Genomic DNA, 114,141 nt, shown 5'->3' with positions numbered 1-114,141 from the left:
CTCTCACTCCGCAACCATTCAGCGTCCCTTGCTGCCGACGGCGCCCTTGCCCGGGTCCGGCGTGCGGTGGCGTCCTTCGGCCTGCACCTGGCCACCCTGGACATCCGCGAACACGCCGACCACCACCATGACGCCGTCGGCCAGCTGATGGACCGGCTCGGCGGACCGGGCCTCCGGTACGCCGAACTGAGCCGCCACGAGCGCTTCGACGTGCTGGGGTCCGAGCTTGCCTCGCGCCGGCCGCTGTCCGGCCACCCGATTAAGCTCGACGGCGTCGCTGACGGAACGTACGACGTCTTCCGCGAGATCCGCCGCGCCCTGCGCACCTACGGTCCGGATGTCATCGAGACGTACATCATCTCCATGACCCGCGGCGCGGACGACGTCCTGGCCGCTGCGGTCCTGGCCCGCGAGGCCGGCCTCGTCAACCTGTTCGGCGCCGCCCCGTATGCCAAGATCGGGTTCGCACCGCTGCTGGAGACGGTGGAGGAGCTCCGGGCCTCTGCCGAGATCGTGGACCAGCTGCTGTCCGTTCCGGCGTACCGCGACCTTGTCAGACTGCGTGGCGACGTCCAGGAAATCATGCTGGGCTACTCGGATTCCAACAAGGAATCGGGGGTTATCACCAGCCAGTGGGAGATCCACAAGACCCAGCGGAACCTGCGCGACGTTGCGGCCAAACACGGCGTCCGCGTCAGGTTGTTCCACGGCCGCGGCGGTTCCGTGGGCCGCGGCGGCGGGCCCACCTACGACGCCATCATGGCCCAGCCCAACGGCGTCCTCGAAGGCGAAATCAAGTTCACCGAACAGGGCGAGGTCATCTCGGACAAGTACTCGCTTCCCGAACTGGCCAGGGAAAACCTCGAGCTGTCACTCGCTGCCGTGCTCCAGGGTTCGGCTCTCCACCGGGACCCGCGGACGTCTGACGACCAGCGCGAACGGTATGGGCACGTCATGGAGATCATCTCCGACGGCGCCTTCGAAAGGTACCGGAAGCTCATTGACCATCCTGACCTGCCCGCGTACTTCCTGGCCTCAACGCCGGTGGAGCAGCTGGGCTCGCTGAACATTGGCTCCCGCCCGTCCAAACGTCCGGACTCCGGGGCCGGCCTCGGCGGCCTGCGCGCCATCCCGTGGGTGTTCGGCTGGACCCAGTCCCGGCAGATCGTCCCCGGCTGGTTCGGCGTGGGCTCCGGCCTGAAGGCGGCCCGCGAGGCCCGGAACTCCGCCCAGCTGGTGGAGATGATGGAGGGCTGGCACTTCTTCAAGTCTGTCCTGTCCAACGTGGAAATGACGCTGGCCAAGACTGACATGGACATCGCGGGATACTACGTGTCCACCCTTGTCCCCGAGGAGCTGCACCACATTTTCCGGGCTATCCGTGAAGAGTACGAACTCACGGTGACCGAGGTCCAGAACCTGACGGGCGAGAACGTCCTCCTCGACGCCCAGCCCACCCTGAAGCGCTCGCTGGAGATCCGCGATCAGTACCTGGATCCCATCAGCTACCTGCAGGTGGAACTGCTCCGCCGTGTGCGTGCGGACAACGCAGCTCAAACCGGCAGCATCAGCGGCGCCGAGATCGACGAACGCCTCCAGCGCGCCATGCTCATCACGGTCAACGGTGTGGCGGCCGGCCTCCGCAACACCGGCTAAGACGCTCTGGCACTACCCGCCGGTTTCCCCGGGACGCTCTCTCACTTAATGCAGGTTTTCCGCCGATGCTCTCTCACTTTCCTCAAGAAAGTGAGAGAGCGTTTGGGTTTTTCCTGCATTAAGTGAGAGAGCGTCGGGAATGTTGGGACGGGAAACCTGCCGGGATAGGGTTGGCGGCATGCCTTCGTTCCAGACCCGCCTGAAAATCACCGGACTGAAGCCTGGCAACCCGCCCGAGGCTGTGATGGCCGCGGCAGTTGAGGCGCTGGAGACCCGCCATCACGTGGAGTCCAACCAACTGGAGCTTGCCGGCGGCGTCCCCCAACTGAACCTCCGGTTCCTCGTGGAGCCCACCGAATACAGCGGTGAGAACCAGCAGGCGCGCGAGTCGGCAGCCATGATGCGCGACGCCGTCGAACGCGTTGCCCTGACCGGCTCACTGATGGTGCTCCGCCGGAACCGCGGCCGCTGGGCTCCGATCTGATCCCCGCCGCCTCAAACGCGAGCCGGCTTAATCTTCGGGTAGGGGCTCGTCCACCGGCGAGCGGGTACCGCGCCGGCGGGTGACAATGATTCCCACCACGATGCCGATCACCAGGCCGAGCGCCACTCCGATCAGCGAACTTGCCCAGAAAGGCAGCTTGGTAGCCGATCCCGTGAAGTAGCCCAGGCCCACCAGCCAGCTCGCCCAGAGCACGGCGCCCAGTCCGGCGCAGAGGCTGAAACCGCGTGCCGATACGTCCGCGATGCCGGCTGCGGCCGAGGTTGCCAGCCGACCGCCGGGGATGAAGCGGGCCCCGATGATGGTTCCGTAGGTGGAGGAGCGGCCGGCCTTGGCGATGGCCTCATGCATCCCCACATGAATCCTGTGGCCCCACCGCCAGCGGTCCAGGACATGGCTGAGCCGGCGCTTGAACAGTTGGAACACCACGATATCGCCGATCCAGGAAGCCAGTGCCGACAGCGCTGCGACCAGGAAAACGTTGGCGCGGCCGTCAGCCGAGAGTGCCCCGCCGGTGATCACCACCATTTCGGAGGGGATAGGCGGGAAGATGGCGTCGCCGAGGACGATGGGGATGATCCAAAAGTAGATCGCCGCCCCCCAGCTGTCGGCGTTGCCAAAGTCCATGGCCACAAAGTACCGCACTTTCCGGTGGCGCCACCGTCACAGGTCCGCGGCGGGTCACCCGCGGTGGCTGAGGTGCCGCGCCGCCTGCAGGTACCAGTACGGCCAGGCAACCCAGGCCGCGGCCCCGGCAGCTATGCCTGCTCCGCCAACGCCCCACCTGATCCACGCCGGAGCCTTTTCGACGGCGGCAAGGCCGGCAATGGGCAACGCAGCCACCACTGCGCCTCCTATCGCCTGTCCGAGCTTCGCCAGGTCGCGGGGATATTCTCCTGACTTCAAGAGCGCGCGGTGGGCTAGCAGGAACCAGCCTGCCTGGACAGCCATCGCACCGATGCTGATTCCGGTGGACACAGTGAAATCCAGCTTCTTGAAGACCAGGAGGAACGAGCTGGCGGATCCTGCCGCACTTGCGGCGATCACCAGCCAGATGGCAGCGTCGGACCCGGGCGTGCGGCGAAGGCGGCGGTGTACCTGGACTATCACGGGGATGCTGATCAGGTGGAAGATGCCTCCCGTGACGTCATTGATGGTGCCAAAGATGTAGGGTCCCTGCTTTGGCACTTCGATGGCGTACATGGCACCGAGGGTGGCCACGCCGACCACGCCCACACCTGCCGAGGCGTACGCGAACCTGGCGGCCGTCCGGTCCCCGGGGATCTCGCTGAGTGTGTCCATAATGCTTCCTCGCTCGATGCGGAGGGCTGATAACAATCGTGGCACCTGGACGCATCAAGTCAAGCCATCGGTGCTACCAGGAACTACGCGGTGTGCGGTCCGGTCCGGCTAACCGGAGGGGCGGCTGCAGGGCCTTTGAGCCGCTCCCCGTAAGTGGGAAACTGGCCGCATGTGGATCACCATCCTGCAGGGCGACATCACCACCCGCACCGTGGACGCGATCGTGAATGCGGCCAACTCCACTCTGCTCGGCGGCGGGGGAGTGGACGGTGCCATCCACCGCGCCGCCGGACCAGAGCTTTTGGCTGCCTGCCGCGGACTCCGCGACAGTGCACTGCGCCACGGGCTGGCACCGGGAGCCGCGGTCGCCACGCCAGGTTTCCAGCTGGCTGCACGCTGGGTGATCCACACCGTTGGGCCCAACCGGCGTGCGGGGCAGACCAACCCGGCGCTGCTGGTGTCATGCTTCAGCGAAAGCCTGCGGCTGGCGGACTCGCTGGTGGCAGGATCGCTCGCTTTCCCCGCAGTAGGCGGTGGAGTTTACGGCTGGAGCGGGCGCCAGGTTGCGGAAGCAGCGTACGACGCCGTCACGGGCTTTGGTGCCTCGCACCCCTCCAGCGCGCTCGAGGTGGTGGAGTTCGTGCTGTTCGGCCCGGAGATGGAAGAAGTCTTCAGGGCCGTGTTTGAGTAGCCGTGATTGGAGCAGCCTCGCTGAGCTCGCGCCGGCTGCGGTATTCCACGGGCTCCCTGCTGATGGGATCCACGAACCGGATACCCCGGGCCAGGAGTTGCAATGGTTTGGAGTAGTCGTCCGGCGCCTTGTCCAGCAGGTCCGGGTAGAACGCGTCGTTCACGATTCCCAGCCCCAGCGATGCCATGTGCACCCTCAGCTGGTGCGTCTTCCCGGAGTGCGGTTCGAGGCGGTACCGGGCGAGGCGGACGAGGCCTGTGCCGTGGAGTGAAGCGGCGCTGGTGCCCGCGGCACCTTGCTGAGTGCCGCCGTCGAACGTTTCCAGCCGTTCGATCCGGGTCTCCGCGTTCGGCTCGCCCTCGATGACTTCGGCCAGCAGGTAGCTCCGGGACTTGGTCATCCGGTTCCGCACCACCACGGGAAACCCGGTCTCCGGGTAGCCGGGCGCTGGCTCTGCGGCGGAGACGCACTCGTATTCCTTCTGCACCTGGCGCTTCTCGAACAACACCTGGTATTTGCCACGGGTTTCGGGATTCGTGGACAGCAGCAGTACGCCGGCGGTCATGCGGTCCAGGCGGTGCATGGGGATCAGGTCCGGGAGATTCAGCTGGTTCCGAAGCCGCACCAGTGCCGACTCCTGGATATAGGTGCCGCCAGGGGTAGTGGGCAGGAAATGCGGCTTGTCCACCACCAGCAGGTGCTCGTCCTGATGCAGGATGTCCAGCTCCACGGGAATCCGTGTCTCGGGCGGGAGGGTGCGGTAGTACCAGATGAAGGTGTGGTCCTCAAGCCTGGTGGCCCGGTCCAATGGAGCGCCGCCCTCACCGACGATCTCGCCGGCGTCGAATCTGTCCTCGATGCCCTGCGGATCGATATGCCCCCAGCGGTGCATCATGTAGTCCATGGCAGTGGTCCACGGCCCCTCGTCCGGCAGGCGCAGGCGGGTGGCGTTCACGCCGTCGCGCACGGGAAGGGGGGATTGCATCACCGGTCCATTCTACTTTGCGGCCCACTGCTCCCTGCGTCCCGCCCGTTTCGACGGTTCCCTGCGTACTCGACGTCCGGGACCAGCGACGTGGCAGGGAACCGTCGAAACGGCCAACCGACGGAAAAAAAGTTCTTGACAATAAAAGTTGTCGGTTGCGAAGATGGAAGCATGTTGGACATCGAAGTGATCGAGGATCCGGCCGCGGCGGAGGCGTCGCTGGACCCGATCCGGACACGCATCCTCCAGGAGCTCGCCCAGCCCGGGTCGGCCACGCAGCTTGCGGCCAAGGTGGGCCTGCCGCGGCAGAAGGTCAACTACCACCTCAAGGCCCTTGAGCGGCATGGGCTGGTGGAGCTGGTGGAGGAGCGGCGCAAGGGGAACGTGACCGAGCGTGTGCTCCAGGCGACGGCGGCCTCGTACCTGATTTCCCCCGTGGCGCTGGCCTCTGTGGCGCCTGATCCGCACCGGTTCTCGGATCGCTTCTCGGCCTTCTGGCTGCTGGCGCTCGCCGGCCGGATGGTCCAGGAAGTGGGCAAGCTGATTGCCGGGGCGGCTGCGGCACGGCAGAAGCTCGCCACTTTCGCGATCGACGGCGAGATTATCTTCCGGACTGCGGCGGACCGGGCTGCTTTTGCCGAGGAACTCGGCGTCGCCGTGGCCCGGCTCGTGGACAAATATCACGGCGGCGGCACCGCCGGCGGCACCCCCGCCGGCAGCGCCGCCGGCCCGGATGCCACCTCGTCCGGCGGCACCCCGGCGTGGGGAGGCCGGAAGCACCGGCTCGTCGTCGCCCTTCATCCCGTTCTCAAAAACCCCATCAACCCCCTTACAGCGAAGGAACAGGACAATGACTGACAAGCGTGAATTCGAGATCGTTTACGACACCGAACTGCCGGGCACTCCCGAGCGGGTCTGGGAAGCCGTCACTCAGGGGACGCCGGCGTGGATGTTCCCCACGGACCAGTGGCCGGACGTCAAGACCGTGCAGGAGTACCCCACCCACCTCGTCTCCCGGATGGACGGCCCCGATGGCTGGTTCAACCAGCTGGAACACGTTCTGGAACCGCTCGACGGCGGACGCGCCCGGCTCCACTATGTCCACAGCGGCATCCTGACGGACAACTGGGATGAACAGTACGACGGCGCCACCCGCCACACCGAGTTCTACCTCCACACCCTGGGCCAGTACCTGCAGCACTTCGACGGCAAGCCGGTGGTGTTCACCGATATCCAGGGCCCGGCGGCCTCGCAAAGTACCGACGGGTTCACTCGGCTGAAGAAAGCACTGGGTGTGGACGGTGCGGCGCAGGGTTCCGCTGCGGAGCTCGACGTCGACGGCGTGGGCCGGCTTTCCGGCGAAGTGGACTTCTCCAACGAGCACTTCCTGGGGCTGCGGACGGCGGATGCCATGTACCGGTTCTTTGGCCGCAATGCATTCGGCGCCCCGGTGGGCATGACCGTCCACGACTTCAGCGGCAGCGGTGACTCCGAAGCTACCGCTACGGCCTGGGCCGGTTTCCTCGGAAAGGTTTACGCCTAGGGAGCGCAGGCTTCTGGGATCCGCAGCCACCGACCGGCAGGACACCTGCGACCCGCTAAATATCCGGCGCGCCCGAAATGTTGCAGCGTCAGGTATTTGGCGGGTCGCAGGCATTCAAGCGCCTCGGGAGCTTCTGCACCCGGGCACCTGCCGGCTCCGGCGGCTGTGGGTGTCAGGCGGCCCAGCCGCGGGCGACGGCGTCGAGGGCCGCGCGGTACACGGCGGCCCAGTCCGCATCCAGCGGCCCCACCTCAGCAAGCTCCAGGCTCACCAGGCCGTGGACCTGTCCCCAGATTGCGACGGCGACCATTTCCGCGGGTGCAGGCAGCAGCCTGCCGGCCGCCTGGGCTCCGGCGACGGCGTCGATCAGCGGCACCATGGCATCAGCGGCAACATCGGGAGATGGCTGGCAATCAACGTAAGCTGCCAGGGCTCCGCCGAACATCAGCCGGTAGAGCGCCCGATGCTCCAGGGCCCACGCCCGGTATGCCACGCCGAGTCCCTGCAGTCCCCCTTCCGCCGCTGCCGCCTGCGAATCGTGGAAGGACCGGAATCCGTCGTCCACCACGGCGGTGAGGAGCTGGAATTTTCCGCCGAACAGCGAGTAGACGGCGGAGGTGGACGTCCCGGCAGCAGCCGCTACATCCCGCAGCGTCACCCGGGCCGGGCCATCGCGGTCCACCAGCTCGGCAGTGACGGCCAACAATTCCTGCCGCAGGGAATCGGTATGCACGATGGGTCTTGCCATAGGGTTCATTGTTTCATAACCTTGTTTCATAACGCTGTTATGAAAAGGTTATGAATTTGTTGACCGAAGGAGTTGTCATGGCGCAGAAGGTATTTCCCGGCCGCTACACCGCTGACCCCGAACGGGAATCTGTAACGGTTTTCCTGATCGGCATGCGCGCGAACCGCTGGTGGAAATTGGGGACCGTGGGCAAGGTGGCGGCCGCCATGCCGCGGATGCTGCAGCACCTGGCCGCAGACCCGGCGGCGGGCATGCTCGGTTATGAACAGTGGTTCGGACGGACCACGATGTTGCTCAGCTACTGGGAGAGCCCGGAGCACCTGCGAAAGTTCGCCTCGGACCGGGAGTCACCCCACCTGGAACCTTGGCGACGCTTTATGAAGGAGCTCTCCGGCACAGGGGACGTTGGAGTCTGGCACGAGACCTACCAGGTTCCTGCCACCGGGATCGAGGTGGTCTACAACGGCATGCCGCAGTTTGGGCTGGCCAAGGCCACCACGCACGTGGCCGTCGGGGCAGGAACCAACACAGCGAAGCAACGGATGGGCCGATCTGCGGGAAGCCGCGCCGCTGCCGCCGCTGCCTCGCGCACCGCCCCCGCTGCCTCGCGCACCGCCCCCGCCGCCTGAAAGGGCGCGGCCGCGTGACATGTGGCTTCCCGGAATGCGCGGTCGGCTGAATGTGCCCGGTTTAGGGAAGAGCGGGCTGAAGCGGCCGAAGCCTCAGGCGATGGCCACAGCCGGTGCCTTCTTCAGGGTGCTTCGGAGCTGCGGGGCAGCGTCGAGCCTGTCCTGGGCTGACCGCAGGGCACGGACCGAGGTTTCAAGTTGTTCAGGAGGCAACGTGAAGGGCACCCTGAGGTAGCGTTCGAACGCGCCGCCGATTCCGAAACGCGGTCCCGCTGCCAGGCGGATCCCGAAATCGGGGGCGATCACTGTCAGCGCTGTGCTGATGGGTGCCGGGAGCCTGCACCAGACCGACAAGCCGCCGGCCGGGCGCGCAGTTTCCCACTCTGGAAGATGCCCGGCAAGGAGTTCCAGGAGGACCGTCCGGCTCTCGCGCAGGTTGGCAAGCCGTGCGGGAAGCGGTTCGTCGAGGGCTCGGACCAGGTGTGCCGCCGCCAGCTGTTCCATGGCCGGTCCGCCCAGGTCCAACGAGGAACGGGCTGCGGCAAACCTCTGGATCATGGCTTTCGACGCCCGGATCCAGCCTGTTCGAAGCCCGGCCCAATGGGATTTGCTGAGCGAGCCGATGGTCACTACCGCAGGACTGAACGCTGCAACGTGGCTGGTTTCGGCGCCGTCGAGGTTCAAATCCCGGAGGGTTTCGTCCACCACCAGGACCGTTCCGCTGGCGGCGGCCGCCCGGACCAGCCAGCGCCTCTGGAAGTCCGGCATCAGCTGGCCTGTCGGGTTGTGGAAATCGGGAACCATGTACGCCATCTTGGGCCGCTGCTGCATCATTGCGGCATGCACCGCCTGCACGTCCCACGCCAGAGCCGCCGGACGTCCGCCGCCGGCGTGGGTTGTGCCGGTGCCGGTGACGGTCCCTGCAGTAAAAGCCACTGGGATGGCGCGGCAGCCCGCGGCGCGGATGGCATCCAGGGCATTCGGGTAGCTCGGATGCTCCACCAGGACTTTGTCCTGCCGGCCGGCCAAGGCCCGGATGATGATGTTCAGGGCATGCTGCGCGCCGGATGTCACCAGGATCTGGTCTGCAGTGGTGGGGACCCCGGCCGCTGTGTACCGTGCGGCTACCGCTTCGCGGAGGGGAAGCAGGCCGATGGCGTCGTATCCGAATCCGGGCAGCAAGGCGGGCAGTTCGGTGAGGGCTGCCGCGAATGCGCGATGCACCACCTCGCCGCTGGCGGGCAGCGACGCGTAGGCGAGGTCGATTAGGCCCTCCGGTGCCGCGAGTCCCGGTGCCGCGAATCCTTGGGGTTGGAGTCCGGGAACTGTAAGACGGGCCGCTTTATGGCCGGGAAGTGAAGATGCCGCCGCCGAGGTTGGTCCCCGGCCGCCGGCGGATCCTGTGAGCACCGTGGTGCCCGACGGCGTCAGGCGGGGAATTCGGGTGCGGCCCCTGCTCCCCTGGCCGCTGCTGAGGAAACCCTGTTCGCGGAGGTGGCCGTAGGCTGCGGTTACGGTGGTCCGGCTGACGCCCAGCGCTACAGAGAATGCCCGCTCACTGGGCAGGGCCGTGTCCAGTGCCACCCGGCCGTCCAGGATCAGAAGGCGGACGACGTCGGCCAGCTCGCGGTAGGCGGGAGCGTTGCCGAGGCTCCACTGGCCAAGAAGACGCGCCAGTGCGGACGGGTTCAGGGAAGCGGACATGATGCCAGTATCTCAAACTGGCTATGTAATTCAATGCCAGTTTTCTGCCACAGTTGTCGTTATGTTGACCCGCAGACTCCTCCAGCTTTTTATCGGCCTCGCCATGTACGGCATCTCCCTGGCGATGTTCATCCGCGCCGGACTTGGCCTGGATCCCTGGGACGTGTTCCACCAAGGCCTGGCCGGACGGACTGGACTGAGTATCGGCGTGGTGGTCATCATTGTCAGTTTTCTGGTGCTGCTGCTCTGGATTCCGTTGCGGCAGTGGCCAGGGTTCGGGACCCTCTGCAACGCCATCCTGGTGGGCGTTTTTGCGGACGTCGGCCTCGCCCTGATTCCCGCGTTCTCGCACCTGGGTGGCCAGGCCGGGATGCTCGCCGGTGCCGTAATCCTCAACGGAATTGCTTCCGCGTGCTACATCGGCGCACGGTTCGGTCCCGGTGCCCGGGACGGCCTCATGACCGGCTTGGCCCGGCGGACTGGCTGGTCTGTCCGGACATCCCGCACTCTGATCGAAGTGGTGGTGCTGGGCATTGGTTGGCTGCTTGGCGGATCGGTGGGCATCGGCACAGTGGTCTACGCCCTCGCCATCGGCCCGCTGGTCCAGTTGCTGCTCCCGTGGTTTATGGTCCCTGCGGCGCTTCCGGCGAATGATGCTCCAGCGGAACCGGGCGCCGTTGCCCTGGGCTCCCACATGCAGGACTCCCCGGTGCCCGATGACGGCGTGCAGGGTTCCCCGGTGCCCGATGAAGGCGTGCCAGATTCCGCGGTGTCGGTGCCATTAACCCGTGGCGCATAGGTCAATGCTGGCTGGTCGCCAAGGCTGCCTTGTTGTCAGGGCTGCATAGTTTCTGACGGCAGAACAGGCTGGCACTTCGGGCAAAAATAGATGTCCCGCTCTTCCTCGCCATTGAGCTTGCCCAGGACATCGCGGCGGATGGGGGTGCCGCATTTCAGGCATGGCTGGTGTTCGCGGCGGTACACCCAGTAACCGGGCCTCCCGGCCATCCTTCCCACCGGCATTCCCCGTGGATTGAGGATGGTGACGCGGCGGCCGGGGCCCAGGTTTGCCTCCAGGAGCTGCTTCGCGTCAGTCATCATTGTCTGGAGATCGGCCACGGCGGAGATGGGCGACGCCGGATGGATTCCGGACAGGAAACAGGTTTCGCAGCGGTAGATGTTGCCGATGCCTGCAAGGTTTCTCTGGTCCAGCAATGCCACGCCCACGGGAACGTCCGGGGCTGAAAGCAGCCGCCGGCCGGCTTCGGCGGGATCCCAGTCCGGGCCGAGCAGGTCCGGCCCGAGGTGGCCGACAATCTTGTCCTCATCTGCGGTGCGGACCACCTCAACAATTCCCAGGGAAAAGCCGACGGCGTCAGCCACCGCAGTGCGCAGCACACACCGTGCCGTGAATCCCGGCTTCCGCCAGCGTCCGCCCGGTGGATAGACCTGCCATGCCCCCTCCATTTTCAGGTGCGAGTGGATGGTGAGCTTCCGGACTTCCATACCTGGCCCGCCCGCCCCGCCCGCGTCGCCCGCCCCGCCCTGCCTTCCCGGCCGCTCCGGGCCCTGAACTCGCATCAGCAGGTGCTTGCCGCGCGGCACCACCTCGTTGACGGTCCACCCGGCGAGGTTGAGGGTGGCGAACCGGGGGACGCGGAAGTCGGACGCGGTCAGCTGCTGCCCCGCCAAGGCCTGATGCAGCTGGTTGGCGGCCCGCCAGACGGAATCTCCCTCAGGCACGGATCCTCAGTCCCTTCGGCGTGGAGTAGGCGCCTGCTGCTGCCAGGGCCGCGGCCACCGGGGTGTCCAGGATGCCGTGGCCGTTGACTTTTTCCATGATCAGCTTGTCGATGGCACCACGGGTGACCACACTCACCAGCGCCGCGCCCGCGGCCGACAAAACCGCCTCGTCCCCGCTGAAAACGAGCAGTGTTTTTCCGCCGCGTTCCACGTAAAGAACCAGCGCGCCGTCCACCAGCACTACCAGTGCCCCGGCTTTCCGCCCGGGCCGGTGCCCGGTGCCGGCCTCCACGTTGAGGGCGGGCCATGGCAGCGCCGCACCATACGGGTTGGCCGGATCGGTTGCAGCAAGGGCCAGCGCCACCGGTTCGGACTTCGCCAGTTGGGTGTCCTCCGCGTACGACCTGAGCCTGTCCACCGTTGCCGGGACCGCAAACTGGGCGGCCCCGAGGTGTTCGATGAAGTACCCGCGCCGGCACCGGCCCGCCTCCTCCAGCCGGGCCAGAACCTTGTACATCAGGCCGAAGCCGCCAAGAATCTGCTCCGCCATCACTGATCCCCGGGTCACCACACCGTAGCGGTCCAGCAACAGTTCAGCGGTGGCACGTGCATGGATGGTCGCGTCCAGCTCCGGCAGCGGAAGGGCTGACCAGCGGCCGGCAGCCAGCGGGGGAGTGGCCAAAGCCCCGGAGGCAGAACCGTATCTCCCGCCGCCAAATCCCGAACCAGGTCCGGAGGCGCCCAGCAGACCGCTGCCGTGCGAGCGTCCCAGCCGGCTCAAACGGGGTGCACGCGCGCGCGGTGCCCGCGCCACCTGGCGGTGGGCGGTGTGGCCACCGGCGATGAGCGCGCGGACCGGCGCGAACGTGTCGCCGGTGATGCGGCCGGCCCAGGCCAGGTCCCAGAGTGCGGTCACCACGTCCTGGTCGCTGAGCACGGTGTCCATACCACCGGCGACGTCCGTCAGTTGGCGGAAAAAGTAGCCGCCGCCGTTGTTGCGGAGGTGGTCCAGAAGGCGCTGCTGCGCATCCCCCGGTTCGTATTCGATGGCCGGGTTCAGGGTCAGCTCGGCGGAATCAGCCAGGTGGAGGCTGACCCAGCCGTCGTTGCCGGCCAGTGCCCCGGCCCCGGACCACAGCACCTCACCGGCCGCCATCAGCTCATCGAGCATGGCGGGCTGGTAGTTGGACACCCGGCTGGCCAGGACCAGCGGCTCCCACGCCGAAGCCGGTACCGGGACGCCGGAGAGCTGGTCGATCGCGGTGACAATCCCGTCCAGCCCGCGCAGTGATGGCTGCCCGCGACCACCGCCGGGAGTGCGGACGTGCTGCCAGGCCGGGAGGAAACGGCCGTAGGCGGCGGCGTCCACCGGCTCCACTTCGGCGCGCAGGGCTGCCAGGGAACGACGGCGGAGCTTGCGGAGGACTTCTGCATCGCACCACTCGCTGGTGGAGGTACCCGCAGTGGCGGGACGGTGATCCGGAACGTCCCGGGGTGCCCCTTCTGTGGCTGCAGCATCTGGTTCGAACGCCTGGGTTGGCGGCGCAACGGCATGCGGCCTGAACTCACCTTCCACCACGCGGCCGTCTGCCGCGAGCCGTTTCAGCGCTGTACCGACGACGGCCACGCCCAGTCCCAGCCGGGCCGCGGCCTCGGCAGCTGTGAAGGGACCGTGCGTCCGGGCATACCTTGAGACGAGGTCGTCCAGGGGGTCCGCCACCGGCTCGATGAAGGCCAGCGGAACGCCCATGGGCAAGGGAACGCCGATGGCATCGCGCAGGCGGGCCGCATCCTCCACCGCGGCGTAGCGCTCGGCCCCGCCGATGTTGACTTTGATGGCCCGGTTGGCCCGCTGAAGTGCGGTCAGGTGCGAAGCAGCCAGGGCGGTGCCGGCATGCGGGGTTTCGACGTGCTCAACAGCGGGGATCCCGTCCGGCTCATCCACGCCGCCAGGCTCGCCTGTGGGCGCTGGGACAGTTTCAACCGTTTGAGCAGGTTCAACCACCCCAACCGCGTTGGCCGCTTCGACCGCCGGTACAGCCTCGACCACGACGGCTGGCTCCAGGCGGGCCGCGACCTCCTCCGGTGTCAGCGGTCCCAGCAGCCGGAGCAGGTCAGCGACGCCTTCCATGCCGCGGGCCCTGCGGTCCGGCGCAAGGCGTTGGAGTTCGAGCTCCGTGGCCTCGATGACTTTGGCGTCCAGCAACTCGCGGAGCTCAACCCGGCCAAGGAGCTCATTGAGCAGCGTGGAATCGAGGGCCAGGGCAGCTGCCCGGCGCTCTGCCAGGGGAGAGTCGCCTTCATACAGGAACTGGGCCACGTACCCGAACAGCAGGGACTTCGCGAACGGCGAGGGCTGCTGCGTGGTGGTCTGCACGATCCTGAGTTCACGGCGCTCCACCGAGGCCGCGATGTCCTTCAGAGCGGGAAGATCGTAGACGTCCTGGAGGCATTCCCGGACCGTCTCCAGCACAATCGGAAACGTGGGGTATTTCCGTGCGACATCGAGCAATTGGGCGGACCGCTGGCGCTGCTGCCAGAGCGGCTGCCGCTTGCCCGGGGTCTGGCGGGGCAGCAGCAGGGCCCGGGCGGCGCACTCCCTGAAGCGGGAGGCAAAGAGCGCGCTCCCGCCGACTTCCGCGGTGACGATCTGCTCCAGCTCTTCGGGATCAAACAGGAAAAGCTCGGCACCCGGCGGCTCGTCCTCCATCATGGGGACACGAAGCACAATGCCGTCGTCGGCGGCCATCGCGGAACCGTCCATGCCGTACCGCTGGTGCAGGCGCTGCCCCACGGCGAGGGCCCACGGCGCGTGAACCGGCATCCCGAACGGGCTGTGCAGGATCACACGCCAGTCACCAAGTTCATCGTGGAACCGTTCGACAATGAGCGTGGTGTCGCTGGGCACCACATCGGTGGCGAGCTTCTGCTCGGTCAGGTACTGGATCAGGTTGTTCGCTGCGAAGTCGTCCAGCCCGCTGGCTTTGCAGCGCTCGGTGGCAGGGCCGACGTCGGACGCTGCAAGTTCGCGCACGAAGGCGCCCAGCGCGCGGCCCAGGTCCACAGGCCGGCCCAACGAGTCGCCTTTCCAGAAGGGCAGCTTCCCCGGCTGGCCGAAGGCAGGGGAAACCAGGACACGGTCATGGGTGATGTCCTCGATCTTCCAGCTGGTAGCGCCGAGGGCAAAGATGTCGCCCACACGGGACTCGTAGACCATTTCCTCGTCGAGTTCGCCCACCCGCCGTCCGCCCTTGGCCGGAGATGGAGAGGCTTTCCCGTCCCCGCCCGGGGAAGCGGAGCCCTCCACCTCGGTGCCGATGATGTAGACGCCGAACAGGCCGCGGTCCGGGATGGTGCCGCCGGAGGTGACGGCCAGCCGCTGGGCGCCGGGCCGGCCCTCGATGGTTCCGGCGTTGCGGTCCCAGATGATCCGAGGCCGCAGTTCGGCGAATTCATCGGAAGGGTACCGGCCGGCCAGCAGATCGAGGGTTGCCTCGAAAGCAGAACGGGGGAGGGACGCGAAAGGTGCCGACCGGCGGACCGTGGCGAACCATTCCTCGACGTCGATGCTGCCCAGGGCAGTTGCGGCCACTGTCTGCTGCGCGAGGATGTCCAGGGGATTGGCAGGCACAAACAACCGCTCGATCTTTCCCTCCAGCATCCGCTCCACGGTGATGGCGGTATGCACCAGGTCTGCCCGGTGCTTGGGAAACAGCACGCCTTGGGAGATCTCGCCCACCTGGTGCCCGGCACGTCCTACGCGCTGCAGGCCGCTGGCCACCGAGGGCGGGGATTCAACTTGAACCACCAGGTCCACCGCGCCCATGTCGATGCCGAGTTCCAACGATGAGGTGGCCACCACGCAGCGCAGGCGCCCGGACTTCAGATCATCCTCGATGAGGGCGCGCTGGTCCTTGGACACCGAGCCGTGGTGCGCGCGGGCCAGCAACGGGTCGGCCCCGGCTGTACTGCCGGCCTGCGCCATCATGTGGGCAGGTGTTGCTGTGGACGTGGTCAGGACTGACGCGGGGACGCCCGGAGACGACCCGGGGTCAGCGGCAACCGAGGCATCATCCCAGCCGCCACCGACTGCGATCAGTTGCCGCTCGGCGTAGATTTCGTTGAGCCGGGCGGTGAGCCGCTCGGCCAGCCGGCGTGAGTTGGCGAAGACGATGGTGGACTGGTTGGCCAGCACCAGGTCAACAATCTTCTCCTCCACATGCGGCCAGATGGAGGCCTGCGGCTGCAGCCCCGACGCCGGGCCGGAATCGAAAGCGCCGGCCGCGGCGGGCAGGTCCGACATGTCCTCCACAGGCACGGAGACCGTGAGGTCCCAGTTCTTGCGCGACGGCGGCGCCACGATTTCCACGGGGGCGGAACCGGCCAGGAACTGGGCCACCAGCTCGCGGGGTTCCACGGTAGCGGAGAGGCCGATCCGCTGGGCGGGCTTGGGCAGCAGGGCGTCCAGCCGTTCCAGTGAGACGGCCAGATGGGCTCCTCGCTTGGTTCCGGCGACCGCGTGGACCTCGTCAACAATGATGGTGTCCACCTCCGTCAGCGTTTCCCGCGCCCGGGAGGTGAGCATCAGGAACAGCGATTCGGGGGTGGTGATGAGGATGTCCGGCGGGTTGCTGAGCAGCGAGCGGCGGTCCGCCGTGGTGGTGTCACCGGACCTGACCCCCACAGTGATCAGCGGGGCAGGAAGTCCCAGCCGCTTGGCGGTCTGCGTGATGCCGATCAGGGGCGCGCGCAGGTTCCGTTCCACATCCACGCCGAGGGCTTTCAGCGGGGAGATATAAAGGACCCGGGTTTTGCGTTTGGGTGGCCGCGGCCGCCTTCCCTTGGTGGCCCCCTTGGCAGACGACTTTGCCGGCTGATTCACGGCCAGGTCAGCCGGCGCGGCATCGAGCCCGGGCAATTCCGGGTCAGCGGCGGGCGCGGCAACCAGCAGCCGGTCCAGGGCCCAGAGGAAAGCCGCAAGCGTCTTACCGGAGCCGGTGGGTGCCACCACCAGGGCATGCGAACCGTGCGAGATGGCGTCCCAGGCACCGTCCTGGGCAGGGGTGGGCTCCGAAAAGGCGCCGAGGAACCAGTCCCGGGTGGGCCGGCTGAACCGGCCCATGGGAGTCCCCGGACCCGAGGCGCCGCCAGCTGCCGGTACCGCCCCGGTCCCGGATTTTGCTGCCTGTTCCTCCTGCATTCCTCCATCATGCCCTACCCCACCGACAGGATTGCCGGTGCCGTCAGGCACCAGGGGAGCGGATCCTTTCCGGCCCGCTTTACCGGACGTCAAACCGTGTCTGATCCGGCGCCAGAAGCCCCGGCACCCGTGGTCCCGGTGGCGTCGGCCGGCGGCAGATCCTTGGTTGCCGGGCCCTCCAGGAGCTTTCCCTCGTTGGTAAAACGTGAGCCGTGCAGGGGGCAGTCCCAGCTCTTTTCGCTGTCATTCCAGTGCACAATCCCGCCCAGGTGGGTGCACACGGCCGATAGCCGGCACGTGGTCTCTCCGACGGTGGAGACCGCCACCGGATGCACACCGTCGCGATACACCAGGCCCTCGCCGTCGGCCGGTGGGGCTGTGTTTTCCGGCGTTGCGCCGGCCGCTTTCGTCCGCCCGTCGGCGGCAACATGCCCCCAGCCCGTGGCCAGTTTTGCGGCCACCCCGGCGTTCAGGGCAACGGCCGACAATGCGCCGGCCGGCGAGGTGACACGGTGATGAATGGTTTCCGCCCAGTGCAGCTGCCCGCCGAGGATGTCACTGGCGATCCCCAAGGCTGCGGCCACCCCGTTGGTCATGCCCCACTTGTTGTAGCCTGTGCCGAAGTAGACGTGGCCCCTGCCCCGGGGAAGCTTGCCAAAGAACGGCATCAGGTTGGTGGCCTGGTAATCCTGGGCAGACCAGGTGTGCGTGGGAACGGCGCCGGGATAGTGCCCGGCGGCCCAGTCCAGCAGCCCGGCCAAGTGGGCCTTTTCCGACGTGGCCCGTCCCACAGGATGGCCGTGGCCGCCCACCAGGAGAAGCCTGCGGCCGTCCCGCTCGTAGTCGCGAAGCGAGCGCGTGGGCTGTTCGACGGAGATGTACATCCCGGGAGGTGGCGACTGGCCCTCCGGCAGTTCCAATGCTGCGGCGTACGAACGGTTCGGCTTCAGCTTGGCGAAGTAGAGTCCGCGGTCCAGGACCGGCGTGCCCGTGGCCAGGACAACCTGGCTGGCCGTCACCTCGCCTTGATCGGTCTGGACAGTCAGCGGGTGGCTTCCCGTGACGTCGCGCAGCCTGACGCCGCTGACGATAGTGCCGCCGCGCTCGCGGACGTCGGTAATCAGTGCGTCCAGTGCGTCCATCGGATTGATCTGCGCCTGATCAGCCAGGCGCAGCGCCCCGTGGACGGGGAAAGGCAGCCCGGTCTCGCGGAGGTATTCAACGTCCAGCCCGGCCGCAGCGGCCGCGGCCTGTTCGTCGCGGAGGATCGCGGTTCCCTGCGCGGAGGCTGCATAGGTGTAGGCATCGCGGCGCTGATAGGGCACGGCATGTTCATCGAGGTACCGGAGCAGCCAGGCCTGCCCTTCCCGGTTCGCCTCCACGTAGGCGTGGACCTGCTTCTTCGGGTACTGCTTTGCCAGGGCGGACAGCACGGTCCCCTGCAGCAGGGTGACCTTGGCCGTGGTGTTCCCCGTGGTGACGGCACCCGGATATCTGGCCTCAAGGACCAGGACACGCTGACCCGACCGGGCCAGCAGCAGTGCGGTGACCAGTCCGGTCAGCCCTGCCCCTGCCACCACGGTGTCGTAGCTGGTGCCGGCCGCGAACGGGTCAGAACTGAATGATTGCCCGCGGTCCAACCAAAGGGAGGTCATAGAAGATAAGTGTACTTACCAATTGATGCCACGCCCAGAGGAGGGATCAACTGCGGGTCCTGAGGCGGGCTGGAGAGCAACCTAGGCGGGCTGGAAGGCTCCGACGCTCAGGAGCGCGATGTTCGCGTTGCTGCAGGCGTTGACGGGCTGAGGCAGGAAGAGGGACGCGGTGTCTTCCGGCGGGTACACCCGGTAGCCTGCGGCAGCCACCGGGGTGCAGTCGCTGTAGTTGCCGGCCTGGGTGTAGCGGAGCACCGCGGTTCCGGTCTGGCCCGGCGCGAGCAGGACGTCCACCACGGGATTCGCTTCGTCCCGTGTGGCCGGCGCGCCGATCGGTTCGCCCTCGGCACTGGCCGTCAGCGATACCCCCGGGAAACCCTTCAGCAGGCACGGCGCCGTGCCGGTGTTGGTGAGGTTCAGCTTCATGTAAACGCTGCCGGCAGCGCCGCCGCCGGAGGCGTCCGTCGCAGCGGTGAGTGTGGCTGCCTTGCAGAGCGCGGGAGCCGCTGGCGAGGTGGTGCCGGGGGAGGTCAACGACGGCGATGGGGACGCGCTTGGGGCTGCCGGCGAAGTGGACGGGCTGGCGGAGTTCGTGCCGGGCGTCGTGGTCCCTTGCGGCTGCGCCTGGCTCGGTCCGCAGGCGCTGAGCATCAGCACCGCCGCCGTCGTAAGAACAAACACCTGTGGCATTCCCAGAGACTTCATGGCATAACCTTTGCGGCCAGTGTGGCTGGAGTCAACGATGCCACGGCACGGCAGGCGGATTTGATGCCCGGATCGTGATGATCCGGGCATCAAAGTCCTGAGTGTTACTTGGCCGTTCCGCCTGGACGCCTGGATCCGCTGCGCGCCCATGCGGCTCCGCCCAGTGCCAGGCCGCCGAGCCCGGCGGCAAGTCCCGCCCAGCTGCGCGCATCGGCGCCGCTGCCAGTCACGGCTGCCGCCTGTTCGGTGCTGTGAGCCGGCGTTTCTGTTGCAGCCCCGTGCCCGTCGGTGCCGACTGCAGCGGTGACGGTGATGGACGGCGCCGGCGCCTTCAGGGTGTGCGGGTCCTGGCCGTCCTTGGCGATTTCCGACCAGTCGGTCTGGCCCGTCTCGCACGTCTGCAGGGTGGGGAAGTAGAGCGTTGAGCCTGCAGTATCCGGAAGCTTGACGGACAGCACCAGGGCATCGCGCAATTCGTGGTCCAGCGGAGTTTTGGCTGTGTAGACGATCTGGCTGGTGCGCTTGGTGATGGACGTCCCGTCGGCCAGCTTTTTGGGCTCGGCAAGCTGTTCGGTCACCTTTTCCACTGTCCAGTTCGGGTTCACTGTGGGCTGGGCGTCGTTGAGCTCGGCCGGAAGTGTGATGGCCACTTTTGTGGTGCCCGACTCCTCGCAGCCGTGCGGAATGCCGAACGTCAGGAGCGCGTAGGAGTTGGCCGTCGTCTTGTCCGGCGCGACACCAACGTGGGCCGAGGCGCCCGCCGCGGCGGTGAGGATCAGGACGGCGGCGCCGCCGGCAGCTGCTGCCGCCGTGAGGGTGCGGCGGAGGAAGGTGGTGTTCATGGTTTGCCTTTCGGACGCACGCCGGAAAGAGGCGTGCGGAAGTACGGGTGGTGGCCCGTCAGCCGTGGGATCCGGCGCGGGCAGGTCAGGGAAGCACGACGGCGGAAGGCGGGCCGCGCCGGCTGTCCAGCCTGAGGTTCCGCCAAGGGCGGAACGGGGAAGCCGGCGGTGGGCCGGATACCGCCGGCGCCGGTCCGGCGCCGGGCGTCACAGCCTCCGGTAGCCGGGTCAATGGCCTCAGCCACGCGGCGAGGGCCCACAGCGAATCTTCGCCTTTGGCCAGGAGCAGCGCGCACGCCGCCGTGGCGAGGATGTGTGCCACCAGCATCAGGGTTCCGGTGGGGGAGTCCTGGCCGTGCAGGTGAGCGGCGGTTTCGAGGACGGGCGCGGCTGCCCCGGACAAGTGGTGGGGCTCCGCTGCCAGCTGGCCGGTGGAAATGCCAGGAGCGCTGAAGGCCGTGAAGACTTCGTGGAGTGCCAACTGGCCGGCGCCCAGGAGCGCTGCCATCGCGGGAACATTGAGTTTGAGGCGGGTGGCCGTGGTGGCTGCCAGCCCAGTCAGAGCCAGGACAGCCAGCAGGATCGCCGGGGCGGGAAGGTCTCCACCGCCAAACACGTGCGCAGCCCCGGCGAGGGTCAGGATGCTGGTGGACACCGCAGCGGCGCGGAGGAAATGGAAGGGAGCCCGGCCGTGGTGCATCCGCACGGGTCCTCCCTTGCTGGTGGTCATGTTCGTTGCCGCTGCCGTTCTGCGTGTTGTCCGGTGCGCCGGGGCGACCCTCAGATTCTACCGGTGCTCGGCGCCTGCCATGAGTTCGGCCAGGACGTCAGCGGCGGAGTCGTGGCGGAGCAACGATGCGGCCTGGCCAGACCACAAGGACATGAGCTCCGTGTTTCCCTGCGTGGCTGCCTGGGGGCGGAAGCGACCGGTGAGCCAGTTCTGGGCGGGGAACGGTGCCAGCTCGCCGGCGACGGAAAGCTCTGCGATGATGCGGTTGGGGATGCCGCGGGCCAGCCGTCCGCTGAGGACCCGTGTCAGCACGGTTTGGCCGGCGGCCGGGGAGCGGAGGATCTCGCGGTACGCCGGGACCGCGGCCGACTCCCTGGTGGCCAGGAAAGCGGTGCCCACCTGGACGGCGTCGGCTCCGAGGGCCCGCGCGGCAGCGTAGCCGCGGCGGTCGGCGATACCGCCGGCGGCGATCACCGGGATGCTGATCGCGTCCGCCACCTGGGGGACCAAGGCGAACGTGCCGATGAGGGACTCCTCAGCCGGCTTCAGGAACGAGACCCGGTGGCCGCCGGATTCCATGCCGCTGGCAACCACGGCATCCACTCCGCCGGCCTCCAGGGCCACGGCTTCCGCCACGGTGGTTGCGGTGCCCACCACCACGATTCCCCGCCGGTGTGCCTCCTCCACGAGTTCCGGTGCCGGCACACCAAACACAAAACTTACGACGGCGGGAGCTGCTTCCAGCGTTGCCTCCACCTGTTCGTCGTAGTCCGGCAGGTAGCGGTCCGGCATTTCCGGGAGGGGCAGGTTCACGTCGTCAAAATACGGCCGGAGTTTCTCGGCGTACTGGTCGAAATCTGTGCGGGTGAGCGTCGCGGGTTCGTCGCCGGTGGGAATCCACAGGTTAAGAGCGAAAGGCCGGGGCGTCGCCTTCCTGAGCTCAGCCGCGGTGTCACGGATGGCGTCGCCACCGTAGCCGTACAGGCCGTAGGAACCCAGCCCGCCGCCGTCGCTCACGGATGCTGTCAGTTCCACGGAAGAGACGCCGCCGAAAGGACCGAGGACCACTGGGATGTCCGTACCGAACAGCTTCGTGATGCGGTTTGGTTGGCCGGAAGAGGCGGTTGTGGGCGTCATGGATGGCTCCTCAAGGTGACGGGCGGCGTTCAGGACCCAGTCTCGCAGGGGTTGCCGCAAGCCCCAATTTTCTGTCATCCAACGGGCTATGTACCGAGCATAGGGTCGGGGCTAGACTGCTCGCGTAAGTCGCCAACAACCTCAGGGAGCACACGATGAACTACTCAGGAACTGGCAACGAAAAGGCAACTCCTGCCAGCGAACTCAACCGCACACACATCGGACACACCGTCAGCTTCGAGCCCGACGAGTTCACCTTGGTGTTCGGGAAGATCGCTGCCATTGCGCGCAAAGAAGGCGGCGTGACCATCGCCCTTCATGGGGTGCAGGGCAGCGGCGGCCTGCAGGCGAGCTACAGCATTCCGGGCAGCCAGCAGGTTTATCTGCAGCCGGACATGCTCACCAACACGGAGTCCACCATCAAGGACCTCTTCGGCAAGGTGCAGGAAAACCTGCGCGGAACCGGCCACAAGGGTGAGGACAGAACAGACAAGCTCTGATCGGCTGGCCGGAGCGTCGGGTTTCCCTCGGGCACGCCCGGAGCCGGCACCGCCGCCGCTGCGGCACCCGCGCTCCGGCGTCCCCGCTCGGGCGTCCCCGCCGCCCCGGCCCGCCCGGATTTTGCTGGGCGTAGGGTGGGGAGTTGGACGATAGGAGCACTTCATGAAGAAAATCCTCATGGTACTGACCAGCGTTTCGGAGATTGGCGACACGGGAGAGAAGACCGGCTACAACGTGGCCGAGGCTGCACATCCCTGGAAGGTTTTCAAGGATTCCGGGCATTTTGTCGACTTCGCATCCATCAAGGGCGGCCAGCCTCCGCGGGACGAAGTGGACTCGGGGGATCCCATCCAGGTTGCCTTTACTGAGGATGAGACCACGCGCGCCGGCCTGTACAATACTGCCCGCGTCGACGTCGTCGATCCCGGACAGTACGACGCCGTCTACCTCGTGGGAGGCCACGGCACCATGTGGGACTTCCCGGACAGCGAAGGCCTGCAGAAACTTGTAGCCAGTGTCTACAACGCCGGCGGTGTGGTGGGCGCAGTCTGCCATGGGCCGGCCGGGTTGCTGAACGTCGAGCTGGACAACGGCTTTCGGATTGTCGAGGGCAGGAAGGTAGCCGCTTTCACTAACGACGAGGAGGTTGCCGCGGGGAAGGACAAGGTCATCCCCTTCTTCCTGGCAGACCGGCTCGAGGAACAAGGCGCCACCCACGTCTCCGCCGGTGTCTTTGAGGAAAAGGTCGTGGTGGACGAACGGCTGGTGACAGGCCAGAACCCGGCCTCAGCCGCCGGCGTGGCCAAGGAGATGGAGAAGCTTCTGGCTGCGGTCATCCACCAGGAAAAAGCTGAGGAGCAGCACGAGGCGGAGGCGCTGCGCGCCGAGAAGGACGCGGAAAAGGACGCAAAGAAGGCGGCTGCAGAAGCGGAGCACTAACGCCCGCAGCTGGCTGCGGCCGGCGGGCTGTCCGACGACGGGCGGCTGCCAGTGCGCGTTCGCTGCTCACCCTACTGCCTCATGCAGCGCCGACCAGCGCAATTTCCCTCACCAGCGGCTCTGCACCGTCTTGTTGATCTCTGGCAGCCGGTGATCGGTGACGTTGCTGCTGCCGTATTGGAGGGGAACATCCTCCGGGCAGTCGGCAGGCACCAGCTTCACTGACCGGGAGTCAGCCGTGAACTCGGCGCACGAGCGGGCTGAGTATCTGCCGGCCCCTTCCGCCTCCGTTCTCTGAATGCTGGAGCTGAAGGACACGAAGACCCGGAGGGCTCCATTTTGCCAGCGGAATTCCCGGAAGCCGCGCCGGTTCCAGACTCTCACAACCGTGAACCTACCCCTGGGCGGGCATCGGCAGCGGCTCTTACTTCGGGCTCGGGTCGGGGTGGCCGGGACGCGCCTGACCCAGCTCAAGGAGGTCGACGTCGACGTTGCCGGTTCCAGGCTGAGGGGAACCGCGGCGCTTCCGGAGCCGGGTGGCCCGGTACTCATCACGGGCGAGGGTGTATGCATAGGGCGTAAGGAATCCGGAGAAGCCCATCGCCCACAAGGCGCTCCATTCAGGTCCTTTGCCCTCCCAAAGGGGGAGTTGAAAACCCCAGCATCCTCCAATGAATATGATTCCTGAGAAGACCATAAGGATTCCCATGCCCCACCAGGTGCTGACCTGGGCCTGGCCGCGGCCGGGCGTGAAGCCAATCTCGTCGCCAAGGTAGCTGTGCAGCTCGCCGTTGCTGGTCCTGCGAAGTACCCGCTTCCCGCCAGCTGCAACAGCCCCCTTGTGTTCGGCGTACACGGCATCGTCACGCCGTTCTCGCTCACGGTCGTAAACCATGGTCGGTCCTTTCTGGTGCAACGTACGCCCTGTAACAGGTGGCTGCTTTTCAGGAATTGTTCCCCCGGCGATCGTAAGCCGTCGGTGATGAGGCGGACTGTGTCTCTCCCGGGGCTGTTCCTGGTGGATCCCGCAGGACGTTTTCACTGGTCAGGGGCCCATGACCCGGCGGCTGAGCAAGCACACACGACGGGCGTTTCGCCGGCTGATGACCGCTCGTAGGCGTTCCAGACTGCCTGTACGCGTTCCAGATTGTGGAGCATTCACCGGGTAAAGCAAAAGGCCCTGCTTCCCGGTGTTACAGGGAAGCAGGGCCTTTCTTAGTGGCGGTGACGGTGGGATTTGAACCCACGTTGGCTTTTACACCAAACAACATTTCGAGTGTTGCACCTTCGGCCGCTCGGACACGTCACCAACCTGAATAGGTTACCGGAGCATGCCGCGCATCCCCAAAACGGCAGGTGACCGGGCTCGAACCGGACCAGGAGTGCCCGGGCTTGCCCAAAGATTCTCGCCTTGAAACCCGGCAGGTCAGGCCTGGGTTTCTTCCACCGCTAAGTTATCCACATAGGCCTTTGTCCGCACCGAAATTGTCGGTGCACGGCAGGATGATGGGGGTATGGATCGTACAACGGCGGATGAGTTTTTGGAGCGCATCATGGCCTCCGCCGCTGGCCGTGCCGTAGCCGCTGACTGTGCCGTTGCCCCGTCCCCGTGCCTTGGGAGTTCCGGTGGCGGTGACTGTGATGACGGAGCCAAGGATGACGTAGCCCATGGTGAGGGGCTTTTCCCGTCGGATCCGTTGCGCCGGCGGAAGGATGATTGCCTGGATCGGTTGGCCGGGATTGCCCGGCTTGAGGCCCGGACCGCGGCGGAGAAGGTCACGGTACTCGCGGAACTGGTCGAAGTCTGCACGGCGTTGGACCCGCCGGCGCTGTCGCCGCAGGAGGCCACCGCGCAGGAAATGGCGCTGGTCGCGGAGGTCGCCTGTGCCCTGACGGTGGGCGAACGGACCGCCGGTGCCCTGCTGGCCGAATCCCACACTCTGACGACTGATTTGCCGTTGACCCTGTCCGCGCTGCAGGCGGGGGTGCTGTCGTGGCAGCATGCCCGGGTGATGGTGGATGAGACCACCGACCTTGACCCTGCGGCCGCGGGGGCGTTGGAGGGGCACTTCCTGGACCCTGACGCGCCCAACCCTCATCGTGGCGGGCCGGTCGGGGAACTGGTCGCGTCCCGGTTCCGGCATAAGGCCCGGACATGGCGGGAACGGCACCACCCGGTCAGCATCGAAAAACGCCACACCCGGTCTGTGGCGGACCGGCGGCTGGAATACCGCCCGGACCGGGACGGCATGGCCTGGCTCTCGGCGTACCTGCCCGCGGACCAGGCCGCCGGGATCTGGAACCGGGTCACGGCCGCGGCCCGGGCGCTGCAGGGCCCGGACGAGGACCGCACCCTGACCCAGATGCGTGCCGACATCACCGCGACCCTGCTCCTCGAAGGCACAGGTGAGATTGCCGGCCAGCCGGGTGGGGGCGGAACCATGGGTGGCGGCACGGGCGGGAATGCCCTGGGGCGGGTCCCGGTACCGCGGGCGCAGGTCCTGGTCAGCGTGCCCGTCATGTCCCTCCTCGGCGCCACGGATGAACCGGCGATGCTGGACGGGTACGGTCCGATCCCGGTGACCATGGCACGCAGGCTCATCGCGGACGGCGCCTCCTCCTTCCACCGGGTCCTGATCGACCCGAGGGACGGTGCGCCGCTGGAGATCGGGCGGACCAGCTACCCGGTCACCAAAGCCCAACGCCAATGGCTCAGGCTGCGGGACGGGAAGTGCCCGTTTCCCGGTTGCAGCAACGCCTCCCTGGATAATGAAGCGGACCATCTCCTCGCGTGGGCGCACGGCGGGACCACCGGCATCAGCAACCTCGCCCAACCGTGCCCGAAGCACCACAAGCTCAGGCACACCACAGGCTGGACACCAGAACAAGCCAGTAAAAACCACCCACCGGGCTGGATCTCACCCACCGGCAGACACTACGCCAGCGAACAACCCGACTGGGAACCACCACAACTACCGGGAGACAGGTCAGGACATACGACTGAAGCAGCCATCCACCTTGATCAAGGATCGCCCGAAGGCTCGGCTGATCTTCATCTCCCCTGACCTCCGTCTCTTCGCGGATACATTCCAGGAGGATTCGTCGTGGTGATCTTCCAGATGATGGCTGGCGACGCGTAGCAAGGGGCGAACTGTCAGCGCCCGGTCGTACCTGGCCAATCCCTCAGGCTCCTGAGCTGCGGTGGGTTTGAGTGGTCCTGCCTGGGCGAAGACAGGGACGTTCAGGGGTCTCGACGCTCCGCCCGCGTGGTTTGCTTTCGCCGCGTCCATTCGGGGGACTAGATTCATAAGCAAGATGACTAATTCACGCAAAGCAGCGCGGGCAACCGCCTACTGGACCACCGGACCCGAACAAGGCGAGCTGCGGTCCGAATCCCTGCCCGTGCCCGGGCCGGGTGAAGCACTCGTCCGCACCCTGTACTCCGGCATCAGCAAGGGGACGGAGATCGTGGTCCACACCGGCTCGGTACCGCCGCGGGTGGCAAAAGAGATGCGCGCGCCGCACCAGGAGGGTTCCTTTCCTTCTCCGGTGAAGTTTGGCTACCTGTCAGTCGGCGTCGTCGAACAGGGACCGGCTGGCTGGTTAGGTCAGAAGGTCTTCTGCCTCAACCCGCACCAGGACCGCTACGTGACCGCCACAAAAGACCTCACAAGGATTCCCGATGACGTGCCGGCCCGGCGCGCGGTGCTCACGGGAACCGTCGAAACAGCAATCAACGCGCTGTGGGAAGCAGGCCCGCGCCTGGGCGACCGGATCGCAGTGGTGGGAGCGGGCCTTGTGGGTGGCATGGTGGCAACCCTGCTGCGCACGTTTCCGCTGGCCCGCCTCCAACTCGTCGACCTTGATCCGGAGCGAAAGAACCTGGCGGACAGGCTGGGTGTCGGCTTCAGCCATCCCGACGACGCCCTGCCCGACTGTGACATCGTGTTCCATTGCTCCGCATCCCAAGCAGGGCTGGAGCGCAGTCTGCAGCTGACGGGCGACGAAGGTGTGGTGATCGAGATGTCCTGGTATGCCAACCGCGGGGTCACGGTGCCGCTCGGTGAGGACTTTCACGCCCGTCGACTCTCAATCCGGGCCAGCCAGGTGGGGGTTGTGGCCAGGGCAAGGAGGCACCGGCGCACGAACGCGGACCGGCTGAACCTGGCTGTATCACTCCTGAAGGACCCGGTCTTTGATGCATTCCTCACCGGCGCATCTCCGTTCACGGAGCTGCCGGAAGTTGTACAGAACCTTGCCGATGGAACTCTCGAGGCCCTGTGCCATGTGATCGAGTACCCCAACGAAGGCAATGTAGCCGCCGAAGGCGAGTCTGCTCACCCCGTGAACGACCCATCCACCACAACCGACCCCGAAGACAAGAGGTAGCCAGTGTTCAGTCTGACCGTCCGACGCCACTTCATGATCGCCCACAGCCTCCCGCGGGAGGCGTTCGGTCCGGCCCAGGCCCTGCATGGGGCGACCTTCGTTGCGGAGGTGACCTTCCGCCGCCGGTCATTAAATAAGGACGCGATTGTCCTGGACATCGGTGCTGCCGGCGGCATTATCGAAGAAGTCCTTGCTGGCCTGAACTACCGTAATCTGGACGACCACCCGGACTTCGCCGGCAAGCTCAGCACCACGGAGGCGCTGGCTGAGTACATTGCCCAGAGTGTTGTGGCGAAGCTTAAGGACAGCGACGACGGCCGCGAACTGACGGCCATTGACGTCACCCTCCGCGAAAACCCGGACGCCTGGGCCACCTTTTCGCTGGACCTCACCGCCTGATCGCCGTGCACGTCACCTTCCTGGTTCCCGGCAACATCCGTCACAACTCCGGCGGCAACGTCTTCAACGCGCGGCTAACGGAGGGCCTGAAGGCGCTGGGCGTGGAGGTGGACATTGTGCCGGTCGACGGCTCCTGGCCCGATGCCAGCGCCAAGGAACGACGCCGGCTGGGTGGCCTGCTGGGCGCCTGGAAGCCGACGGCGGAGGTACCGCCGGGAACGGTAACCCTGGTGGATGGCCTGATCGCTTGTGGTGCCCCGGACGAGATTGAGTACGCCGCGGCGGCCGGCCAACGCACCTGGGTCCTGCTGCACATGCCCTCACTCAGCCATCCCGACGCCGAGAAGCGGTCATTGCGGGCGGCCGCCGGGGTGATCTGTACCAGTTCGTCAGCCGCTGCCCACGTCAGCGACAAGTACGGGCTATCCGGCAGGGTCGCCCTCCCGGGCACGGATGCCGCACCATTGGCGGCCGGTTCGGAGCCGCCGCACATCATCGCGGTAGCCGCACTGCTCCCCAACAAGGACCAGTTGCTGATCGTTACGGCCCTGGCGCTGCTCCAGGATCTCGCCTGGAGCGCGTCGCTGGTGGGAACGGACGACGCCGACCCCGCGTACGCGGAGCTGGTCCGGTCAGCGATTGCCTCCCAGGGAATGGAAGACCGGGTGCGGATGACCGGCGAACTGGCCGGCACATCGCTGGCGGATGAGTGGAACCGGGCGGACCTGAGCCTGCTCGTATCGAGGGCGGAATCCTTTGGTCTGGTGGTCACCGAATCGCTGGCCCACGGCATACCGGTCATCGTCCGGCAGGGGACAGGCGCGGTTGATGCGTTGGGTATGGGGAGCAGTTCGCCCGACGTCCGGGTTGGAGAAGAAAGCACCCGGCTAGCTGAGGCGGCCGCCCTGCCAGGTGCCGCCGTCGGCCTGGCCGGTCCTGAAAGCGACCGACCAGACGTGCTCGCTGCCGTGATCCGGGCGTGGCTTTCGGACGCCGCCCTCCGCGCCGACTGGCGGATGGCAGCAGTCGCCGCCCGGGACAGGCTGCCAGGCTGGGACGTCACGGCGCTGGATGTCCTGGAGATCCTCACGGCGTCGGCGTCGTCGGTGTCGGGTTCTGCAACTGCAACTGCAACTGCAACAGCAACACCTGCCGAAGAGATGCCTACCGCAGGAGGGACCTCCAGTGCACAATGAGGCATGACTACGCACGCCGTCCCTGATGCCGAAGTGAGCACGCTGGCGCCGTCGCTCGAGTTTCCTTCGCCGGACCTGCTCACCCCTGGGCTGCTGCGGGCATGGGCCTGGCATCAGCAAGGCCTGGACGGTTCACTGCGGGGCGCGGACGCCGCCGATGTGTTCAAAACAGCTGGCTGGGCACGCTCCGTCGGCGGCGCTAACCCGTATCTGACACTCTTTGCCCGGGCCGGAACCAGCCGCGCCCAGGCAGACGCCGATGTCCTGTCCCTGAAAATCCATGAACTGCCCACCGCCCGTGGCTGCACGTACGTCCTGGGCCACGAGGACTTCGCCTGGGGCCTCCAGATTGGCCGGGACACCGCCGTGGCCCCGTTCAGGGTACTCGCAAGGATGGGCGTGGAACGCGGTGAAATCACGCTTCTCGAAGAGGAAATCCTCCACGCCCTGGCCCAAGCAGGTGGCCCGCTGGACCCCAAGCAGCTCAAGGACGTGCTGGGTGATTCGGTCCGGAACCTGGGCGATGAAGGCAAGAAGAAGGGTGCCGCCACCACCCTTCCCGCGGCCCTCGGCCTCCTGCAAGCGGATGGCCGGATCCGGCGGGTACCCATCAACGGGCGCCTGGACCAGCAGCGTTACGCCTATGCCCTCTGGAACCTGCCGCCCACAACCATGGACGACGCCGCCGTCCGCAGCCTCCTGATGGAGCGGTACCTGGGCTGGACCGGAGGAGCCACGGCCAAACAATCGCAGGGGTTTACCGGGTTCACGTTGGCCAATACCAAGGCGGCGCTGGCCGCCGTCGCGGCTGTGGAGGTCCCCACAGCGAACGGCGAGGTGCTGTGGATGCTGCCCGACGACGTCGGGCGCCTCGCCGCTTTCGAGCCACCGGCGGAGGAACAGATCCAACTGCTCGCCGGCACAGACTCGCTCGTCCTCCTCCGGCGGAACTCGGCAGATCTGTTCGCCGAAGAGGACAAAGGCAGGAAAGTGCTTGGCTCCACGCTCGCGCTGCAAGCCGATCTTCCCGATCACCCCGTCCTGGACCGCGGACGGATCATCGGGCTCTGGCAATACGATCCCGGAAACGCCCGGATCGCCCATTGGCTCTTTGACGGTGCCACCCCGGCCGTCAACCGGCGCGTTGCCGAAGTTGAAGCCTGGATCCGGGACGGGCTCGGTGACTTCCGCTCGTTCAGCCTCGACTCGCCCGGCTCCCGCCAGGACCGGATCGATGCCTTGGATGCCGCTGGCTAGAGCTCGCGGGCCAAGGCCGGGGTTCGCGGACTAAAGCCCGCTGCGGTGGGTGCTGGTGCGGTGCATTCCTGCTCGGTGGGCCGCGAAGAAATCCCTCAGCAGGGCGCCGCATTCCTCTTCCCTGACGCCGGCGTAGACCTCCACCCAATGATTGAGGCGGCGCTCGCGGAGCACGTCAAAGACGGAGCCCCCGGCGCCGGCTTTCTCGTCCCAGGCGCCAAAGACCACGCGGGGAATCCTCGCCAGCACCACAGCTCCCGCGCACATGGCGCACGGCTCGAGGGTGACCACCAAGGTGCAGTCCGCAAGCCGCCATCCATCATCGGTGCCGCCACCGAGCCTGGACAGTTCACGCAACCTCTCCGCGGCCTCGCGGATGGCGACCACCTCGGCATGGGCGGTGGGGTCTCCCAACTCCTCGCGCTGGTTCCGTCCTGAACCCAGCACTCCGCCGTCGGGACCGATCACCACGGCGCCGATGGGAACGTCCTCCGTGTCCAGTGCCCGCCGTGCCTCGTTCAAGGCAAGGCCCATCCACTCGCCGTGTTCCTTTTCTGCCGGGACCATGGCTCAATGATAGTTTCGAAGGATATCCAGCCTTGCAACGCATGGACGCCAAGGAGGCAATGTGGACACGGTCACCCTGAGAGAACGCTTGGGCCGGTGGTTCAAGCCGTACGCCGCGCTGTGGATCACGCTGCTGGTAGGCGGCGCGCTTGTTGTCACCATGGCGCTGCTGGGTGCCGAGGTGTACGACAACGTGGTGGATGACGAGGGCCTTGCGTCCCTGGACCTCCCTGCGCTGGACGCCGCCCAGGACCTGCGGAACCCTGCCCTTGATGCTGCTGTGACTGCCTTTACGAACATCGGCGGGGGCATCGGCATGCCCATCCTGGCGAGCATCCTGACTGCATGGCTCACGTTCCTGAGCAGGACGTGGCGGCCCATCATCCTCGTGGGCGGTGCCGCTGCTGTATCCACCATGGCGACCACCTTCGGCAAGCGCCTCGTCGGCCGCACCCGCCCGGACCACTCCGAAGCGGTCCCGCCGTACGAAACGTCACCATCATTTCCCAGCGGCCACACCCTCAACACCACAGTGGTGATAGGGGTGCTCGTGTACATCATGTGCCTTCAGTTTGAAGTGCTCTGGATCCGCATCACTGCCATCATCGCCGGGGTGATCTTCATCATCGCGATGGGCCTGAGCCGGGTGTTCCTGGGCCATCACTGGCTGACCGATGTGATGGCCGGCTGGTTCCTTGGCCTGGCGTGGGTATCGATGGTGATCCTGGCGCACAGGCTGTTTCATCTGACGCGAAGGCACGAGCATGCCGGGCCCGCTCCCACCTTCGAGCACCCGGTCCTGCGGGACGACCACACAGAAGAGGGCGCGCGTATTCAAGACCCAACGGGGGACGCAGCTGAACGCGGTGCAGGGGGTGGATCTTCGGGCGGTGGCTCTGCGCCCGGGTGATAGTTTTGACCCATGCGTACTCTCGTTGTGGACCACCCGCTGGTCGCCCATAAGCTCACCGTCCTGAGGGACAAGAACACCCCGTCTCCGGTGTTCCGGCAGTTGACGGAAGAGCTGGTGACCCTCCTGGCCTACGAGGCCACCCGCGAGGTCCGCACGCAGCCGGTCACCATCGAGACTCCCGTCAGCACCACGGTGGGAACCGCCTTCACCAAGCCCACTCCGCTGGTGGTCCCCATTCTCCGGGCCGGCCTGGGCATGCTCGAAGGCATGACCAAGCTCGTCCCCACCGCTGAGGTGGGCTTTCTGGGCATGGCCCGCGACGAAGAAACCCTGGACATCATCACGTACGCCGAGCGTCTCCCGGAGGACCTCACGGACCGGCAGATCTTTGTCCTGGATCCGATGCTGGCCACCGGCGGCACGTTGCGCGAAGCCATCAAGTTCCTGTTCAAACGCGGCGCCTCGGACGTGACCTGCATTTGCCTCCTGGCCGCACCGGAAGGCCTGGCCAAGCTGGAGGAAGAGCTCGCAGACGCCAACGTGACCATCGTCCTGGCGTCCATTGACGAAAAGCTCAACGAGAAGTCCTACATCGTCCCGGGACTGGGCGACGCCGGCGACCGCCTGTACGGCATCGCGGGCTGACTGCCCGCTGTCGGGCCCTACCGGATTCATTGCTTCGCGGCTAGCCTGTGCGGATGGACTGGAAACTTGAACTCGTTTTTGTGCCCGTTTCCGACGTCGACCGCGCCAAGGACTTCTACGTCAACAAAGTAGGGTTCAACGCGGATTTCGATGAGCGGCCCACCGACTCCATCAGATTCGTCCAGCTGACCCCACCGGGTTCGGCCTGCTCAATCAGCATCGGCGAGGGGCTCACGGATGCCCCGCCAGGCAGTGCGCCGAACCTGCAGCTTGTGGTCTCTGATATCCAGGCGGCACACGGCCACCTGAAGAACAATGGCGTGGATGTCAGCGATATTGACGTGCAGGACTGGGGTCACTTCGTCTATTTTGCGGATCCGGACGGCAACAAGTGGGCCGTGCAGTACATCCCCGGACGTGGCGCGTAGCGCGCCGGCAAGGGCAAAGCCGTACATACTCCATAAGGCAAAATGGGGAGTATGAACCTCCCCGCGCCTGCCGCCGTCCGCACACTCACCTGCCGTGCCGTCCTGTTTGACATGGACGGAACGCTGGTGGATTCCACGGCCGTGGTGGAGGAGGTGTGGGGCGAGTTCGCGGCCCGGTACAACCTGGACATCGCCGAAATCCTGCGGACCTCCCACGGTGTGCAGGCGGTCGACACAGTGCGGAGGTTCGCTCCGGTGGGGTCCGACGTCGCGGCGCTCACCGAGGAACTCGGTGCCATGGAAAGGGTGCGGACCGCCGGCATCATCGCCCTGCCCGGGGCCGCGCGGCTGCTCGGGAGCTTGCCTGCAGACGCAGTGGCGCTGGTGACGTCGGCCGACCGGATTCTGGCGGACATCCGGATGGACGCCGCCGGCCTTGCCATGCCGGGAACTTCCGTGACGGCGGACATTGTGACCAGGGGCAAGCCGCACCCTGAGGGCTACCTGACGGCGGCCCGCCTGCTGGGTGTGGAGCCCGGAGATGCTGTGGTGTTTGAAGATGCGCCGGCGGGAATCGCGGCAGGGGTGGCCGCAGGCATCCGGACCATCGCCGTGGGCTCCAACACGGGAGCGCTGCCGGCCGGCGTCCTGCATATTCCTGACTACTCGGCAGTCTCGGCGTCGCTGGGCTCAGATGCGCTGGGACGAACGACTATTTCTTTCCGGCTTTGAGATCGTCCACTACCTTGGCGATCCGCCGCTCCCGGGTTTCCGGTGTTTTGGCGTCAGCGAGGGGCTCCACATAGCGCCGCTGACTGCTGTAGCTGAGGGTGGCGTAGAACGCCTGCGCCTCAGGTTCGGCTGCCAGAGCTGCGGCCAGATCGTCAGGAACCTCGACGATGCGCGGTTGCGTGTCCAGCTCGACGTGCACTTCCACAGTGTCACCGGCCGAGACCCCCGTGAACTCGCGGTTGTGCTGGCTGACGGCGATCAGGTTCTGGCCGCCCATCACGGCGATGCTGCTGCGGTAGCTTTTGCCGTTGATGGTCACCACCACCGGAGGACGCTTGCCCGCTCCGAGTCCGGCAACCACCTCCGCCGGAACCTCGATGCCGGTCTTGTTGCCGCTGCCGAGAATTGTGGTGGTGAATTCCATGGCCCCAGTATGCCGCGGCTTGTGCAAAGCCAACAGGTGCCGGGGCAACAGGTGCAAGGCCAGCAGGGACCAGCTGTGCTTAGTACCAGTTGTTCGAGAGGTGGAAGTTCAGCGCACCGCAGGGCGACTGGTAGCGCTCCTGGATGTAGTTCAGGCCCCAGCTGATCTGCGTGCGGTAGTTCGTGCGGTAATCCGCGCCGGCGCTCGCCATCTTCTCCGCGGGCAGTGACTGGACGATGCCATATGCGCCGCTGCTGGGGTTGGTGGCCGTGGTGGTCCAATCGGATTCCTTGGTCCAGAGCGTCTTCAGGCACTGCATCTGGTCAGCGGCCCAGCCATAGGACGCCAGCTGCCCCGCTGCGTAGGCCTGGGCGCCGGCCGGGTCATCTACCGCCACAACAGGAGCAGGCGCCGGGACAGGCGCGGGAGCGGGGGCCGGAGCAGGAGCGGCGGGTGCCGGCTCGGCGGCCTGCGGGGCAACACTGATTTCTGCCGGTGCGGCTTCCGCGGAAGGCTTGGCCTGGATTTCGGCCTTTTCGAAGCTCAGGTTGGAATCCCCGGCAGCGGAGGCGTCGGCCGTCGGTGCAGTCTCGCTGGCCGCCAGGAAATCGGCGTCTGAGGCATGGCCGGCAGCGCCGACGCCAACAAGGAGGGCGCACGCCGCGGTGAGGACGGCTGCACGCCGGCCCAGGGAGGGAAATTTCGTTCGGGGTGACGTGGGGGAAACGGGCTCGGACGTTGCCGTTGACTCCGCTTCGGTAACTTTTCGGCCGCTGTGGAGATTCCCTGACCCGTTTTCCGGGCGCGTTTGTACCTTGAATTCAGACATGATGGATCGCCTCTCACACCTGCGGAGTTAGCTGTCGGGTTCGGATGAGGGCATCCGGCCACACGGAAAATCACGTGCTGGCTTAACCCCAAGGGCACTCGTGGCCCGGGACCGTGGGTCCCCCGCCTCTGCCTCTGAACGCGGAATCCGGGAAGCGGCAGAGCTTGGCGTCATCCGGATATGCAGACCGATAGAGCTGCACTTAATCGACGGTACAGGAGCTCGGCGCTTAAGTCACATTTTGGTAACGGAGATCACGACGGCGGCGTGTCGACTTGCTGGGTCAGTGGATGGCGGGAAGGCGAAGCTTGAAAACAGTGTGGCCGGGGCTGGACAGTACGGTCACGGTTCCACCGTGAGCCTCCACGATCGACTGGACGATGGACAGGCCCAGTCCGCTGGTGCCCTCGGATGCAGCGGATCCGGAAGCCGGTGCCGTGCCCGCGCGGGCGGCGTCTGCGCGGGCAAAACGCGAGAAGGCCTTGTCCACGAAGTCAGCCGGCATGCCGCCGCCGTCGTCCGTTACCGTCACTTCGGCGCTTCCATCACCAGCCCTGCAGACCCTGGTAACCACAGTAGTGCCGGGAGGAGTGTGCTTGCGTGCGTTGGAGAGCAGGTTCACCAGAACCTGGCGCAGCTGTGAGGCGTCGCCGGTGACAGCAATCGGCTCATCCGAAAGCTCAAGACGCCAGGTGTGGCCCGGGGCGATAACTTTTTCGTCGCTGACAGTCTCAATCACCAGCTGGGTGAGGTCCACTTCGCTGAGTTTCAGCGGCTGGCCCTCGTCGAGCCGGGCGAGCAGGAGCAGGTCCTCCACCAGGGTGGTCATGCGCTCGGACTGGCTCTGCACACGTGCCAACGACTTCCGGCCGTCCGGCGTGAAGTTCTCGGTCATCCTCATCAGTTCCGTGTAACCGCGGATGGCCGTTAATGGGGTCCGTAGTTCGTGGGACGCGTCGGCCACGAACTGCCGCACTTTGGTTTCGCTCTTTTGCCGCGCCTCCAGGGCGCTGGCCACGTTGTCCAGCATGAGGTTGAGCGCGTGGCCGACGCTGCCCACCTCGGTTCCGGGATTGGAGTTCGACGGCGGGACGCGCACCGCGAGTGCCACCTCTCCGGCATCCAGGGGGAGCCGGGAGACCCGGGTGGCGACTTCCGATAGCTGCTCCAGCGGCTTCATGGTGCGTCGAATGAGCACGGTCCCGGCAAGTCCGATCAGCGCCAGGCCGCCGAGGGAAACGAACGTGAATGTCCACACCAGCGAGGTGAGGGTGCTTTCCTTTGCGGCGAGCGGAAGACCGGTCACCAGCACGTCGCCGTAGCCTGTTGCCACGGCGACAATCCGATAATCCCCAGTGGACAGCGAACGGTCTACGGGATTTCCGTTCTGCGCCAGGGCGAGCAGGGTCTGTTTGTCCTCTGAGCTGAGGGCGGAGCGTGTGGTGTCCGGGTCCAGGTAGCCGCCACTGTTGATCTGGCCGTTTACGATGCGCGCATTGAGGGTTCCGACACTCTGGCCACGTGCGTCGAGCGGGTCCCTTCCGTTGAATCCGCCCGCGGGAGGCCGGCCGGGATCGTTGGACCGGGCGGCGGCCTGGCTCAGCTGTTCGTCGAGTTGCCGGGTGAGGAAGGAGTCCATCGAGGCGTAGCTGAACAGCCCCACAGCGCCGCAAATGGCCACCAGCAGGGCCATGGCAAGCAGTACAAGGCGGGTGCGCAGGTGCCAGTTGGCGGGTTTGAGCCAGCTCCGTGCGGCTGGCGGGGTTGCCCGTGGCGAGGACATGGAGGCGCTACTCCGCCGGCTTGATGACGTAGCCGGCGCCGCGCACGGTGTGGATCATGGGCGGGTGCACCGAGTCGACTTTTTTGCGGAGGTAGGAAATGTAGAGTTCCACGATGTTGGCCTGGCCGCCGAAATCGTAGTTCCAGACGCGGTCCAGGATTTGGGCCTTACTGATCACACGTTTGGGGTTCTCCATCAGGTAGCGGAGCAGCTCGAACTGGGTGGCCGTGAGCTGGATGTCGTCGCCGGCGCGGATCACCTCGCGGGTGTCGATGTTAAGGACGAGGTCACCCACCACAAGTTCGGCGGTGTCCATGGCTGCAACGCCGGACCGCTGAACCAGGCGGTGCAGCCGCAGCAGGACTTCCTCCATGCTGAACGGCTTCGTGACGTAATCGTCCCCGCCGGCCGCCAGGCCAACGATCCGGTCCTGGATGGCGTCCTTGGCGGTCAGGAAAAGCGCAGGAACCTCCGGCGCGAAGGCGCGGATCCGGCCCAGCAGCTCAACGCCGTCGAAGCCTGGCAGCATCACATCCAACACCAGGACGTCAGGGCGGAACTCTTTGGCGAGTTTGACGGCCTCGGGGCCATCGGCGGCCACGGCAACAGACCAGCCCGCCATGCGCAGCCCCATGCTCATGAGCTCGGAGAGGCTGGGTTCGTCGTCAACCACCAGTGCGCGGATGGGGGAGCCGTCCGGGTGGGTGAGCTGCGGAAGGTTGTTGGTCATGGAGTGCGAAGTGGCCATGTGACAACTCTCCGATCTTTCGGTTAGCGCGCGCTATGGGATTCCTGTGAGCGCGCTGTGAATCCCAGCCTAGCGAGCTCAATGCAGGGAGCCCGCCCGTCGTTGGTCCATGTGGGTCATGCCGGTCCGCTCACGGATGATTCTGAGCCCGCCGGGGGCTGCGGGCCCGGCGGACCACTACGAAAACGCAGCCTTGGGGGGTGGACAGGCGGTCAAAACGGGAGGGCAATTCCGGGAACTCTTGGGCATGTGAATATTCAACCCTCAAACCGTGGTTCAGTCGAAGTATATTCGCAGGATGCCGCTAAAAGCGCCCCTGCGGCTAACTGCAACCTGCATATTATCGCCAATCCAGAATCGTGATCTACGCCACATATAGCCTTTTTGTCTCACAATGCGGAACGAAAGGCCCTTTGTTACTTGCAAGTTTTCATTGTTACGTTGCACACTTTCAATTGTGAACAAGAACTCAACAGCACCTGCAGCCGCAGACTATTGGCCCAGCACATCCGCTGCTGCCGACATGCGCTGTTGTCGAATGCACGCCTGACCTTCAGACCCCACGAAGTTCTTAGGCATTCGCCCCCAGCCCAGCGTAGGGCGCCCCTCCCCAGTTTTCATTGCGGGGAAACCAGCATTCGAGCCGCGATGACGGCCATTCACATTGAGGTAAGCAAACATGACCGTTGCATCCGGATACGTCCACATCTCCGTCCGTAACGCAGGCAAGGCCCCTCAGGCCTCAGGCCTCCGCCAAGGTTTCGGTGCCCGCCCGGCTTTCGGCCCCGGCGGCCCCGGCGCCGGCGTTCAGGCCCCGGGCTACGCACCCCAGGGCTACAACCCCAACTCCTACGGCCAGCTCCGCGCCGTCCAGCCTGTCGAGGCCGCTCCGCTCACCGCGCCGACGCCGGTCATCGCCGGACCCAACGCCGTACGGCCCGTTGCCAACGAGAACCTGGCCCGCGGCTTTGTCCTTTACATGGGCATCGACGAAGAGACTGCCGCGGCTGCCGGAACGTCAATTGCCAAGCTCGCCCAGGAAATCCGCGCTTACGCACAGTCGCTCGTCACCGGCGCCGAAAGCTACGCTGCCGTCGCCGTGGCCCCCGCCGGCACACCCGGTTCCGCGCTCGACGTCGTCCGTTCCACGTTCGGTGACCCCACCGTGAATGCGCAGAAGCGCACTGAGACTGCCCGCCTGCAGCAGCCCCAGGATCCGCGTCCCTCGGGCGTCCTGATTGACCTGGCGCGCCGCGAAGTCCACCTGGACGGCGAGTCACTCAACCTGACGTTCAAGGAATTCGAACTCCTGAACTACCTCGTGGAAAACGGCACCCGCACCGTGGGCCGCGACGAACTGCTCGAAGGCCTGTGGCGCAACGCCGAGGAAGTCCCCAACGAGCGCACCATCGACGTCCACATCCGCCGCCTCCGCTCCAAGCTGGGCCGCCTCGCCAACACCGTGCGCACCGTCCGCGGACAGGGCTACCGCTTCTACGAGCACCCCGAGGTTGTTGTCTGGGCCGCTCCGGAATACTCGATCTAGTCGACTTCAGCACCGCCAAAAGGCGGCACGATCCCTCTGCGCCTGCGCTCGTTCCTCACGCAACAACGGCGCTTTCGGGATGTGCCGTCTTTTCGCGTTCAGCCCGGCCATCCGAGCATGTGCCTCCGCGGCTATGTTTCTGCAGCGGCGCTAGGCTTGGGGAATGAGCGACCACCATATTAAGCGCCTGGTGATCATGCGCCACTCCAAAGCCGATTGGCCCGGCGGGGTTGCTGATCATGAGCGCCCCTTGGAGGAGCGTGGCCACCGGGAGGCGCCGCTGGCCGGGAAATGGCTGGTTAAACACGGTATCGTCCCTGACTTCATCCTGTGCTCCAGCGCGCTCCGCACCCGCCAGACGTGCACATGGGTCTGCTCCGAACTGGGGGACAAAGCCCCGACGCCGAAGCTTGAGGACGGTTTGTACGCCGCCTCCGCGCTGCGCATGCTCACAGTGGTCAATCATGTGCCGGACACCGTCACCACCCTGATGCTCATCTCGCACATGCCCGGAGTCCAGGACCTCGCCATGCATTTGGCTTCCCGGGACTCCAACCACGACGCCTACATGGATGCTGCTACCCGCTACCCCACCAGCGCGCTCACCGTGCTGGAGACGGAAAAATCCTGGGCCGAACTAGACGGTCAGGACGCCCGGCTGACCAAGTTCAAGGTGCCAAGGGCCCACTGAGGACCCGGGCCGGTAACCCCGCCTGTAGCCGTCTGCAATAGTTGGACGGGTGAACCTCCGCCACTCCTTCCTTGCCCTCCTGGTCGCCGTCCTCTGGGGCCTGAACTTCGTGGCTATCGACCTGGGCCTGCACGCGGACGGCCATGAGGTTCCGCCGCTCCTGTTCGTGGCCATGCGGTTCGTCCTCGTGGTCCTTCCGCTGATTTTCTTCATCAGGAAGCCGGACGTGGGCTGGAAGGCGATCATCGGCGTCGGGCTCTTTATGAGCGCGGGCCAGTTCGGTCTCCTCTACGTGGCCATGGCGCTGGGCATGCCCGCCGGCATCGCTTCCCTGGTGCTGCAGGCGCAGGTTCTCCTGACGGTCCTTTTGGCCGCCATGTTCCTCGGTGAACGGCCCACCCGCCGTCAGCTGGCCGGCGTCGTCCTGGGCGTTGCCGGACTGGCCGTGGTGGCCGTGGGCCGCAGCACTGTGGCGCCGCTGCTCCCACTCATCATCGTGCTTGCGGCGGCCCTGTCCTGGGCCGCCGGAAACGTCATTGCCCGGCAGGCGAAAGCCGCTTCAGGGCTGGGGCTGGTGGTCTGGTCCGGTGCCGTTGTGCCGCTTCCCCTGGCCGGACTGTCCTTCCTGGTTGACGGGCCGGACGCCGTGCTGGGTGCGCTGGGGGACCTGCAGCCGGTAACGCTCCTGAGCGCTCTGTACACCGCGATCTTTGGGTCACTGGTGGGCTATGGGATCTGGAACTGGCTGCTGGCCCGCTACCCCTCCTCGGCTGTGGTTCCCTTCACCTTGCTGGTGCCGGTGGTGGGAATGACAGCCGCGTGGCTGGTTTTGGGGGAGGTGCCGGCGCCGGCCGAACTGCTGGGCGGGCTGCTCCTCCTGGGCGGCGTGGCGACGGCGGTGCTCACCGGAAGCCGCAGGCCCGGTCAGCGGCGGGACGGGGCTTTGGATCCCGGATTGGGCGCGGGTTTGCGAACGGGGGAGTCCGATGATGCGGGCCGTTTGGCTGCCGCCCCGGGCAGGCGCGCCGGAGCGCGGGACGCCGACGGGCGCTGACCCGCCGCGGTCCGGGCTGCCGTCCCCTGTGTTGCTGACCCTTGCGGCGCTGACCCCCGTGCACCAGGAAACCTGGCCGGCGGCCGACGGGATGAAACGGGCCGCCGTTTGGCCGGCAAGGGCTTCCGCCGTGCAGCGCCGAGCGTCCTGACGGCGGGCCACGCCGCCCCGAGGAACAGGACCATCAGTGTGAGGATGGCGGAGCCACCGGCGAGGAAGAAATAGTTGTCCGGGTCTCCGGTGGGAAGCGGAGTGCCGATGATCGAGGACTGGTTGGCGTACGCGAGTTCCCACGTGCTGACGAAGGCCAGGGAACAGGCCAGGGTCAGGCTGGTTCCCACGCCAACTGCCACAGCGACTGCGTGCCGGCGCCTTGAGAGAACTTCGAAAAGCGCCGCCACGTAGGCCAGGGCCACCAGTGCGAGGAACGTGAACATGACCGGCTCTTCGAGGGTGATGGCCGTCAAAACCAGCATGAGCAGCGCCACCACGGCCGTGATCAAGGCGAGCTTTCCGCTGTTCCCCATGTGACGCATGTGATCAATCATCGCTGAGCCAAAAGCTAGTTGACGACGTAGCCGCGCATGATTGCCATGATTGCTGCAACACTTTGGTCACGGGTGCGTTCCGGGTTGTAGGTCTGGCGGTCCAGTCCCACCACAAAGCAGGCACCGAAAATTGCCGTTTCCAGGCTGCCGCGCGAAATGCCCGCATCCACGGGATAAACAGCAGCCACCTTGTCGATGGCTGCGCCGATCACCGCCAGCAGCTCCGCACGGAGGACGGCAAACGTGCCCTGCCACTCGCTGGGGATCCGCCAGTTCTCGCTCACCCACAGCCGCGCGAAGGACGGGTACTCGGCCATAAAGTCCATGGCCTGCCCGATCATCGCCTCCATCGACACCAAGGGATCGGCTGCAGCCTCGCCCTGCTCGGTCACCAGACGATCCTTCAGGATGTCCACGCCGTGCCGGAGCAGCTGCGCAATCAGGTCCGATTTGCTGCCGAAGTTGTAATAGACCGTTCCCTTGGACACGCCCGCCGCCGCGGCGATCTCGTCCATCGTCACTCCGGCGGCGCCACGTTCGCCGATCAGTTCCATCGACGCCTCGAACAGCTTTAGCCGCGTGGCATTGGTCCGTTCCGGGCGCAGCTTCTTTTCGGCCGGACCCGGCACCGGCGACCCGGGAGCAATGCCGCGGCTCATACCGCGATCTCCGGCTTCAGGGTCTTGAGGGTCCAGTATTTGTGCTTCCTGACCGCCAGCGTGGACATGGCCGCCCCCAGCAAGGTGTAGCCGAGCAGGCCCATGACCGTGGGCACGATCATGGACAGATCCGCACCGTAGATCAGGTGCCGCATGCCGGTCACGACGTAGCCCATCGGCAACACCTGGTGCACCACATGCAGGGGCTGCGGTGTGGTCTGCCAGGGAAAGGTTCCGCCGGAGGACACCAGCTGCAGCACCAGCAGGATCAGGACCACGAGCTTTCCGGGCGATCCCAGCAAGGCCACTACGCCCTGGATGATGGCGCTGAATGCCATGGCCGCGGCCAGCATAAAGAGCCACATGAGCACCGGATGCGCCGGGTTCAGGCCCAGGGCCAGGTCAACTACCAGGGTGAGCAGGCTTGCCTGCACCACAGAGACGGCGAGGAAGGGGAGCCAGCCGCCGACGGCGATTTTCCAGGCGGGGGCGTTTGAGGCCAGGGCCCGCTGGGTGATGGGCCGCATGGCCTGGATCAGCATGAAGATGCCAATCCACAATGCGAGGGTCAGGAAAAACGGCGCAAGTCCGGCACCGTAGGAGTCTGCCTTGGCCTGGGAGACATTGCTGACGGCAACGGGATCGGCAATCACCTGCGACAGGCTGCTCTTCTGCGAGTCGTCAGGGTTGGGCACCTGCCCGGCACCCTTGGCAATTTCATCTGCCAGGGTCCGGGAACCCTCCGCGGCGGTGCGGGCCCCCGCCTCAACCTGCCCCGCGCCGGCGTCGAGCGTCCCCGCTCCGTCAGCCAGGCGCCCGGCGCCGTCGAGGGCTGCCTGCTGTCCGGTGGCCAGGGTGGCTGCGCCGGTGTGGAGCTGGTCGGCGCCTGCGGAGGCCTGGCCAACAGCATCCCTGAGGGCGGGGGTTGCCGCAGCGAGCTGTGCCGCGCCCACGCTCACTGCTTCGGAGCCGTCCGCGAGTTGCTGGATCTGCGCAGCGTCGGCCTGGATGGCCGTTTTCGCTGCGGCAACCGGGCCGGAGGCGGCTGCGGCGTCAAAGTCGGTCAGGATTCTGTCGGCCTGCGCCTGGGTGATGACCTGCTCGGCCACCAGGCGGGCGTTCGATTCGCTGACCCGGGTCCGGAGCCCCTGGTCGGCGGCATCAAGCTGGGTGAGAACGCCCTGGATCCTTGTGTTCAGCAGGGCGTTTCCGGCGGCCACCTGAGCGGCTCCGTTGGCGAGCGTCCGGGAATCCGTCGGCAGCGTGGCCGTCCTGTCCTTGAGCACGGAGAGCCCGCTGCTGAGCTGTCCGGCGCCGTCGGTCAGCTGGTTTGCGCCATCCCGGAGTTTCAGCTGCCCGGCGTAGAGTTCCCCCGCCCCGGCCTGCAGTTCGCTGGTGCCCGCGTGCAGGGCGATGGTGCCGTCGCGGAGGGAAGCAACGCCGTCGGCAAGCTGCCCCGCGCCTCCGGCCGCCTCGAGCATCTGGGCGTGGATGGTGCCGTAACCGGTGAGCAACTGGTTGGCGGTCTCTTCGCCCACCTCCTTGGCAACGGTGCTGTGGACGGCCGTGGTCAGCTTGTCCACGATGGTGCTCAGCAGGTAGTTGTTGGCATCGTTGGTGGTGACGTTCAGCATGGCCTGGCTGGCCGAATCGAAGCTGCCTGGTGAGACCAGATTGGTGGAGAAGTCCTGCGGGATCTTCAGTGCGAAGGCGTACTTGCCGCTGCTGACCCCCTGATCCGCCTCCGCTGCTGTGCCTACCGGCGTCCAGTTGAAGACGTTGCCGTCCACCAGCCCGTCCGCCACCTTCCGGCCCGCCTGCAGTTCGGTGCCGTCGCCGGACGTGGCGCCGGTGTCTTCCACCACCAGGGCAGCGTCGATCTGGTTCAGGTTCCCATAGGGATTCCAGTTGGCGTACAGGTACACGGCTCCGTAGAGGAGCGGCACCATAATCAGCGCCAGGATGGTCAGCTTAGGCAGCAGCCCGCCGGTCATCCTCTTGAGTTCGGAACGGGCAAGCCGCAGAACAGTCACTTGGCATCCTCGGTTTCGAGTCGGAGGTCGTTGTCGAGCGTCCTGGCCGGAACGCCCCCGGGGTGGCGGATGGAGTTGCCGATAACTGCAGCCGGTCCCTTCCACCTTGCCGGGAGGGCAGTAACGGTGACGACGACGGCGAGCGGCCGGCCGCCGTCGTGCGCCAGCTCTTCAAGTCTCGGGAGCCAATCCGCCGCGTGGGCGCTGTGGCGGTCCGGGGAGTCCACCACGAGCAAATCTGTGTGCGGGTTGGCCAAGGCGAGCGCGGTCAGCAGCTCCATCCGGCGGTCCGGCGGCAGCTGTTCGGTCCACAGATCCGCAATGTCCTCGAACCTGTTGACTTTCAGCCAGGGCTTGCTGAGCAGCGCCCCACGATAACGGCGGGGGATCAGGGCGAGGTCCTCGGTGACAAGGTCGCGCACGCTGAGGTGTTCCTCCGGTTCGTTCACGCGCGGTGAATCAACCAGTGCGCTGGCGAGTCGGAGGGTCTTGGTGCGGTCACTGCCATCCCACAGGATGGGCCCGCCGGTGGGTTTCATGCGTCCACTGACGGCGAGGGCAAGGGCGGTCCGCTGGTCCTGGCGTTCGCCGGTGACGAGGAGCAGGTCGCCGCGGCCGGCGCGGAGGGAGGTGGGTGGAAGAAGGTCGCCCCGCCGGCCTTTTACATGGAGTTGCTGAGCGGAGAGCAAAGATGACCTTTCGCAGGAAACTGTCTGCTCCCATTCTAACTAAACTGACTGGTCAGTTCAAATAGAAATTACAGGCCGTACTTCTCCAGCAGCCTCAACCACACTTCGCTGACCGTGGGAAACGACGGCACCGCATGCCACAGCCGCTCCAGCGGGACCTCGCCCACCACGGCGATGGTCGCGGCATGCAGCAGCTCGGCCACCTCCGGGCCTGCGAAGGTGGCGCCCAGCAGTACCCTCCGGTCCTCGTCGATAACCAGTTGTGCCCAGCCCTCGTAATGGTCCGAGCGCAAGGATGATCCCGACACCTGGATGGGAAGTTCCACGGAGGAGGCGTTGTAGCCGTCCTTGCCGGCTTGCTCCAGCGTGCGGCCCACGGCGCCGAGTTCCGGATCAGTAAACACCACACGGGGGACGGCGTGTTCGTTGGCCGTATGGGCGTAGCGGCTCCAAGCCGCCGGGGCGCCGCGGAGTTCGCCTTTGGCCCGGGCTGCAATGGCGTCACCGGTTGCCCTGGCCTCGTACTTGCCCTGGTGCGTGAAAAAGTTCCTGCCGCCGGCATCTCCCACGGCGTAGAGCCATGGCCCGCCGTCCGGTGTGCCGTGAACCAGTCCCGACGAATCGGTCGTGAGGGACAGCGCTTCGCCGTCCGGAGGGGTGAAGCCGAGGCTTTCCAGGCCCAGCCCCTCGAGGGCAGGATGCCGGCCAGTGGAGACCAGGATTCTGTCCACAGTGACGGTGCTCTGACCGCCGGTGTCCTGACCGTCCAACGTCAGTTCGAAGGTGCCGTCGTCATTCTCGTGGATGGCTTTGGTGGACGTGTTGAGGCGGATCTCGACGCCGTCCGCGCGGAGCCCGGCTGTCACGAGTTTCGACGCTTCTGCCGGAAAGCTGCCCAACAGGCCGCTCCTGGCTACGAGTGTCACAGCCGAACCCAGCCGGGCGAAGGCCTGAGCCAGTTCTGTCCCGGCAACCCCGCCGCCCACCACTGCCAGCCGCCCGGGCACCTCTTTGGCTGAGGTGGCTTCCCGCGTGCCCCAGACCTGGACGTCGGCCAGCCCCTGGATGGGCGGCATGGTGGGGGTCGAGCCGGTGGCCAGTACGACGGCGTGACGCGCCTTGAGCCCGTAGGAGTTACCGTCCAGCCCGGCTACTTCGACCGAGCGCGCTCCGGTGATCCAGCCGTGGCCCCTGATCAGTTCGATTCCGGTGTCCTCCACCCACTTCACCTGGCCGTCGTCCTGCCAGTTGCCGGTGAAGTAGTCCCTCCGCTTGAGGACTGCGGCCACATCCAGGGTCCGGGTGACTGCTTCCGCCGCCCCTGGAACCGTCTGGGCGCCGTGCAGTGCGGTACCGGAGCGGAGCAGGGCCTTCGACGGGATGCAGGCCCAGTACGAGCACTCACCGCCCACCAGTTCGGCCTCGACGAGGACCGCGGTAAGACCGCCCTGGACCACCCTGTCCGCCACGTTTTCGCCCACGGCGCCTGCGCCGATCACAATGACGTCAAATTCGCGTACCAGAGCCTGGGTGGTCATTGGTCCAGCCTACGCCGGGGCGTCCGGGTTCCAGGGGTTCTCTGACTTAAAGCAAAAGACCCGCACCGGCGAACCGGTGCGGGTCTTGATCTGTGCGCCCAAAGGGATTCGAACCCCTGACCTTCTGTTCCGTAGACAGACGCTCTATCCAGCTGAGCTATGGGCGCATCTTGCGTTTCGCGGAGTATCTCGCTCCCCGAACCTCGAATTACTTTACGCGAGGGTGGCACCTCATGCCAAATCGAGAAGCATGTAATATCCGCGACTAGACCGGTATAGGTGACCTTCGTCACTTAATTTCGCTGTTTTGCGTGTTCTTCCCTTGATTTTGCGCGGTTTCCGGCCCAAACGCTCACGAAGGTGCAGTGTGGTCCACAAGTTCAGGCCCGGGCGGCCCAATAGCATTTAGGACACACCGATGAACCCGAGGAAGGGAACCGCAATGGGCGATCTGGCACAACAGCCGCTGCTTGAGAAAGCACCCACCACACATGCTGCACTGCTCGCATGGGTCGAAGAGGTTGCGGAGCTCACGCAGCCGGACCGCATCCACTGGGTTGACGGCTCCGAAGAAGAGAACACCCGTCTCACGGACGAACTGGTTGCAGCGGGAACACTGACCCGCCTGAACCAGGAGCTCTTCCCGAACTCCTTCGCCGCGTTCTCCGATCCGGCAGACGTGGCACGCGTTGAAGAGCAGACCTTCATCTGCTCCGAGAACGAACGCGACGCCGGCTTCACCAACAACTGGATGGCCCCGGCCGAGATGAAGGAAAAGCTGCGCGGCCTGTTCTCCGGCTCCATGCGCGGCCGCACCATGTACGTGATCCCGTTTGTCATGGGCCACCTCGACGCTGAAGATCCCAAGTTCGGCGTCGAAATCACGGACAGCGCCTACGTGGTCGCATCCATGCGCATCATGGCCAACATCGGTACCCCGGTCCTGGACAAGATCACCGCGACCAACGCGTTCTTCGTTCCGGCGCTGCACTCCCTGGGCGCTCCGCTCGCCGCGGGCCAAAAGGACGTTGCGTGGCCCTGCAACCCGGACAAGTGGATTGTCCACTTCCCCGAAGAGCGCTCCATCTGGTCCTTCGGCTCCGGTTACGGCGGAAACGCCCTGCTGGGCAAGAAGTGCTACGCCCTTCGCATCGCTTCGGTGATGGCCCGTGACGAAGGCTGGCTGGCCGAGCACATGCTCATCCTGAAGCTGACCTCCCCGGAGCAGAAGAAGTACTACGTCTCTGCAGCCTTCCCGTCCGCTTGCGGCAAGACCAACCTCGCCCTCCTCGATCCCACCATCGAAGGCTGGAAGGTTGAGACCCTGGGTGATGATATCACCTGGATGCGGATCGGCAAGGAAGGCGAACTGCGCGCCACCAACCCCGAGGCCGGCCTGTTCGGCGTTGCCCCGGGCACCGGCTGGGGCACCAACCCCAACGCCATGCGCGCCATCGCCAAGGGCCACAGCATCTTCACCAACGTCGCCCTGACGGACGACGGCGGCGTGTGGTGGGAGGGCATGACCGATGAGGTCCCCGCCCACCTGACCGACTGGGAGGGCAACTCGTGGACCCCGGACTCTGACAAGCCTGCCGCCCACCCCAACTCGCGCTTCTGCACGCCGATCTCCCAGATCGACATGCTGGCCGAGGAATACAACAGCCCCGATGGGGTGGAGCTCTCTGCCATCCTCTTCGGCGGCCGCCGCAAGACCACGGTGCCGCTGGTCACCCAGTCCCGCGACTGGACCAATGGCATCTTCATGGGTTCCACGCTCTCCTCGGAGACCACGGCTGCTGCTTCCGGCCAGGTCGGCGTCCTCCGCCGCGACCCGATGGCCATGCTGCCGTTCATCGGGTACGACGCCGGTGACTACCTCAAGCACTGGATCAGCGTTTCCTCCAAGGCCAACCCTGCACGCCTGCCCAAGATCTTCCTGGTCAACTGGTTCCGCCGGACCGCTGACGGTGGCTTTGCGTGGCCTGGCTTTGGTGACAACGCCCGCGTCCTCAAGTGGGCCATCGAGCGCATCGAAGGCAAGGCTGCCGCTGTGGAAACCCCCATCGGCTTCGTTCCGACCGGCGATTCGCTGGACCTCACCGGACTGGACCTGACGCACGCCCACGTGGAGGACGCTGTACGCGTCGATCCCGAGGAATGGGCCGCTGAGCTGGCATCCATTGAAGAGTGGTACGCCAGGTTCGGTGACTCCCTGCCTGAGGCACTGACCTCCGAACTGGCCTCTCTGAAGGCCCGTTTGGGCTGAAAAGCCTGAAGAAGGACGACGGCCCCGCACCTTTTAGAAGGTGCGGGGCCGTCGTCGTCCACGTCCCTCCGAAGGTTCCTCCGGGGGAGGGGTCAGCTGGCCAGCCAGATGTCGGGGCCGAACACCTCGTAGTGGATTCGGGTGGCGGGGATGCCGGCGTTGATGGCCTCGTTGCGGATGTTCTTCATAAACGGCAGCGGCCCGCACAGGTACAGCGAGGCGTCGGCCGGAAGATCCACCTCGCGCAGGGACATAAATCCTTCGTAGGACCCGGCGGCCTGCTTTTCGAGCCACAGCTTGAGTTCGGCACCGTCCAGGCGGTCGACGTCGTCCGTCATCTGGCCACGCAGCGCCCAGCTTTCCAGCGTGCTTTCGGCGTGCAGCACCAGCACCTGCCGACCTGAACCCGACTCTGCCAGGGACCGCAGGATGGACGCGGTGGGTGTGCAGCCGATGCCTGCTGACGCCAGCACCACGGGGCCCTCGCCGTCCTTGAGGACGATCTCGCCGTAAGGGTTGGAGATCTCCAGGATGTCGCCGACCTCGACGCCGTTGTGCAGCACCGGGGACACCTCGCCGTCGTCATCGAGCTTGGTGGTGAAGGTCCTGCCGAGGCCGGCGTCATCCGACAGGGAGTACTGGCGGACCTGGCGCAGGCCGTCCGGAAGCTGGACCTTGACGCTGACGTACTGTCCGGGCAGTGCGGGGGTGACGGGAGTGTCGTCCGCCGGTTCAAGTGTGAACGTCATGGCACCGGTTCCCGCTGGAGTCTTGGCAGCCACGCGCCAGGGCATCCACATTTTGTCGTTTGCCTGGGCGGCGTAGAGACCCTTTTCGATTTTGATGAGGGCGTCGGCCATCAGCCAGTACACCTCGGTCCAGGCTTCGGCGATTTCCGGGGTGATGACCTCTGCGAGGTCCTCGGCGATGGCGGCGAACAGGTGCTCGTAAACCACCTGGTACTGGGGTTCGGTGATGCCGAGGGAGGCATGTTTGTGGGCGATCCGGGAGAGGACCTGCTCCGGGAGGGTGCCCGGGTTGTTGACCAGGTGGGTGGCGAAGGCGGCGATGCTTCCGGCCAGGGCCTGCTGTTGGTTGCCCGAGCGCTGGTTGGAACGGGAGAAGAGGCCGTCCAGCAGTCCGGGGTGGGCGGCGAACAGCCGGGCGTAGAACTTGGGGGTGATGGCTCCGATCCGGGAACCGACGAGCGGCAGCGTTGCCTCAATGACTGGGCGGGACTTGTCCGAGAGCATATGTACTCCTGATGTAGGGACCGGGGCTTTCATCCGGCCGGATTCAATACTTGTATACGAAATACAAGTATTCATATCCAAGTTCTACACCTTGTAGAATTTCGAATCAAATCGGTGACGCGGTGGGCTTTGGCGGAGCCTACAAACCGGGCCGCAGGCCGATCATGGCAAAGACCGGCGCCATCTGCCGGTAGCTGGGGAGTTCGGCAATGACCAGCGGATCGAGCTCCCGGTAGAACGCTTCCCGGGCGCGGGCCAGGGCGCCGCGCAGCCTGCACTCGTTGATGAGCGGGCATTCGCCATTCAGGGTGTGGCAGTCGGCCGGGTCTGCGCGGGTGTTCAAGAGCCGCAGCAACTGGCCCACCGTTGCCGCGCGGCCGGCCGCGTTGAGCCGCGAGCCGCCGTTCCGGCCCCGCTCGACGTCAATCATGCCCAGCTCACGGAGCCTGGCCATGGCCTTGCTGACGTGGTTGTACGGGGTGCCCACTGCGTTGGCTATGCTCTGCGTCGTCAGCAGGTTGCTGTCCGGTGCTGCCGCCAGCACCATCATGGCCCGCAGGCTGACGTCCGCGAAGGCATTGAGTCTCATGTCATCAACCTAGCGGAGGTCTAGTCCACCCAGATGGCGGGTTCGTTGGAATCAGCTGCCAGCTGGCCGAACTCCCATTCGTGGGATTCTGTGTTGGGTTTGTAAGGCAGGACGGCCGCAAAAAGGGAACCGTCACGGTGTTCGGTGGCCACATGGATGGCGTCCGAGTCCTCCTCCACCAGGAGGATGTCGCAGACCACCGCCGCGGCTCGGAACTCAGCCCTGTTCTGGCGGAGCAGTTCGGTGAGGTCGCTGATCATCGAATCGGCGTCGAAGTCTGCGTCCGAACCGTCCTTGGCATCAGCGGGGGTGACGGCCATCAGGCGGACTTCACCATCGTTCTCCACCACCAGCGCGAACGGCAGGAACCCGCCGTTCCGCTGCAGCTGTTCCTGGGCCGCGCCGATGCCCGTGCCGAGCAGGTTTTCCAGGTCCGTGGCCGTGGCTTCCGGGACGCTGTCGCGCCAGGAAGAGCTTTCCCCGGGGGTTGCCTCTGGGCCGGTGGTGGCGTTGCCGTCCACGAGCGGTTTAGCGCCGGACATTGGAAAGCACGCGGTCGCGCACGCGTTCCATGGTGGGACGGTCCGTTGCTTCCACGTTCAGGCGGAGGAAGGGCTCGGTGTTGGAAGGGCGCAGGTTGAACCAGTAGCTGCCGTCGTTTGCCGTGAACGTGCTGCCGTCCATGGTGTCAATGGTGATGTCCTCCGCGGCGAAATCTGCGCGGACCCGCTCAACGGCCCCTGCCTTGTCCTCGATCTCGGAGTTGACCTCGCCGGAGGAAACGTAGGGCTCGTACTCGCGGCCGAGCTCGGACAGCGGGCCGTCCTGTTCCCCAAGAGCAGCCAGGACGTGCATGGCGGCCAGCATGCCGGTGTCTGCGTTCCAGAAGTCGCGGAAGTAGAAGTGGGCAGAGTGCTCGCCGCCGAACACCGCGCCTTCCTCTGCCATGACTGCCTTGATGAAGGAGTGGCCCACGCGCGTGCGGACCGCACGGCCGCCGTCGTGCTCTACAAGCTCCGGCACTGCGCGGGAGGTGAGCAGATTGTGGATGATGGTGGGCTTGGCCTCACCCTGTGCCTGGGCGCGGGCAATTTCGCGGCGCGCCACCATGCCGGTGATGGCCGACGGCGAAACGGGCTCACCCTTTTCGTCGATGACGAAGCAACGGTCGGCGTCGCCGTCGAAAGCCAGCCCGATATCGGCGCCGTGGGCGAGGACAGCGGCCTGCAAATCACGGAGGTTCTCCGGCTCGAGGGGGTTCGCCGGGTGGTTGGGGAATGAACCGTCCAGCTCGAAGTAGAGGGGGATGATCTCGAACGGAAGCTTGTGCAGGAGGGCGTCGCCCAGGACCGCCGGCGTGGTGAGGCCGGCCATGCCGTTGCCTGCGTCGACGACGACCTTCAGCGGGCGGGAGCCGGAGAGGTCCACCAGCTTGCGCAGGTACACGGCGTAGTCCTTCAGGACGTCGTGGACGCCGATCAGGCCGCGGGTGGGGGCTGCCGGGATGGAGCCGGTGTTGAGGTAGTGCTCGGCGAGTGCCTGGATTTCCTTGAGCCCGGATTCAGAGGAGATGGGCTGCGCTCCCGGCTTGGACATCTTGATCCCGTTGTACTCAGCGGGGTTGTGGCTGGCGGTGAACGTTGCGCCGGCCGCATTCAGTGATCCGCACGCGAAGTAGAGTTCGTCGGTGGAGATCAGGTCCAGCAGCTGGACGTTGGCTCCGCGGGTGGCGGCACCGTCTGCGAACGCTTTGCTGAATTCGGGGGAGGACGGGCGCATGTCGCCGCCCACGAGGACAGTCTGGCCTTCCAGCTTAAGGACATCAACGAACGCAGCACCGACGGCCTCGACGATTTCGGCGGTGATGGAATCACCCACGATTCCCCGGACGTCGTAGGCCTTGAAGGATGCCGAAAGGTCAAAAGTCTTTGTCTGTTCGCTAGTCACGGGTCTTATCTTACGTGGAAGCGGACAGGTGCCTGTGGAGGGGAAGTGTAGCCCGCACCATATCCACAGAGGGAGCCTCCGGGTCCCGGCTGTCAGTGGGGGCTGGGATACTGAATCAATGGCCGATACCCAGAACACCGCCCTTCGCTCCGCTGCAGCTCCTGACCCCGGTTCCACAAAGACCCAGGCATTGGAAGTCCTCCGCGAACTCGTTGGGCATCCGGAAGCGGACTTCCATGACGGGCAGTTTGAGGCGATCGAGGCACTGGTCGACGGCGGCCGGCGGGCTTTGGTGGTCCAGCGCACCGGCTGGGGCAAATCGGCCGTGTATTTTGTGGCCTCCCTGTTGCTCCGGCGCCGCGGTGCCGGCCCCACCCTGATCGTCTCGCCGCTTCTGGCCCTGATGCGGGACCAGGTCGCCGCCGCGGCCCGCGCCGGTGTCCGGGCCGTGGCCATCAACTCCGCTAACCAGCTGGAATGGGACACCGTACGGGAACAGCTCGCGGCGGATGAGGTTGACGTGCTGCTGGTCTCGCCGGAACGGCTCACCAACCCCTCGTTCCGGGAAAACCAGCTGCCGGAGCTCATCCGCCGGACCGGCCTGCTGGTCATTGACGAGGCGCACTGCATCTCCGACTGGGGCCACGACTTCCGGCCGGACTACCGCCGGATTGCGGACCTCATCACGCAACTGCCGGACTCGGTTCCCGTGCTGGCCACCACGGCAACGGCCAATTCGCGCGTGGTCCACGATATCGAGGAACAGCTGGGCGCCGGTGTCCTGACCATCCGCGGCACCCTCGGCCGCGACTCCCTGCGCCTGGGCGTCCTGGCACTGCCCAACTCCAGGGAACGGCTGGGCTGGCTCCTGACCCATCTCGCAGACCTCCCCGGCAGCGGCATCATCTACACCCTGACCGTCTCCGCAGCCGAAGATACGGCGCGGCTCCTCGCCGAAGCGGGGCACGAAGTGCAGGCCTACACGGGCCGGACCGATCCTGCCGACCGCGAACGGGCTGAGCAACTCCTCAAGGACAACCAGGTGAAGGCACTCGTGGCCACCTCCGCCCTGGGAATGGGGTTCGACAAGCCGGATCTTGGGTTCGTGGTCCACCTGGGGGCTCCGTCTTCCCCGGTGGCTTATTACCAGCAGGTGGGGCGTGCGGGCCGTGGCGCGGCAAACGCAGACGTGCTGCTGTTGCCCGGATCCGAGGACCGCGATATCTGGCAGTACTTCGCGACAGCTTCGATGCCCTCCGAGGAGAAGGCCAGCGCCGTGCTGACCGCCTTGGCCGACGCCGGCACGGCCGTGTCAACGGTTGCCCTGGAGGCGCGGGTTGACCTGCGCCGCACGCCGCTGGAACTGCTGCTCAAGGTCCTGGCCGTGGACGGTGCCGTTGAACGCGTCGGCGGCGGCTGGCGGTCCACCGGCCAGCCCTGGTTCTACGATGCTGAACGCTACCGCCGGATCGCCGAAGCCCGCGTGGACGAGCAGGACTCCATGGTGATCTACCAGGACACCGCCGGTTGCCGGATGGAGTACATCACCTCGGTGCTGGATGACGAGACGGCGCACGCCTGCGGACGGTGCGACAACTGTGCCGGCCGCTGGTTCCCCGCGGACATCGCCGAGGACGCCACCGCGGCCGCGGGGCAGACCCTCAGCCGCGCCGGGGGCGTCCTGGAGGCGCGCCTGCAGTGGCCCAGCGGCATGGACCGCCTGGGCGTTCCGGTGAAAGGCAAGATCAAGCCCAACGAATCCCTGACAGACGGCCGCGTGCTGGCCAGGCTCACCGATCTGGGCTGGGGCGGGGCTATGCGCGAAATTTTCGCGGCCGGGGCCGAGGACCGCCAGGTCGATCCGGCCATGCTGCAGGCGTGCGTCCAGGTCCTGCGCGAATGGGCAACTCCTGTTGGCCGAAACCCGGGCTGGAGCGGGGCAGGCAGGCCGGCCGCAATCGTCAGCATGCCCTCACGCAGCAAACCTGAACTGGTCCGCTCGCTTGCCCGGGGGATCTCGGAAATCGGCAGGATGCCTTACCTGGGGGAGCTGGACCTCGGCCATGGCGGACCAACGGGAAGCCGTGGCGGCAACAGCGCGTACCGTTTGGCCGGAGTCTGGGACCGCGTGGTGGTGGGCCCGGAGCTGGAGGCTGCGTTGGCTGCCCTGGACGGTCAGGGCGTGATGCTCATTGATGACCTCGTGGACAGCCGCTGGACAGTTACCGTGGCTGGACGCGCCCTGCGGCGGGCGGGGGCGGGGGCTGTTCTTCCGCTGGTTCTTGGCCAGGCCGGCTGACCGCCGCACCGGCATGCCGGTGCAGAGCCAGGCTGTCCGCCGTGCTGAGGAGCATCAGGACAGCCATGGTCAGGAACGCCCCACGGTACGGACCGGCCGGATCCGCGGGGAAGGCCCCCACGCCGTCGAAAATGCGGATCAGGAGCGCGCCCACGGCAATACCGGCACCCGCAGCCAGCTGCACCAGGGTGGCAGACACTGTGTTGGCGGAGGTGAGCTGGGCGGGCACGATGTCCGCGTACTGCACCGAGGCGTAGGCGGAGAAGCCGATTGAACGGAAAGCCCCGCTGAAGACCAGCAGCACGAAGATCAGGACTTCCGGTGTATCAGGGGTGAGCAGTGCGCAGGCGGCGAATGTCACAGCCGAGGCAAGCGAACCGAAGACGAGCATTGCCCGGAAGCCGAAGCGCCGGATGAGCGGGGTAGTGGCCGGCTTGATGCCGATGTTGCCGACGAAAACCGCTGCCACCATGATTCCGGCGTGCAGCGGCGACCAGCCGAAACCGGCCTGGAACATCAGCGGCAGGAGGAAGGGCACCGAGGATATGGTCAGCCGGTACACAAACCCGCCGGTGGCCATGGCACGGAAGGTCCGGGTGGAAAAGACGGTGAGGTCAAAGAGCGGTGTTCTGGCGCGCCTCATCCACAGCACGGCGGCTGCCAGCGCCGCCACACCGGCAGCTGCGCTCAGGGCGGCCCACGGCCCGTCGGGGTGGGCGGTGGCCAGTTCCAGGCCAACCACCAGGGCGCCCACTCCGGCGCTGGTGAGGATCAGGCCCAGCCAGTCCAGCCGCCGTTGGCGGTCGCCGGCACCGGCCGGGACCAGCCGCAGGGCTGCAATGAAGGCGGCCGCACCCAAGGGCAGATTGAGAAGAAAGATCCAGTGCCAGGAGAGATAAGTGGTCAGCGCCCCACCCACCAGGGGTGCCAGTACGGGCGCGAGCAGTGCGGGCCACACCAGGAAGGCCGTGGCACGCAGCAGTTCTGACTTGGGCGTTCCGCGGAGCACCACCAGCGTCCCTACCGGAACCATCATGGCCCCGCCGGCGCCCTGCAGGATCCGGCTGAGGGTCAGCATGGTGAGGTCGGTGCTCAGGGCACAGGCCAACGACGCCACGGTGAACACAGCGATCGCCAGGCAGAAGACCCGGCGGGCCCCCATCCGTTCCGCGAGCCAGCCGCTGAACGGGATGCCCATGGCCACCGTCATGAGGTAGGCGGTCATGGTGATGTTGACGTCGGCGGCGGGCACGCGCAGGTCCGCGGCGATGCTGGGGATGGCGGTGGTCAGGATGGTGCCGTCGAGGATCTCCATAAAGAAGGTCGCGGCCACCAGCAGGGCAAGCCGCGGATTCCAGACCTGCTGTGTCCCGGTTTCCACGTCCGCGCTGTTGCTTGCTGCCATTGAACCATCCTGCCACCGCGGGCTGACGGTGCGCTCTGCGTGTCCGTACGCCGGACTGGCTGCACCCCGGACGGGTTGGGCCCGGGGATCTCAAGGAGGCAAAGCGCTCTGGCCACTACGCCCGGGTACGCAAAAGGCCCCGGTCAAGGACCGGGGCCAAACGCGGAGACGGGGGGATTTGAACCCCCGGTGGAGTTGTGCCCCACACTTCATTAGCAGTGAAGCCCATTCGGCCGCTCTGGCACGTCTCCAATTGCTATTCCTAGCCCACCAAGGATACGCAGAACGGGGCATGCAGCGCAAAACGGCCATGTGGCCCTGGTCAGGGCGGCGGGGTCAGGCGCCCCCGCCGGCCAAAGTCCGCCACAGGAAGTGCTGGCTGCGTGCCTGGAGTGCGGCCGCCTGCCGGTTGTCCGAGGCACCGGCGTGGCCACCCTCCAGCGCCTCGTGGAACCAGACATTGGGAATGCCCATGGCCTCCATCCGGGCAGCCATCTTGCGGGCCTGGACCGGCCCCACCCTGTCATCGGACGTGGCCGTCCAGATGAATGTCTCCGGATACTCCACCCCGTCCCGGAGCAGGTGGTAGGGCGAAAAGGTTTTGATGAACTCCCATTCCTCAGCCACATCAGGGTCGCCATATTCGGCGATCCAGGAGTGTCCGGCGGAGAGCTTGGTGTACCGCCTCATGTCCAGCAGCGGCACTCCGCACGAGACCGCCCCAAAGAGTTCCGGGTAGCGGGTGAGCATGTTGCCCACCAGCAGCCCGCCGTTCGAGCCGCCCACGCAGCCAAGCCGTTCACGGGACGTGACCCCGCGCGAGATCAGGTCCTGCGCCACTGCCGCGAAGTCCTCGAAGGCGCGGTGCCGGTTCTCCTTCAGGGCTGCCCGGTGCCACGAGGGACCGTATTCGCCGCCGCCCCGGATGTTGGCCACCACGTAGACTCCGCCACGGGAATGAAGCGCCACACCCGGCCCGCCGGAGGCGGCAGTCCGACGCTCCAGCCACGCCCTGCCCACAGTCCCGCTGTAGGCAGGGGTCCTGGAAATCTCAAAACCACCATAACCGGAGAGCTGCGTGGGGTTCTGCCCGTCCAGGACCAGCTCCCGTGAAGCAACCTGGAAATAGGGCACGCGGGTGCCGTCTGCGGACACCGCGAAGTGCTGCTGCACCTCATAGTTGGCGTCATCAAAGAACGACGGCGACGACTTGACGGTCGTATGGCTGCTCACCACGCCGCCCGTCCCGGAACCCGCACCGCCGGCGGTGTCTGCCTCTTCGGCGCGGTGGGCGCCGGCGCCGTCCCTGACCAAGGTCCCGCGCATCAGGGTGCTGGGCGTGGTGAAACCCGTGGCGACCAGCCAGAAATCGTCGCCTGCACCGCCGTCGGCCGGTCCCTCATCCTCGTCATCCACCGCGTAGGCGTTAACGTCGTGCAGCGGCGGGCAGGCGTCCAGCAGCGAGGACGCCCAGGCCGCACCATCGGCCGCCAGGCCCGGCCTGGTGGGGTCCAGCACCCGGATCTCGGACGACACGTCGCGCAAAAGGTTCAGCAGCAGGAAATTCCTCGTCCAGCTCCACGACTGCAGCGAGGTGTGGGCATCCGGGGTAAACAGCACCGAGATTTCCCGCGTCCCGGCAACGTAGTCCTCGAACCTTGCCGCGAGCAGCGAACCGGCGGGGTACGTGGTGCCTTCCAGAGCCCAGTCGCGCTGCGGGCGGAACAGAAGCCACTCCCGGTGGGCGCTGAGGTTCACATCCGTAGGTGCGTCGATCTCAACCAGGGCGGCGCCGTTCCGGACAAAGGTGCGGCGGTTGAAGAAGTCGATGTAGTCCACCGCGAACGTGCGCTCGAAACCGGGCGTTGAGTCATGCGCGGCCAGGGCCATCATGTGGTCCTCAGCCACCTCAAAAAACCGGTCAGCAGCGGACAACGCCTCGCCGCGCCGCAGCGTGACGGCCGTCCGGGCGTAGGACGAGGCGGTCTTGGGCAGTTCCCCGGCCGTGGAGGCAACCAACAACGTGTCCGCATCCAGCCATGAGACGTTCCCCTTCGCCGTCGGGAGGTCAAAGCCGCCGGCTGCGGGGTCAACAAAGGTGCGGGTTCCGACGTCGAACTCGCGGTACCGGTTGGCATCGCCGCCGTCGGGGGAGAGCGCCACCAGCGCCAGCCTGTACGGTTCCCCGGCGGCCGGGCGCAGGAAGGTGGCCCCATGGAAAACCCACTCCTCACCTTCCGCGGCAGCGAGGGCATCAACGTCCAGGAGGACGTCCCATTCGGGGGAGTCCGTCACGTAGCTGTCCCACGTGGTCCGGCGCCACAATCCCTTGGGGTTGGCCTGGTCCTTCCAGAAGTTGTAGTACCAGTCGCCGCGCTTGCCCACCATGGCGATCCGGTCCGTTGAGTCCAGCACCTCCAGGATGCTTCCTTCCAGACCGGCGTAGTCGGCGTCCTCCAGAAGGTCCTCGGTGCGGGCGTTCTGCTCCCGGACCCAGTCCAGCTGCGCCTCTCCGTAGATTTCCTCCAGCCAGACGTTCTCGTCGGTGGGTTCGGGGGCGACCCCGCCGGTGGAGGCGTTCGAAGAAGTCTGGGCGGAGGAAGAACCGGGCGCTTGATCAGCTGCTGTGGTGGTCATGCGCCCCATCCAAACAACATCTGAGCGCAGCGTGCAAGTCAAACACAACGGGCGCGTGCCGATACTCTGGATGCCGTGGGTAAATCGCAGAGCATCCGGACCGCCATCATCGGCGCCGGCCCCCGGGGAACCAGTGTGCTGGAGCGACTGCTCGCCAACGCCGCGACCCACCCCGGCTCCGTTCTCCATATTGACGTGATCGATCCCTACCCGGCAGGTCCCGGACATGTGTGGCAGCCTGACCAGTCGCGGCTGTACCTGATGAACACCCAGTCCTTCTATCCCACAGTCATTCCGGAGGACCCCCGGCTGGCCCTCGCCGGCACGACGTTCGACCGCTGGCGTGTCCGCCAACAAACCGATCCGTTGTCCTCCCTCACGCCGGACGAACGGTCGGAACTGGCAGCGTTGGGATCCCGCGACTTTCCCAGCCGGGCGCTGTACGGCCGCTACCTGCGCTGCACGCTCGAGGAGCTCACGGCAAAGCTCCCCGACGGCGTCACCATCAGTTTTCATGAGACGGAAGCCGAATGGGTGCGCCCAACGGGTACCGGCGGCGCAACAGCAGCCGCCGGAACGTTCGACGTGGGACTCGCCGGCGGCGGCTCGCTGACCGTCGATTCCGTGGTCCTGGCACTGGGGCACCTGGGCTCCCGCCTCAACCCGGAACAGCGTGAGCTGCAGTCATCAGCGGGCCAGCTGGGCCTGAAGTACTTCCCGCCGGCTGTCCCCGCCGACGTCGACTGGTCCGCCATCCCGGCCGGGGAACCTGTCCTGGTCCGGGGGATGGGGCTGAACTTCTTCGACGTTATGGGGCAGCTCACCGAGGGCAGAGGTGGAAAATTCATCGACGCCGGAGCCAGGCTCGAGTATCAGCCCTCCGGTCAGGAGCCCTTGATCATTGCTGCCTCACGCCGTGGCACTCCCTACCGGGCCAAGGCGGCGCTGGGCGGTTACTACCCGTCGTCGGTCACGCTGCGGTACCTGACCGAGGCGGCGCTTGCCCGGTTCGCGGCAACCGGGATCACCCCCGGCTTCGAGCACGATCTCTGGCCGCTGCTGCACCGCGATACCCTGTGGGCCTACTATTCCACTCTGGTGCGCTCGCAGAAGGGGGCCGTCCCGGACCCCGCCGCGTTCCTGGCCGCACTGGATGAAGCCCTGCGTCCCCACGCCCACAGCGCCGCCAACTGGGAGGCCTCGGTGGACAGCGTCCTGGCCGTGCATATCGGGCCGCGGCACCGCCTGGATCTGCTGGGTCTGGCTTCCCCGCTGGCCGGCCGGTCTTTCGCGTCGCGGGCTGAACTGGACGCCGCCGTCGTGGATTACCTCGTTGATGACGCCCGCCGTTCAGCGCTGGGGGAGCAGGACCCGGTGAAGATGGCCATCGGTGCGCTGCATCACGGGCGGGCGGTGCTGAAGACGGCAGTGGCCGACGGCGGCATCACCGATGCCTCGTGGGTAGCCGGCCTCCGTGGCTGGTTTGAGTCGTTTGTGGAGGGCCTCGCCAGCGGGCCCCCGGCCCTCCGTTCCGAGCAGTTGGCCGCACTGGCCCGTGCGGGGGTGGTCAGTTTTGTCGGACCCGACCCCCGGTTCGGCGTGGACCGCCGGACCGGACGTTTTACTGCCCTCTCACCATGGGTGGGCGGTCCGCCCGTCACGGCAAGGACGATGGTGGAGGCGCTCGCACCCGCCAACCGGGTATCCGCGAACGACTCACCGCTCCTGGAGCAGCTGCTCGCGGATGGACTGGTGCGCCCCCGGCTGATGATGACCGCCGAAGGTGCCCCCGTGCAGTCCACCGGTCTTGACGTTGCCCCGCACCCGTACCGGCCGGTGGCATCCAACGGCGCAGTCCCGGACGGACTGTATGTGTTGGGCCTGCAGCTATCGGCGTCCCAATGGGGAACAGCCATCGCCGCAGAATCCGTCCAACAGGGCGGCCCCAACTATCCCAGCGGCCAGCGCACCCTCCGCGACGCCGACGAAATCGCCCGGGCCATCCTGGGCCACTGAACCCCCTCCCAAAAAACCAACGCGGGGTCACTCCTCGCCCAATATTCCCCTCGTATTGGGCGAGGAGTGACCCCGCGTTGCTTTGGTGAGCCGGCGTGCCCCGGAAAGAAATATTTGCCTCCCCGACACGGCCGGCCGTGCCCCGCAGGACAACCCCCTGAGTCGTGGGAAGAAGCCAGGCGTTTCATCCGACGTCGGAATGTTGAGTGGCTGCGGCGTGGCGTTGCCCCTCATGACGTCCCGCAGCCCTTCCCCCTGACGCCGTGTTACGCCGGGTTGTGCACTCTTGCCGGAGATGACGCTGCGTTGACCCCTGCGTCCCGGATTGCTCCGGAAGACGCTCCGCGGACTCGGGTGACCCGCAGTTTCTTCCCGTGAACCAGGGTCTTCTGCCGCCGATTCTTCTCTGCTCTAGTGGTTGCCACGAGCCAGCCGGCCCGGACCAGCATTGCCGGTTGGCGTTGCAGGTCCAGCCGGTGCCCCGTCCAACAAATGCAGAAAGAATCCCCCATGAAAAACCGAAACCAGCCCGCACGAACAACCCCGGCCGCAGATACCGCAGGAGGCATTGCGGGACGGATTGCAGCCGCTGCCGCCATGGCGCTCACACTTGTGCTGACCGGTTGTGGCGGCGCTGCAACGGCGCAGTCAGGGGGCAGCCAAGGTACCGAGGTAAAGACTGTCCGCTACCAGGGTTCGCCCAACACTGTAGCCCTGGTGGAAGTGGCGGAGGACCTCGGCTATCTCGGTGACGTGAAACTCGAGTGGGTCAGCAACACCACCAGCGGCCCGCAGAGCATCCAGTCGGTTGCCACGGACCAGACAGACATCGGCGGAGCATTCACCGGCGCCGTGATCAAGCTGATCGAGGCCGGCGCCCCGGTGAAAGCCGTCATCAACTACTACGGCGAGGACAAAGACACCTTCACCGGGTACTACGTGGAGGAAGGCAGCCCCATCAGGACCGCCAGGGACCTGATCGGCAAGAAAATCGCCGTTAACACCCTGGGCGCCCACCACGAAGCGGTCATCAATACCCACCTGAAGAACAGCGGCCTGACTCCCGAGGAAATCAAGCAGGTACAGCTCGTCGTGGTCCCGCCCAACGAGACCGAAGTGGCACTCCGGAAGAAGCAGGTCGACGTCGGCACGCTTGGTGGTGTGCTCCAGGACCGGGCGCTCGCCGAGGGTGGCGTGCGTGCCCTGTTTACCGACGTCGGCGTCATCGGAGGTCCCTTCGATGCCGGCCAGTATGTCCTCCGGAACGACTTCCTGGCGAAGAACCCCGAAACCAGCCGCACGCTGGTCACCGGCGTCGCCCAAGCCATCGAGTGGGAACGCACCACCCCGCGGGAACAGGTGATCGCCAAGTTCGAGGAAATCATCGCCAAACGCGGCCGGAACGAGAGCACCGAGGCGCTCAAGTACTGGAAGAGCGTAGGGGTGGCATCGCCGGGCGGGCGGATCCAGGACACCGACTTCACCCGCTGGTCCGACTACCTGCAATCAGCGGGAATCATCAACGGCGAACTGGATACCGGGAAGCTCTACACGAATGAGTTCAACCTGCTGGAAACCCCGGCGCCTGCTGCAACCTCGAAAGGATAGGACATGACACCCAAAATCAGCCTCCGGAACGTCACCAAGGAGTTCGCAGTCCGGCCGGGCAAGGGCTCAGGCATCCGCCGCCACAGCGAACCCTCAGTCCTCACGGCCATCGATGACCTCAGCCTGGATGTGGCCGCCGGTGAGTTCCTCACCCTGGTGGGACCCAGCGGCTCCGGCAAGACCACCCTCCTGGACCTGCTGGCCGGGCTTTCCCGCCCCACGTCCGGGAAGGTCCTGGTGGACGGTAAGGAAGTCACCGGGCCTGGCCAGGACCGGGCCGTGGTTTTCCAGCAGTACGCCCTGTTCCCGTGGCGCACAGCCTCGGCCAACGTCTCGATCGGTCTTGAGGACAGTGGCCTGTCCAGGAAGGAAAGGGCGGCGAAGGCCAGCGAATTCCTGGACCTCGTGGGCCTGGCCGGCTTCGAGGACCGGTACCCGCACGAACTGTCCGGCGGTATGAAGCAGCGCGTGGCCATCGCCAGGAGCCTCGCCTATGCGCCGGACGTACTCCTCATGGACGAGCCCTTCGCCGCCCTCGACGCCCAGACCCGTGAACAGCTCCAGGACGAGCTCCTGCGGATCTGGAAGGCGACAGGGAAGACCATCGTCTTTATCACGCACGGGATCGACGAAGCGGTCTACCTCGGCCAGCGCGTGGCAGTGCTCAGCGCCCGCCCCGGAAAGCTCAAGGAAATCGTGGACATCCACATTCCCGACCGCGGCGGCGAGGCGGACATCCGCTCACACCCCGCCTTCGTGGAACACCGCCACCAGGTCTGGTCCCTGCTGCACGACGAAGTCCGCCTCGCCCAGGACTCCGGCCACCGGAAGATCCTCCCGGACGGCACCGCCCCCGATGAACAGCCCCTCGAAAGGAGTGCCGCCTGATGAGCACTGTGTTGACCCGACCATCAGAGGCGGATGCCGCCGTCGACCCTTCCCTGCAGTCCGGAGGCGGTCACGCCGGAGGGCCCGGCACCGAAAGCGGACAACGCCCGACGCCGGCGGCCGGGCTGCGTGCCGCTGCCCACCTCGCCGGGCGGGCCGGCTGGAAATCCCTGGCTGTCATCCTGTTCCTGGCGCTGTGGGAGTTTGGTCCGCAGTACCTTGCCGCTCCCGCCACCCGGGTTTTTCTCCCGCCGCTGCATGACGTGCTGGCAGCGGGCGCCAGGCTCGTGGAGAACGGGCAGCTGCAGAGCCATCTGCAGGCCAGCCTGACCCGCTCGGTATCCGGGTTCGGGATCGCCGTTGTCTCGGCCGTGGTGCTGGGGCTGCTGATCGCCTGGTACGGCTGGCTGAATTCGTTCCTGAATCCGCTGCTGGAGCTTTTCCGGAACACCGCCACTCTGGCCCTGCTGCCGGTATTCACTCTGCTCCTGGGGATCGGCGAGGAATCCAAGATCACCATCGTCGCCTACGCCGCATTCTTCCCGGTCCTGCTTAACACCATCGCCGGTGTCCGGACCGTGGACCCGCTGCTGATCCGGGCCGCAAAATCCCTGGGCCTGAACAGCTTCCGGCTCTTCCAGAAAGTGATCCTGCCATCAGCGCTCCCCACGATCTTCACGGGAATCCGGATGGCCGGGACATCATCCATCCTGGTGCTGATCGCTGCCGAAATGGTAGGCGCGAAGGCCGGGCTGGGGTACCTGATCGTCAATTCGCAGATGAGCTTCCTCATCCCGGACATGTATGCCGGAATCCTGACCGTCTCCGTGCTGGGGCTGGCCGTCAATGCGCTGCTCGTGGCGCTGGAACGGCACTTCTCCCGCTGGCGCACCGCCGTCGGCTCCACCTCCTGACCTCCACCCAACCGAACTGCCGTACCGAACTGCAAAGGAAATTCCATGACCGTCATTACCGAAACCAAGCTCCAGTTCACCAAGCTGAGCGCCCGCATTGGCGCGGAAATCCGCGGCCTGGACCTCAGCCGCGACCTGTCGCCGGACACCGTGGCCCAGATCCGCGCCGCCCTGAACACCCACAAAGCTCTCGTCTTCAGGGAAGCCAACGTCCGGACCGACGAGGACCAGGTCCGTTTCGCCAGCCACTTCGGCCCGCTCACCAAAGCACACCCCACCGTGGCCTCGGTGGACGGCAAGCCCGCGGTCCTTCCCGTGGACAGCGAAAATGGCAGTGCCAACAACTGGCACACGGACGTCACGTTCGTCGTGAACCCGCCGCAGGCCTCCACCCTGCGCAGCATTACTCTGCCGGGCTACGGCGGCGAAACCCTGATCGCGTCATCGGCCGGCGCCTACCAGGACCTGCCTGAGGAACTGCGCAATTTCGCCGACACCCTCTGGGCGATCCACACCAACGACTACGACTACTCCGTGCCCAAGAACCTGGAACACGCCAACGCCGACGAACGGCGCAAGGAATTCACCAGGATCCACTTCGAATCCGCCCACCCTGTGGTCCGGGTCCACCCGCTGACCGGCGAGCGCGGGCTGTTTATCGGCGGGTTCGCCCAGCGCCTCCGGATCGTCGGCCTGTCCAACACCGAATCCAAGGACATCCTGCGCCTCCTGCAGGCCTACGTCACCCGCCCCGAGAATGTGGTCCGCGTGAACTGGGAACCGGACCAGCTGGTGCTGTTCGACAACCGCATCACCCAGCACTACGCACCGGACAACTACGACGGCCAGCCCCGCCAGCTGAACCGGGTGACCATAGCCGGCGACATCCCCCGCGGCGTCGATGGCCGCAGCAGCACCTCCATCAAGGGTGACTCGTCCGCCTACTCCGAGACCGTCGTCGTACCTGAAATTTCCCCGGCCCCCGCTTTTGCAGCAGCAGGAGCGAACCAGTGAGTGCGCCGGAGAACGGGGCGCGGCAGCTGCACCTGAACGCCTTCCTGATGAGCACCGGCCACCACGAGGCGTCGTGGCGGCTGCCGGAGAGCAACAGTTTCTCCGGCACGGACGTGGCCCATTTCCAACGGCTGGCGCAGACCGCAGAGCGCGGAAAGCTGGACTCGATTTTCTTCGCGGACTCGCCGGTACTGCACGGAAACGTGGCCCAGCGGCCGTACACCAGCCTCGAACCGACCGTGCTGCTCGCGGCCATAGCGGCAGTCACTGAGCGGATCGGGCTCATTGCCACAGCCTCCACCACATACAACGACCCGTACAACCTGGCCCGCCGCTTTGCCTCGGTGGACCACATCAGCGGTGGCAGGGCCGGCTGGAACGTGGTGACCACCGCGGGTGACGCCGCCGCCAGGAATTTTTCCCTGGCCGGCCAGCCCGCCCACTCGCAGCGGTACCAGCGGGCGGCGGAGTTCCTGGATGTGGCGAAGAAACTCTGGGACAGCTGGGAGGACGGCGCCCTGGTGGGGGACAAGGCTGCGGGAGTGTGGGCAGACAGTTCCCGCGTGCACCCGGTCAACCATGAAGGGCAGCATTTCCAGGTGGAAGGCGCTTTGGACGTTCCCCGATCGGCGCAGGGTCACCCCGTGATTGTCCAGGCGGGCTCCTCGGAGGACGGCAAGGACTTCGCGGCCGTGTATGCCGAGGCCGTCTTCACCGCACACCAGACCCTGGCGGATGCGCAGGACTTCTATGCCGACCTGAAACGGCGGACGACGGCGGCGGGCCGGGATCCGCACTCCATCAAGATCCTGCCGGGGATCGTTCCGGTCATTGCGTCCACGGAGGCCGAAGCCCTCCGTCTGGAGCGGGAACTGGACGAGCTGATCCTGCCCGAGCACGCGGTGCGCCAGTTGGCCGGCCAGCTGCGGGTTTCACCTGAGTCCCTGAAACTGGACCGCCAATTGCCCGCTGACCTTCCCTCAGAGGATGAAATTGAAGGGGCCAAGAGCCGCTACACACTGATCGTGAACCTTGCCCGAAAGGAACAGCTGACCGTCCGGCAGCTCATCGGCCGGCTGGGCGGCGGCCGCGGACACCGCACGTTCGCGGGCACGCCGGAACAGGTGGCCGATGCCATCGCGCACTGGTTCCAGTCCGGAGCCGCCGACGGGTTCAACATCATGCCGCCCGTGCTGCCCTCCGGCCTGGACATCTTCGTGGACCAGGTGGTGCCCATCCTGCAGGACCGCGGGCTGTTCCGGCAGGAGTACACCGGACGGACCCTCCGCGAGCACTACGGGCTGGCCTGCCCGGCCAACTCCTTCGCAGGAGCCAAGGCCCAGCTCCCGCACCGGGTCCCGCAGCCCGCATAACCCGCCTACTTAAAGCAACGCGGGGTCGCTTCACGCCTGATATTCCCGTCGGAATGGGCGTGAAGTGACCCCGCGTTGGTTGGTGCGAAGCTCCTTAGCCTCGCAGGCACTTCCGGTACTGGATCCACGCAATGCTGTAACGGATCCATCCCGCGAAGTCGTACCACTTCGTAGGCGGCACCGGGGCGGTGCAGACGGGCGGGACGGGGACCGTGGCCGCCACCAACACGTCCGTCTTCACCACGGTGCCGGAGTCGACGGCGGTGAGCACCAGAGTGCCCGTGCCGGCTGCCGCGCCGGCCGGAACCAGCACGTTCACGGTGGCCGAGCCTGCGGCCACCGGGATGCTGCCGAGCTGGGCCACCGTGCCTGCTGCGTCGGTGAACACCGCGGACAGCGAGGTGTTCACCGGGCTGCCGAGCGAGGTCAGATCCAGCTTGGAGACGGCCAGTGTGATGGCCTCTCCGGACCGGACCTCAGCAGCCGTGGTGTTGGTGACAGCAACCGTGCGCCGGGCGAAGTCCGGCGATACGGGGCTGTTCGCCTGCAGGTACTTGATCCAGGCATCGCGGTCCACCAGCCCTGAATCCTTGGTGTCGGCACCTTGCGTGAAGATCCGGAAGTTGTCGCCTCCCGTGGCCAGGAAGCTGAAGGTGCCGATCCGGTAGGACGCGGCAGGATCAATCAACGCGCCGCCCACCCGGATGGACGTGATGCGGTCACCGGCGGCGCGGGCGGCGTCGTAGGTGTAGTTCACGTTCTTGGACAGGCCCAGCTGCTGGTAGGCGCGGCTGGGGACCGTGCCGTCAGCGTTGGTCTGCCACTGCTGCTCGAGGAGCGTCTTGAACTGTGCACCGGTGAGGGACGTGGTCCAGAGGTTGTTCACAAACGGCAGGACCGCGTTGGCCTCGGCGTAGGTGACGGTGCCATCCGGGGCGTAGTACAGCTCATTGCGCAGGCCGCCGGGGTTGACCACGCCGATTTCCGCGCCACCCAGTTCAACAGGCTGGAGCGATGCGAGCAGCGAGTCGGCTACAAGGTTGCCCAGTGTGGATTCGCTGGCACGGTCATCACGCTTCGCGGGCCCACCCGCGGGGTCTGCCGTGAAGGCAGTGGTGATGTCCTTGGTGACCGCGCCGACCGGCTGGTCGCCGATCACTGCGGCGTCAGCCATTGCCTTCTTCACGATGGCGTCGACGGCAGCCACCCGCGGGTAGGCACCAATCAGCCCTGCTGCGGTGTCAGTGGTCCGCTTGACGTTCCCCGCGGTGGAGGTGGTGACATCCTTGGTGGCGGTGTCCACGGTGAGCCGGATCTGGCCGATGTTCTCGCCGTAGTTGCCGGTCTGGACGATCGGCCGGGTCTTGCCCTCGGCCCCCGGAACAGGAGCGTCCCAGGCGTATTCCTTGTGCGTATGGCCGGTGAAGATGGCGTCCACCTCTGCCGAGGTTTCGGTGACCAGCCTGGCGAACGGGCCGCCGGCTGCCACTTCCTGCTCCAAAGTGGCACCATCCGGCGTACCGGACCCGGCGCCGTCGTGGTTCTCCACGATGATCACATCGGCGAGGTTCTCCGCCGTGATCTTGGCAGCCACGCGGTTGATGGCGTCCACGGGGTCCCCGAACTCGAGGTCCGCAATGCCTGCCGGGGTGACCAGCGAGGGAACTTCCTGGGTGACGGTTCCGATGATGGCAACCTTGACCCCGTCCATCTCCAGCACGGTGTATTCCGGCAGGACGGGTTCGGTGGTGCCCTTCTTATAGACGTTTGCACCGAGGTAGGGGAACGTGGCGTTGGTGCCGCCGGCGATGACGCGGTCCTGCAGGTCCGCCCAGCCGCCGTCGAACTCGTGGTTGCCTACAGCGGACGCCCTAAGCTCCAGCGTGTTCAGCACATCGATCGTGGGCTGGTCCTTGGCGACAGCCGAGGCGAACAGCGAGGCGCCGATGTTGTCTCCCGCGGACAGCAGGGCCGTGGCCCCCGGGGCGGCGGCGCGGAGCTTTTCGATGGTCCCGGCGAAAAGGACGGTGTTGGCGTCGATCCGGCCATGGAAATCGTTGATGCCGAGGAAGTTCAGCTCAACAGAAGCCGGCCCAGCCGGCAGATCCAGTCCAACCACCACGGGATCGTGGTCACTGGCGCGGAACTGGTCAGGGACGTAGTAGTTGGTGATGTTGTTGTTGTAGCGGCTGTACTCCAGCGCCACTGACTCGACGGAGTTGATGTTCCAGATGTCCGCACCGGAGACCACGGCGTTGGCTGCCGGGGAGGCGAGGATGTGGTCCAGGGAGCCCACCAGGCCGCCGAAGAGGTAGGAGTGCTTGGCGGAGCCGTCGGCGTTCCGTGCCTTCTCGTCCTGGTTGACGTAACTGGCCTCAGCCAGCACATTCATCGGATCTTCCTTGGCGTAGGAGTTGAAGTCACCGATCAGGAAGACCTTGTCAGTGCCCTTCTCCGCCTGCAGGCGCGCAGCGAAGTCCCGCAGTGACGTGGCCTGGGCGGTGCGGGCGAGGTTTGATGCGCCCTGGCCCTGGTCGGTATCTTCCGGTGTTGCCGCGGAGCCCTTGGACTTGAAGTGGTTGGCAATGGCGATGAACTGCTTATCATCCCCTGTGCCCACCGGCTTGAACACCTGCGCCAGGGGCTTGCGGGCGCTTGCGAAGGCGACGGTGTCGTTGTGGATGATGGATTCGCCGACGGGTTCTGCAACGGCTTTTTTGTAGATGAAGGCGGTGCGGATCATGTCCTCGTCAGCCAGCGGGGGAGCGTTGGCGGGAGTGCGCACATAGTCCCAGATGCCGGGCGTCGCGATGTTGAGGGCCTCCACGAGTTTGGCCAGGGCGTCGTCGCGGTCCTTGCCGAACTGGGCGGAGTTCTCGATCTCCATCAGGGTGACAACATCGGCGCCGGCCTTGGTGATGGCGGCGACGATCTTGGCCTGCTGGCGCTCGAAGTTCTCCGCGTTGGCAGCGCCCCGGGCGTCACAGCCGCCGCGGACCGTGATGGGGTTGCCATCCCGGTCCGTGTAGTAGGTGCAGCCGGTGAGGGTATCGCCGGTGGTGGGGAAGTAGTTCAGCACGTTGAAGGACGCGATCTTCAGGTTGCCGCCCACTGCCGGAGCCTCGGTGCGGGTGGCACCAAACTCGGCCGGCTGGACTGTGGCCTTGTTGGCTTCGGTCAGGTGCGCCAGCGGCTGGAACTTCCAGGAGTTGTTGGTATAGCTGAGCACCACGTTGGTCTTGAACGTCACCGGCGAGCCGACACGGACAGGGTCCGTGGCGGTCAGGTATGGAAGCACCTGGGCCTTGTTGGCGGTGCTGCCCAGGAAATTCGTGGTGGCGCCGTCGTCGAGCTTGATGCCGCGGGCGGCGTTGTCCGCCACGGCGGCCTGGTATTCGGCGGTGCCGTAAGGCGCGACGGCGGTGGGCTGGACCAGCGTGGTGGTCCCGCCGGACAAACCGATCTCGCCGTACTGGTTGAGCGTGTAGTTATCCGTGACGGTGACCGGTCCCTGGGGCGCGAGGAGCATGCCCTCGAGGGACTCGCGGAACGCTTCGGCGGCCGGCAGGGTGAAGTTGGTGGCCTTCACTTCCGGAGCCGCGTCGGTGAGCTTCTTCAGGTCCGCCGCGGCGGCGACCGTCACCTGGGTCATGTTGTAGTACTCGCTGACAGCCCCCGTCACTTCAACGTAGTCGCCGATCTGGACGGAACCAGCGGTTGCGCTCGAGTAGACAAAAACAGCGTCCGACGACGTGTGGCTGGCCGGGGTGAGGTCCCCGCCGGTTCCCGGGGTCTGGATGTAGTAGCCGGCGAATCCGCCGGTGGGGAACGTCGCGGTGACCTTGCCGCGGGTGGTCACGGAGGTCCCTGCCAGTGGGCTGGCGGTTCCGGTGCCTTGGATCTCGGCAATCGTCCTGCCCGCCGGAGTGGGTGTGGGATCCGGCGTCGGGTCGGGATCGGGCTCAACGGAGCCGCCGGCCGCCGTCGGTGTGATCGTAGCGCTGAGTGCGAAGTCAGCGGTGTTGCTGTTGCTGTCCAGGCCGCCGGTGCGGTTCAGGCTCCGGACATCGGTGTTTGACGTAGTCCCGGCCGCGGCCGCGGTCTCAAAGGTGTTGGACGTGCCATAGCCCAGGAGGTCTGCCACTCCGGCCGGTTCAATGACCGAACCGGTGGCGAGGGTGACGGCTGTTGCCTGCTTCGCCAGCAGGATGGTGCCGTTCTGGCCCTGGAAATTCAGGTTCGTGGCTACGGTGTCCGCTGCGGGAAGGTCCGCCCCGTTCGTACCGTTGCTGCCGCCCTGGACGAGGTAGTACCCCTTGGCGGGGATGGAACCCGCCAGCGGAGCCACGGCAGGCGCCGTGGTGCCGCCGGCCGAACGGTACTGGAGTGACCAGCCCGTCAGGGACACCGGGGAGTCGGAACCGTTATAGAGCTCAACGAACTTGCTCTTGTACGCTGCGCCGGTACTGCCGCCGCTCAGGTACGCCTCGTTAATGACAACGGGTGAGGTGCCCGCGGCAGCAGGCGATGGGTCGACGGCGAAGGCCGGGCTGGCTGCCAGCGAGGCTGCAACGAGCCCTGCTGCCAGCACGGTGCCGAGCGCTGCCCTCAAGGGGGAGTGATTCATCCGCTCTAACTTTCACTGTGGCCCCGGGGTCTGGGGCGTTTTCTCTGGCCGGAGCGATGTGCACCGGCCAGTGAGCCGGTCATTTCATCCGGCCAGACGTGTCCATTGGAGAGCCAAGCAGCACTGAGTGAACGCGAGGTTACCGCAGGGTAGGTTTATGAGGTCGGAGCATAACGCAGAAACCGGCCGGGGTCTTGTCAACAAGGTTGGCAAGACCCCGGCCGGTTCCGGGTGGGGTGCGGGGCGCGCGGACCAGCCGGCGATGATCTTGAAAATTGCCCCCCGTGGGGTCGGCCAAAGTGGCCAGGCGGCCGAACGGCGAGTCCTCCGGGGCATCGCTTACCACGGATTTCCCGGCAGCGGAAGACAGCGCCGACCCCAAGCCGGGGGTACAGACAGTTTCAACGGAACCCAGGGTTTAAAACTAAAGAACCCCGGTGGGCCAGCATTGCTGGCGAACCGGGGTTCCTTTCGCGGAAGGTAAGAGATTCGAACTCTTGGTACGGGGTTACCGCACACTAGTTTTCAAGACTAGCTCCTTCGGCCGCTCGGACAACCTTCCCTAACGAGTAGTGTTTCATAGGCAGTTGGCTGCAACAAAACGCCGGTCCGGCGTGCGTGCGGTGCACACTGGTTTGGTGCACTAATCAGCTAGAAACGGGAGTTCGCGATGAGAGCCGTCTACATAAGAGAGCCTGGCGGTCCGGAGGTGCTGGAGGTCCGTGAGGTGGACGCGCCGGTCCCAGGGCAGGGCGAGGTACTGATCGACGTCGTCGCGGCGGGTCTGAACAGGGCCGACGTCCAGCAGCGCCGGGGCTTCTACCCGCCGCCGCCGGGTGCCTCCGAGGTTCCGGGGCTGGAAGTCTCGGGCCGGATTGCCGGGTTCGGGCCCGGCGTCACCAAGGCATTTTCCATCGGGGACAAGGTGGTGGCGCTGCTGGCCGGGGGAGGCTACGCCGAAAAGGTTGCCGTTCCGGCGGAGCAGGTGCTGCGGATCCCCGACGGCGTTGACGTGGTCACTGCCGCTGCCCTGCCGGAAGTTGCGGCCACCGTATATTCGAACCTGATCATGACCGCGCAACTGCAGTCGGGCGAGACCGTACTGATCCACGGCGCCACCGGCGGGATCGGCACCATGGCCATCCAATTGGCCAAGGCCTTCGGTGCCAAGGTAGCCACCACGGCGGGGACGGACGAGAAAGTCGGCACGGCCAAGGCTTTCCTGGGGGCTGACATAGCCATCAACTACAAAGAGGAAGCCTTCCCGGAAAGCCTCCGGCGGCAGAACGGCGGCAAGGGAGCCGACGTCATCCTGGACGTAGTGGGGGCCAAGTACCTGGCGCAAAACGTTGATGCGCTCGCCGATTACGGCCGGCTGGTGGTCATTGGACTGCAGGGCGGGGCCAAAGGCGAACTGGACCTGGGTTTGCTCCTGAAGAAGCGTGCCGCAGTGGTGGCCACTGCGCTGAGGCCCCGGCCGGTGGCGGAGAAGGGTGCCATCATGAACGCCGTGCGGGAGTCCGTGTGGCCGCTGATCTCCGACGGCCGGATCCGCCCCCTGGTGGCGAAGACTTTTCCGTTGGCCCAGGTTCAGACGGCGCATGAATACTTCGATTCCGGAGACCACGTAGGGAAGATCCTGCTCGTCATGTAAGCGCCATGCATCGGCGGAGTAAATACTGAGTATTGTGCCCTGGGAAGGATTGCGTTAGCCTCAGTCCATACGCGGTATGCACGGGTCTTGGGGGTCCGTGCATACCGCCCGCTGACGCCGTCGCAAGGAGCACCATGTCCATCCGCCACAGCCTCCTCGCCCTGCTGCAGGACCAGCCGCGCTACGGCTACCAGCTCAGGGTCGAGTTCGAGAACCGCACCGGGTCAACCTGGCCCCTGAACATCGGGCAGGTCTACACCACCCTGGACCGGCTGGAGCGCGACGGCCTGGTCAGCAACGACGGCAGCGACGGCGAAGGCCATGTCATCTACAGCATCACCGCCGCTGGACAGGCTGACGTGCAGGGCTGGTTTGCCGCCCCCGTGGAGCGCAACAACCCGCCGCGCAACGAGCTTGCCATCAAACTGGCGCTCGCTGTGACGCTGCCGGGCGTGGACGTGCAGGCGATCATCCAGGCCCAGCGTGTGGCGTCCATCCGGGCGTTGCAGGATTACACCAAGGCCCGCCGGGATACCTCGGCCAGTGCCAAATCGGCGGATACCGCCTGGCTCCTGGTGCTGGACTCGCTGATCTTCCAGACGGAAGCAGAGGTCCGCTGGCTGGACCTCTGCGAAGCGCGGATGATCCAGCAGGCACAGACCGCCGGCAAGGCTGCAGCACGTAAGCCGTCCAACGGGGTCACTGTGGAAGAGGCTGCCCCGCTCATCGCGGACAACCGCCGATGAGCGTCCAGGGACCGCAGCAGGTCCTGGAGCTCGCCAACGTCTGCAGGACTTTCGGTGACGGCGCGACGGCGGTCGCAGCACTGCGCGCCGTGGACCTCACCATTGCCGCCGGCGAGTTCGTTGCGGTGATGGGGCCATCCGGCTCGGGTAAGTCCTCCCTCCTGGCACTGGCCGGGGGACTGGACCGCCCGACGTCGGGAACGGTCTTTGTGGAATCAACGCCCCTTTCGGGGCTGGGACTGAACGAACTCGCCCGGCTGCGCCGCCGCGCCGTCGGGTATGTGTTCCAGGACTTCAACCTGGTGCCCACGCTCACCGCCGCCGAAAACGTGGCCCTGCCACTGGAACTGGACGGGACGGCCACCCGGAAGGCCCATCGCCAGGCACTTGACGCATTGCGGCAGGTGGGGATTCCCGAACTTGCGGACCGCTTCATGGACCAGATGTCCGGCGGCCAGCAGCAGCGGGTTGCCATTGCCCGAGCCATCGTCGGGGAGCGCAGGCTGATCCTCGCCGACGAACCCACCGGCGCTCTCGATTCCACCACCGGCCAAGGTGTCATGGAGGTGCTGCGGGCCAGGGCGGACGCCGGTGCGGCCGTGATGCTGGTGACGCATGAGGCCCGGCACGCTGCGTGGGCGGACCGGGTGGTGTTCCTCCGGGACGGCCGGATCGTGGACCAGGCAGCTGCCATGCACGATCCCGCCATCCTCCTGGCCCAGGCCGGCTACTGAGGTGGCACTCCGCCTTGATCCCGTACCCGGCGGCCGTCTGCAGTCCTATCGGGTAGCCCTCCGGATGGCGCGGCGCGACATCAGCCGCCACAAGGGTCGCTCGTTGCTCATCATCCTGCTGATCATGCTGCCTGTCGCCGGGATGACGGGCGCAGCCACGCTGATCCAGAGCACTCAGGAGACGGCCGCCGAAAAGGTCCGGTTCGAACTGGGCAGCACCCAGGCGCGGTTCCGAACGATCCCCTCACTCAATAGCCAGATGATCCAGGAGCCGTTGAACGATACCTCCTTCAGCGGCGGGTGGCAGGCGGATCCCGGGTACGTCCCGGCGGATCCGCGGGACGTTATCCCGCCCGGTTACGGGGTGCTGACCGAATCGCCGGTGGCCGTCACGGGCGAAGTGGGTGAGGCAGACGTCCGCCTGATCGGCAAGGCTGTGGACGCCCTGAATCCGGCGTTCGAGGGGAAGTACACGCTGCTGCAGGGCCGCGCCCCGGCCACGCCGGAGGAAGTCCTGGTTTCGCCGGGACTCCTGAAGCGCCTTGGCCTGCAACTGGGGGAGGAAATGACGACGTCGGCGGGTGCCTTTACAGCCGTGGGCACCCTGCGCGATGCCACCCTTTCGGACAACAACGCCATCCTCTTCCTCAAGCCCGGCCAGGGAGAAGCCGGTGAGGGGGAACGCGAGACTCTGTACTACCTGATCGGCGATGCGCCCGTTACCTGGCAGCAGATTCTCGAGCTGAACCAGCAAGGCGTTTCGGTGCTCTCGCGCAGTGTGGTGCTGGACCCGCCGCCGGTCCGTGACGCCGCCGCGGCCACGGTCTGGGATGACTGGACGCTGTACCTCACCCTCGGTTTGGTGGGCGCCCTGGCCCTGCTCGAGGTGGGACTCCTCGCGGGGGCTGCCTTCGCCGTCGGGGCCAAGCGGCAGGTCCGCGAACTTGCACTGCTGGCGGCCTCCGGTGCCGAGGCTCCCACCGTCCGGGCAGTCGTGACAGCCGGTGGGCTGTGGCTTGGCGCTGCCGGGGTGCTGAACGGCGCTGCCCTGGGGCTGGCCGGCGGGGCCGGGGTTGTTTTCTGGGCCAGGGTGCAGGGGTCCGTGCGGTTCCCGGGCTTCCATCCGGACATTCCGGTGACGGCTGTGGCGATGACCATGGGGATGGGGGCCTGCGCGCTGGCAGCCTTGGTGCCCGCCCGGCAGGTCGCACGGCAAGCGGCACTCGGGGCGCTCAAATACGGACGTGCTCCCTCAGTCGCCGGAAAGGCGCCGGCCCGGTTTGGTACAGCGCTGCTGGTCCTGGCCGTGCTGATGCTCGCGGCCGGCGGCTGGCTGGGCCTGGTTGGCGACGACCTTGACGTGCTGATGGAACGGGTTCCGCTGGTGGCAGGCCTGCTGATTGGCGGCACCGTCTTGTTGGTGGTGGCCCTGGTGCTCCTGACCGGCGGGTTTGTTTCACTTCTCACCGGCCACACCGGGCGGCTGAGCCTGCCCCTGAGGTTGGCGGCCAGGGATTCGGCCAGGAACCGGACCCGCACTGTCCCGGCTGTGGCAGCAGTCCTCGCCGCGGCAACGTTGGCCAGCGCAGTCATGGTCCTGGCCGCAAGCCAGTTCGAGGATGCCAGGAGAACCCACTATTGGTCCGCGCACCAGTTTCAGGCGACCCTTCCCCTGACCCTGGACGGCGTTCCAGTGGCGGCCGGGCCAGCTGTCCAGGGCGGGATTTCCGCGGGCGCAGCCAACCAGGACCCTGCTTTCCACGACCCTCAGGCCGTGGCTGAGGTGGTGCGGCAGTCCCTCGAATCCGTCGAATGGACGCAGGCGCTGGACTCGGTGGTGACCAGGGGGTGCCTTCTGCAGGCCACAGCGGATGGCGGATGGGTCGCGGGCGACGACCCTGCAGGGTGCCTGCAGTACGGGCTCGCTGTACCGGCTGGCCAGGAGTGCCCCGCAACGCCGAAAGGACGGATCGCGGACGCATCAGACTGGCGCTGCCGCGGTTCCATGTTTCCTGCCGGAATTTCCGGCCAACTCCCGCAGCTGATCGTGGGAGGGGAGGACGAGCTCCGTGCTGTCCTCGGCCGGGAACCGGGACAGGAGGCTCTCGATGTGCTGGAAAACGGTGGCATGGCAGTCAGTAATCCCGTCTATGTCCAGGACGGGCACACCACGCTTGAATCCACCGACATGCGCAAACCCAAGCCCAGCACCGGCCAACGGTTCGAGGGGTACGAGGTGGTCACCAGCACGCGACTGCGGGCCGCCGTCGAAGTTCCCGTGGCTCCGGTGCCGTACTACGGCGTCGTCTCAGCCGCGACTGCCGCCAGGCTGGGGCTGCCCGTTGAACCCGCAGCGCTCCTGGTCCAGCTGTCGGGGATCCCTACGGACGCGGAGCGGGACAAGGTCTCAACGGCGCTCTCGCAGCTTTACGGCGTCACCGGTATGACCCTTAATGTGGAGCAGGGGGCTGACACGGACAATTCCGCTTTGCTTTGGCTGCTGGTGGGCCTGAGCGCGCTGATCACGTTGAGTGCGGCGGGAATCACCACGGGCCTGGCGCTCGCAGATGCCCGGACGGACCATATGACGTTGGCGGCCGTAGGGGCGGCGCCGCAGCTGCGGAAGTCCCTGGCCGGAGCCCAGGCCCTGATGACGGCTGGGCTTGGCACCCTGCTCGGGCTGGCCGCCGGAATAGTCCCGGCGGCCCTGATCGTCTCAGCCACGCGGATGTTCGCCGGGCCCACGATTCCCTGGCTGCAGCTCCTGGCGCTCCTGGTGGCTGTGCCGCTGACCGGTTCAGTCCTGGCCTGGATGTTTACGCAGGCAAGGCTTCCGATGTCCCGGCGGGGCGTCGGGGCCTGAACGGCGTCACTTATCTGAATTACGTCACATAGTTGGGTCTTTTTGATTGGGCTGAACAGGCCTAGCGTGGGAGACAGGATGCTGTCCGGCCCGGGCAGCCGGACTACGGAGGAACCTCTTATGACAACCCATGTTGCCGACTGCAGTGTTACCCGTTGCTCGTTCAACGACCATGAAGGCTGTACCGCCCACGCCATAACGGTCGGGGGCAGTGAAGACCATGCCAGCTGCGCCACTTTCATTGACACCGGTATGCACGGCGGCCTGCCCAAGGTCCTGGCCGACGTCGGAGCGTGCCAACGCGCGGAGTGCGTCCACAACGACCATTTGATGTGCAATGCACCCGAAGTCCATGTTGGCCCCGGCGCTGACAACGCTGACTGCCTCACCTACTCACACGCGTAGGCGCCAACCACGTCAACACGGCACGTGCCGCCACAGCACGTGCAACTGCTGCCCCCGCCAGGGTGCAGCCATGGAGAAGGCCTCTGCCCGGGAATGCCCGGCCGGGGGCCTTTCCTGCGTCCGGCAGCCCAGGCACCACACACCGCGCTCCGGCGTTGAGCTGAACCTCGCGTTCGGCTCCCACGGCCCGCCGTTCACCGCATGGACACACGGCGCGGTCCCGAAGCCGTACCCTCGTTGGCGCAGCATTGGTAGGGTGCCTTTGAGCCAAACACCGAAGCAGGAATTCTCGAGGAGGAGACATGACCAACAGGTCTAATGAACCGGAAGGTTCAGCGCAACGGGGCGGTCCCTTGACCGCCGATCCGGCGCTGCCGCCAACGGCTGTGGATGCAGCCGTCAGCGAGGCTGAGGACAGGAAATGGACACCGGCCAAAATCGCCTTGTGGGCGGCCATCGCACTGCTGGGCGGTGTTGCCTGGTTCATGCTGGCGATCATCAGGGGCGAGACGGTCAACGCCATCTGGTTCGTCTTTGCATCCGTCTGTACTTACCTGATCGGCTACCGGTTCTACTCCAAGGTGATCGAACGCTACATCACCAAACCCGATGACCGCCGCGCCACTCCTGCGGAATACAAGGCCGACGGCAAGGACTACGTCCGCACGGACCGCAATGTCCTCTTCGGCCACCACTTCGCCGCCATTGCCGGCGCCGGGCCCCTCGTGGGACCGGTCATTGCCGCCCAGATGGGCTACCTGCCCGGCACCATCTGGATCATCATCGGCGTCGTACTGGCCGGAGCGGTGCAGGACTACCTCGTCCTGTTCTTCTCCATGCGCCGCGGCGGACGCTCCCTGGGCCAGATGGCCCGTGAAGAACTTGGTGTCATCGGCGGCACCGCTGCCCTGATTGCCACGTTGCTCATCATGGTGATCATCGTCGCCATCCTGGCCCTAGTCGTTGTGAACGCACTGGCCGAAAGCCCCTGGGGTGTCTTCTCGGTAGGCATGACCATCCCCATCGCCCTGTTCATGGGCATCTTCCTGCGATTCCTCCGGCCCGGCAAGGTCATGGAAGTCTCGCTGATCGGCTTCGTACTGTTGATGGCAGCCATCATCGGCGGCGGCATCGTAGCGGAAACCGAGTGGGGTGCCGCGTTCTTCACCCTGGACAAAGTCACCATCGCCTGGGGCCTGATCATTTACGGCTTCATCGCCGCGATCCTGCCGGTCTGGCTGCTGCTGGCTCCGCGGGACTACCTCTCCACGTTCATGAAAATCGGTGTAATCGTCATGCTGGCGCTGGCCATCATTGTGGTCCGCCCCGAAATCACTGTCCCCGCCTTCAGCGAGTTCGCCAGCAGGGAGAACGGTCCGGTGTTCCCGGGGGCACTGTTCCCCTTCCTCTTCGTCACCATTGCCTGCGGGGCCTTGTCCGGATTCCACGCACTGATCTCCTCAGGCACCACCCCTAAGCTGATCGAAAAGGAACGCCAGACCCGGCTCATCGGGTACGGCGGCATGCTGATGGAATCGTTCGTGGCCATCATGGCGCTGGTTGCTGCCATCTCCATTGACCGCGGCCTGTACTTCGCCATGAACGCACCGGTCGCCCTGACCGGCGGCACGGTGGAAACCGCCGCAACCTGGGTCAACAGCCTGGGCCTTGCGGGAGTCAACATCAGCCCCGACCTCCTCACGGAGACGGCCAGGAACGTTGGCGAGGAGAGCATTGTTTCCCGCACGGGTGGTGCGCCTACCCTTGCTGTGGGCCTCGCCCACATCATGCAGCAGTTCATCGGCGGCACGGCCATGATGGCGTTCTGGTACCACTTCGCCATCATGTTCGAGGCACTGTTCATCCTCACCGCCGTTGACGCCGGCACCCGTGTGGCCCGCTTCATGCTGCAGGATTCCATCGGCAACTTCATCCCCAAGTTCAAGGAACACTCCTGGCGGCCGGGTGCCTGGCTCTGCACGGCAGTAATGGTCGGTGCATGGGGCGCGGTGCTGCTGATGGGTGTCACGGACCCGCTGGGCGGCATCAATACGCTGTTCCCGCTGTTCGGCATTGCCAACCAGCTGCTCGCTGCCATCGCACTGTCCGTCTGCCTGGCCATCGCGGCCAAGCGGGGCTCCTTCAAGTACCTCTGGATTGTGGCCCTGCCGCTGACCTTCGCGGCAGTGGTGACCATTACCGCGAGCTTCCACAAGATCTTCTCGCCGGTCCCGGCCGTGGGGTACTTCGCCAACAACGCGGCGTTCTCCAAGGCCCTGGCCGACGGCAAGACCGAGTTTGGAACGGCCAAGACAGTCGCTGCCATGGAGGCCGTGGTGCGCAACACGGGCATCCAGGGCTGGCTGTCCGTCATCTTCGTGGTCCTGAGCATCATTGTCATCGCCACCGCGCTCATCGCCACTGCCAAGGCATTCCGCAACCATGGTGCGGGCATAGCCAATGACGACCACGAAGACGCACCCCGTCCTTCCCGGGTCTTCGCACCCGCGGGGCTCATCCCCACGCCGGCGGAAAAGGAACTGCTGGCCGAATGGAACAAGCTCCCGGCGGAACTGCGGTACGAAAGGCCAGGTCACCACTGATGAGTCTCAGCCTGGCCGCAGTATCAACGGGTTTCCGGGGGATTGCCCGCTATCTGGGTGGTGTCCTCGGAGCGGACGCCTACACCAAGTACCTGGAGCACCACCGCGCGGCCGGGCATGGGCAGCCGCCCTTGACCGAACGTGAGTTCTGGCGGGACCGGACGGACCGCCAGGACTCCAACCCGCAGGGCAGGTGCTGCTGAGCCGCTCCATCGGCCGGGCCGGACCTGCAAGGGGCGCCGCGCCGCGTCGCGGCCCAGGGCCGGGTTGCGATTCATTACTGGGCCGCACCTCGTCTGCCGGGCTGTGTGTCGCCGGCTCGTGAGAGTATGAACGCATGAGCGATCCGAACGACACTCAGCTTGACGACGTCCCGGTGGAGGGCAAAACCCTGGACAACGAGGGACCGGTTTCCCCTGCCCCTGGTGGCCCTGCCATGGGCGGCCGGGCGGCCGGGCCCCGTGCAGCCCGCGGCGCTCCTGCCGCCAGGACCAGGGGCAGCAGCGTGCAGGACCTTGTGGACGAGCCGGCGAAGGTCATGCGGATCGGCACCATGATCCGGCAGCTCCTTGAAGAAGTTAAATCGGCGCCGCTCGACGAAGCCGCACGCGAGCGTCTTGCCGAAATCCATGAACGCTCCATCAAGGAGCTGGAGGACGGGCTGGCACCGGAGCTGGTCGAAGAGCTGGAACGGATCAGCCTGCCTTTTCCTGAGAACACCACACCTTCGGAGGCTGAGCTCCGGATCGCCCAGGCCCAGCTGGTGGGTTGGCTGGAAGGACTCTTCCACGGGATCCAGACGGCCATTGCAGCCCAGCATGCAGCCCGTGAGCAGGCGGCCGCACAGTTGCAGATGAAGCAGCTGCCGCCGGGGACAGTCATAGCCCCGGGGGTGGTCATCGGGGAAAACGGCGAGCCGCAACGGGCCACCGCCGGCCCGCAGCGCTCCGGTGCAGGATCACCCGTCCGGCCGGAGGACCCGGACCACGGCCCCGGCCAGTACCTCTAGGCTCCGCGTGGGATTCTTCACGGCCGCCCGGCAAGGGCGAAAGGACGACTCTGAGCTGGGCAAGGGCCTCTGGCGGCGCGCCCATGACCGGTTCCACCGGGGACTGGACCGCTACCACCAGGTCCTTGAGGGCGTCGAGGACGAGCAGCTCTACGCCGAACTGGTGGAGATCGCCAACGAGCTTTCCGAGCTTCTGGAACGTGTCCGAGCGGTCTGCGTCGAAGCCCAGAGACGTTCCCCCAGCGAGGGACTGGACATTCCGGGGCCACTGGCCGGAGTCCACCGCGCACTGTCCAAGGCCGGCAACTCGCTCGCCACAACAGCAGAGGCCGCCGCCATGCTGAGGCTTGCGGTCGGGCCTGTGCCCGTGGGCGCGGCGTCAGTGCGGCGCCGGGCGGAATCCGTGCTGGAGCAGGTGGCTGACGCGGAACGGCGCCTCGCCGAGGACGCCGCCAGTGGCCGGCCGGACAGTATTCCAGGTTAAGCGTCTGGCTTAGCGGCGCCCTTCACGGCCGGTCCGGGCCGTTCCTTTTGGCACGATGGGTGGATGACTTCTACACCGACACTCACTTTCAATGACGGACACACCATTCCCCAGCTCGGCTACGGCGTGTGGCAGGTTGAGGACGACGTTGCCGAAAAAGTAGTCCGCCAAGCCTTCGAGGCGGGCTTCCGCCACGTCGATACGGCCAGGATCTACGGCAATGAGGCTGGCGTCGGCCGCGCCATTGCCAGTTCGGGCCTCCGGCCGGAGGAGCTCTTCATCACCACCAAGCTGTGGAACTCCGATCAGGGGTACGAGTCCACGCTGGCCGCGTTCGAGGAATCCATGGACAGGCTGGGCCTGGAGACCTTGGACCTCTACCTGATCCACTGGATGCAGCCCAAGCAGGACAAATTCGTGGACACGTGGAAAGCGCTCATTGAACTCCAGAAGCGGGGACGGGTCCGGTCCATCGGAGTTTCAAACTTCACGGTGGAGGGGCTGCAGCGGCTCATTGATGAGACCGGAGTGGTGCCTGCCATCCACCAGATCGAACTGCACCCCTACTTCAGCCAGCGTGAACTGCGTGAGTTCGGTGCCGCGCAGGGAATCCTGACCCAGGCCTGGTCCCCCCTGGGCCAGGGCGGTGAGCTCCTCGGGGATGCCGCGGTCACAGGGATAGCTGCCAAGCACCAGGCCACACCGGCGCAGGTTGTCATCGCGTGGCACCTGGCCATCGGCAACGTGGTGATCCCCAAATCGGTGACGGAGACGCGCATCCATGAGAACTTCGCAGCGCTGGACTTCGCGCTGGACAGTGAAGACCTGGAAGCCCTCAACGGCCTGGACAAATCTGCCCAGGGCGAGGGCCGGATCGGCCCGGATCCTGCGGTGTCCGACTTCGCCTAAGGACCCGGCCGGTCAGGCGGCGATCCGGGCCTGTTCGACGGCGACGGCGTCGATGACGGCCCAGGAATCCTCGCCGATGCAGTTCCGGCTGGCGAAGCGTTCCGCGTCCTGCAGGGACTCGAAACTTTCACTCCGGATGCGGCCACAGTCGGCGTCGAAGTAGGTGACGTGAAATTCCTGTGCGGTGTTGTTTTCCATAAACCCAGTGTGCAACCGGGGTCTGACAATTACCGTGCTTCAGTCCCGCGTGTTGCCCAGCCGCAGCACCCGCTCCTGCGCGAGCATGGCTGAGCGCTGCGACTTTTCCGCCGCACGGGCTGCCTGCTTGGCCTCCGCTGCAAGGGTGCCCAGCTGTTTCCTGGACCGTTCGAGCTTCTCCTCGGCCTCTTGCAGCCTGGCCCGGAGTTGCCGTGTTTCGCGGGTCAGGTCAGCCACCCGGGCTTCCGTATCCTCCAGCACGCTTCGCCGTTCCTCGGCGCGGCGGCCGGATTCCTCCTCAGCTGCCTTGGCTTCGGCCAAGGCAGCTTTGGCTTTCTCCAACGCAGACGGCGAAGCGGGCCGCGGAGTCTGCCGGACTGCCTTGAGCCGTGGTTGGTCCGACGCCGGCCGGGCGGGGCTTCCCGTCGTCGTCCGTTGTTTCTCCCTGACGGGGGCGGCAGCCGATGGCGTGACGGGCGCGGCACCCTGGACCGGCACAGCCCCGGGCACTGCTACGGCCCCGCCCAGATCGACGGTGTCCACTCCATCGGCGGACAGCGCCTGGACCAGCAGACCGCTCTGAACTGCGGCTGCGGCGCCTTCGTCCGCGGTCAGCGCCCGCAGCGTCCGCTCGACGTCGGCCGCGATGGTTGAGCTGATACTGCGCCCCCGCCGCTCCGCCTCGGACCGGGCGGTGTCGACGGCGGAGGCCAGCAGGGTGCGGCGCTCCCGGCCCAGCTCACGCAGGGCAACGGCGTCCAGTGATGATTGGGCTGTCCGCATCTTTTCGCCCAGGCCGGCCAGCTCCGCGAGCACTTCCGGCTGATGAACGGCGAGCATGTTGACGGTCCAGGCCGCAACTGAAGGCTTGGGCAGGGACCTGATGGCAGCGGGGAGTTCCTTTCCGGAACCGGCCGACTCCTTGGCCGCGGCCGTCCGCGCTGCCACAAAATCGTCGAAAGGCAGGGCGTACAGCCCGTGGGCGATGGCTGCCAGCGCCTTGTCATCCATGCACGCCATCTTAGGGGAGGGCGTGCCGTGTGCCCTTCCGCCCCGGAAAGCAGTCAAGGAAAGGAAACCCCCTAGACTGGCCGCATGGGGAGAGTATGGGGGCTCGTTGTCCGGCCGGTGGTGTTGATCCTGGCTGTCAGTGTTCCGTCCGCCGGCTGTTCGAACGCGTGCACGGCTATTGGCTGGGTCAACACCATCACTGTTGAACTGGACGGGGACGTCTCCGGGGTCAATATGGTGCAGCTCTGTGACGGGGCGGTATGCTCGGAAGCCAGCCCACCGTCCGCAGCCGCCGCTCCGCGGACCATGGCACCGCTGGCTTCCCTCAACCCCACCGCACCGGTTACCCCCGACGTGCAGCGCACGCAGGCGCCGTTTTACGCCGAACGGGTCGACACGGACACCTGGCGGTTCGTGGTGAACATGAGTACCCCTGACCAGGTCACCGCCAAGGCGCTGTCTGCCGCAGGGGATATTTTCGCTGAACAGTCGGCTGACCTTGACTGGAAACGGATGGGTGGATCAGCGCAATGCGGTGGACCGTCCGAGTCCTCACCTATCCGACTTAGTGTTCCGGCTCCCTAGAATCACCGGATCCCGGCGAGATTCGAGCAGCAATCCCATAGCCGCCTGCGGGCTTCCGGGTCCGATCCCATTCCGGGCGTGGGGAGTTCCTTACGGTGTGACCAGAGCTTTCCGGTCTCCTCTGATGTCTCTGGAGCGGTGGCAAGCCAGAGGGGTGTGTCCGCAGCCTGTTCGGCTGGTGTACCGAACGTGTCCGTGATCCAGAGGAAAGGGCCGCCAACGTCCTGCAGCAAGGACGTGTTCTTGACCAGCCCAGGGTGGACCGCATTTGCCACCACGCCAGAGCCGCGGAGGCGCTCAGCAAACTCCTGGGTGAGGAGGACGCGGGCCAGCATGGTGGGCGGGGTGGATCGAAGGTAGCTGTACGTGCCTTTTGCGGTCTGGAGGTCGTCGAAGCGGAGCCGGGTGTTGCCGTACTTCGATGCGATATTGACGATCCTGGAAGTCCGGGCCTCTGCCCGGGCCTCTGCCGCACCGCTTTTTCCGACGGCGGCAGCTTGCGTAAGTGCGTCCAGCAGGAGGCTGGTCAGCAGGAAGTAGGCCATGACATTCGTGGCGAAGGTCAGTTCGAGCCCGTCGGGGGTCACCTGGCGTTCCTTGCGGAAGACGCCCGCTGCGTTGACCAGAACGTTGAGCCTGTCATGGCGGGACGCAAACCCGGCAGCGGCGGCCCGGACCGAGGACTGGACTGACAGGTCGCAGGCCAACGGCTCAAGCAAGGCCGCCGGAACAAGCGAACGGATCCCCTTCACTGCATCTTCGGCACGGGCTGCGGTACGTCCAACCACAATGACCAAGGCGCCTTCGCGCGCGAGGCCGGTTGCCACTGCCTGCCCCAATCCACCCGTAGCTCCCGTGACGAGCGCTACGGTACCCTCCATGGAAGCCATTGACTCTGTCTCCTGACGCGCGGTGATTCGCTGGTCGGCTCGACCCGGCAACATCACAGCATGCGTCAGCGTGCATGACCAGATCATTTGGTCCTGGTCCGTGCCATACCCTCCTCAGCGCGCCCCTGCGGGCGGTTAGTCGCCGTTCAGGTCGAAGTCCAGATCGAGGTCCTCGGGGGAGAGGATCTTCCGCCACGTGGACGTCACACGGGCAGTAGGGAGTTCGGCGGCAATGGGCATCCGGTCCACGGCCACGAGCTGGTCCAGATCCAGGCCCGTGAGGGCAGCGATGTCCCGGATGGGCACCTGGTAGGTCCGGAACGGGCCCAACGGAGGCGCCTCGTCCGCTGCCCCCGGCCGGGGAATATCGGGCAGGTCGGCCAGTTGGGGTGTCTGATCCACGATGTAGCCTGTCGCCGCAAGCTGCCCGTCCTGAAGGAACACCGCGGCCTTAAAGAACATCAGGGGGATGTCCACGCCCCGGTACACCGGATCGTGGTCCCCGAAAATCGGCCCGGTGAAGACGATGAGCCGGCGGCCGTAATCGGCGGCATGTTCGAGCAGGTATGACTCCATGCCCAGCCACAGGTCCAGGCCCTGGTTGAATTTCGCAGCCTGTGGTGCGGCGTTTGTGTAATGGAACGTGTCCTCGTTGGCCTGGGCTGCTTCGGCCAGGGTTTCACCCCAAACCGCCGAGGCGCGACGGACTAGGTGTCCCCGGTCAATGTCATTGCGTGCATAGACCCGCTCTCCGGTCTGCTGATCGTCCGCCAGCCGGGGGTCCAGCCGCCACTGGATACCGGACCTTTCCACGTCCATCAGCTTCTCCCCGTCGATTCCGAGGGCAGTGACGGCCGCCAGGCGCTTGTCCAGCCGCATAAGCACCGAGAAATGCGTATAGGGGAGCAGGACAGTCTCAGCACTTGCCAAGACAGGAACGTTCACCCTCACTCCGAGGAAGTCGACCTCGAAGCCAGACCTTCCCGTCAGGTCACGTAAAGCGGCAGAACCCGGTACAAGCAACAGTTCATCCATGGCCGGACACTAACAGCGGCGGGTGACATCAGGATGAATTCGCGGTGTCCACATAGACAATGACGGTGGCGCCGGGGAGGGCCCTCCGTCTCTAGTCCTGGGATTGCCTCAGGCGGGATGCTTGATTCCGGGGGATGAGGGGTGTCATCGCTGAGGTGGCACGGCGGTGTCTGCGAGGAGGCCGGGATGGCAACCGCTCATGGACGACGGCGGCACGCGACTCTGGCGCCCGGGGTTCCACGGGGGTCCGGGCAATGCTCAACCGGCGTACAGACCAAGGCCTACCGCCGGTCCCTTTCATCAGGCTAAGGTCACGTCCATGAAGCCGATCATTCTGCTCGATATCGACGGCGTCCTCAATCCGGTCGCAGGTCCGGGTGACGGCGGCGACCGCCCCACGCTGAGCCTTACGCCTGAGAAGATCGGCCTGGTCCGACGGCTCGCTGGCTTGGGCCGGATCGCCTGGGTGTCGACGTGGCCGGCGGACCTGACAGCAGGCCTGGAGTCGCAGTTGCAGCTTGACGCGGAACCCCTGCGTGTAGTGATGGTGCTGAGGCCGGACGACGACGGCCAGGCAACGCCCAAGCTGCGTTCGGTGGTCCGGTGGCTGGCAAGAATGGATGCCTTGGGCGAAGCAGACTGGGACTCGGTGGTCTGGATCGATGACGTGCTGGGAGCGGACGCACGGGCGTGGGCACACCACCACACGCAGCCGGTGCTGTTGGAGAAGCCGGTACCGGACCGGGGCCTGGCAGAGGTTCACGTCGTGGCAGTCGAAGTGTTCGCTGCTTCCGGGTAGCCCGGATTGAGGTGGCCCCGCCCCCGTTGTCAGGCAAATCGCACGAAGGTAGCATTAATCCTGGCCCGAGGAGGTGAGTGATGCTCGGAGAGACGGATCTGCTGCGGGCCCTGCGGCGTCACTGGGATTACACAGGCAAGGACGAAGACGTCGCCCACGAGATCTACCACGACGATGCGGTGCTTGAGTTCCCTCAGTCCGGGGAGCGCTTTGAAGGCGTGGAGAACTTCCGTGAATGGCGGCGGCAGTATCCAGCAAGGCTCAAGTTCCATACCCGACGCATCACTCATCGTTCAGACCTGGTCGTTGTGGAGAACCTGATCAGTTACGACGGCGCGCCATGGATGTACACCGTCAATCTGCTGGAGTTCAGGGGGGACAAGGTCGCGCACGAGCGGATCTACATCATGGACGGTTGGGATGCTGCCGGGTGGCGTGCCCCGTGGCGGGCCGCGGCGCCAGCAGACGCGCCGCCACCGCCTCCCTGAGCGCACTCCCGCCAGCCGCAAGGCAACGGGCACGTTCGCGGAGCTCCTGCGGACCGGGCCGGGCTTATTAGTCAACTCTTGACCTCGCCGGGCTGATGGCCGACACTCACCCGATGGGAGTATGCGAAGAGGTGCGGGCGCTCACCGGCGTGGTTGACCGGCTCGCGCAGAAGTTTCCGGAAGTACCCACCGGCGTCATCGAGGATGTCGTCCAGCAACAGCACCGTGCCTTGGATGCCGGGAGCGTGCGGGATTTTGTCCCCGTCCTCGTCGAGCACGCAGCAAGGGAACGCCTGGCGCAATGACCTGAAGCCGGTTCTGCGGGCTGACGGACAACCACCCGGCTAGGCTGAAGCCATGCCTCAGGTACGCGCAGAACGATTCATCCGCCTCGACCCGGAAACGGCGTTTGCCTTCTCCCAGACCACAGGCGATTTCCGGCTCACATGGGATCCTTTCATCTCCGCGCAGGGATGGCTTGACGGGGCGGCCGCCGCCGGGAAGGGAGTCCGCACCAGGACTGTGTCCCGCATGGGGCTTGTCATGGTGAGCGAATACGTCTCTTTTGTGCCGCCCACGAACGTTGGCATGACGATGGTTTCCGGCCCGTGGTTCTTCGAAAAGTTCGGCGGCGGGTGGAGGTTTACTCCGGAGGACGGCGGGACCCGGGCGGTATGGAAATATTCGTTCACCTGCCGCCCTGCGTGGTTGCGGCCCATCGCCGAACGCATCGGGTCCTGGCTGCTGGGCAGGGAGATCGAGACGCGTATTGAGGCTTTCGCCCGCGCCTGCGGGAACCCGGAGCTTGTCAGCGAGTTCCGCGGCCTCAACCCGCAAGGCGGGGCACAGCTTAACCAGCGAAAAACCCCCTAAAAACCTTGGTTTCTAGGGGGTTTGTCCCGAGCTTCCTATCAGAATCGAACTGATGACCTTTTCATTACGAGTGAAACGCTCTACCGACTGAGCTAAGGAAGCACCGCGTGAATCTCCCGGCGTAACCGGGCGGTTCATGCAAGAGTCAACTGTAATAGAGTCCCGCCGCCCGGGTCAAAATGGGCCGCTGGGAAGTACTCAGCAGACCGTGTTGTCGGCGGGAAGCTTGCCGTTCACGAGGTAGCTGTCTACGGCGTCTTCGAGGCAGCTGTTGGCCCGCCCGTAGGCGGTGTGTCCTTCGCCTTGCCAGGTGAGCAGTGAAGCGTTCCCCAGCTGCTTGCGCAGGGACGAGGCCCATTCCACCGGGGTGGCCGGATCGCCGGTGGTTCCGATGACCACGATCGGGGATTCGCCGCTGTACTCCACGGGCGCCGGGGTCCGGACGCTGTCATAAGGCCAGTCCACGCAGTTGGTGCCACCGTACGCGAAGAAGTATCCGAGGGTGGGGGAGGCCTGCCGCAGCCTCTCCTCATCGGCACGCATGCCGGCTGTATCGGAAACCATCGGGTAGTCCAGGCAGTTGATGGCATTGAAGGCAAACGTCGAGTTGGACGTGTACTGACCGTTGGGGCCCCTGTCAGCGCCGAGATCGGCGAGCCTGAGCATCAGGCTGACATCCCCGGCCATGGCGGCCTCAAGGGACTGGGTCAGCGCCGGCCAGCTCTCGTCGTTGTACAGCGGAGTGATGAGGCCGCTGACAAAGGTATTGGCGTTGACCAGGCGGCCATCCTTGGCCGTGCGGGGCGTCTCCTGCACCGAGCTGATGAGGTCCCGGATCTGCCCGACGCCGGCATCAACGCCCCCGCTGAGCGGACAGGACCTTTCCTCCAGGCAGTCGGCCACGTAGCTTCTGATGGCCTTTTCGAAAGCCACGGCCTGTCCGCTGGTGAGCTCCTCGTTGCTGATGGACGGATCCAGGGCGCCGTCGAGCACCATGCGCCCCACATTTTCGGGGAAGAGCGAGGCGTAGGTGGAGCCCAGGAAGGTGCCGTAGGAGTACCCCAGGTAATTGAGCTTGGAGTCGTTGAAGACGGCGCGCAGGATGTCCAGGTCCTTTGCTGAACTGACGGTGTCGATGTGTCCCAGCACCGGGCCGGTCTGCTCTGCGCACTGCGCGGCGATGACCTTGTTGTCGGCGAGGGCGGCGGCAAGCCCGGCGTCGGTATCCAGGGCGTAAATCTTGGCCCGTGCAGCGTCCCGTTCCGCATCGGTCATGCACTTGACGGGGGATGAGCGCTTTACGCCGCGCGGGTCGAAGCCCACCACGTCATAGGCAGCACGGACGGACTGGGAGAAGTGTGTTGCGGCCGCGTCCTTGACGAAGTCGTAGCCGGACCCGCCAGGACCGCCCGGGTTGACCAGCAGGGTGCCCGTCCTGGTGCCGGTGCTGGGTGCTTTCAGCGCTGCTATCTGGATCTTCTCGCCGTCGGGCTCTGCGTAATTGAGCGGAACAGAGACCTTGGCGCACTGGAAGTTGCCGCTTTCGCACGGTTCCCAGACGACCTCCTGGGAGTAGAACGAATCCAGCCCGGCCGGTGCAGACGCCACGATCGAGGGGTCCGCCTTCGCTGTCGCCGGTGACTTCTCTTCGGTGCCGCCGTTGAGGATGCTGCACGAGGCCAGCGTCAGGGCCAGGACCAGGGCTCCGGCGGCCCGCAGTCCAGTCACCAGGGATCTGGAACGCGCGGGCAGGGGGCGAGCAGTCATCGAGGGGTCTCCTTGTAAGGGCTAGATCAGGCTGGCTGCCATGGACTCAATGGTCAACAGCGGAGCAACGTTGGTGGTGGTGATGCGTTGGCGTGCTTTGTTGATGGCATCCATGCGGGCCAATGTGGTCTCGGGGGTGGACCTGCCGGCAAATTCCTCCAACTCACCCCTAAGCTCAACGTTCACCAGCTCCACAGCATTCCCGAGCTGGATAATCAGGATATCCCGGTAGAAGGACAGCAGGTCCGTCAGGGTCCGGTCCAGGGAATCGGTAATGGACCTTTTGGCCCGGCGTTTCTGATCCTCTTCGAGCTGCCGCACCTGGCTCCGCATGGCCGGCGGCAGCGTCCCGGACTCAGGGGCACCCAGGGTGGCCAGCAGTGCGGCCTTCTCGGCGGCGTCGCGCTCTTCATTGGAACTGTTGGCCTCGGCAGTGGCGATTTTCACCAGCTTGTCAGCCATCATCACCGCCGCAGTCACCCCGCGCAGCCCCAGCGGGAACCTGACGGTTTCCAGGCGGCGTTCCCTCGCCTCGGGGTCCCGCGCGAGCCGGCGGGCGATCCCCACGTGGCTTTGCGCAGCCCGGGCTGCACGTTCGGCCAGGGCAGGTTCCACTCCATCGCGCTTGACGAGCAACGCTGCGACGTCGGCGGCCGGCGGCAGGCGGAGCGCCACGGCGCGGCAGCGTGAACGGATGGTCACCAGAACGTCAGCGGGCGACGGCGCGCACAGCATCCAGATGGTCCGCGGGGTGGGTTCTTCGATGGCCTTGAGCAGCACGTTCGTGGTGCGCTCCGCCATCCGGTCGGCGTCTTCGACCACAATGATGCGCCACCGTCCGGACGAGGGCCGGTTGCCGGCCGTCGACACCAGATCGCGGGCTTCGTCGATGGTAATGGTGACCTTTTCCGTCCGGACGAACGTGACGTCCGAGTGGGTCTCACCAAGAATTGTCAGGCAGGCAGGACACTCGCCACAGCCGCGCCTTTCCACACTTTCCTGGTCGCAGTTCAACGCGGCCGCAAATGCCTTGGCGGCGTTGGAACGCCCTGACCCGGGCGGGCCGGTAAACAGCCAGGCATGGGTGAGGCCCTCGCCGAGGGCCGCCTGCCGGAGTTGCGCGACGACGGCGGGCTGGCCTTGGAGGTCGTCCCAGACGCTCATGCGGCACCCCTGCCCGCGGACGTGAGCAGCGCGTCGACGCGGGTCAGGATCCGCTCGGCGATCTCCTGGACGGGCAGGTGGGCAGGCAGGACCAGGTAGGCGTCCGGGCGGCTGGCGGCAAGGTCCAGGAACGCTGCGCGGATGGTGGCGTGGAACTCGTCAGCCTCTGATTCCAGCCGGTCCTCAGCGGCGTCACCGGCGGTCCGGCGTCGGCGGCCGTCGGCGGGATCCACGTCCAGAAGGACGGTGAGATCGGGTAGCAGGCCGGACGTAGCCCATTCATTCAACGACCGGACGGCGTCGGCGCCGAGGTCCCGGCCCGCACCTTGGTATGCCACGGAGGAGTCAATGTAGCGGTCCGTCAGGACAACCTCGCCGCGCTCCAGCGCAGGCCGGATCACCTGGCTGGCGTGGGCCGCACGCGAGGCCGCGAAGATCAGGGCCTCAGTATGTGCGTCGATGTGGCCGTGGCCATGGTCCAGGACCAAGGAGCGAAGCTTTTCGCCAATGGGCGTGCCGCCCGGTTCGCGCGTCCGCAGGACTGTCAGGCCGCGAGCTTCAAGGGATCCGGCCAGGCGGGCCGCCTGCGTGGACTTGCCGGCGCCGTCGCCGCCCTCAAAAGCGATGAAAAGTCCGGGGCTTTGCGTGTTCACTGCTCAAGCCTACCGACTTCCACGCCAACTTCGGGCCCCGCCTTACGTCCAAGTACGCTTTCCCCATGAGTCTTTCGGAGCAGTACGCAGCGTCCCTGTCGGCCGAGACGGTGGTGGTTGCCGCCGGGCGGCCGCCGCGCCGGCGGGACGAGCCTGTTAACCCTCCCATTGTGCTGTCCTCGACCTATTTTGGATCAGGGGAACTGGCCGACGGCGACCGCGGCTACGGCCGTTACGCCAACCCCACCTGGGACCCGTTCGAAGAGGCCCTGGGCCAGCTCGAAGGGTCGGAGCTGCCGGGCCTGTTGTATGCGTCCGGACTCGCGGCCGTTAGCTCCGCGCTCTCCCTGCTGCCTGCAGGTGGTGTCCTGGTCATGCCCTCCCACAGCTACTCCGGCTCCCTGGTGATGGCCACCGAGCTGGCGCAGAAGGGCTTCCTGGAACTGCGGATCGTGGACATCGCGGACACCGGGGCCGTGAAGGAACAGCTGGCCCCGCAGGGACAAAACGCCAAGGCGGCCAGGATGCTCTGGCTCGAAAGCCCCACCAACCCGATGCTCGGTATCGCGGACATCCGCGAACTGACGGCGGCAGCCCACGCCGTCGGGGCCATCGTTGTCACGGACAACACTTTTTCCACCCCGCTGGTGCAGCAGCCGCTGGCGCTGGGCTCCGACGTCGTGCTGCATTCGGTGACCAAGTATCTGGCCGGCCATTCCGACGTCGTTTTGGGCGCCCTGGTGACCTCCAACCCGGACATCCGGGCAGCGCTGCTGCACAACCGCATCATCCACGGCGGCATCGCCGGCCCCTTCGAGGCGTGGCTCGCGCTTCGGGGACTTCGCACGCTGGCTCTGCGCGTGGAACGCTCACAGGCGTCTGCCGCGGTGCTCGCCGAACGGCTGGGCCGGCACCCCCTGGTAGAAGCCATCCGTTTTCCGGGTCTTCCCACGGACCCCGGGCACGAGCGTGCCAAGTCCCAGATGACGGGTTTCGGCTCCATCGTGTGCGTGGAGATCGCACCGGTGGCAGGCCTGAGCGGGGCCGATGCTGCGGACAAACTGGTGCGGGAACTTCAGCTCTGGCTGCCGGCCACCTCCTTGGGCGGTGTGGAATCGCTGATCGAACGCCGACGCCGGCACGCCGCCGAGCCGCTGAGTGTGCCCGAGAACCTGGTACGCCTGAGCGTTGGCATCGAAAATGTCGAAGACCTTTGGGCCGATTTGAAGCAGGCGCTGGACTCACTGGGCCGCTAGGCTTGGATGGTGGACGGTGAACTGATTATTCGGCCTGTTGAGACGGCCCTGTTTTTTATCCTTGCCCTGGTGGCCCTGGGACTTGAGGTGTGGGCCCTGCTGGACTGCGCCCGCCACAAGGCTGCCTCTTTTGAAGCCACCGGGAAACGGACCAAGATGTTCTGGCTGGCGCTGACCGGAGGGGCCACCTTGATCGGCGTCATCTCGCTCTTCGGCAGCGGCGGCGGAATCTTCGGCACCCTCGGACTGTTCGGGCTCGCTGCCGTGGTGGCAGCCTCCGTTTACCTTGCCGACGTCCGGCCGGCCGTCAAGGACGCCGGTCGCGGCGGCAACCGCAGCACCGGTCCTTACGGCCCCTGGTGACCTAGCGGAGCCACGGCTTCCCAGCCCACTGTAAGTTCGCCCAGACGCCACCGCGACGGCCCGTCCTGAACCGGCCACCCGCCGTCGAGCAGTGCCTTGCACATGGCGTGCCAGCGCTGCCTGTTGCCGAACGCAGCCAGCGGCGCCGACTCCAGCCACGCCCGGTCCATGGCCTGCATCAGCCGGTGGACGGGTTCGCCCGGAACGTTGCGGTGTATGAGTGCCTTCGGCAACCTCTCGGCAATCTCGGACGGCAGGTCAAAGCTGCCGAACCGCACGGACATACTGAGCGACAACGGCCGTTCCCCATCAAGGGCAACCCACGTCACGCGGCGGCCTATTTCGTCGCACGTTCCGTCAATAAAGAGCCCGCCCGGAGCCAGCCGGCCTTGGACCAGCCGCCAGATCCCCGCCACGTCTGCTTCTTCGTACTGCCGCAGAACATTGAAGGCCCGGACCAGCACGGGCATGCCGGCAACGGGCAATTCGAAGCCGCCCACCCGGAAAGTCAGTCCCGGCCGTTCCAGGACCTTGGCCACGCGGACCCGTTCGGGTTCGATCTCGATCCCGCAGACCCGGACGTCGTGCCGGGTGGCGCGGAGCCGGTCAAAGAGTTCGACGGCGGTGGCCGGCGTTGCGCCGTAGCCCAGGTCAACCACCAAGGGGTCGTCGGAGGCCCGCAGCCGCCAGCCCTGGGGGCCGGTGAGCCAACGGTCCACCCGCCGCATCCGGTTGGGGTTGGTGGTGCCGCGGGTGACATTTCCGACCGGCCGGCCCGTCCGGGCCGTTTTGCCCGGGAGTTTGCCGGAGATCTGGGGGGCCGCCACCCGTTCAGCTTTTTGCACCACAGCCCAACCTTATCCTTGTGACGGTGCGGGCCGTGTAACGCTGGGCGGCCCGGAGCGCTGCTCAGCTAGGATGAAAATCATGACTTATAAGCTGATTCTGCTGCGCCACGGCCACAGCGAATGGAACGCCAAGAACCTGTTCACCGGCTGGGTGGACGTCGACCTGAACGATCAGGGCCGCCAGGAAGCAGCACGCGGTGGTGAGCTTCTGGTGGAGCACAACGTTCTGCCCGACATTCTGTACACGTCGCTCCTGAAGCGTGCCATCAACACGGCGAACATCTCCCTGGACAAGGCCGACCGCGGCTGGATCCCCGTCAAGCGTGACTGGCGCCTGAACGAGCGGCACTACGGCGCCCTGCAGGGCAAGGACAAGGCGCAGACCCTTGCCGAGTACGGCGAAGAGCAGTTCATGGAATGGCGCCGTTCCTATGACACCCCGCCGCCGCCCCTGGACGACAACTCCGAGTTCTCCCAGGCACACGATCCCCGCTACGCGGACCTGGGTGACGCCCTTCCGCGCACCGAATGCCTCAAGGACGTCCTGGTCCGCCTGCTCCCTTACTGGGAATCGGACATCAAGGAGGACCTCAAGGCCGGCAAGACCGTCCTGGTCACCGCCCATGGAAACTCGCTCCGTGCATTGGTCAAGCACCTGGACGGCATCAGCGACGACGCCATCGCCGGCCTGAACATCCCCACCGGCATCCCGCTGGTCTACGACCTGGACGAGGACTTCAAGCCGGTCAAGCCGGGCGGAACCTACCTGGATCCCGAGGCCGCCGCTGAAGCCATCCTGGCCGTGGCCAACCAGGGCAAAAAATAGGGCTCCCCCGAGAATCCCGCTGGCTGCTCGGTCGTTCCTCCCTTAGACGCAGCCCAGCCGGGATCCCGGCTTCGCATTAGGTAAAACTACGACGGCGGGCCGGTCACCTCAGGGTGACCGGCCCGCCGTCGCAGGTTTTAAAGAGGGGCTAGAGGGCCTGGGGCTGCCATTCGCCGGTGACGAGGTAGGTGACCTTGCGGGCCACGGACACGCCATGGTCAGCGAAGCGTTCGAAGTAGCGGCTCGCGAGGGCCACGTCCACGGTAGTGGCGGGCGACTCGGCCCAGTCCGGGGAAGCGATGGCCTGGAAGACGCTCAGGTGGAGGTCATCGATGGTGGTGTTGGCTTTGAGGATGTCGCGGGCAACTTCAAGGTCCCGGGTTTCCAGCAGCACGGTGAGCTTTTCCGCAATCAGCTGGTCCTGTTCGGCCATCTTCTCGAACGTGGCGGTCATGGATGCGGGGATCACCGTGGACGGGAAGCGCAGCCGTGCAAGCTGTGCGATGTGCCGGGCCAGGTCACCCATGCGCTCCAGGGAAGCGCTCATGCGCAGAGCCCCCACAATCATCCGGAGATCGCTGGCTACCGGGCCCTGCAGCGCGAGGATATCGATGGCACGTTCATCCAGGCTGTTCTGCAGGAAATCGATGCGGGCATCTGCAGTGATAACGTCTTCGGCCAGATCGACATCCGCAACCTGGAAAGACGTGGTGGCCTTCCCGATGGCCTCGCTGACCAGCTTCGAAATCTCAACCAGCTGTTCACCCACCTGGGTCAGCTCTTCCTGAAAAACCTTACGCACGTGGGCGTCCTTTCCTTGGAATTCCGCACCGCCCATGTGGCAGACGGAACTCATGTCGCCGTTCGGCACTCCAACGTGCAACTCTGTCAGCGGGCGGTTAACTAATTGTCGCTTGTAGATGAACGTTAGCTGAACCGTTCGTGCAAAGGCCCGGGACGCACCGGTTGGCCGTTGGTCACAGCATAAGCTGGAGCTGTGGATTCTACGCTCATCGGTGTTATCGCCGGCCTGGTTGGCCTGGCGTTAGGCACCTTCGGCGTGCTCGCATTCCGGGTCAGTGAACAGCAGCGGCACCTTGTCGACGTCGACGACGACGAACTCACCTTGCCGCCGGGTGCTGCGGAGGTGCTTGCTGTCGTCGGCCGGGCATTTGTCGTGGTGGACGCCGTGGACGGCGTCGTCCGGGCCAGTCCCGCAGCCTATGCCTACGGGCTGGTCCGCGGCCATACGGTAGTCCATAAGCAGCTTCTGGACATGACGGCCGGGGTACGCCGTGACGGCGTGATCCTGGAAAAGCGGCTGGAGCTTCCGCGCGGTCCGCTGGGCCAGGGAACCATCATCGTGCAGGTCCGTGCAGCCATGCTCGGTGAGGAATACATCCTGCTGCTGGCCGATGACCGCACCGAGATCACCCGCACGGAGGAGATCCGCAACGACTTCGTAGCCAACGTGTCCCACGAGTTGAAGACCCCGGTAGGTGCAATATCCCTGCTGGCCGAAGCACTGGAATCCTCCGCGGACGACGAAGAAGCCGTCCGCCGGTTCGCCAAGCGCATGCACAAGGAATCCGGCCGGCTGGCGGCTTTGGTGCAGGACATCATCGAACTCTCACGCCTTCAAGGGGCCAGCGTCTCCCAGGAGGGTACGGCTGTGGACATCAACGCCGTCATCTCCGAGGCCGTGGACCGCTCCCAGCTCCCGGCCGAGAGCAAGAACATCCAGATAGTTGTCGGTGACAGCGTGGAGGCCAAGGTCTTCGGTGACCGCGACCTGCTCGTCACGGCACTGCGGAACCTTATCGACAACGCCATCCGTTACTCGCCTGAAAACACCAAGGTAGGCGTCGGCGTCCGGTCCAAGGAAGGACTCATCGCCGTGTCCGTCACCGACCAGGGCGAAGGCATGAGCCTGGAGGACCAGGAGCGTGTTTTTGAGCGGTTCTACCGGGTGGATGCGGCACGGTCGCGCCACACGGGGGGAACGGGCCTCGGCCTGAGCATCGTTAAGCACGTGGCCTCCAACCATGGCGGCGAGGTGACCTTGTGGTCCCGGCCCGGCCAAGGGTCCACTTTCACCCTGAGGCTGCCTGAGATGGAAACCCAGGACGAACCGGATACCGCCGGTGCCAAGGAACGAGCCGTACACGAGCGCGTTAAAGAACGCGGCGTACATGAACAAGGAGCCAGCGCTTGAGCCGGATTTTGATAGTCGAGGACGAAGAATCGTTCAGCGACCCGTTGTCCTATCTGCTGGGCAAGGAGGGGTTCGAAGTCGAGGTGGTGGACAACGGGCTGGACGCCATCACCGAATTTGACCGGAACGGCGCGGACCTGGTGCTGCTGGACCTGCAGCTCCCGGGCCTGTCAGGCACGGAAGTCTGCCGCCAGCTGCGCCAGCGCTCCAGCGTCCCGGTGATCATGCTGACGGCCAAGGACTCGGAGATTGACAAGGTGGTTGGCCTTGAGCTGGGCGCCGATGACTATGTCACCAAGCCGTATTCCTCCCGCGAGCTGGTGGCCCGGGTGCGCGCAGTGCTCCGCCGGCAGGGTGAGCCCGAGGAACTGATCTCGGCCACGGTCCAGGCCGGGCCTGTCCGGATGGACATTGAGCGCCACGTGGTGAGTGTGGGCGGCGAGCAGGTCCTCCTGCCGCTGAAGGAATTCGAGCTGCTGGAGATGTTGCTGCGGAACTCCGGCCGGGTCCTGACCCGCGGCCAGCTCATCGACCGGGTCTGGGGTTCGGACTATGTAGGGGACACCAAGACCCTTGACGTGCACGTCAAGCGGTTGCGCGGCAAGATCGAGCCTGATCCGTCAGTTCCCCGTTACCTGGTCACCGTCCGCGGCCTGGGCTACAAGTTCGAACCGTAAGCAAGGCAGGACAGGCAAAAACGGAGGGACTCCCGATGGGAGACCCTCCGTTTTCTTTTCAGCTATGTTGGGGCGTCACCGCTGTCGCGGAAGGACCGATTAGTGGGCTGCCCCCGTGGCGGTGGCCGACGGCGACGGGCTGGGGGAGCCGGACGTGGTGGGTTCGCTGCCGGCAGGCAGGTACTCCTTGTACTCCGGCAGCGTGCCGTCCAGGACAGGCACGCGGACTGTCTTGTTGACGTCGGTGCCGTCCTCGCTGACCTTGACGTCCACCAGGGAACCGGCGATGCCGCCGGACGTGCTCAGGATGGCTTCATCGGTGGAGTCGTTGAGCAGGGTGTACGCGTTGGCCTTCACCGGCACCTGCGTCCGGGAGCCCGCGGCACCGTTGACCGTGAGCAACACGTCCTGCGATGAGGAGTTGTACACGGCGCCGAGCAGGCGGCCGGGCTTGTCCTCGCCACCGGAAACGATCAGCATGTTCCGCAGCTGCAGCGGACCCAGATCGGCCTGGACTCCGTCCGACGCGGAATAGACCTCGGAAGTCTGCTGGGGATTGATGTAGCCGCAGCCGGTCACCGTTGCCAGGCTCAGCGCCAGGGCTCCTGCCGTCAGTGCCAGTTTGCCGCCCTGGGCCCGGGTCATCGCAGTGAAACGCACGTCACGTACTCCTCGAGAGTCTTGAAACATTATTCAGCCATAGCCTAGCGGCAAACAGGGGTAAAGGCGGATTCCGGGTGGTCACATTGTCCTTGGCAGCGGCCGGTGGATGCACTATTATCTGCATCCGTCAAGAGGGTGGAGGGGGTTGATTTGCCCCAATTTCCGCGGATTCATGCGGTTCCGGGGCCCTTTAGGGGCCAGTCATATGCCTGAATCGTGATAAACTGGTCTGCGGGAAAGGGGAATGTCCACATGGTATTTGAGGTCGGCGAGACAGTAGTTTACCCTCACCACGGTGCAGCAAAAATTGAAGAAATCAAGATGCGCACTGTCAAGGGCGAAGAGAAAATGTATCTCAAGCTCAAGGTGGCTCAGGGTGATCTGACCATTGAAGTTCCAGCAGAGAACGTTGACCTTGTTGGGGTGCGTGACGTAGTGGGCAAAGAAGGTTTGGAGCACGTTTTCGATGTGCTTCGGGCTGAGTTCACTGAAGAACCCACCAACTGGTCACGCAGATACAAGGCAAATCTGGAGAAGCTTGCTTCCGGTGACGTCATCAAGGTTGCAGAGGTTGTTCGCGACCTCTGGCGCCGCGATCACGATCGGGGCCTTTCCGCAGGTGAGAAGCGAATGCTGGCCAAGGCCCGGCAGATTCTGATTTCAGAACTGGCGCTGGCTGAAAAGACTGATGAAGAGAAGGCAGCAAGCGTTCTCGACGAGGTCCTGGCTTCCTAAGAATTGAGCCCCGGGGGTACGTGAGTACCGCCGGGGTTTCTTTTTGCCCATTTTCGGCCGGGACTGTTGGGAGAGCCGGAGTCATCCCGATGCCGGTCTTCCGCCTGCGCGGGCTTCCGGGGACGTAGGCTGGAGCGCATGAACAACGGACTGCCCCGCCCCGTCACCGCTGTCGTTATCGTGGCAGCAGGTTCCGGCGAGCGGCTGGGCTACGGCATACCCAAAGCAGCTGTCCCGCTGGGCGGCGAACCCATCCTGATGCACGCACTGCGCGGCGTCGTCGCCTCCGGAGTCGGCAGCCAGGTCTGCGTGGTTCTTCCCGCCGGCGCAGACGGACTCCGGCAGCTTTGCGAGGACTTCAGTCAGGAACTGGCCGACGGCGGGCCAGTCCTCACCGTTCTCGATGGCGGCGCAACGCGTGCCGATTCCGTCCGGGCAGGCATCGCGGCCCTGATGGACGGGATTGAAGCCGTGCTGGTGCACGATGCTGCCAGGGCCCTGGCCCCCGAATATGTCTTTCATCGCGTGGTGGATTCCCTTGCTGCCGGCGCCCTTGCAGTGATCCCGGCGGTTCCCGTGGTGGACACGGTCAAGATGGTGGCCCGGACCAGCGGTGACGACGCCGCCATCGCTCCGGAACTCGTCATCGGGACTGCTCGGCGGGAAGAGCTGCGCTCGGTCCAGACACCCCAGGGTTTCCGGCTTTCCACCCTGCAGGCCGCCCACGCGGCGGCGTCGGGCTTTGATGAGGAGCAGGCTGCGGCGGTCACCGACGACGCCATGCTGGTGGAAATGCTGGGTGTCCGGGTGCACGCCGTCCACGGCTCCACCCAGTCCTTGAAGATCACTACCCCACTGGATCTGATCATTGCCGAGGGGCTGCTCGAAGGCCCGCTGGGGATCCGCTGGGTGGAGGGCTAGGCATGACGAAGCTACCCATGATCCTGCCGCGTACCGGCATTGGCATGGACGTCCATGCCTATGCGTCCGAGGACCTGCCCCGTCCGCTGTGGCTGGGCGGGTTGTTCTGGGACGGCGAGCGTGGACTTGCCGGACACTCGGACGGAGACCCGGTTGCCCACGCCGCGGCGGACGCCCTCTTCTCGGCCGCCGGCATCGGGGACCTGGGAACGCATTTCGGCACCGACCGGCCGGAATTCGCCGGCGCCTCAGGCGTCACACTGCTGGCGGAGGCGGCCAGGATTGTGCGCGCCGCCGGGTTTGAGATCGGCAACGTGGCCGTACAGTTCGTCGCCGGCCGGCCCAAGTTCGGTCCCCGGCGGCAGGAGTCGCAGGACGTCCTGACCGAGGCAGCGGGAGCACCTGTCAGCGTTACGGCCACTACCAGCGACGGACTGGGCTTCACCGGCAGGGGTGAGGGCATAGCTGCCGTTGCCACGGCCCTGGTGTATCCCCGCTGATCCGGAGCTGTTGCCGGAACCGGCCAGGACGGCTTTCGTCTATTCTGGAGCGGTGACTCTCCGCTTTTACGACACAGCATCCGCCGAAGTCCGTGACTTCGTTCCCCTCGTCCCGGGAAAAGCGAGCCTGTACTACTGCGGAGCCACGGTGCAGGGCATGCCGCACGTGGGCCACATCCGCTCAGCCATCGCGTTCGACCAGCTGACCCGCTGGCTCGAATACCGGAACCTGCGCGTCACGGTGGTCCGCAATGTCACGGACATCGACGACAAGATCCTTGCCAAGTCCGCTGAGTCCTTCGGCCCTGATTTCGAGGACGGGGCTGACACTGTCCGCGAAGAGGAATGGTGGGCGCTGGCCTACCGCTTCGAACAGGAATTCCTCAAGGCCTACGACACCCTCGGTGTTTCGCGGCCCACGTACGAGCCGCGGGCCACCGGCCACATCCCGGAAATGCATGCCCTGATCCAGTCGCTCATCGAGCGCGGCCACGCGTACCCGGCCCTGGACGATTCCGGCGACGTCTACTTCGATGTGAGGTCCTGGGCCCGCTACGGTTCCCTGACGCGCCAGAACATCGAGGACATGCAGGGTGCACCGGACGCGGACCCCAGGGGAAAGAAAGATCCCCGCGACTTTGCGCTCTGGAAAGGCTACAAAGACGGCGAGCCGACGACGGCGAGCTGGGCCTCGCCGTGGGGCGCCGGCCGGCCGGGCTGGCACCTTGAGTGCTCGGCGATGGTCACCAAGTACCTGGGCACCGAATTCGATATCCACGGCGGCGGGCTGGACCTCCGGTTCCCGCACCACGAAAACGAGATGGCGCAGTCCCAGGCCGCCGGGCATGGCTTCGCCCGCTTCTGGATGCACAACGGCATGGTCACCTATGAGGGCGACAAAATGTCCAAGTCCATCGGCAACACCATCAGCCCCTCAGAGATGCTGGAACTGGCCTCCCCGCGGGTGGTCCGCTACTACCTCGGGCAGGCCCATTACCGGTCGGTGCTGGACTACCGTCCTACCTCGCTCCAGGAGGCCACCGCCGCCGTCGAACGCATTGAGGGCTTTATGAGCCGCGCCACCCAGGCACTGTCCGATGGTGGAAACTACACCTTCGCCACCTATGGCAAGGTGCCCGAAGAGTTCGAACGGGCCATGGACGACGACCTGAACGTGCCCCAGGCCCTCGCCGTCGTCCATGAGACTGTACGGTCCGGCAACACTGCCCTGACGGAGGGGCGGCTGCAGGATGCACAGCAGGCGCTGCACAGCCTCCACGACATGCTTCGAGTGTTGGGCCTTAACGCTGTGGCTTCGGGTGCGGTCGCGGACACCCGGGAATCAGCAGCCCTCCAGGTACTGGTCGAGGCCCAGCTCGCTGCACGCGCGCAGGCGAGGGCTTCCAAGGACTGGGCCGCCTCGGACGCCATCCGGGACACGCTGAAGGCCGCCGGCGTCGCTGTTGAGGACGGCCCCGACGCCGCTACCTGGAGCCTGCAGCGGGACTGAACCGGCGATTTTACTTGATTCAGTAGACTGGTATGCAGACTCAGTCAAACAATCAAGGGTGGAACTCTCATGGCCAACAATGGTCGCCGGTCGGTAAAAGCGAAGAAGGGCCCCACTGTCGGAACCGGCGGTCATGGCCGTAAGGCCCTGGAGGGCAAGGGCCCCACGCCCAAGGCGGAGGACCGCCCGTACCACAAGGCCCACAAGAGCAAGCAGCTGGCGGAACGGTCCGCGGCGAAGCGTGGCACCAACACCGGTGCCCGCAGCGCGGGTGCTTCCCGCTCCGGTCCCAAGGGCCGCGCCACCGAGGAAGTCGTCACCGGCCGCAACTCGGTGGTCGAAGCGCTGCGCGCCGGAATCCCAGCCAAGGCCCTGCACATCGCCATCCGGATTGAGATGGATGACCGAGTCAAGGAATCCCTGAAGCTCGCTGCGGAACGCGGCATCCCGCTGCTTGAGACGGGCAAGCCCGAGCTTGACCGCATGACAGACGACGCCGTGCACCAGGGCCTCGTCCTGCAGATCCCGCCTTACGAGTACCAGGACGCCTACGACCTCGCAGAGGAGACCGTGGCAGCCTGGAAGAAGGGGCACGTACCTAACGCTCCGCTGTTCGTGGCGCTCGACGGCATCACGGACCCGCGCAACCTTGGCGCCATCATCCGCTCCGTTTCGGCCTTCAGCGGCCACGGCGTCATCGTTCCGGAACGCCGATCCGTTGGCGTCACCGCCTCTGCGTGGAAGACCAGCGCCGGCGCGGCCGTGCGCGTTCCGGTGGCCCGCGCTGCCAATCTGAACAGCGCCCTGAAGCAGTTCAAGAACATGGGCATCTTTGTCCTCGGGCTCGACGGCGACGGCGACGTTTCGCTTCCGGACCTCACCCTCGCCACCGAGCCCGTGTGCATCGTGGTTGGCTCCGAAGGCAAAGGCCTGAGCCGCCTGGTGCGCGAGAACTGCGACCAGATCGTTTCCATTCCGATCGACTCCGCCATGGAATCGCTGAACGCCTCCATGGCAGTTGGCATCTCCCTGTACGAAGTCTCCAGGCAGCGCGCCGCCAAGTAGTTCAGACGCTCTCTCACTGGTTGCGGGTTTTGAAGCGACGCTCTCTCACTTGATGCGGGTTTGGACGCGACGTTCTCTCACTTTCTTGAAGAAAGTGAGAGAACGTTGCTGCTTTTGCTGCATTAAGTGAGAGAGCGTTGGGCGGGGTTAGAAACTGCGGCGGTTCTCCAGGACCGGGAGCCGCTGGCGGGCTTCCTCCACCACGGCGCCCTCAAGATCCGCGAAGAGCATTCCCGGGGCGCCGTCGAGCTCGTCCAGCACCTCACCCAACGGCGAGACGACGGCGGAATGTCCCACTCCGGTGGGTGATCCGGCTTTGGCGGCCACGCCCTGGGTGGCGGGGTCGCCCTGTCCGCAGGCGAGGACGTAGGTGGTGGAGTCCAGGGCACGCGCGCGGGCAAGAAGCCGCCACTGGTCAACCTTCCCCGGCCCGGAGGCCCATGAAGCGCAGACGATGTTCACTTCCGCGCCGCGTTCGGCGTTGGCTGTGAACAGCGCCGGGAACCGGATGTCGTAGCAGGTGGCGAGGCCAAAGGTGAGGCCGCCGGCGTCGAACGTTACCGGTTCAGTGCCCGGGTCAACCGTGTCGGATTCAAGGAAACCGAAGGCGTCAAAGAGGTGGACCTTGTCATAGCCGGCTTCCACGCCCGGACCGGTCGCCAGCAGGGTGTTCCGCACTTTTCCGCCCCCCGCGCCACCGGCTGACCCGGGAGTGAACATACCGGCCACCACCACCAGGTCCAGCGACGCGGCGATGTTCCGCACCCGCGATGCCCAGGGGCCGTCCAGCGGTTCGGCGATGTCCGTCAACGAATTTCCGAACGCCCTCATGGAGGCCTCCGGGAAAACCACCATGGCAGCACCGCCGGCCTTCGCCTTTTGCGCCTCGCGTTCCAGGATGGACAGGTTGGCGGCCAGGTCCCGGCCGCTGATGATCTGAGCCAGCGCAACCCGCACTTCGTACCTCCGCCTCGACGTTTCCTTCAAGTATGCAACCCCGGTCCGTTCGGGGCGGCACGACGTCCGCGGGGGCTTGCCGGTGTCACAATGTCGCGGGTGCGGATGAACCGGCGCCGACGGCTACCATTGACGTGATGGTCATGCCGCTTTTCGACACCGCTTCCACCATGGATGCTTCATCTGCACATCCACTCGGTGTCAGCGTTCCGCGCCCTGGACCCGGCGGCCACGCCGCCCCGCAATCCGCCGCCAACGTGGCTGTCTACGCGCCCGGCGTCCTGACTCTCGAGATCGCGTACAAGGCCCCCGGCGGCGAATGGCGGCTCCAGACCCTGCCCAACGTTACCCATGGTGTGCACCACGGCATCGTTGATGGATTTCCGTATGGATCACGCTATGGGTTCCGCGCCACGTCCAAGGCGGAGCCGCTGCCCTTGTCAGTGCCGACGATGGACCTGGACGACGACGGCGGCCAGCCACTGCTGCTCGACCCCTACGGCCGTGCCGTGGACGAGCGGGAAGGATTCCTGACGAACGTCCGGATGGCGGGCGACTTCGACTGGGGGCTGGACGAGCGGCCGCGGCTGCAGTGGCGGAACACCATCATCTACGAGGCCCATGTCCGCGGCCAGAGCATGCTGCACCCGGACGTGCCCGAAGAACTGCGCGGAACCTATGCCGGCATGGCACATCCGGCGATCATCGAGCACATCAAGAGCCTTGGTGTGACCTCGATCCAGCTGCTCCCCGTGCACTTCCATCTCGATGAGCCGCACCTGCAAAACCTTGGCATGACCAACTACTGGGGCTACAACACTGCCGCGTTCTTCGCACCGCATCCGGGCTACGCAACCCAGGCTGCACAGGACGCCGGTCCGCAGGCCATCCAGGACGAGTTCAAAGGTATGGTCAAGCTGCTCCACGCGGCCGGACTCGAAGTGATCCTGGACGTCGTCTATAACCACACTGCCGAGGGTGGCGCGGACGGGCAGACCATCAGCTTCCGCGGGCTTGGCGAGACCGCGTACTACCGCACGGACGGCCACGGCAAATACCTGGACACCACCGGGTGCGGGAACAGCCTGAACTTCGGCAATCCCCGCGTCGTCCAGCTGGTCCTGGACTCGCTCCGGTATTGGGTGGATGAATTCCATATCGACGGTTTCCGCTTTGACCTGGCGGTGACACTCTGCCGGAACACCCACAACGAATTTGATCCCCGGCACCCCTTCCTGGTGGCGGTGGCCGCCGATCCCGTGCTGTCCGATGTGAAGCTGATCGCCGAACCATGGGACATCGGGTACGGCGGCTGGCAGACCGGTAAGTTTCCGACGGGCTGGGTGGACTGGAACGACCACTTCAGGGACAGCGTCCGCTCCTTCTGGCTGTCCGACCGCGCGGCGATTGAGGCCGGAGGCCATGGCGGTTCCGTCGCCCGGCTTGCGGATGCCCTGTCCGGTTCCGCCGCGCTTTTTGAAGGGTCAGGCCGCTCCCGCCTGGCATCACTGAACTTCGTCACGGCCCACGACGGCTTTACGCTCAATGACCTCGTCTCTTATGACCGCAAGCACAACGAGGCCAACGGCGAGCAGAACCGGGACGGACACGGGGACAACCGCAGCTACAACCATGGCTTTGAGGGCCGCACCGAGGACGAGGACATCCTGGCCGGGCGGGCGCAGACCCGGCGGAACCTCATGGCCTCCATGATGATCTCCCTGGGCGTGCCCATGATCACCGCCGGTGACGAGCTGGCCCACACCCAGCAGGGAAACAACAACGCCTACTGCCAGGACAACCCCCTGGCCTGGATCGACTGGACGCGCACGCCTGAATCGTCCGAGATGCTCCGGAGCACCAAACGCTTTGTCCGGCTGCGCAAAGAGTTCCTGGCGAGCCAGCCCCACGACTTTCCCGCCCGGGACGAGCAGTCCTACCTCTACTGGTTCGACCATTCAGGCCAGCCGATGTCCATGGAGCGCTGGAATGATCCCCGGCACCGGGTGATGCAGCTGCTGCTCGGATCCGACGACGGAACCTTGGCCGGGCTTGTGGTGGTCAACGGCAGCAACTCGGATGTGAAGATCACCCTGCCCGAGCTCACGAACGACGACGGAACTCCGCGCCGGATGTTCGAACTGCGGCTCACCACCTCGCCGCTTCACGAGCTGCGCCAGGGCGGCCGGGTGGCGTCCGGCGAGATGGACCTCATCGAGGCAAACTCGATCAACATCTACCGTACGTAGCGGCGGAGGAACCGAATGCGCCGCAACCGTTCCGTTGCCGCCCTGCTGCTGGCCGGGCTGGCGCTGGCTGTAGTCACCGCCCTCGGCGGCACCGGGCTCCTTGAGTCCCTGACCGGAAGTCCGACGCCGGCTGCGAGTTCCAGCGCGGCCCCCGGACAGGCTGCTCCCGGTTCGGCCGCCGCTCCTGCCAACCGTTCCGGGCTGCCGGCCATCAGGGAATCCGAACTCCCGGCGGAAGCACGCCAGACCCTCGCCGCGATCCGTGCGGGCGGATCCTACCGCTACAGCCAGGACGATAAGGCCTTTGGCAATTTCGAGCGCATCCTCCCGCGGCAGGATTCCGGTTACTACCGTGAGTACACCGTTCCCACACCGGGGGAGTCGGACCGGGGAGCCCGCCGGATCGTTGCCGGTTCCGGGGGAGAGAAGTACTACACCCAGGACCATTACGATTCGTTCAAGTTCATCGCAGAAGGAAGCTGAACACCCTTATGAAGATCTACTCCGCCGATACCTGGACCATGGACGAGCTGCATGCCCAGGTGGCCGACGCCGGCCGGCGCATCCTGGTGGTTCCGGCCGCCGACAGCAAGAGGACAGTCCTTGAGACCTTTGGCGAAGTCCTTGCCTTCCCCGAGCACTATGGCGTGAACCTTGACGCCCTCAACGACTCCCTGCATGACTTCGCCGACAGCATCACCGATAACGGGGGTGAGCCCGTCACCGTCCTGTGGGAGGTGGCAGCCCAGTTCCGCGCCGACCGGTCCTTCGGGATCATCTGCGAGATCCTGCAGGACGCCGAGAGCTACGCCGGCAGCGATCTGGCCGTCACCGCCATCCTCCTGTAGCTCCTGGCGCGATCAGGCGTTTACGATCAGCCCCAGCTCAGCCTTCGAAGCAAGTGCCTCGTGGCGGGGCAGGACGCGGACCGTGTAGCCGAACGGGCCCGAACGGTCGATCACCAGGGAGCCGCTGAACAGATGGCGGCCGTTGCCGAGGTCCTCCTTGGGCTGCAGATCCATCACGGTGATGTCGGCCAGGGTGTCACTTTCCTCGGCCCGTCCATAGGCAACCTCCACTGACACATCCTCCGGTGTCAGGGTGTGAAGTGCCACGTAAGCGTTGACCTGAAGGATGTCGCCGATCTGCGGGTCTTCGGATACGCCCACGGAATCCACGTGCTCCACATGCAGCAGCGGCCATGCGGAGCGCACCTTCGCGGTCCAGGCCGCCAGGATGCGGGCCTGGGCGTAGGAATCAGCGACGGCGCGGCGGCCCGCTTCCGCTGCGGGACGGTAGAGGACGTTGACATAGTCGTGGAGCATACGTTCGGCTGATACGGCCGGCCCCAGGTGGGACAGCGTGTGCTTGATCATGGAGACCCAATGCGTGGGGACTTTTTCGGTCCCGGTAGTCGAGGGGCCCGCAGCCCCGGCGCTTTCGGACACGGTGCTGCCGTAGAAACGAGGAGCTACCTGCGTTTCCAGCAGCTCATACAGCGCGGCCGCCTCGATGTCGTCGCGTTCCTCGGGGGAGGCGTCGTTGTTGGCGGTGGGGATCGCCCAGCCGTTCTCGCCGTCGTACATTTCATCCCACCAGCCGTCCATCACCGAAAGGTTCAGGGAACCGTTGATGGCGGCCTTCATACCCGAGGTGCCGCAGGCTTCCAGTGGACGGAGCGGGTTGTTGAGCCACACATCGCAGCCCGGGAAAAGGGTCCTGGCCATGGCGATGTCGTAGTTGGGCAGGAAGGCGATCCGGTGCCGGACCTCGGGATCGTCAGTGAAGCGGACCAGGTCCTGGATCATTTTCTTTCCGGCGTCATCGGCCGGGTGGGATTTTCCGGCAATCACCAGCTGGATGGGGTGCTCCGGATGCAGGAGCAGGGCCTTGAGCCTGGCCGGCTCGCGCAGCATCAGGGTCAGGCGTTTGTAGGTGGGGACACGGCGGGCGAAGCCGATGGTGAGCACGTCGGGGTCCAGCACGCTGTCCGTCCAGCCGAGTTCGGCGTCGGCGGCACCGCGCTTCTTCCAGGCTGCCCGGAGGCGGCGGCGGACGTCATCCACCAGGGCGGAGCGCATTTCGCGGCGGAGCGCCCACACATCGGCGTCGCTGACGTTGTAGGCAAGGTCCCAGCGGCCCATGGTTTCAGCCTCGGCGCCGAACTGTTCGCGGGCCAGCTTGGAGATGCGCCCGTCAACCCAGGTGGGCACGTGCACGCCGTTGGTGACGGACGTGATGGGGACTTCGGAGTGGTCGAACCCGGGCCACAGCGCCGAGAACATACCGCGGGAGACTTCGCCATGGAGTTTGGCAACGCCGTTGGCCCGTTGCGCGAGCCGCAGGCCCATGACAGCCATGTTGAACACCGACGGGTTGCCGTCGGCGTAGTTTTCCCGGCCGAGTTCCAGGATCCGGTCCACCGGGACCGCCGGCGCAAGCCCGGCCTGGAAGAAGTGCTGGATCTGGGAAATCTCGAAGCGGTCGATGCCGGCCGGGACGGGGGTGTGGGTGGTGAAGACCGTGGAGGCCCGGCCCGCGGCGAGTGCTTCGTCGAAGCTGAGGGCGGCTTCTCCGGCCATCAGCTCCTGGATCCGCTCGATTCCCAGGAAACCGGCGTGGCCCTCGTTGGTGTGGAAGACCTCCGGCGCGGGGGTACCGGTGAGCTGCTGATACGCACGCAGCGCCTTGACCCCGCCCATGCCCAGCAGGAGTTCCTGCTGGAGGCGATGGTCCCCGCCGCCGCCGTAGAGCCGGTCGGTAATGCCGCGGGCGGCGTCGTCGTTGCCCGGGACGTTCGAGTCCAGGAGCAGCAGGGGAACGCGCCCGACATCGGCACGCCAGATGTGTGCCAGGAGCCGGCGGCCGTTGGGCAGCGGCAGCGAGATCTGTACAGGCCGGCCGTTGCCGTCTCCGGACGGCTCACGGAGCAGGGTCAGGGGGAGGCCGTCCGGGTCAAGGACCGGGTAGGTTTCCTGCTGCCAGGCGTCGCGGGAGAGTGACTGCTTGAAGTAACCGGCCTGGTAGAGGAGGCCCACGCCGATCAGTGGCACGCCCAGATCGGAGGCGGCCTTCAGATGGTCGCCGGCCAGGATGCCCAAACCGCCCGAGTACTGCGGCAGGACCTCCGTGATGCCGAACTCGGGGGAGAAATAGGCGATGGCTGCCGGGGCGTCCTGGCCCAGGGTCTGGTACCAGCGGGGCTCGTCCAGGTAACGGTCCAGATCCGCCGCGGCGGCCCGGACCTTTTCAACGACTGCCTGGTTTGCGGCGAGGCTTTGGAATTCCTCACGGCTGACCCGCCCGAGGAAACTGATGGGGTCCTGCCCGCATTCCTCCCAGATCCGGGGGTTCAGCCCCGCGAACACATCACGCGTGGGCCGGTGCCATGACCAGCGCAGGTTGGTCGCCAGCCGGGCCAGGGGCCTGATGGGTTCCGGGAGAACAGTTCGGACGGTAAATCTGCGGATTGCCTTCACCTGCGCCACACTAACCGACAACCAGGACAGCCGGAACTGCTTTGGCTTTCTTTTAGGTAAATGACAGTTGACGTGTCGGAAAAGTCGAATCGGCGGTGGAAAAACATGAGCAGGCTTAGCAATCTGGACCATTTCTCGCTAACGTCGAGCATGTGACGACTAACTCAGGAACCACCGCCTCTTCAAAGAAAAAGCCGAAAGGCAAAATCACCGACGGGCTAAGGTTTGGCCGTTTTCCGATCACCGCAGTGCAACCAGTGGTGGACGACGGAAAATTTCCTGCCAAGGCTTTGCCCGGGGAGGGGATTGTGGTGGGCGCCACCGCTTTCCGGGAAGGGCACGATCAGCTCGGCGTCTCCGCAGTACTCCTTGATCCCCGTGGAAAGGAGCGCCAGCGCGTCAGGCTGGCGCCGCCCCGGGGGGAACGCGGAATGGGGACCGACCGCTGGGAGGGCGTCCTCACGCCGTCGTCCGTTGGAAACTGGACCTTCTTCATTGAGGCCTGGCACGACCGCTACGGAACCTGGCACCACAACGCCGAGGTCAAGGTAGCCGCCGGCATCGACGTCGAGCTGATGCTCGCCGAAGGCTCGGCCCTGCTGCTGGACGCAGCCGACGACGTCTTCCGCACTGCGGCGGACCGGCGCACCCTTCGTATGGCGGCGGCAGTCCTTGCGGACAGGTCCCTCAGCGAGGAGGAACGCCTCGGCGCCGGATTCGGCCCGGATGTGGCGGCCATTGTGGACCGCCAGCCCATCCGTGAACTGATCACCGTTTCCCAGCAGTACCCCCTGCTGGTCGAACGCGACCTTGCAGGCCGCGGCGCGTGGTATGAGTTCTTCCCCCGCTCCGAGGGCGCCGTGCGGGACCACAACACCGGCGAGTGGACCTCCGGCAATTTCCGGACTGCGGCGAAACGGCTGGACGCGGTGGCGGACATGGGCTTCGACGTGATCTATATGCCGCCCATCCACCCCATCGGCGTCCAGCACCGAAAGGGGCCCAACAACACGCTCATTGCGGGTCCTCACGATCCCGGCTCACCATGGGCCATCGGCGCCAAGGAAGGTGGCCACGACGCCATCCACCCGGACCTGGGCACCTTCGAGGATTTTGATGCCTTTGTGGCCCGGGCGAAGGAGCTTGGGCTGGAAGTCGCACTGGACCTGGCACTGCAGGCCGCGCCGGACCATCCCTGGGTTCAGTCGAACCCTGAATGGTTTACCACCCGGGTTGATGGCAGCATCGCTTACGCGGAAAACCCGCCGAAGAAATACCAGGATATTTTCCCGCTGAATTTCGACAATGATCCCGAGGGTCTTTCCAAGGAAATCCTGCGGATCGTCCTGTTGTGGGTCAGCCACGGCGTGAAGATCTTCAGGGTTGATAATCCGCACACGAAGCCTGTGTGGTTCTGGGAGTGGCTGATCGCCCAGGTTAACAAAAAGGCACCGGGCGTCGTGTTCCTCGCTGAGGCGTTCACCCGGCCTGCCATGATGCATGCACTGGGCCGGGCCGGCTTCCAGCAGTCCTACACCTACTTCACGTGGCGGAACACCAAGAAGGAACTGGAAACGTACTTCAACGAGGTCAGCCACGAGTCGTCGGCGTACTTCCGGCCCAACTTCTTCGTCAACACCCCGGACATCCTCACCGAATACCTGCAGTTCGGCGGCCCGGCGGCCTTCAAGATCCGGGCGGCCCTGGCCTCCACCGCCAGCCCGCTGTGGGGCGTCTACGCCGGCTACGAACTCTACGAGCATGTTGCCCGCCCCGGCGCGGAAGAGTACATCGACAACGAGAAGTTCGAGTACAAGGCCCGCGACTGGGACGCTGCCGCAGAATCCGGCCGCACCCTGGCGCCCTACCTGACCAGGCTCAACGCCATCCGGCACGCCCACCCGGCGCTGCAGGACCTGCAGAACCTCACGGTCCACCACAGCACCGATGACGCCACAGTCGTGTACTCCAAGCACAAGACGCTGCCGGACGGCACCAAGGACACCATCATCGTGGTGGTCAACGTTGATCCGCACGGCATCAGGGAAAGCACCGTGTCGCTTGATCTTGCCGCCCTCGAACTTGACCCGGAAGACCTCTCGCCCAACGGCGGCTTCCTGGTGGAAGACCTCATTTCCGGAGAATCCTGGGAATGGGGCGAATACAACTACGTCCGCCTGGACGCACACGTCGAACCCGCACACATCCTGAGCGTGAGGAGATTGCATCAGTGAGCTTTAACCCGCAGAGTTCCAGTCAGCATTTCACCCCTAAGGGCACCTTTGAGCTAAATGCCCCTGGTCTGCCCCATGATCCGCTCTGGTATCGGAAGGCCGTGTTCTACGAGGTGCTGGTCAGGGCCTTTGCGGATGCCAACGGCGACGGCTCCGGCGATTTCAGCGGCCTGATCGACAGGCTGGACTACCTCCAATGGCTGGGGGTGGACTGCCTGTGGCTCCCGCCGTTCTTCCAGTCGCCGCTGCGTGACGGCGGCTATGACATCTCCGACTACAACTCCGTCCTGGACGAGTTCGGCACCATCACCGACTTCAAAAGGCTCGTGGCCGAGTCCCACGCCCGTGGGGTCCGGGTCATTATCGACCTGCCACTGAACCACACCTCGGACCAGCACCCCTGGTTCCAGGAATCGCGGAAGGACCCTGACGGTCCGTTCGGCGACTTCTACGTCTGGAGCGATACGGACGAGAAGTACCAGGACGCGCGCATCATCTTCGTGGACACCGAGGAGTCCAACTGGACCTTCGATCCCATCCGCCGGCAGTTCTTCTGGCACCGCTTCTTCGGCCATCAGCCTGACCTGAACTTTGAGAACCCGAAAGTCATCGAGGCCCTCTTCGATGTGGTCCGTTTCTGGCTTGACCAGGGCATCGACGGGTTCCGCGCGGACGCCATACCCTACCTCTTCGAGGAGGAGGGGACCAACTGCGAAAACCTGCCCGCAACGCATGACTTCCTCCGGAAGCTGCGGGCCATGGTGGACGAAAGCTACCCCGGCCGCGTCATCATCGCCGAGGCCAACCAGCCGCCCAACGAGGTTGTGGAGTACTTCGGCACCGCGGAGGAACCGGAATGCCACATGGCTTTCCACTTCCCCATCATGCCGCGCCTCTACTACGCGCTGCGGGACCAGAAGGCTGCTCCCATCATCGAGACCATGCAGGACACTCCCGAGATCCCCGAAGGGGCCCAGTGGGGGACCTTCCTGCGGAACCACGATGAACTGACCCTCGAAATGGTCACCGCCGACGAGCGTGCAGCAATGCTGGGCTGGTATGCGCCCGATCCCCGGATGCGTGCCAACATCGGTATCCGCCGCCGCCTGGCGCCCTTGCTGGACAATTCGCGGGCGGAGATCGAACTGATCAACGCCCTCCTGCTGTCCCTGCCGGGCAGCCCCTTCCTGTATTACGGGGACGAAATCGGCATGGGCGACAACATCTGGCTCGAGGACCGCGACGCCGTCCGTACCCCCATGCAGTGGAATCCGGACCGGAACGCAGGGTTCTCCCACGCGGACCCAGGCAAGCTGTACCTCCCCGTGATCCAGTCGCTGGTGTACAACTACTCCATGGCCAACGTGGAAGCCGAAGCCGCCCACTCCGGTTCCCTGCTCCGCTGGACCCGGCAGATCCTGAGCGTACGCAAAAACCACCCGGCGTTCGGGCTGGGTGCGTTCAAGCATGTGGAAGCAGATCACGACTCCGTTGTGGCATATCTGCGGGAACTCTCGGATGACAACACCGCTGGGGAGGACGGCGAGACCATCCTGTGCGCCTTCAACCTCTCCCAGCACCCGGTCGCAGCCAAACTCAAGATTCCCCAGTTCGCCGGCCGCGGACTGCGTGATGTCTTCGGGGGCCAGCCGTT

At 65.8% G+C, this 114,141-nt stretch carries 100 protein-coding genes, 5 tRNA genes and 1 riboswitch (2 of these 106 cut by a window edge); of the genes, 59 read left to right on the top strand and 46 right to left on the bottom strand.

What is annotated here, in order from left to right:
- Both ppc and AC1MCA_RS07065 read left to right on the top strand, forming a co-directional pair.
- On the top strand, positions 1-1,656 hold the 3' portion of the coding sequence (gene ppc, locus AC1MCA_RS07070; protein ID WP_479802229.1) for a phosphoenolpyruvate carboxylase. 1,167 nt of this gene lie to the left of the window's left edge; only the last 1,656 of its 2,823 coding nucleotides appear in the window; its start codon lies beyond the left edge, outside the window; the stop codon is at positions 1,654-1,656.
- Positions 1,657-1,834: 178 nt separating this feature from the next.
- A complete protein-coding gene (locus AC1MCA_RS07065) occupies positions 1,835-2,140 on the top strand; it encodes a hypothetical protein (RefSeq protein ID WP_479802227.1) in 306 nt (101 codons plus the stop codon).
- A gap of 27 nt (positions 2,141-2,167) precedes the next feature.
- Here AC1MCA_RS07065 and AC1MCA_RS07060 read toward each other — a convergent pair whose 3' ends face one another.
- Positions 2,168-2,785: a DedA family protein gene (locus tag AC1MCA_RS07060; protein WP_108600618.1), complete on the bottom strand. Its 618-nt coding sequence runs from the start codon at positions 2,783-2,785 to the stop codon at positions 2,168-2,170.
- A gap of 54 nt (positions 2,786-2,839) precedes the next feature.
- Positions 2,840-3,460, bottom strand: coding sequence for a hypothetical protein (locus tag AC1MCA_RS07055; protein ID WP_479802225.1), 621 nt, complete (start codon positions 3,458-3,460; stop codon positions 2,840-2,842).
- Between the two features lie 169 nt (positions 3,461-3,629).
- On the opposite strand from AC1MCA_RS07055, the gene AC1MCA_RS07050 reads away from it, so the two are divergent.
- On the top strand, positions 3,630-4,151 hold the full coding sequence (locus AC1MCA_RS07050; RefSeq protein ID WP_479802223.1) for an O-acetyl-ADP-ribose deacetylase: 522 nt from the start codon (positions 3,630-3,632) through the stop codon (positions 4,149-4,151).
- Here the strand turns inward: AC1MCA_RS07050 and AC1MCA_RS07045 are convergent.
- Positions 4,132-5,136 (bottom strand): RluA family pseudouridine synthase, encoded by a 1,005-nt coding sequence (locus AC1MCA_RS07045; protein WP_479803311.1) that lies wholly within the window; start codon positions 5,134-5,136, stop codon positions 4,132-4,134. The genes AC1MCA_RS07050 and AC1MCA_RS07045 overlap by 20 nt on opposite strands.
- Before the next feature lie 171 nt (positions 5,137-5,307).
- Between AC1MCA_RS07045 and AC1MCA_RS07040 the strand changes: the two genes are divergently transcribed.
- Both AC1MCA_RS07040 and AC1MCA_RS07035 read left to right on the top strand, forming a co-directional pair.
- Positions 5,308-5,994, top strand: coding sequence for a helix-turn-helix domain-containing protein (locus tag AC1MCA_RS07040; RefSeq protein ID WP_479802222.1), 687 nt, complete (start codon positions 5,308-5,310; stop codon positions 5,992-5,994).
- Positions 5,987-6,679 (top strand): SRPBCC family protein, encoded by a 693-nt coding sequence (locus AC1MCA_RS07035; protein WP_479802220.1) that lies wholly within the window; start codon positions 5,987-5,989, stop codon positions 6,677-6,679. The genes AC1MCA_RS07040 and AC1MCA_RS07035 overlap by 8 nt, the downstream gene beginning before the upstream one ends.
- 172 nt (positions 6,680-6,851) lie before the next feature.
- Here AC1MCA_RS07035 and AC1MCA_RS07030 read toward each other — a convergent pair whose 3' ends face one another.
- Positions 6,852-7,427 (bottom strand): TetR-like C-terminal domain-containing protein, encoded by a 576-nt coding sequence (locus AC1MCA_RS07030; protein ID WP_479802217.1) that lies wholly within the window; start codon positions 7,425-7,427, stop codon positions 6,852-6,854.
- Between the two features lie 77 nt (positions 7,428-7,504).
- On the opposite strand from AC1MCA_RS07030, the gene AC1MCA_RS07025 reads away from it, so the two are divergent.
- Positions 7,505-8,056 carry a DUF4188 domain-containing protein gene (locus AC1MCA_RS07025; protein ID WP_479802213.1) on the top strand — a complete coding sequence of 184 codons (552 nt, stop codon included), beginning with the start codon at positions 7,505-7,507 and terminating at the stop codon, positions 8,054-8,056.
- A 93-nt stretch (positions 8,057-8,149) separates the two neighbouring features.
- Here AC1MCA_RS07025 and yczR read toward each other — a convergent pair whose 3' ends face one another.
- Positions 8,150-9,760 carry a MocR-like transcription factor YczR gene (gene yczR, locus AC1MCA_RS07020; protein WP_479802211.1) on the bottom strand — a complete coding sequence of 537 codons (1,611 nt, stop codon included), beginning with the start codon at positions 9,758-9,760 and terminating at the stop codon, positions 8,150-8,152.
- A 61-nt stretch (positions 9,761-9,821) separates the two neighbouring features.
- Here yczR and yczE point away from each other — a divergent pair, with 61 nt between their 5' ends.
- Entirely contained in the window at positions 9,822-10,559 is a 738-nt protein-coding gene (gene yczE, locus AC1MCA_RS07015; RefSeq protein ID WP_479802209.1) for a membrane protein YczE, read from the top strand.
- Between the two features lie 35 nt (positions 10,560-10,594).
- Here yczE and AC1MCA_RS07010 read toward each other — a convergent pair whose 3' ends face one another.
- The 7 genes from AC1MCA_RS07010 to AC1MCA_RS06980 all read right to left on the bottom strand — a co-directional run bounded on the left by AC1MCA_RS07010 (position 10,595) and on the right by AC1MCA_RS06980 (position 21,772).
- The gene (locus AC1MCA_RS07010; RefSeq protein ID WP_479802207.1) at positions 10,595-11,503 is read right to left on the bottom strand and encodes an Fpg/Nei family DNA glycosylase; all 909 of its coding nucleotides are present in this window, start codon (positions 11,501-11,503) and stop codon (positions 10,595-10,597) included.
- Positions 11,496-16,625, bottom strand: coding sequence for an Lhr family helicase (locus tag AC1MCA_RS07005; protein ID WP_479803309.1), 5,130 nt, complete (start codon positions 16,623-16,625; stop codon positions 11,496-11,498). Before AC1MCA_RS07005 ends, AC1MCA_RS07010 begins: the two co-directional genes overlap by 8 nt.
- Before the next feature lie 167 nt (positions 16,626-16,792).
- Complete coding sequence (locus AC1MCA_RS07000) at positions 16,793-18,358, bottom strand: FAD-dependent oxidoreductase (protein WP_479802204.1); 1,566 nt, start codon at positions 18,356-18,358, stop codon at positions 16,793-16,795.
- A gap of 81 nt (positions 18,359-18,439) precedes the next feature.
- Positions 18,440-19,063 carry a DUF4232 domain-containing protein gene (locus AC1MCA_RS06995; protein WP_479802202.1) on the bottom strand — a complete coding sequence of 208 codons (624 nt, stop codon included), beginning with the start codon at positions 19,061-19,063 and terminating at the stop codon, positions 18,440-18,442.
- A gap of 104 nt (positions 19,064-19,167) precedes the next feature.
- Positions 19,168-19,905 (bottom strand): YcnI family copper-binding membrane protein, encoded by a 738-nt coding sequence (locus tag AC1MCA_RS06990; protein ID WP_479802200.1) that lies wholly within the window; start codon positions 19,903-19,905, stop codon positions 19,168-19,170.
- Between the two features lie 85 nt (positions 19,906-19,990).
- Entirely contained in the window at positions 19,991-20,635 is a 645-nt protein-coding gene (locus AC1MCA_RS06985; RefSeq protein ID WP_479802198.1) for a hypothetical protein, read from the bottom strand.
- Positions 20,636-20,692: 57 nt separating this feature from the next.
- Positions 20,693-21,772, bottom strand: a complete 1,080-nt coding sequence (locus AC1MCA_RS06980) for an NAD(P)H-dependent flavin oxidoreductase (protein WP_479802196.1) — start codon at positions 21,770-21,772, stop codon at positions 20,693-20,695.
- 155 nt (positions 21,773-21,927) lie between these two features.
- On the opposite strand from AC1MCA_RS06980, the gene AC1MCA_RS06975 reads away from it, so the two are divergent.
- Together AC1MCA_RS06975 and AC1MCA_RS06970 are read left to right on the top strand one after the other, a co-directional pair.
- Complete coding sequence (locus tag AC1MCA_RS06975; RefSeq protein ID WP_108600265.1) at positions 21,928-22,272, top strand: hypothetical protein; 345 nt, start codon at positions 21,928-21,930, stop codon at positions 22,270-22,272.
- 163 nt (positions 22,273-22,435) lie between these two features.
- Positions 22,436-23,212: a type 1 glutamine amidotransferase domain-containing protein gene (locus AC1MCA_RS06970; protein ID WP_479802194.1), complete on the top strand. Its 777-nt coding sequence runs from the start codon at positions 22,436-22,438 to the stop codon at positions 23,210-23,212.
- Between the two features lie 424 nt (positions 23,213-23,636).
- Here AC1MCA_RS06970 and AC1MCA_RS06965 read toward each other — a convergent pair whose 3' ends face one another.
- Both AC1MCA_RS06965 and AC1MCA_RS06960 read right to left on the bottom strand, forming a co-directional pair.
- Positions 23,637-24,107: a hypothetical protein gene (locus AC1MCA_RS06965; protein ID WP_479802192.1), complete on the bottom strand. Its 471-nt coding sequence runs from the start codon at positions 24,105-24,107 to the stop codon at positions 23,637-23,639.
- A gap of 324 nt (positions 24,108-24,431) precedes the next feature.
- A tRNA-Ser gene (locus tag AC1MCA_RS06960) sits at positions 24,432-24,521 on the bottom strand.
- Positions 24,522-24,726: 205 nt separating this feature from the next.
- Here AC1MCA_RS06960 and AC1MCA_RS06955 point away from each other — a divergent pair.
- From AC1MCA_RS06955 to AC1MCA_RS06935, 5 genes are all read left to right on the top strand, one after another.
- Positions 24,727-26,277 carry an HNH endonuclease signature motif containing protein gene (locus tag AC1MCA_RS06955; protein WP_479802190.1) on the top strand — a complete coding sequence of 517 codons (1,551 nt, stop codon included), beginning with the start codon at positions 24,727-24,729 and terminating at the stop codon, positions 26,275-26,277.
- Between the two features lie 250 nt (positions 26,278-26,527).
- The gene (locus AC1MCA_RS06950; protein ID WP_479802189.1) at positions 26,528-27,601 is read left to right on the top strand and encodes a zinc-dependent alcohol dehydrogenase; all 1,074 of its coding nucleotides are present in this window, start codon (positions 26,528-26,530) and stop codon (positions 27,599-27,601) included.
- A gap of 3 nt (positions 27,602-27,604) precedes the next feature.
- Positions 27,605-28,000 carry a 6-pyruvoyl trahydropterin synthase family protein gene (locus AC1MCA_RS06945; protein WP_479802187.1) on the top strand — a complete coding sequence of 132 codons (396 nt, stop codon included), beginning with the start codon at positions 27,605-27,607 and terminating at the stop codon, positions 27,998-28,000.
- 5 nt (positions 28,001-28,005) lie between these two features.
- Positions 28,006-29,196 carry a glycosyltransferase family 4 protein gene (locus AC1MCA_RS06940; protein WP_479802185.1) on the top strand — a complete coding sequence of 397 codons (1,191 nt, stop codon included), beginning with the start codon at positions 28,006-28,008 and terminating at the stop codon, positions 29,194-29,196.
- Between the two features lie 3 nt (positions 29,197-29,199).
- Entirely contained in the window at positions 29,200-30,453 is a 1,254-nt protein-coding gene (locus AC1MCA_RS06935) for a DNA glycosylase AlkZ-like family protein (protein WP_479802183.1), read from the top strand.
- Between the two features lie 30 nt (positions 30,454-30,483).
- On the opposite strand, the gene AC1MCA_RS06930 is transcribed toward AC1MCA_RS06935, so the two are convergent.
- Entirely contained in the window at positions 30,484-31,020 is a 537-nt protein-coding gene (locus tag AC1MCA_RS06930) for a nucleoside deaminase (protein WP_479802181.1), read from the bottom strand.
- Positions 31,021-31,108: 88 nt separating this feature from the next.
- Here AC1MCA_RS06930 and AC1MCA_RS06925 point away from each other — a divergent pair, with 88 nt between their 5' ends.
- The 4 genes from AC1MCA_RS06925 to AC1MCA_RS06910 are packed head-to-tail and all read left to right on the top strand — an operon-like array spanning position 31,109 to position 33,738.
- On the top strand, positions 31,109-31,930 hold the full coding sequence (locus tag AC1MCA_RS06925; RefSeq protein ID WP_479803307.1) for a phosphatase PAP2 family protein: 822 nt from the start codon (positions 31,109-31,111) through the stop codon (positions 31,928-31,930).
- Between the two features lie 12 nt (positions 31,931-31,942).
- Positions 31,943-32,578 carry a uracil phosphoribosyltransferase gene (gene upp / locus AC1MCA_RS06920; protein WP_131133554.1) on the top strand — a complete coding sequence of 212 codons (636 nt, stop codon included), beginning with the start codon at positions 31,943-31,945 and terminating at the stop codon, positions 32,576-32,578.
- Positions 32,579-32,631: 53 nt separating this feature from the next.
- Positions 32,632-33,006, top strand: a complete 375-nt coding sequence (locus tag AC1MCA_RS06915) for a glyoxalase superfamily protein (protein WP_479802179.1) — start codon at positions 32,632-32,634, stop codon at positions 33,004-33,006.
- Positions 33,007-33,057: 51 nt separating this feature from the next.
- Entirely contained in the window at positions 33,058-33,738 is a 681-nt protein-coding gene (locus AC1MCA_RS06910; RefSeq protein WP_479802177.1) for an HAD-IA family hydrolase, read from the top strand.
- Here the strand turns inward: AC1MCA_RS06910 and AC1MCA_RS06905 are convergent.
- The 4 genes from AC1MCA_RS06905 to AC1MCA_RS06890 all read right to left on the bottom strand — a co-directional run bounded on the left by AC1MCA_RS06905 (position 33,719) and on the right by AC1MCA_RS06890 (position 37,522).
- The gene (locus AC1MCA_RS06905) at positions 33,719-34,162 is read right to left on the bottom strand and encodes a DUF1905 domain-containing protein (RefSeq protein ID WP_479802175.1); all 444 of its coding nucleotides are present in this window, start codon (positions 34,160-34,162) and stop codon (positions 33,719-33,721) included. The genes AC1MCA_RS06910 and AC1MCA_RS06905 overlap by 20 nt on opposite strands.
- Positions 34,163-34,241: 79 nt before the next feature.
- A complete protein-coding gene (locus tag AC1MCA_RS06900) occupies positions 34,242-34,991 on the bottom strand; it encodes an aggregation-promoting factor C-terminal-like domain-containing protein (RefSeq protein ID WP_479802173.1) in 750 nt (249 codons plus the stop codon).
- 5 nt (positions 34,992-34,996) lie between these two features.
- Positions 34,997-35,147, bottom strand: a riboswitch (cyclic di-AMP (ydaO/yuaA leader).
- Between the two features lie 127 nt (positions 35,148-35,274).
- Positions 35,275-36,774, bottom strand: a complete 1,500-nt coding sequence (locus tag AC1MCA_RS06895) for a HAMP domain-containing sensor histidine kinase (RefSeq protein WP_479802171.1) — start codon at positions 36,772-36,774, stop codon at positions 35,275-35,277.
- A gap of 7 nt (positions 36,775-36,781) precedes the next feature.
- Complete coding sequence (locus AC1MCA_RS06890) at positions 36,782-37,522, bottom strand: response regulator transcription factor (RefSeq protein WP_479802169.1); 741 nt, start codon at positions 37,520-37,522, stop codon at positions 36,782-36,784.
- Between the two features lie 679 nt (positions 37,523-38,201).
- Between AC1MCA_RS06890 and AC1MCA_RS06885 the strand changes: the two genes are divergently transcribed.
- From AC1MCA_RS06885 to AC1MCA_RS06875, 3 genes are all read left to right on the top strand, one after another.
- The gene (locus tag AC1MCA_RS06885; protein WP_479802167.1) at positions 38,202-39,068 is read left to right on the top strand and encodes a winged helix-turn-helix domain-containing protein; all 867 of its coding nucleotides are present in this window, start codon (positions 38,202-38,204) and stop codon (positions 39,066-39,068) included.
- A 163-nt stretch (positions 39,069-39,231) separates the two neighbouring features.
- Positions 39,232-39,759, top strand: a complete 528-nt coding sequence (locus tag AC1MCA_RS06880; RefSeq protein ID WP_108597201.1) for a SixA phosphatase family protein — start codon at positions 39,232-39,234, stop codon at positions 39,757-39,759.
- A gap of 49 nt (positions 39,760-39,808) precedes the next feature.
- On the top strand, positions 39,809-40,813 hold the full coding sequence (locus AC1MCA_RS06875) for an EamA family transporter (RefSeq protein ID WP_479802165.1): 1,005 nt from the start codon (positions 39,809-39,811) through the stop codon (positions 40,811-40,813).
- A 562-nt stretch (positions 40,814-41,375) separates the two neighbouring features.
- Here the strand turns inward: AC1MCA_RS06875 and AC1MCA_RS06870 are convergent.
- From AC1MCA_RS06870 to AC1MCA_RS06850, 5 genes are all read right to left on the bottom strand, one after another.
- Positions 41,376-42,020, bottom strand: coding sequence for a TetR/AcrR family transcriptional regulator (locus tag AC1MCA_RS06870; RefSeq protein ID WP_479802163.1), 645 nt, complete (start codon positions 42,018-42,020; stop codon positions 41,376-41,378).
- Positions 42,017-44,053: a YhgE/Pip family protein gene (locus AC1MCA_RS06865; RefSeq protein ID WP_479802161.1), complete on the bottom strand. Its 2,037-nt coding sequence runs from the start codon at positions 44,051-44,053 to the stop codon at positions 42,017-42,019. Before AC1MCA_RS06865 ends, AC1MCA_RS06870 begins: the two co-directional genes overlap by 4 nt.
- Positions 44,050-44,742, bottom strand: coding sequence for an ABC transporter ATP-binding protein (locus AC1MCA_RS06860; RefSeq protein ID WP_479802159.1), 693 nt, complete (start codon positions 44,740-44,742; stop codon positions 44,050-44,052). Before AC1MCA_RS06860 ends, AC1MCA_RS06865 begins: the two co-directional genes overlap by 4 nt.
- Positions 44,743-44,810: 68 nt before the next feature.
- A complete protein-coding gene (locus AC1MCA_RS06855; protein ID WP_479802158.1) occupies positions 44,811-46,280 on the bottom strand; it encodes a dihydrolipoyl dehydrogenase family protein in 1,470 nt (489 codons plus the stop codon).
- A gap of 93 nt (positions 46,281-46,373) precedes the next feature.
- Positions 46,374-46,447, bottom strand: a tRNA-Arg gene (locus tag AC1MCA_RS06850).
- Positions 46,448-46,722: 275 nt separating this feature from the next.
- On the opposite strand from AC1MCA_RS06850, the gene AC1MCA_RS06845 reads away from it, so the two are divergent.
- Positions 46,723-48,549, top strand: a complete 1,827-nt coding sequence (locus AC1MCA_RS06845) for a phosphoenolpyruvate carboxykinase (GTP) (protein WP_108599689.1) — start codon at positions 46,723-46,725, stop codon at positions 48,547-48,549.
- Between the two features lie 92 nt (positions 48,550-48,641).
- Here the strand turns inward: AC1MCA_RS06845 and AC1MCA_RS06840 are convergent, their stop codons facing one another.
- The 4 genes from AC1MCA_RS06840 to AC1MCA_RS06825 all read right to left on the bottom strand — a co-directional run bounded on the left by AC1MCA_RS06840 (position 48,642) and on the right by AC1MCA_RS06825 (position 52,338).
- On the bottom strand, positions 48,642-49,802 hold the full coding sequence (locus AC1MCA_RS06840; protein ID WP_479802156.1) for a globin domain-containing protein: 1,161 nt from the start codon (positions 49,800-49,802) through the stop codon (positions 48,642-48,644).
- A 139-nt stretch (positions 49,803-49,941) separates the two neighbouring features.
- On the bottom strand, positions 49,942-50,391 hold the full coding sequence (locus AC1MCA_RS06835) for an RrF2 family transcriptional regulator (protein ID WP_479802154.1): 450 nt from the start codon (positions 50,389-50,391) through the stop codon (positions 49,942-49,944).
- A 20-nt stretch (positions 50,392-50,411) separates the two neighbouring features.
- On the bottom strand, positions 50,412-50,933 hold the full coding sequence (locus AC1MCA_RS06830) for a hypothetical protein (protein ID WP_479802152.1): 522 nt from the start codon (positions 50,931-50,933) through the stop codon (positions 50,412-50,414).
- Positions 50,920-52,338: a phosphomannomutase/phosphoglucomutase gene (locus tag AC1MCA_RS06825; protein ID WP_479802151.1), complete on the bottom strand. Its 1,419-nt coding sequence runs from the start codon at positions 52,336-52,338 to the stop codon at positions 50,920-50,922. Before AC1MCA_RS06825 ends, AC1MCA_RS06830 begins: the two co-directional genes overlap by 14 nt.
- A 118-nt stretch (positions 52,339-52,456) precedes the next feature.
- On the opposite strand from AC1MCA_RS06825, the gene AC1MCA_RS06820 reads away from it, so the two are divergent.
- Complete coding sequence (locus AC1MCA_RS06820; RefSeq protein ID WP_479802149.1) at positions 52,457-54,637, top strand: RecQ family ATP-dependent DNA helicase; 2,181 nt, start codon at positions 52,457-52,459, stop codon at positions 54,635-54,637.
- On the opposite strand, the gene AC1MCA_RS06815 is transcribed toward AC1MCA_RS06820, so the two are convergent.
- The 3 genes from AC1MCA_RS06815 to AC1MCA_RS06805 form a co-directional block, all read right to left on the bottom strand.
- Positions 54,561-56,042, bottom strand: a complete 1,482-nt coding sequence (locus AC1MCA_RS06815) for an MFS transporter (RefSeq protein ID WP_479802147.1) — start codon at positions 56,040-56,042, stop codon at positions 54,561-54,563. The genes AC1MCA_RS06820 and AC1MCA_RS06815 overlap by 77 nt on opposite strands.
- Positions 56,043-56,205: 163 nt before the next feature.
- Positions 56,206-56,293: transfer RNA gene (locus tag AC1MCA_RS06810), tRNA-Ser, on the bottom strand.
- An 85-nt stretch (positions 56,294-56,378) separates the two neighbouring features.
- Entirely contained in the window at positions 56,379-58,679 is a 2,301-nt protein-coding gene (locus AC1MCA_RS06805) for a prolyl oligopeptidase family serine peptidase (protein ID WP_479802146.1), read from the bottom strand.
- A 75-nt stretch (positions 58,680-58,754) separates the two neighbouring features.
- On the opposite strand from AC1MCA_RS06805, the gene AC1MCA_RS06800 reads away from it, so the two are divergent.
- The 6 genes from AC1MCA_RS06800 to AC1MCA_RS06775 all read left to right on the top strand — a co-directional run bounded on the left by AC1MCA_RS06800 (position 58,755) and on the right by AC1MCA_RS06775 (position 66,492).
- On the top strand, positions 58,755-60,695 hold the full coding sequence (locus tag AC1MCA_RS06800) for an FAD/NAD(P)-binding protein (RefSeq protein ID WP_479802144.1): 1,941 nt from the start codon (positions 58,755-58,757) through the stop codon (positions 60,693-60,695).
- Positions 60,696-61,205: 510 nt separating this feature from the next.
- Entirely contained in the window at positions 61,206-62,303 is a 1,098-nt protein-coding gene (locus AC1MCA_RS06795; RefSeq protein WP_479802143.1) for an ABC transporter substrate-binding protein, read from the top strand.
- A 3-nt stretch (positions 62,304-62,306) separates the two neighbouring features.
- Complete coding sequence (locus tag AC1MCA_RS06790; protein WP_479802141.1) at positions 62,307-63,191, top strand: ABC transporter ATP-binding protein; 885 nt, start codon at positions 62,307-62,309, stop codon at positions 63,189-63,191.
- Positions 63,191-64,105, top strand: a complete 915-nt coding sequence (locus AC1MCA_RS06785) for an ABC transporter permease (RefSeq protein ID WP_479802139.1) — start codon at positions 63,191-63,193, stop codon at positions 64,103-64,105. Before AC1MCA_RS06790 ends, AC1MCA_RS06785 begins: the two co-directional genes overlap by 1 nt.
- A gap of 45 nt (positions 64,106-64,150) precedes the next feature.
- Complete coding sequence (locus tag AC1MCA_RS06780) at positions 64,151-65,119, top strand: TauD/TfdA dioxygenase family protein (RefSeq protein ID WP_479802138.1); 969 nt, start codon at positions 64,151-64,153, stop codon at positions 65,117-65,119.
- 47 nt (positions 65,120-65,166) lie between these two features.
- Positions 65,167-66,492 carry an LLM class flavin-dependent oxidoreductase gene (locus tag AC1MCA_RS06775; protein ID WP_479803305.1) on the top strand — a complete coding sequence of 442 codons (1,326 nt, stop codon included), beginning with the start codon at positions 65,167-65,169 and terminating at the stop codon, positions 66,490-66,492.
- Between the two features lie 94 nt (positions 66,493-66,586).
- Here the strand turns inward: AC1MCA_RS06775 and AC1MCA_RS06770 are convergent, their stop codons facing one another.
- Entirely contained in the window at positions 66,587-71,119 is a 4,533-nt protein-coding gene (locus AC1MCA_RS06770; RefSeq protein WP_479802136.1) for an ExeM/NucH family extracellular endonuclease, read from the bottom strand.
- A gap of 474 nt (positions 71,120-71,593) precedes the next feature.
- Positions 71,594-71,681 (bottom strand) — tRNA-Ser (locus AC1MCA_RS06765).
- A gap of 108 nt (positions 71,682-71,789) precedes the next feature.
- Here AC1MCA_RS06765 and AC1MCA_RS06760 point away from each other — a divergent pair.
- The 10 genes from AC1MCA_RS06760 (at position 71,790) to AC1MCA_RS06715 (ending at position 82,526) form a co-directional block, all read left to right on the top strand.
- Positions 71,790-72,773, top strand: coding sequence for an NAD(P)H-quinone oxidoreductase (locus AC1MCA_RS06760; RefSeq protein ID WP_479802134.1), 984 nt, complete (start codon positions 71,790-71,792; stop codon positions 72,771-72,773).
- A 134-nt stretch (positions 72,774-72,907) separates the two neighbouring features.
- Entirely contained in the window at positions 72,908-73,519 is a 612-nt protein-coding gene (locus tag AC1MCA_RS06755) for a PadR family transcriptional regulator (RefSeq protein WP_479802132.1), read from the top strand.
- Positions 73,516-74,253 (top strand): ABC transporter ATP-binding protein, encoded by a 738-nt coding sequence (locus AC1MCA_RS06750; RefSeq protein ID WP_479802130.1) that lies wholly within the window; start codon positions 73,516-73,518, stop codon positions 74,251-74,253. The genes AC1MCA_RS06755 and AC1MCA_RS06750 overlap by 4 nt, the downstream gene beginning before the upstream one ends.
- Before the next feature lies 1 nt (position 74,254).
- Positions 74,255-77,116 (top strand): ABC transporter permease family protein, encoded by a 2,862-nt coding sequence (locus AC1MCA_RS06745; RefSeq protein ID WP_479802128.1) that lies wholly within the window; start codon positions 74,255-74,257, stop codon positions 77,114-77,116.
- Positions 77,117-77,236: 120 nt separating this feature from the next.
- Positions 77,237-77,521 carry a DUF1540 domain-containing protein gene (locus AC1MCA_RS06740; RefSeq protein ID WP_108598845.1) on the top strand — a complete coding sequence of 95 codons (285 nt, stop codon included), beginning with the start codon at positions 77,237-77,239 and terminating at the stop codon, positions 77,519-77,521.
- Positions 77,522-77,823: 302 nt separating this feature from the next.
- Positions 77,824-80,124 (top strand): carbon starvation CstA family protein, encoded by a 2,301-nt coding sequence (locus AC1MCA_RS06735; RefSeq protein ID WP_479802126.1) that lies wholly within the window; start codon positions 77,824-77,826, stop codon positions 80,122-80,124.
- Positions 80,124-80,327: a YbdD/YjiX family protein gene (locus tag AC1MCA_RS06730; protein WP_479802124.1), complete on the top strand. Its 204-nt coding sequence runs from the start codon at positions 80,124-80,126 to the stop codon at positions 80,325-80,327. The genes AC1MCA_RS06735 and AC1MCA_RS06730 overlap by 1 nt, the downstream gene beginning before the upstream one ends.
- Positions 80,328-80,461: 134 nt before the next feature.
- Positions 80,462-81,133: a bacterial proteasome activator family protein gene (locus AC1MCA_RS06725; protein ID WP_479802122.1), complete on the top strand. Its 672-nt coding sequence runs from the start codon at positions 80,462-80,464 to the stop codon at positions 81,131-81,133.
- A gap of 7 nt (positions 81,134-81,140) precedes the next feature.
- Complete coding sequence (locus AC1MCA_RS06720; protein ID WP_479802120.1) at positions 81,141-81,617, top strand: hypothetical protein; 477 nt, start codon at positions 81,141-81,143, stop codon at positions 81,615-81,617.
- Positions 81,618-81,680: 63 nt separating this feature from the next.
- Positions 81,681-82,526: an aldo/keto reductase gene (locus AC1MCA_RS06715; RefSeq protein WP_479802118.1), complete on the top strand. Its 846-nt coding sequence runs from the start codon at positions 81,681-81,683 to the stop codon at positions 82,524-82,526.
- A 12-nt stretch (positions 82,527-82,538) separates the two neighbouring features.
- Here the strand turns inward: AC1MCA_RS06715 and AC1MCA_RS06710 are convergent, their stop codons facing one another.
- Positions 82,539-82,724: a hypothetical protein gene (locus tag AC1MCA_RS06710; protein ID WP_108599594.1), complete on the bottom strand. Its 186-nt coding sequence runs from the start codon at positions 82,722-82,724 to the stop codon at positions 82,539-82,541.
- Between the two features lie 39 nt (positions 82,725-82,763).
- Positions 82,764-83,735 carry a hypothetical protein gene (locus AC1MCA_RS06705; RefSeq protein ID WP_479802116.1) on the bottom strand — a complete coding sequence of 324 codons (972 nt, stop codon included), beginning with the start codon at positions 83,733-83,735 and terminating at the stop codon, positions 82,764-82,766.
- A gap of 84 nt (positions 83,736-83,819) precedes the next feature.
- On the opposite strand from AC1MCA_RS06705, the gene AC1MCA_RS06700 reads away from it, so the two are divergent.
- A complete protein-coding gene (locus AC1MCA_RS06700; protein ID WP_479802115.1) occupies positions 83,820-84,320 on the top strand; it encodes a hypothetical protein in 501 nt (166 codons plus the stop codon).
- 2 nt (positions 84,321-84,322) lie between these two features.
- Here AC1MCA_RS06700 and AC1MCA_RS06695 read toward each other — a convergent pair whose 3' ends face one another.
- Both AC1MCA_RS06695 and AC1MCA_RS06690 read right to left on the bottom strand, forming a co-directional pair.
- A complete protein-coding gene (locus tag AC1MCA_RS06695) occupies positions 84,323-85,210 on the bottom strand; it encodes an SDR family NAD(P)-dependent oxidoreductase (protein WP_479802113.1) in 888 nt (295 codons plus the stop codon).
- 135 nt (positions 85,211-85,345) lie between these two features.
- A complete protein-coding gene (locus AC1MCA_RS06690; RefSeq protein WP_108599596.1) occupies positions 85,346-86,245 on the bottom strand; it encodes a DNA/RNA non-specific endonuclease in 900 nt (299 codons plus the stop codon).
- A gap of 319 nt (positions 86,246-86,564) precedes the next feature.
- On the opposite strand from AC1MCA_RS06690, the gene AC1MCA_RS06685 reads away from it, so the two are divergent.
- From AC1MCA_RS06685 to AC1MCA_RS06670, 4 genes are all read left to right on the top strand, one after another.
- On the top strand, positions 86,565-87,044 hold the full coding sequence (locus tag AC1MCA_RS06685) for an HAD domain-containing protein (RefSeq protein WP_479802110.1): 480 nt from the start codon (positions 86,565-86,567) through the stop codon (positions 87,042-87,044).
- An 80-nt stretch (positions 87,045-87,124) separates the two neighbouring features.
- Positions 87,125-87,532 (top strand): nuclear transport factor 2 family protein, encoded by a 408-nt coding sequence (locus AC1MCA_RS06680; protein ID WP_479802109.1) that lies wholly within the window; start codon positions 87,125-87,127, stop codon positions 87,530-87,532.
- A 113-nt stretch (positions 87,533-87,645) separates the two neighbouring features.
- Positions 87,646-87,837: a three-helix bundle dimerization domain-containing protein gene (locus AC1MCA_RS06675; protein WP_479802107.1), complete on the top strand. Its 192-nt coding sequence runs from the start codon at positions 87,646-87,648 to the stop codon at positions 87,835-87,837.
- A gap of 52 nt (positions 87,838-87,889) precedes the next feature.
- Entirely contained in the window at positions 87,890-88,405 is a 516-nt protein-coding gene (locus tag AC1MCA_RS06670) for a type II toxin-antitoxin system RatA family toxin (RefSeq protein ID WP_479802106.1), read from the top strand.
- A 29-nt stretch (positions 88,406-88,434) separates the two neighbouring features.
- Here AC1MCA_RS06670 and AC1MCA_RS06665 read toward each other — a convergent pair.
- From AC1MCA_RS06665 to tmk, 4 genes are all read right to left on the bottom strand, one after another.
- A tRNA-Thr gene (locus AC1MCA_RS06665) sits at positions 88,435-88,507 on the bottom strand.
- 96 nt (positions 88,508-88,603) lie between these two features.
- A complete protein-coding gene (locus AC1MCA_RS06660) occupies positions 88,604-90,172 on the bottom strand; it encodes an alpha/beta hydrolase (protein ID WP_479802105.1) in 1,569 nt (522 codons plus the stop codon).
- Positions 90,173-90,193: 21 nt separating this feature from the next.
- Complete coding sequence (locus AC1MCA_RS06655) at positions 90,194-91,336, bottom strand: DNA polymerase III subunit delta' (protein WP_479802103.1); 1,143 nt, start codon at positions 91,334-91,336, stop codon at positions 90,194-90,196.
- Positions 91,333-91,989, bottom strand: coding sequence for a dTMP kinase (gene tmk / locus AC1MCA_RS06650; RefSeq protein ID WP_479802101.1), 657 nt, complete (start codon positions 91,987-91,989; stop codon positions 91,333-91,335). Before tmk ends, AC1MCA_RS06655 begins: the two co-directional genes overlap by 4 nt.
- A gap of 65 nt (positions 91,990-92,054) precedes the next feature.
- Between tmk and AC1MCA_RS06645 the strand changes: the two genes are divergently transcribed.
- On the top strand, positions 92,055-93,245 hold the full coding sequence (locus AC1MCA_RS06645) for a trans-sulfuration enzyme family protein (RefSeq protein ID WP_479802099.1): 1,191 nt from the start codon (positions 92,055-92,057) through the stop codon (positions 93,243-93,245).
- A gap of 9 nt (positions 93,246-93,254) precedes the next feature.
- The gene (locus AC1MCA_RS06640; RefSeq protein WP_108599605.1) at positions 93,255-93,608 is read left to right on the top strand and encodes a DUF2516 family protein; all 354 of its coding nucleotides are present in this window, start codon (positions 93,255-93,257) and stop codon (positions 93,606-93,608) included.
- Here AC1MCA_RS06640 and AC1MCA_RS06635 read toward each other — a convergent pair.
- Positions 93,593-94,456 (bottom strand): class I SAM-dependent methyltransferase, encoded by an 864-nt coding sequence (locus AC1MCA_RS06635; protein WP_479802097.1) that lies wholly within the window; start codon positions 94,454-94,456, stop codon positions 93,593-93,595. The genes AC1MCA_RS06640 and AC1MCA_RS06635 overlap by 16 nt on opposite strands.
- A 79-nt stretch (positions 94,457-94,535) precedes the next feature.
- Here AC1MCA_RS06635 and AC1MCA_RS06630 point away from each other — a divergent pair, with 79 nt between their 5' ends.
- Positions 94,536-95,282, top strand: a complete 747-nt coding sequence (locus tag AC1MCA_RS06630; RefSeq protein WP_108599607.1) for a phosphoglyceromutase — start codon at positions 94,536-94,538, stop codon at positions 95,280-95,282.
- A gap of 148 nt (positions 95,283-95,430) precedes the next feature.
- Here AC1MCA_RS06630 and phoU read toward each other — a convergent pair whose 3' ends face one another.
- Complete coding sequence (gene phoU, locus AC1MCA_RS06625) at positions 95,431-96,084, bottom strand: phosphate signaling complex protein PhoU (protein ID WP_108598574.1); 654 nt, start codon at positions 96,082-96,084, stop codon at positions 95,431-95,433.
- Between the two features lie 195 nt (positions 96,085-96,279).
- Between phoU and AC1MCA_RS06620 the strand changes: the two genes are divergently transcribed.
- Together AC1MCA_RS06620 and AC1MCA_RS06615 are read left to right on the top strand one after the other, a co-directional pair.
- On the top strand, positions 96,280-97,497 hold the full coding sequence (locus AC1MCA_RS06620) for a sensor histidine kinase (protein WP_479802094.1): 1,218 nt from the start codon (positions 96,280-96,282) through the stop codon (positions 97,495-97,497).
- Entirely contained in the window at positions 97,494-98,174 is a 681-nt protein-coding gene (locus tag AC1MCA_RS06615) for a response regulator transcription factor (RefSeq protein ID WP_108598564.1), read from the top strand. The genes AC1MCA_RS06620 and AC1MCA_RS06615 overlap by 4 nt, the downstream gene beginning before the upstream one ends.
- Positions 98,175-98,273: 99 nt before the next feature.
- Here AC1MCA_RS06615 and AC1MCA_RS06610 read toward each other — a convergent pair whose 3' ends face one another.
- The gene (locus AC1MCA_RS06610) at positions 98,274-98,819 is read right to left on the bottom strand and encodes a hypothetical protein (RefSeq protein ID WP_108598565.1); all 546 of its coding nucleotides are present in this window, start codon (positions 98,817-98,819) and stop codon (positions 98,274-98,276) included.
- Positions 98,820-99,089: 270 nt separating this feature from the next.
- On the opposite strand from AC1MCA_RS06610, the gene AC1MCA_RS06605 reads away from it, so the two are divergent.
- The 5 genes from AC1MCA_RS06605 (at position 99,090) to rlmB (ending at position 103,568) form a co-directional block, all read left to right on the top strand.
- Positions 99,090-99,572: a CarD family transcriptional regulator gene (locus AC1MCA_RS06605; RefSeq protein WP_026266570.1), complete on the top strand. Its 483-nt coding sequence runs from the start codon at positions 99,090-99,092 to the stop codon at positions 99,570-99,572.
- A gap of 138 nt (positions 99,573-99,710) precedes the next feature.
- Complete coding sequence (gene ispD, locus AC1MCA_RS06600; protein WP_479802092.1) at positions 99,711-100,493, top strand: 2-C-methyl-D-erythritol 4-phosphate cytidylyltransferase; 783 nt, start codon at positions 99,711-99,713, stop codon at positions 100,491-100,493.
- Between the two features lie 17 nt (positions 100,494-100,510).
- Entirely contained in the window at positions 100,511-100,993 is a 483-nt protein-coding gene (gene ispF / locus AC1MCA_RS06595) for a 2-C-methyl-D-erythritol 2,4-cyclodiphosphate synthase (RefSeq protein WP_479803303.1), read from the top strand.
- A gap of 52 nt (positions 100,994-101,045) precedes the next feature.
- A complete protein-coding gene (gene cysS / locus AC1MCA_RS06590; protein WP_479802090.1) occupies positions 101,046-102,503 on the top strand; it encodes a cysteine--tRNA ligase in 1,458 nt (485 codons plus the stop codon).
- Between the two features lie 69 nt (positions 102,504-102,572).
- Complete coding sequence (rlmB, locus tag AC1MCA_RS06585) at positions 102,573-103,568, top strand: 23S rRNA (guanosine(2251)-2'-O)-methyltransferase RlmB (RefSeq protein ID WP_131685007.1); 996 nt, start codon at positions 102,573-102,575, stop codon at positions 103,566-103,568.
- 147 nt (positions 103,569-103,715) lie between these two features.
- Here rlmB and AC1MCA_RS06580 read toward each other — a convergent pair whose 3' ends face one another.
- Positions 103,716-104,525: a carbon-nitrogen hydrolase family protein gene (locus AC1MCA_RS06580; protein WP_479802088.1), complete on the bottom strand. Its 810-nt coding sequence runs from the start codon at positions 104,523-104,525 to the stop codon at positions 103,716-103,718.
- Positions 104,526-104,662: 137 nt separating this feature from the next.
- Between AC1MCA_RS06580 and glgX the strand changes: the two genes are divergently transcribed.
- From glgX to AC1MCA_RS06565, 3 genes are read left to right on the top strand one after another with little or no spacing between them, the layout of a single operon-like run.
- Positions 104,663-106,774, top strand: coding sequence for a glycogen debranching protein GlgX (gene glgX, locus AC1MCA_RS06575; protein WP_479802086.1), 2,112 nt, complete (start codon positions 104,663-104,665; stop codon positions 106,772-106,774).
- A 15-nt stretch (positions 106,775-106,789) separates the two neighbouring features.
- A complete protein-coding gene (locus AC1MCA_RS06570; RefSeq protein WP_479802084.1) occupies positions 106,790-107,257 on the top strand; it encodes a guanyl-specific ribonuclease in 468 nt (155 codons plus the stop codon).
- 8 nt (positions 107,258-107,265) lie between these two features.
- Complete coding sequence (locus AC1MCA_RS06565) at positions 107,266-107,622, top strand: barstar family protein (RefSeq protein ID WP_479802082.1); 357 nt, start codon at positions 107,266-107,268, stop codon at positions 107,620-107,622.
- A gap of 12 nt (positions 107,623-107,634) precedes the next feature.
- Here the strand turns inward: AC1MCA_RS06565 and glgP are convergent, their stop codons facing one another.
- A complete protein-coding gene (gene glgP, locus AC1MCA_RS06560; protein ID WP_479802080.1) occupies positions 107,635-110,253 on the bottom strand; it encodes an alpha-glucan family phosphorylase in 2,619 nt (872 codons plus the stop codon).
- 152 nt (positions 110,254-110,405) lie between these two features.
- Between glgP and AC1MCA_RS06555 the strand changes: the two genes are divergently transcribed.
- Positions 110,406-112,487, top strand: a complete 2,082-nt coding sequence (locus AC1MCA_RS06555; RefSeq protein WP_479802078.1) for an alpha-1,4-glucan--maltose-1-phosphate maltosyltransferase — start codon at positions 110,406-110,408, stop codon at positions 112,485-112,487.
- On the top strand, positions 112,484-114,141 hold the 5' portion of the coding sequence (treS, locus tag AC1MCA_RS06550) for a maltose alpha-D-glucosyltransferase (protein ID WP_108599398.1). The gene runs 139 nt beyond the window's last position; only the first 1,658 of its 1,797 coding nucleotides appear in the window; its start codon is at positions 112,484-112,486; its stop codon lies beyond the right edge, outside the window. The genes AC1MCA_RS06555 and treS overlap by 4 nt, the downstream gene beginning before the upstream one ends.

This window comes from Arthrobacter sp. BK1 (assembly GCF_056680055.1).
This window is presented reverse-complemented; position numbering and strand designations above follow the sequence as displayed.

Coding starts and splice junctions, on each gene's coding strand:
- AC1MCA_RS07065 (WP_479802227.1), top strand. CDS start 1,835: ATGCCTTCGTTCCAGACCCGCCTGAAAATCACCGGACTGAAGCCTGGC.
- AC1MCA_RS07060 (WP_108600618.1), bottom strand. CDS start 2,785: ATGGACTTTGGCAACGCCGACAGCTGGGGGGCGGCGATCTACTTTTGG.
- AC1MCA_RS07055 (WP_479802225.1), bottom strand. CDS start 3,460: ATGGACACACTCAGCGAGATCCCCGGGGACCGGACGGCCGCCAGGTTC.
- AC1MCA_RS07050 (WP_479802223.1), top strand. CDS start 3,630: ATGTGGATCACCATCCTGCAGGGCGACATCACCACCCGCACCGTGGAC.
- AC1MCA_RS07045 (WP_479803311.1), bottom strand. CDS start 5,136: ATGCAATCCCCCCTTCCCGTGCGCGACGGCGTGAACGCCACCCGCCTG.
- AC1MCA_RS07040 (WP_479802222.1), top strand. CDS start 5,308: ATGTTGGACATCGAAGTGATCGAGGATCCGGCCGCGGCGGAGGCGTCG.
- AC1MCA_RS07035 (WP_479802220.1), top strand. CDS start 5,987: ATGACTGACAAGCGTGAATTCGAGATCGTTTACGACACCGAACTGCCG.
- AC1MCA_RS07030 (WP_479802217.1), bottom strand. CDS start 7,427: ATGGCAAGACCCATCGTGCATACCGATTCCCTGCGGCAGGAATTGTTG.
- AC1MCA_RS07025 (WP_479802213.1), top strand. CDS start 7,505: ATGGCGCAGAAGGTATTTCCCGGCCGCTACACCGCTGACCCCGAACGG.
- yczR (WP_479802211.1), bottom strand. CDS start 9,760: ATGTCCGCTTCCCTGAACCCGTCCGCACTGGCGCGTCTTCTTGGCCAG.
- yczE (WP_479802209.1), top strand. CDS start 9,822: ATGTTGACCCGCAGACTCCTCCAGCTTTTTATCGGCCTCGCCATGTAC.
- AC1MCA_RS07005 (WP_479803309.1), bottom strand. CDS start 16,625: ATGGGCCGGTTCAGCCGGCCCACCCGGGACTGGTTCCTCGGCGCCTTT.
- AC1MCA_RS07000 (WP_479802204.1), bottom strand. CDS start 18,358: ATGACCTCCCTTTGGTTGGACCGCGGGCAATCATTCAGTTCTGACCCG.
- AC1MCA_RS06995 (WP_479802202.1), bottom strand. CDS start 19,063: ATGAAGTCTCTGGGAATGCCACAGGTGTTTGTTCTTACGACGGCGGCG.
- AC1MCA_RS06990 (WP_479802200.1), bottom strand. CDS start 19,905: ATGAACACCACCTTCCTCCGCCGCACCCTCACGGCGGCAGCAGCTGCC.
- AC1MCA_RS06985 (WP_479802198.1), bottom strand. CDS start 20,635: ATGACCACCAGCAAGGGAGGACCCGTGCGGATGCACCACGGCCGGGCT.
- AC1MCA_RS06980 (WP_479802196.1), bottom strand. CDS start 21,772: ATGACGCCCACAACCGCCTCTTCCGGCCAACCAAACCGCATCACGAAG.
- AC1MCA_RS06975 (WP_108600265.1), top strand. CDS start 21,928: ATGAACTACTCAGGAACTGGCAACGAAAAGGCAACTCCTGCCAGCGAA.
- AC1MCA_RS06970 (WP_479802194.1), top strand. CDS start 22,436: ATGAAGAAAATCCTCATGGTACTGACCAGCGTTTCGGAGATTGGCGAC.
- AC1MCA_RS06965 (WP_479802192.1), bottom strand. CDS start 24,107: ATGGTTTACGACCGTGAGCGAGAACGGCGTGACGATGCCGTGTACGCC.
- AC1MCA_RS06955 (WP_479802190.1), top strand. CDS start 24,727: ATGGATCGTACAACGGCGGATGAGTTTTTGGAGCGCATCATGGCCTCC.
- AC1MCA_RS06950 (WP_479802189.1), top strand. CDS start 26,528: ATGACTAATTCACGCAAAGCAGCGCGGGCAACCGCCTACTGGACCACC.
- AC1MCA_RS06935 (WP_479802183.1), top strand. CDS start 29,200: ATGACTACGCACGCCGTCCCTGATGCCGAAGTGAGCACGCTGGCGCCG.
- AC1MCA_RS06930 (WP_479802181.1), bottom strand. CDS start 31,020: ATGGTCCCGGCAGAAAAGGAACACGGCGAGTGGATGGGCCTTGCCTTG.
- upp (WP_131133554.1), top strand. CDS start 31,943: ATGCGTACTCTCGTTGTGGACCACCCGCTGGTCGCCCATAAGCTCACC.
- AC1MCA_RS06915 (WP_479802179.1), top strand. CDS start 32,632: ATGGACTGGAAACTTGAACTCGTTTTTGTGCCCGTTTCCGACGTCGAC.
- AC1MCA_RS06910 (WP_479802177.1), top strand. CDS start 33,058: ATGAACCTCCCCGCGCCTGCCGCCGTCCGCACACTCACCTGCCGTGCC.
- AC1MCA_RS06905 (WP_479802175.1), bottom strand. CDS start 34,162: ATGGAATTCACCACCACAATTCTCGGCAGCGGCAACAAGACCGGCATC.
- AC1MCA_RS06900 (WP_479802173.1), bottom strand. CDS start 34,991: ATGTCTGAATTCAAGGTACAAACGCGCCCGGAAAACGGGTCAGGGAAT.
- AC1MCA_RS06895 (WP_479802171.1), bottom strand. CDS start 36,774: ATGTCCTCGCCACGGGCAACCCCGCCAGCCGCACGGAGCTGGCTCAAA.
- AC1MCA_RS06890 (WP_479802169.1), bottom strand. CDS start 37,522: ATGGCCACTTCGCACTCCATGACCAACAACCTTCCGCAGCTCACCCAC.
- AC1MCA_RS06885 (WP_479802167.1), top strand. CDS start 38,202: ATGACCGTTGCATCCGGATACGTCCACATCTCCGTCCGTAACGCAGGC.
- AC1MCA_RS06880 (WP_108597201.1), top strand. CDS start 39,232: ATGAGCGACCACCATATTAAGCGCCTGGTGATCATGCGCCACTCCAAA.
- AC1MCA_RS06870 (WP_479802163.1), bottom strand. CDS start 42,020: ATGAGCCGCGGCATTGCTCCCGGGTCGCCGGTGCCGGGTCCGGCCGAA.
- AC1MCA_RS06855 (WP_479802158.1), bottom strand. CDS start 46,280: ATGACCACCCAGGCTCTGGTACGCGAATTTGACGTCATTGTGATCGGC.
- AC1MCA_RS06845 (WP_108599689.1), top strand. CDS start 46,723: ATGGGCGATCTGGCACAACAGCCGCTGCTTGAGAAAGCACCCACCACA.
- AC1MCA_RS06840 (WP_479802156.1), bottom strand. CDS start 49,802: ATGCTCTCGGACAAGTCCCGCCCAGTCATTGAGGCAACGCTGCCGCTC.
- AC1MCA_RS06835 (WP_479802154.1), bottom strand. CDS start 50,391: ATGAGACTCAATGCCTTCGCGGACGTCAGCCTGCGGGCCATGATGGTG.
- AC1MCA_RS06830 (WP_479802152.1), bottom strand. CDS start 50,933: ATGTCCGGCGCTAAACCGCTCGTGGACGGCAACGCCACCACCGGCCCA.
- AC1MCA_RS06820 (WP_479802149.1), top strand. CDS start 52,457: ATGGCCGATACCCAGAACACCGCCCTTCGCTCCGCTGCAGCTCCTGAC.
- AC1MCA_RS06815 (WP_479802147.1), bottom strand. CDS start 56,042: ATGGCAGCAAGCAACAGCGCGGACGTGGAAACCGGGACACAGCAGGTC.
- AC1MCA_RS06805 (WP_479802146.1), bottom strand. CDS start 58,679: ATGACCACCACAGCAGCTGATCAAGCGCCCGGTTCTTCCTCCGCCCAG.
- AC1MCA_RS06795 (WP_479802143.1), top strand. CDS start 61,206: ATGAAAAACCGAAACCAGCCCGCACGAACAACCCCGGCCGCAGATACC.
- AC1MCA_RS06790 (WP_479802141.1), top strand. CDS start 62,307: ATGACACCCAAAATCAGCCTCCGGAACGTCACCAAGGAGTTCGCAGTC.
- AC1MCA_RS06785 (WP_479802139.1), top strand. CDS start 63,191: ATGAGCACTGTGTTGACCCGACCATCAGAGGCGGATGCCGCCGTCGAC.
- AC1MCA_RS06780 (WP_479802138.1), top strand. CDS start 64,151: ATGACCGTCATTACCGAAACCAAGCTCCAGTTCACCAAGCTGAGCGCC.
- AC1MCA_RS06775 (WP_479803305.1), top strand. CDS start 65,167: ATGAGCACCGGCCACCACGAGGCGTCGTGGCGGCTGCCGGAGAGCAAC.
- AC1MCA_RS06770 (WP_479802136.1), bottom strand. CDS start 71,119: ATGAATCACTCCCCCTTGAGGGCAGCGCTCGGCACCGTGCTGGCAGCA.
- AC1MCA_RS06760 (WP_479802134.1), top strand. CDS start 71,790: ATGAGAGCCGTCTACATAAGAGAGCCTGGCGGTCCGGAGGTGCTGGAG.
- AC1MCA_RS06755 (WP_479802132.1), top strand. CDS start 72,908: ATGTCCATCCGCCACAGCCTCCTCGCCCTGCTGCAGGACCAGCCGCGC.
- AC1MCA_RS06750 (WP_479802130.1), top strand. CDS start 73,516: ATGAGCGTCCAGGGACCGCAGCAGGTCCTGGAGCTCGCCAACGTCTGC.
- AC1MCA_RS06740 (WP_108598845.1), top strand. CDS start 77,237: ATGACAACCCATGTTGCCGACTGCAGTGTTACCCGTTGCTCGTTCAAC.
- AC1MCA_RS06735 (WP_479802126.1), top strand. CDS start 77,824: ATGACCAACAGGTCTAATGAACCGGAAGGTTCAGCGCAACGGGGCGGT.
- AC1MCA_RS06730 (WP_479802124.1), top strand. CDS start 80,124: ATGAGTCTCAGCCTGGCCGCAGTATCAACGGGTTTCCGGGGGATTGCC.
- AC1MCA_RS06725 (WP_479802122.1), top strand. CDS start 80,462: ATGAGCGATCCGAACGACACTCAGCTTGACGACGTCCCGGTGGAGGGC.
- AC1MCA_RS06715 (WP_479802118.1), top strand. CDS start 81,681: ATGACTTCTACACCGACACTCACTTTCAATGACGGACACACCATTCCC.
- AC1MCA_RS06710 (WP_108599594.1), bottom strand. CDS start 82,724: ATGGAAAACAACACCGCACAGGAATTTCACGTCACCTACTTCGACGCC.
- AC1MCA_RS06705 (WP_479802116.1), bottom strand. CDS start 83,735: ATGGATGACAAGGCGCTGGCAGCCATCGCCCACGGGCTGTACGCCCTG.
- AC1MCA_RS06700 (WP_479802115.1), top strand. CDS start 83,820: ATGGGGAGAGTATGGGGGCTCGTTGTCCGGCCGGTGGTGTTGATCCTG.
- AC1MCA_RS06695 (WP_479802113.1), bottom strand. CDS start 85,210: ATGGCTTCCATGGAGGGTACCGTAGCGCTCGTCACGGGAGCTACGGGT.
- AC1MCA_RS06690 (WP_108599596.1), bottom strand. CDS start 86,245: ATGGATGAACTGTTGCTTGTACCGGGTTCTGCCGCTTTACGTGACCTG.
- AC1MCA_RS06685 (WP_479802110.1), top strand. CDS start 86,565: ATGAAGCCGATCATTCTGCTCGATATCGACGGCGTCCTCAATCCGGTC.
- AC1MCA_RS06680 (WP_479802109.1), top strand. CDS start 87,125: ATGCTCGGAGAGACGGATCTGCTGCGGGCCCTGCGGCGTCACTGGGAT.
- AC1MCA_RS06675 (WP_479802107.1), top strand. CDS start 87,646: ATGGGAGTATGCGAAGAGGTGCGGGCGCTCACCGGCGTGGTTGACCGG.
- AC1MCA_RS06670 (WP_479802106.1), top strand. CDS start 87,890: ATGCCTCAGGTACGCGCAGAACGATTCATCCGCCTCGACCCGGAAACG.
- AC1MCA_RS06660 (WP_479802105.1), bottom strand. CDS start 90,172: ATGACTGCTCGCCCCCTGCCCGCGCGTTCCAGATCCCTGGTGACTGGA.
- AC1MCA_RS06655 (WP_479802103.1), bottom strand. CDS start 91,336: ATGAGCGTCTGGGACGACCTCCAAGGCCAGCCCGCCGTCGTCGCGCAA.
- AC1MCA_RS06645 (WP_479802099.1), top strand. CDS start 92,055: ATGAGTCTTTCGGAGCAGTACGCAGCGTCCCTGTCGGCCGAGACGGTG.
- AC1MCA_RS06630 (WP_108599607.1), top strand. CDS start 94,536: ATGACTTATAAGCTGATTCTGCTGCGCCACGGCCACAGCGAATGGAAC.
- AC1MCA_RS06610 (WP_108598565.1), bottom strand. CDS start 98,819: ATGACCCGGGCCCAGGGCGGCAAACTGGCACTGACGGCAGGAGCCCTG.
- AC1MCA_RS06605 (WP_026266570.1), top strand. CDS start 99,090: ATGGTATTTGAGGTCGGCGAGACAGTAGTTTACCCTCACCACGGTGCA.
- ispD (WP_479802092.1), top strand. CDS start 99,711: ATGAACAACGGACTGCCCCGCCCCGTCACCGCTGTCGTTATCGTGGCA.
- ispF (WP_479803303.1), top strand. CDS start 100,511: ATGATCCTGCCGCGTACCGGCATTGGCATGGACGTCCATGCCTATGCG.
- rlmB (WP_131685007.1), top strand. CDS start 102,573: ATGGCCAACAATGGTCGCCGGTCGGTAAAAGCGAAGAAGGGCCCCACT.
- glgX (WP_479802086.1), top strand. CDS start 104,663: ATGGTCATGCCGCTTTTCGACACCGCTTCCACCATGGATGCTTCATCT.
- AC1MCA_RS06570 (WP_479802084.1), top strand. CDS start 106,790: ATGCGCCGCAACCGTTCCGTTGCCGCCCTGCTGCTGGCCGGGCTGGCG.
- AC1MCA_RS06565 (WP_479802082.1), top strand. CDS start 107,266: ATGAAGATCTACTCCGCCGATACCTGGACCATGGACGAGCTGCATGCC.